Source organism: Roseicyclus persicicus (assembly GCF_012395815.1).
Lineage (GTDB): Bacteria > Pseudomonadota > Alphaproteobacteria > Rhodobacterales > Rhodobacteraceae > Roseicyclus > Roseicyclus persicicus.
The window spans coordinates 57,062-168,054 of record NZ_JAAZQQ010000002.1 but is presented as its reverse complement, the minus strand read 5'-3'; the positions used below and the strand labels follow the sequence as shown (position 1 = coordinate 168,054).

Genomic DNA, 110,993 nt, shown 5'->3' with positions numbered 1-110,993 from the left:
GGTCGAAGCCGTGGCGGCGGTAGACCTCGGCGATCCTGGCGAGCATCTCCTGGCGCTCGGTCACCTCGGCGCCGAAATAGTCGCGGAAGCCCTTGGGCGTTTCGGCCTTGGGGCGGGGCTGCTTGCGGTCTTTCGCCATCGGTCGGGGCCTCGGGTCTGGTCGCGCCCCCTCTAGCGGAGGGGGGCGCGGTCGGCAAGGCGGAGGCGCGGGAGACCGTGCACCGGGCGTGCACATGCTGTACACAGCCTGTGCAGACGAGGCGGAGGGGCGGATGACGGACCGGACGGCGCTGGAGGAACGGATCGCCTACCTGGAGCGGGTGGCAGAGGACCTTTCGGAGGTGGTGGCCCGGCAGGACGCGGAGCTGGCGCGGCTGACGCGGCGGGTGGAGATGCTGCTGGCGCGCGAGGCCGAGCGCGAGGTGGAGGGGGGCGGGACGATCCCGCTGGCCGACCAGCGGCCGCCGCATTGGTGAGGGGCGCGGCTGGGGGGCCAGCCCACGATCCGGGGCTCCGCCCGTTCGCGCCTCGATCGCTCCACCGGAGCGATCGCCGGTCAGGGACCGGACCGGCGCTCACCCCCCGGAGTATTTCGGAAGCAAAGATGAGGGGGGGCGCGTTAACCTTAAACGGGGGTTACGCGGCCAGGGCGGCGCGGGGCGCGCGCGGGCGGGAGCGCAGCAGGATCGCCACCATGATCGCCACGTTCAGCGCGTTGAAGGCGATGCCGTTGAGGAAAGCCCAGCGGTAGGAGCCGGTGAGGTCGTAGATCAGCCCCGAGAGCCAGCCGCCCAGCGCCATGCCGACGATGGTGGCCATGATGACGAAGCCGACCCGTGCGCCGGCCTCGCGGGCGGGGAGGTATTCGCGGACGATGATGGCGTAGCTCGGCACGATGCCGCCCTGGCTGAGGCCGAAGACGAGGCTGACGAGGTAGAGCGAGGTGAGGCCCGTGGTCGGCAGGTAGAGCGCCAGCGCCAGCATCTGCAGGGTCGAGCCGATGAGGAGGGTCATGACGCCCCCGAGCCTGTCGGCCAGGAGGCCCGAGACGAGGCGCGAGGCGACGCCGCCCATCAGCATCAGGCTGAGCATCTCGGCGCCCACGGCGGGGCCGTAGCCGAGGTCGGTGCAGTAGGCGACGATGTGGACCTGCGGCATCGACATCGCCACGCAGCAGCCGATGCCGGCGGCGGCGAGGAGCCAGGTGAGCGCGCGGGGCGACAGGCCAGCGGTGCGGGCCTTGAGGGTGGCGGCGGCCTCGGAGGCCATGAGCGCGCTGTCGGGGAGCGGTTTGCGCAGGAGCCAGGTGGCGGGCAGCATGACGAGGAGCGTCGTCGCGGCGATCACGAGGTAGGCGGTGCGCCAGCCGGGGCCGGCGAGGATGTCGGCCAGGATCAGCGGCCAGATCGCGCCCGACAGGTAGTTGCCGCTGGCGATGATGGCGACCGCGATGCCGCGGCGGCGCAGGAACCACTGCGAGACGTCGGCGATGAGGGGGCCGAAGCTGGTGGCGGTGCCGAAGCCGATCAGGAGCTGCAGCGCGGACAGCGTCAGGATGTTGGGCGCGAAGGCCGCCGCCGCGTAGCCCGCCGCCATGAGGACGGCGGAGGCGGCCAGCGACCACGCCACGCCGAAGCGGTCGACCGCGCGGCCGATCAGGAAGTTGCCGAGCGCGAAGCCGACCATGGTGAGCGTGTAGGGGATCGCGGCGTCGGCGCGGTCGGTGCCGAATTCGGCCTGCACGGCGGGCAGGATCACGATGATCGCCCACATGCCGACGTTCCCGATCAGCGAGATCAGGAGCGAGAGCCCGAGGCGGGCCCAGGAGGCGCGGCTGTCGAGGACGGTCATGGGCGGCGACGGTAGGCCCGGGCCGGGCGGATGGGAAGGGGGCCCGCGATGGCAAGGATTGGCAAGGTTTGCCATCGCGGGTAGAGTGGAGGGCAGGAGGTGCCCGACATGGCGACGATGAACGTATCCCTGCCCGACGCGATGAAGGCGTGGGTCGAGAGCCGCACGGCCGATGGCCGCTATGCGAACGCGAGCGATTATGTCCGCGACCTGATCCGCCGCGACCAGGAGCGGCAGGCGGCGCTGGAGTCGCTCATGGTCGAGGCGCAGAAGGGTATCGACAGCGGGGTGGCGGAGGATTTCGATCCGGAGGTGTTCCGCGCCCGCATGCGAGCGATGACCCATCGAGGCTGACCCCTGGCGGGTCAGCCGGGAGGCCGAGCAGGATCTGCAGGAGATCTGGCTCTACGGGTCGGCGCGCTGGTCGCCCGAGCAGGCGGAACGCTACTATGACGAGTTGCTTGCGCTGTTCGGGCGGGTCTCGGCCTTCCCGCGACTCGGGCGGGCGGTCTGGCAGAAATCGGGGCGTCCGATGCGCCTGCACCCCTACCGCGCCCACATCGTCCTCTACCGCGTGGACGAGGACGGCGTCCTGATCCTGCGGGTGCTGGCCGCGCGGCAGGATTGGCTGGCGCTGCTTGGCGACGGCGGCGTCTGAGGGCCTCGGCCTCAGACCTCCTCGACCGTCACCACCCCGTCCATCGACCGCAGCGCGCCCTTGATCTGGGGCGAGACGGGCAGGCGGTCGCCCAGCACCAGCTCGACCTCGCCGGGCAGGTCGGGGTGCATCAGGCACAGGTGGATCGGGCCGCGGGCGGCGCGGGGGGCGTCCTGCACCATGCGGGCGAGCAGCGACTGGACCGAGGCGATGCCGGTCTCGCCCTCGACGAAGACGCGCAGGCCCGTGGCCTCGGCGGCGACGGCGGCGTCGATCGGCTGCACGCCGCGGCAGAGGAGTTTCAGCTGGTCGGCCTCGAGCGTCGCCTCGACCTGCAGGATCACGTTCGACCCGGTGTCGAGGTGCTGGCGCGTGGCCTCGAGCACGTCGGAGAACAGCGTGACCTCGTAGAGGCCCGTGGGGTCGGACAGGGACACGAAGGCGAAGCGGTTGCCCTTCTGGCTCTTGCGTTCCTGCCGGGCCGACACGGCGCCGGCCATTTTCGCCACGAAGGGGCCGCCCTGCACCTTCTGTTCCACCTCGGCCAGCGTCTGCACGCCCTTGCGCCGCAGCGCCGGCAGGTAGTCGTCGAGCGGGTGGCCGGACAGGTAGAAGCCGATGGCGGCATGTTCGCCGGCCAGCCGCTCGCCCGGGAGCCAGTCGTCGGGGCTGGGCAGGCGCGGCTCGGGCAGGTCGTCGCCGGCCTCGCCGAAGAGCGAGACCTGGTTCGAGGCGGCGGCGTCGTGGATCGCCGCCGACCACGCGGTCAGCGCATCGAGCGCGGCGAAGACGCGGGCGCGGTTGCGGTCGAGCGCATCGAAGGCGCCGGCGCGGGCGAGCATTTCGAGGCTGCGCTTGCCGACGCGCTTGAGGTCGACGCGGCGGGCGAAGTCGAAGAGGGTGCGGAAGGGTTTCTTCCCCCGCGCCTCTACGATCAGGCGCATGGCGTCGACGCCCACGTTCTTGAGCGCGCCGAGGGCATAGAGGATGCGCCCGTCCTCCACCGTGAAGGTCGCGCCCGAGCGGTTGACGCAAGGCGGCACCACCTCGATGCCCAGCCGGTCCACCTCCTGCCGGTAGATGCCCAGCTTGTCGGTCAGGTGGATGTCGCAGTTCATCACCGCGGCCATGAATTCCACGGGATGGTTCGCCTTGAGCCATGCCGTCTGGTAGCTGACGACGGCGTAGGCGGCGGCGTGGGACTTGTTGAAGCCGTAGTTGGCGAATTTCTCGAGCAGGTCGAACACCTCGCCCGCCTTGGCCTCGGGGATGCCGTTGGCTACCGCGCCGGTGATGAACTTGGGCCGTTCCTTGGCCATCTCCTCGGGGATCTTCTTGCCCATCGCCCGGCGCAGCAGGTCGGCGCCGCCGAGGCTGTAGCCCGCCATGACCTGCGCGATCTCCATCACCTGTTCCTGGTAGACGATGATGCCCTGCGTCTCCTTCAGGATGTGGTCGATGGAGGGGTGGATCGACTCGAGCGGCCGGAGCCCGTTCTTGACCTCGCAATAGGTGGGGATGTTCTCCATCGGGCCGGGGCGGTAGAGCGCCACCAGCGCCACGATGTCCTCGATGCAGGTGGGCCGCATCCGCCGCAGCGCGTCCATCATGCCCGAGCTTTCCACCTGGAACACCGCGACCGTCTTGGCGCTGGCGTAAAGCTCGTAGGTTTTCGCGTCATCCAGCGGGATCGCGTTGATCTGGTTCTCGGCCCCTGCGGCGGGCTCGTAGAGGCGGGTGCCGTCGGGCGCCTCGTGCAGCTGGCGGCCCGAGGCATGGATCAGGTCGATGGCGTTCTGCACCACGGTCAGGGTCTTGAGGCCGAGGAAGTCGAACTTCACCAGCCCGGCGGGTTCCACCCATTTCATGTTGAACTGGGTCGCCGGCATGTCCGACCGCGGGTCGCGGTAGAGCGGCACCAGCTCGTCCAGCGGCCGGTCGCCGATCACCACGCCCGCGGCATGGGTCGAGGCGTTGCGCAACAACCCCTCGATCTTGCCGGCGTAGTCGAACAGGCGTTTCACCGGGTTGGTGCGCCCGTCGCGCCGGTCCTGCTCGGTCTCGCGCATCTCGTCGCGGATGCGGTCCTCCTGCGCGATGGCCTGCTCGATCGAGACGGGCTTGACGCCTTCCAGCGGGATCATCTTGGACAGCTTGTCGACCTGCCCGAACGGCATCTGCAGCACGCGGCCCACGTCCCGCACCGCGGCCTTGGACAAGAGCGCGCCGAAGGTGATGATCTGGCCCACCCGGTCGCGGCCATAGCGCTCCTGCACGTAGCGGATCACCTCCTCGCGGCGGTCCATGCAGAAGTCGATGTCGAAGTCGGGCATGCTGACCCGCTCGGGGTTCAGGAACCGCTCGAACAGGAGGCTGTAGCGCAGCGGGTCGAGGTCGGTGATCGTCAGGGCGTAGGCGACGAGGCTGCCCGCGCCCGACCCCCGCCCGGGGCCGACGGGAATGTCCTGGTCCTTGGCCCACTTGATGAAGTCGGCCACGATCAGGAAATAGCCGGGAAAGCCCATCCGCTCGATGATGCCGAGCTCGAAGTCGAGGCGCTTGTCGTATTCCCCCACCGGCGCGGCGTGGGGGATCACGGCGAGCCGCGCCTTGAGTCCCTCGCGCGCCTGCCGCCGCAGTTCCTCCACCTCGTCCTCGGCAAAGCGCGGCAGGATCGGCGGGTGCGTCCGCGCCCGGAAGGCGCAGCGCCGCGCGATCTCCACCGTGTTCTCCAGCGCCTCGGGCAGGTCGGCGAACAGCGCCGCCATCTCCTCGGGCGTGGTGAAATGGTGCTGCGGGGTCAGGCGCCGGCGCGGCTCGGCCTGGTCGACGTAGGCGCCTTGCGCGATGCAGATCATCGCGTCATGGGCGGCGAACATGTCGGGCTTGGGGAAGTAGACGTCGTTGGTGGCCACCAGCGGCAGGCCGCGGGCATAGGCCAGCTCCACCGAGGGCCGCTCGGTCAGCCGTTCGGCCTCGGGCCGCCCGCCCTCGCCCGGGTGGCGCTGCAGCTCGACATAGAGACGGTCGCCGTAGATGGCCTCGAGCCGCGTCAGCAGCGCCTCGGCCTTGCCCCGGTTGCCGGTCTGCAGGAGCCGCCCCAGCGGGCCGTCGGGGCCGCCGGTCAGGCAGATCAGCCCGTCGCCATGGGCGGCCAGCTCCTCCAGCGTGACATGCGGCAGCGTCCCGTCGCCGCGCAGGTAGAGGCAGGAGTTGAGCTTGAGCAGGTTCCCGTAGCCCTCGCGCGTCTGCGCCAGCAGCACCAGCGCGGCATAGGGCACCGGCCGCTCGCCCGGCCGCACGGGGTCGTAGTCCAGGTCGATCTGGCAGCCGATGATCGGCTGGATGCCGGCCTTGGCCGCGGTCTCGGAAAACTCCAGCGCGCAGAACATGTTGTTGGTGTCGGTCACGGCGACGGCGGGCATCCCGGCCGCGGCGACGAGGCCGGGCAGCTTCTTCACGCGCATCGCGCCTTCCAGCAGCGAATACTCGGTGTGCAGGCGCAGGTGGATGAATCGCGGATCGGCCATGGGCGCAGGCTAGCCGAGGCCCGCGCCCGGGGGAACCCGGCACCGCCACATCTGGGGGCGGATCGACGCCCGCCCCCGAGGGGTTGACGGGCGGCCCCGCGTCCTGCCTGCGAAACGGGCATCTGCCCGCTGTCGTGGCGCGCCCACGCGCAAGGAGGCTTGCATTGCGCCCCCACACCCGGTTTTCTACCAGGTGGTCAGACAGGGAAACGGGGCCGCGCTCTACGCCGCATCGAGCGCCGGACGACCACCCCGGATCAGGTACCGCGGCGGACAAGACCCCATGAGCACCAGGTTTCTTCTGAACGGGGAACCTCAGGCGGCGGACGTGCCGCCGACCACGACGCTGCTCGACTGGCTGCGCGAGACCAGGCGCCTGACCGGCACCAAGGAGGGCTGCAACGAGGGCGACTGCGGCGCCTGCACCGTCATGGTCACCGACCGCGACGGCACGGCGCGGGCGCTGAACGCCTGCATCCTGTTCCTGCCGCAGCTGGAGGGGCGCGCCGTGCGCACGGTCGAGGGCATCGCGGGCCCCGACGGCACGCTGCACCCGGTGCAGCAGGCGATGATCGACCACCACGGGTCGCAATGCGGCTTCTGCACGCCGGGCTTCGTGGTCTCGATGGCGGTGGCGCACCTGAACGGGCGCCGCGACCACGACGACCAGCTTGCCGGCAACCTGTGCCGCTGCACCGGCTACGCCCCCATCGTCCGCGCGGCCGAGGCCGCCGCCGACGCCCCCGTCCCCGGCTGGATGCGCGCCGACGCGGAAAAACTCCGCGACCCGTCCTTCATCTTTCCCCAAATACGCCCTTCGGGAGCGACGGCCCCTGCCCGCCCGACGTCGTCGGACGAGCTCGCCGCCTGGTACGAGGCGCACCCCGACGCGACGCTGATCGCCGGGGCGACGGACGTGGGCCTCTGGGTGACCAAGGCGCTCCGGGAGCTGTCGCCCGTGGCCTTCTTGAACAATTGCGCCGACTTGCGCGGGATTGTTGCCGATCAGGAAATAATCCGCATCGGCGCGATGACGCCCCTCACCGAGCTCGGCGCCTTCCTCGCCGACCGCCACCCGTCCTTCGCGGAGCTCATCCGCCGCTACGGGTCGGTCCAGGTGCGCAACGCCGCGACGGTGGGCGGCAACATCGCCAACGGCTCGCCCATCGGCGACAGCCCGCCCGCGCTGATCGCGCTCGGCGCCACGCTGCACCTGCGCAAAGGGGACACGCGCCGGACCCTGCCGCTGGAGGATTTCTTCCTCGCCTATGGCAAGCAGGACCGTGCGCCTGGCGAATTTGTCGAAGCGGTGACGGTCCCGATCCAGCCCGACCGGCTCGCCTGCTACAAGCTGTCGAAGCGGTTCGACCAGGACATCTCGGCCGTTTGCGGCTGCTTCAACCTGGCCGTGGAGGACGGCACCGTCACCGCCGCGCGCATCGCCTTCGGCGGCATGGCGGGGACGCCGAAGCGCGCGACTGAGGTCGAACAGGCGCTGGTCGGCCGGCCCTGGACCGAGGCGACCGTCGTCGCCGCGCAGGCGGGCTTCGCCGAGGACTTCACCCCGCTCAGCGACATGCGCGCCTCGGCGGGATACCGGCTCAGGGCCGCGCAGGGCATGTTGATGCGGTATTTCAGGGAGACGCGGGGCGAGGCGGTGAGCGTGCTGGAGGTGCGGGCATGAGCGTGTCGAGGCCCCTGCCCCACGACGCGGCGGCGCTGCATGCCACCGGACGGGCGCGCTACATCGACGATATCCCGGTGCCGGCCGATTGCCTGCACCTCGCCTTCGGCACCGCGCCGATCGCCAGGGGGCGGATCACGGCGATGGACCTCTCCGCCGTCCGGGCTGCGCCCGGCGTTGTCGAGGTCTGGGCGGCCGGCGATCTGGTGCACAACCCCGATTGCTCCCCCTCGGCCCATGACGAGCCGCTCCTGTCCGATGGAACGATCCACTACGCCGGCCAGCCCCTGTTCCTCGTCGTCGCGGACACCCACCTGGCCGCCCGCAAGGCTGCCCGCCTCGCCCGCCTCGAGCTCGCCGAGGAGACGCCGATCCTCGGCGTCGACGAGGCGCTCGCCGCCAACTCCCGCTTCGAGGACGGCCCCCGCATCTACGCCAAGGGCGACGTCGACGCCGCCCTCGCCCGTGCCCCGCACGTGATCGAGGGCCGGATCGAGATGGGCGGGCAGGAGCATTTCTACCTCGAAGGCCAGGCCGCCCTCGCCCTCCCGCAGGAGGGGGGCGACATGATCGTGCAGTCCTCCACCCAGCACCCGACCGAGATCCAGCACAAGGTCGCCGACGCGCTGGGCCTGCCGATGAACGCCGTCCGGGTCGAGGTGCGCCGCATGGGCGGCGGCTTCGGCGGCAAGGAGAGCCAGGGCAACGCGCTGGCCATCGCCTGCGCGCTGGTCGCCGCCCGCACTGGCCGCCCCGCCCGGATGCGCTACGACCGCGACGACGATTTCACCATCACCGGCAAGCGCCACGACCTGCGTGTCGACTACCGCGTGGGCTTCGACTCGGACGGCCGGCTGCTCGCCGTCGACTTTACCCACTTCATGCGCTGCGGCTGGTCGATGGACCTGTCGCTGCCGGTCGCCGACCGCGCGATGCTGCACGCCGACAACGCCTATGACCTGCCCGCCGCCCGCATCACCTCGCACCGGCTGCGGACGAACCACCAGAGCGCGACCGCCTTCCGCGGTTTCGGCGGCCCGCAGGGCATGGTGGGGATCGAGCGGGTGATGGACCATGTCGCCCATGCGCTCGGCCGCGACCCGCTGGAAGTGCGGCGGCTGAATTACTACCCGGAGGCGCGGGTGGAGGGTGCGGGAGCCTCCGGCGGGAGTATTTTCGAAGCAAAGATGGGAGGGCGGCTCGAGACCGCCGACCTGGCGGGGCGCGGGGCGATGAAGGTCAAGCCGACCTCGGGGCGGAGCAGCCGCTACGGGGGCGCGCATTCGCCGGTGCCGGTGGCGGCGCGGGATGGCGTGACGCCCTACGGGATGAAGGTGGAGGATTTCATCCTGCACGGGATGACCGACCGGCTGGCCGACAGCTGCGACTATGCCGGGCGGCGGGCGGCCATCGCGGCGTGGAACGCCGCGAACCCGGTGCTGAAGCGGGGGATCGCCCTGACGCCGGTGAAGTTCGGCATCTCCTTCACGCTGACGCATCTGAACCAGGCGGGCGCGCTGGTGCATGTCTACCAGGACGGCTCGATCCACATGAACCACGGCGGGACCGAGATGGGGCAGGGCCTGTTCCAGAAGGTGGCGCAGGTGGCGGCCAGCCGCTTCGGCGTGGAAATGGACCGGGTCAAGATCACCGCGACGGACACGGCCAAGGTGCCGAACACCTCCGCCACGGCGGCCAGTTCCGGCAGCGACCTGAACGGGATGGCGGTCAAGGCGGCCTGCGACGAGATCCGGGCGCGCATCGCCGCCGTGGTCGCGCCCGAGTTGCAGGCGGACCCGGCCGAGGTTGTCTTCGCGGACGGCATGGTGCGGGCGGGGGGCGCGGAGATGCCCTTCGAGGAAGCGGTGAAGCGGACCTACATGGCGCGCGTCAGCCTGTCGGCCACGGGGTTCTACAGGACGCCCAAGATCGAGTGGGACCGGATCGCGGGCCGGGGGCGGCCGTTCTTCTACTTCGCCTATGGCGCGGCCTGTTCCGAGGTCGTCATCGACACGCTGACCGGCGAGAACCGGATCCTGCGCACCGACATCCTGCATGACGCGGGCGCCAGCCTGAACCCCGCGCTCGACATCGGGCAGATCGAGGGCGGCTTCGTGCAGGGGGCGGGGTGGCTGACGACCGAGGAGCTGGTCTGGGACGACAAGGGGCGGCTCCGCACCCACGCGCCGTCGACCTACAAGATCCCGGCCTGTTCCGACCGGCCGGACGTCTTCAACGTGGCGCTATGGGACGGGGCGAACCGGGAGGACACGATCTACCGCTCCAAGGCGGTGGGCGAGCCGCCCTTCATGCTGGGGATCTCGGTGCTGATGGCGCTGAGCGACGCCTGCGCCGCCTGCGGGCCGCACTACCCCGACCTGCAGGCGCCCGCGACCGCCGAGGCCGTGCTGGCCGCCGTCGACCGGGCGCGGGGCGCACCATGAGCGGGATCCGCGTCACCATCATGGCCGTGCAGGGCTCGGCCCCGCGGGAGGCGGGGACGGCGATGCTGGTGCGGGCGGACGGGATCGCGGGCACCATCGGCGGCGGTGCCCTTGAATGGGAGGCGATGCGGATCGGCCGGCAGATGCTGGCCGATGGCAAGGCATACGCCGAGCACCGGATACCGCTGGGCCCGTCGCTGGGGCAATGCTGCGGCGGGGCCGTCACGCTGCGGTTCGAGGCGGTGGAGACGCTCGACCGCCCGCGCGGCGCCGACCTGTGGGTCTGGGGCGCGGGGCATGTGGGGCGCGCCGTCGTGGCGGTGCTGGCCCCCCTGCCCCATGTGGCGATCACCTGGGCCGACACCGGGCGGGCGCGGTTCCCCGACAGCGTCCCCGAGGGGGTGGAGACCCTGCCCGCCGCCGACCTGCCGCGGCTGATGGCCCATGCGCCGGACCATGCGCATCACCTGATCCTGACCTATTCGCACGACATCGACCTTGCGCTCTGCCACGCCGCGCTGACCCGCGGCTTTGCCAGTTGCGGGCTGATCGGGTCGGCGACGAAATGGGCGCGGTTCCGGTCGCGGCTGGCGGCACTGGGCCATTCCGATGCCGAAATTTCGCGCATCGACTGCCCGATCGGGGACCCGGGGCTGGGCAAGCACCCGCAAGCCATTGCCGTGGGGGTCGCCGCGCGGCTACTGAAAGAGCATCTGCACAAGGAATCGGCAGCCAAGCCGATCCACAGGGGGAAAGTGACCAGCCCGTGACCGCGCTGCTCGAGATCGAGGGGCTGACCAAGGCCTATCCCGGCGTCGTCGCCAACGACGCCGTGTCGTTCTCGGTCCAGCCGGGCGAGGTCCATGCCCTGCTCGGCGAGAACGGGGCGGGCAAGTCGACGCTGGTCAAGATGATCTACGGCCTGGTGAAGCCCGACCGCGGCGCGATGCGCCTGCGGGGCGCGGCCTATGCGCCGTCCGAGCCGCGGGCGGCGCGGGCCGCCGGCGTGGCGATGGTGTTCCAGCATTTCAGCCTGTTCGAGGCGCTGTCCGTGGCCGAGAACATCGCGCTGGGCATGGAGAACCCGCCGAAGGCCCGCGACCTGGCCGAGCGCATCCGGTCCGTCAGCGAGACCTACGGCCTGCCGCTCGACCCGTTCCGGCTGGTGGGCGACCTGAGCGCGGGGGAGCGCCAGCGGGTGGAGATCATCCGGTGTCTCTTGCAGGACCCCAAGCTCCTGATCATGGACGAGCCGACCAGCGTGCTGACGCCGCAGGAGGTGGAGATCCTGTTCCACACCCTGCGCAAGCTGTCGTCCGAGGGCACGGCGATCCTCTACATCAGCCACAAGCTGGAGGAGATCCGCACGCTGTGCGACGCGGCCACGATCCTGCGGCTCGGGAAAAAGGTCGGCGAGTGCACCCCGCGCGAGGTGACGGCGGCGCACATGGCGGAACTGATGGTGGGCAAGTCGCTGAGCGTGCCTGCGCGCGACGACCACGAGCCGGGCGAGGTGCTGCTGCATGTCGCGGGCCTGTCGGTGACGCCGGCCTCGCCGTTCGGCATGCCGCTGCGGCACGTGGGGCTGGAGGTGCGGGCGGGCGAGGTGCTGGGCATCGGGGGCGTCGCGGGCAACGGGCAGGACGAGCTGCTGTCGGCCCTGTCGGGCGAGACGCCGGTCAGCCCCGGGGCGATCACGCTGCAGGGGCAGCCGGTGGGCCATCTGGGGCCGAACGAGCGGCGGGTGCTGGGCCTTCTCTGCGCGCCGGAGGAGCGGCTTGGCCATGCCGCGGCGCCAGACATGAGCCTGACGGAAAACGCGGTGCTGACCGGGCGCATCCGGCAGGGGCTGGACGCCCATGGCTTCGTCAATTGGGGCAAGGCGCGGGGGTTCGCCGAGGCCATCATCGCGCGTTTCGACGTGCGGACGCCGGGGCCGGGGGTGGCCGCCCGGGCGCTGTCGGGGGGGAACCTGCAGAAATTCGTGATCGGGCGGGAGATCCTGCAGGATCCCACCGTGCTGGTGGTGAACCAGCCGACCTGGGGCGTGGACGCGAGCGCGGCCGCCGCGATCCGGCAGGCGCTGCTGGATCTCGCGCAGGGCGGGGCGGCGGTGATCGTCATCAGCCAGGACCTCGACGAGTTGCTGGAGATCTCGGACCGGTTCTGCGCGCTGAACGAGGGGCGGCTGAGCGCGCCCCGGCCCGCGCGCGGGCTGACGATGGAGGAGATCGGCCTGATGCTGGGCGGCGCCCATGACATGCACGACGTCGCGGCGGGGGCGGGCGCTTGATCCGGCTGGAAAAACGCCCGCAGCCCTCGCGCGGCTGGGTGATCGGCGGGCCGGTGCTGGCCGTCGTGCTGACCATGGCCGCGGGGGGGCTGATGTTCGCGGCGCTGGGCAAGGACCCGGTCGAGGCGATCCGCATCATCTTCTGGGACCCGCTGTTCTCGCAGCAGTTCGCCAGCTATTCGCGGCCGCAGCTCTTGGTGAAGGCGGGGCCGCTGATCCTGATCGCCATCGGCCTCAGCCTGGGGTTCCGGGCCGGCATCTGGAACATCGGGGCCGAGGGGCAATACATCGTCGGCGCGATCTGCGGGGCGGCCTTTGGCCTTGCCTTCTGGCCGTCGGAAAGCCCGCTGATCTTTCCCGGCATGGTGCTGGCGGGGCTCTTGGGCGGGTTTCTCTGGGCGATGATCCCGGCGCTGCTGCGGGTCTATGCGCGGACCAACGAGATCCTCGTGTCGCTGCTGCTGGTCTATGTCGCCGAGGCGATGCTGGCCTCGGCCGCGACCGGCTGGCTGCGCAACCCCGAGGGCTCGGGCTTTCCCGGCAGCCGCACCCTGTCGCGGCACCCGGGCACCGACAACCCCGAGCTGATCGCGGGCACGGGCATGCACTGGGGCGTGCTGGCGGCCTTCGTCGCGGTGATCGCGGCCTACGTGGTGATGAACCGCCACGTGCTGGGCTACCAGATCCGGCTGGCGGGCGAGGCGCCGCGGGCGGCGCGCTTCGGCGGCGTGAACGCGGGCCGCCTCGTGATCCTGTGCATGGGCGTGTCGGGCGCGCTGGCCGGCGCCGCGGGCCTGTTCGAGGTGTCGGGGCCGGCGGGCCGCATCTCGATCGACTTCAACGTGGGCTACGGCTTTACCGCGATCATCGTGGCCTTCCTCGGGCGGCTGAACCCGGTGGGCATCCTGCTGGCGGGGCTCTTGCTGGCGCTGACCTTCATCGGGGGCGAACTGGCGCAGCTGATGATGGGCATTCCGGCGCCGGCGATCCAGGCGTTCCAGGGGATGCTCCTGTTCTTCCTGCTGGCGCTGGACCTGCTGGCCAACTACCGCATCCGCCTGAAGGGACGCGCCCCGGCATGATCATCGACCCCGTCACCCTGATCGTCGCGCTGATCACCGTGTCCACCCCGGTGCTGCTGGCCGCCATCGGCGAGCTGGTGGTGGAAAAGGCCGGCGTCCTGAACCTGGGCGTCGAGGGCATGATGATCATGGGCGCGGTCTGCGGCTTCGTCACCGCGCACCACACCGGATCGCCGCTCATGGCCTTCGTCGCGGGGATGGGGGGCGCGGCGGCGCTGGCGATGCTGTTCGCGGTTCTGACGCAGCTGTTGATGGCGAACCAGGTCGCCTCGGGGCTGGCGCTGACGCTGTTCGGCCTGGGGCTCGCGGCGCTGATCGGGGTGGGCTACGGCGGGCTGCCGGTGCCGCCCGTCAGCCGCCCCTTCCCCGAGGCGCTGCGGGACATCCCCGTCGCGGGGCCGATCCTGTTCTCGCATTCGACCCTGACCTATGTCGCCCTGATCCTTGTCGCGGCGGTCTGGTACGTGCTGACGCGCACCCGGATCGGCCTGATCCTGCGCGCGGTGGGCGAGAACCACGACGCGGCCCATGCGCTGGGCTACAAGGTCGTGCGCATCCGCATCCTCGCCATCCTGTTCGGCGGCGCCTGCGCGGGGCTGGGCGGGGCCTTCCTGTCGGTGGTCCGCGTCCAGAACTGGTTCGAGGGGATGACCGCGGGCGCGGGCTGGATCGCGCTGGCGCTGGTGGTCTTCGCCTCGTGGAAGCCGTGGCGGGTGCTGCTGGGCGCGTGGCTTTTCGGCGGCATCGCGGCGCTGCAGCTGCGGCTGCAGGCGGTCGAGGTGGGCGTGCCGGTCGCGCTGCTGGATGCCTCGCCCTACCTCGTCACCATCCTCGTGCTCGTGATCATCTCGTCCGACCGCAGCCGCGCCGCGCTGAACGCGCCGGCGGCGCTCGGGCGGGTGTTCCACGCGTCGAGCTGACGGGGGGCCGATGCACCGCGCGGACGTCATCGAGATCCTCGACGGCACCCACCCGCGGGTGGGGCGCGGCGTGGCGCTGGCAATCTACGGCCTGATCGTCGCCTCGGCCGTGGTGATCGCGGTCGAGACCCTGCCCGACCTGTCCGAGCGCGCGCGCGGCGTGCTGCAGGGGCTGGAGCTGGTCATCCTCGCCGCCTTCTGCGTCGAATACGTGCTGCGGCTGACGTGCTCTGCGCACCCGCTGCGCTATGCGCTCAGCTTCTGGGGCATCGTCGATTTCGTCGCCGTGGTGCCCGCGGTGCTGTTCCTGTTTCCCGACCTCACCACGGTGCGGTCGCTGCGGCTGTTGCGGCTGTTGCGCATCCTCAAGCTGTTCAAGGCCAACCGCGCGCTCGACCGGATCGCCATGGCGATCAACCGGGTCAAGGCCGAGTTCCTGATCTTCCTGTTCATCGCCTGCGTCGCGCTCTACCTCGCGGCGGTGGGCATCTACCATTTCGAGCACCTGGCCCAGCCCGAGGCCTTCGGCTCGATCCCAGAAAGCCTGTGGTGGGCGGTGGCCACGCTGACCACGGTCGGCTATGGCGATGTCTACCCGATCACCGTGGGGGGGCGCGTCTTTACCGGCGTCATCCTGCTGATCGGGATCGGCGTCATCGCCGTGCCCGCAGGCCTGATCACCGCGGCGCTGGCCGAGGCCGGACACGACCGGCCCGAGGCCACGCCGCTCGACCCCGACCCCGACAAGCGTGCCGGCGGCCCCGGCGCGCAGACGGCACCCAACCCATCCAACACGGAGGATACCTGAATGAAACCTGTCACCAGACTTCTGGCCTCGGCGGCGATCGCCGCGGGTCTCGCGCTGCCCGCCGCGGCGCAGGACCCGTTCACCGTCGGCTTTGTCTATGTCGGCTCGACCGGCGACATGGGCTGGAACTTCACGCATGACCAGGCGCGGCAAGCAATGGACGCGCATTTCGGCGAGGCGGTCGACACGGTCTTCGTCGAGAACGTCGCCGAAGGCCCGGATGCGGAGCGCGTGCTCCGGCAGATGATCCTCGGCGGTGCCGACATGATCTTCACCACCTCCTTCGGTTTTGGTGAGGCCACCAACGCCGTCGCGGGCCAGTTCCCGGATGTCTATTTCGAGCACGCCACGGGCTACATGCGCGAGCATCCCAACGTCTCGACCTACTCGGGCCGCTTCTACGAGGGCCGCGCGGTGATCGGCCACATCGCGGGCCACATGACCGAAAGCAACATCATCGGCTACATCGCGTCCTACCCGATCCCCGAAGTGATCATGGGCATCAACTCGGCCTATCTGCATGCGCGCGCGGTGAACCCCGACGTCGAGATGCGGGTGGTCTGGACCTACACCTGGATGGACCCGGCCGTTGAAACGGATGCCGCACAGGCCCTGATCGACGCGGGCGCCGACGTGATCATGCAGCACACCGATTCCACCGCGCCTCAGGTCGTGGCGCAGGAAGCCGGGATCATTTCGTTCGGTCAGGCGAATGACATGTTCCAGTTCGCCCCGCGTCCGCGCGTCGCCTCGATCATCGACAACTGGACGCCCTACTACATCCGCCGCGTCGGCGAGGCGATGGAAGGCACCTGGGAACAGTCGGACACCTGGGAAGGCATCCCCGAGGGCATGGTGTTGATCGGCGAGATGACCGAGGCGATCCCCGCCGAGGTGCGCGCCTCGGCGCAGGCCATGATCGACGCGATCGCGGCGGGCGAGTACCACCCCTTCACCGGCCCGATCAACCGGCAGGACGGCACCGCGTGGCTGGCCGAGGGCGAGATCGCCGATGACGGCACGCTGGCCGGCATGAACTTCTACGTCGAGGGCATCACGGGCGAGATCCCGAACTGAGCCCTTTGCGACCGCGCCAAGGAAAGGCCCGCCCCGGTGGCGGGCCTTTCTCGTTCCCGGCCGCCCCGGCCCGGCCGGTCAGTCACCGATCATCAGGGTGATCGACAGCGAGGCCGGATCGCCGTAGGTCGTGCAGCCCTCGTAGGGATCCGGGGCGCCGGTCACGAGGACCCCGGCGGTGTCGTCCCCGGCCAGCTCCATCCTGTGCAGGATGCATCCACCCAGATCGCGCGACATGAGCATGGACCGCAGCGGGGCCGCGGCGTTGACCTCCTCAAGGAAGGCGGCAAGGCGCGCCGGGTCGGGGTCGGCGGCCCGGATCATCGCCAGGGGCGTGCCGATCCATCCGATCCGGGTCAGGGCCCCGGCGTAGGGCGACCCGAGCCCCTCGCCCGGGGGCGCCTCGGCCAGGATTGCGGCCGCGACCGCCGTGGCGGTCTCGGGGCCGTAGCTTGCCGCCACCAGGGCGGAAAAGCCGGGGACATCCAGGTAGAAATCCTGCACGGCCGGCATGTCGGCCCCGACAGGACCGGGCGCGGCAACCACCGCGGCCAGCCCGAGGGCCGCCAGCCGCAGCCGCAAGGCCAGGGGACTGCGCATCATGAAGTCTCCTTCTGCAAGGCACCCGCCCGGCCCCGCCCGAGGCGCGGGGGGCCGCGTTCCCGCGGCCAGCGCATCCTCGGGCCGAGGACGGACCCCCACATTGACGGGCGTCATCGGCCGGCGCGGTGATCGCGCCACCGCGCCCCATGTCGCTTTCGCACCGCATAAGGTCGGGTGGGCGTGGCGCGGCGGGCCGCGCTCGGGCAAGCAGGGCCAGACCCTTCGGCCGCAGGACCCGCACCCCATGAAGACCCATGTCAAAGCCCTCGTCGTCGGCGGCGGTGCCGTCGGCACCTCGATCGCCTACCACCTCGCCCGCGCGGGCTGGGACGACGTGATGCTGCTGGAGCGCGACGAGCTGACGAGCGGATCGACCTGGCACGCGGCGGGGCTGCTGCCGCTGTTCAACATGGGCTACGCGACCAGCCACATCCACGACTACAGCGTGAAGTTCTACAAGACGCTGGAGGCCGAGACCGGGCTGAACGCGGGCTTCTCGATCGTCGGCAACCTGCGCATGGCGCAGACGCGGGACCGGATGGACGAATACATGCTCTATGCCTCGACGGCCGAGAGCGTGGGCATCCCGCTGGAGTGGCTGACGCCCGACGAGATCAAGGCGCGCTGGCCGCTGGTGCGGACCGAGGACCTGAAGGGCGCGATCTACCACCCCACCGATGGCTACATAAACCCGGCCGACGTGACCATGGCGATGGCCAAGGGCGCCCGCCAGCGCGGCGTCGCGATCGAGCGGAAGTGGCAGGTCGACGGCTACGCCTGGACGGGGTCGGACTGGCAGGTGACCTGCACGAAGATGGAGGAGAAGGGCGGCAACCTGGTGCCGTCGGACGAGCAGGTGGTGATCACCGCCGAACATGTCGTGACGGCGACCGGCAACCACGCCCAGCGCACCGCGCGGCTGCTCGGCATCAAGATCCCCGCGATCCCGGTCGAGCACCAGTACATCGTGACCGAGCCCGACCCCGCGCTGGTCGAGTGGCGCAAGTCGAACCCCGAGCACCCCGTCCTGCGCGACGCGGACGCCAAGTGGTATGTCCGCGAGGAACGCGGCGGCTGGATCCTCGGGCCCTACGAGCGGGGCGCGCCGGCGCGGTTCCTCTACGACGTGCCCGACAGCTTCCGCGCCGACCTCTTCCCGCTCGACCTGGAGCGGATCGAGGCGGAATACATGAGCATGATCCACCGCATCCCCAGCTCGGAGGAGGTGGGCCTCAAGGACGACTACAACGGCCCGATCTGCTACACGCCCGACGGCAACCCGCTGGTCGGGCCGGCGCCGGGGCTGCGCAACATGTGGCTGGCCGAGGGGTTTTCCTTCGGCATCACGGCGGCGGGCGGCACGGGATACTACCTGGCCCAGATGATGGTCGAGGGCGAGGCCGAGATCGACATGGCCGCGCTCGACCCCAAGCGCTACGGCAGCTGGATGACGACCGAGTACGCCGCGCGGAAGAACGAGGAGTGCTACGAGCACGTCTTCATCCTCCACCACCCCGACGAGGAGCGCGAGGCCTGCCGCCCGCTGCGCACCGCGCCCGCCTATGACCGGCAGCGCGCGATGGGGGCGCAGTTCGGGCAGGTGAACGGCTGGGAACGGCCGAATTATTATGGGCCCAAGGACGCGCCCAAGGGCTACGACCACGACACGCGGTCGTTCCGCCGCGGCGGCTGGTGGGCCTTCGCGAAGGCCGAGGCCGAGGCAATCCGGCAGCGCGCGGGCCTGATCGACGCGACCGCCTTCACCAAGCACCTGGTGCGCGGCCCCGGCGCCACCGCCTTCCTCGACCGCTTCACCTGCAACAAGCTGCCCAAGGTGGGCCGGATCAACCTGACCTACGCGCTGACCAACCACGGCACGGTGCGGACGGAATACACCATCGTCCGGCTGGCCGAGCACGAATACTACCTCGTCTCCGCCGGGGCGTGGACGGCCTACGACGCGGATTACCTGCGCAAGTCGGCCGAGGATTTCATGGGCGCCGGCGGCGGCTGGATCGACATCCACGACGTCACCACGCAGTGGGGCGTCTTCGCCATCGCGGGGCCGGCGTCGCGCGACGTGCTGAAGGAGATCGTGAGGGACTGCGAGCCCGGGACCGTGCTGGGCAACGCGCGGTTCCCGTGGCTGTCGATGCGCGAGATCGAGCTGGGCATGTGCCCCGTCCGCGCGATCCGGGTGGCCTACACGGGCGAGCTGGGCTGGGAGCTGCACCACCCGATCGAGATGCAGAACTACCTGTGGGACCAGCTGATGCTGGCGGGTGAAAAGCACGGGCTGACGCCGGTGGGCGCGCGGGCGCAGAACTGGCTGAGGCAGGAGAAATCCTACCGCGCCTTCGGCACGGAACTGGGGCGCGACGCGACGCCGCTGGAGGCGGGGCTCGACCGCTTCGTCGACCTGGACAAGGAGTTCACCGGCAAGGCGGCGATGCTGGAGACCGGCATCCGCGCGGCCTGCGTCACCCTGCGGATCGACGGGCCGGCCGACGCCGACCCCTGGGGGCGCGAGGCGCTGCTGCATGACGGGCAGAAGATCGGGCGGCTGACCTCGGGCGGCTGGTCGGTGCATTTCGGCACCCAGATCGGCATGGGCTATGTCCGCCCCGACCTCGCCGCCGTGGGCACGAAGCTCAAGGTCCGCATGTTCCGCGAGCTGTGGGACGCCGAGGTGGTCGAGGACAGCCCCTACGACCCGCGGAACGCCCGCATCCGCGCGGACGGGTGACGGCGCGGGCAGGATCTTGCAAGATCCTGCCCACATCCTTGCAAGGATGTCGCCAGAGCCTTGCAAGGCTCTGGCAGCCTCTTGCAAGAGGCTGCCGCGGTCAGAGCCCGGCGGCGCGCCGCAGCGCGGCCTTGGCGGGGTCCTGCGACGTCGGCAGGTCGGCAAAGACCTCCTCCTGCGCGTGGCGGTAGCTCAGCTCGTAGAACAGCCGGTGCTGCGACCAGGCGAGGAAGCCCGCCCCCTTGAGGCCCGGCGGGCGGACGTGCAGGTCGTCGGCGTTGAGGCCGCGGTGGGTGGCGCCCTGCCCCACCAGCAGGCTGCGCATGACGGTCGAGATCACCCCCGGCGCCCGCGGCGCGCGCTTGCCGAAGGGCAGCACGGTCCGCTTCAGGAGTTCGGCCCGCCCCGGCAGGCTGTCGTAGTCGACGTGCACCGGGGCGCTGGTGTCCTTCTGCACGTTGACCACCACGTTCGGCCCGGTCTTGAGCCCGTGCATGTCGCGGAACGGCATGTTGTCGATGCAGCCGCCATCCACCAGCATCCCCCCCTCGGAGGTGAAGAAAGGCGGCAGGATGCCCGGGATCGCCGAGGAGGCGCGCACCGCCTCCCACAGCGGCCCGCGGCGCAGCGTCCGGCGCGTCATCGTCGAGAGGTCGGCCGCCACGGCGTAGAAGGGCAGCCAGAGGTCCTCGATCGGGCCGTCGCCGTAGTGCTCCTGCAGGGCGGCATCCAGCACCTTGTGGTCGAGGAAGGCGTATTTCGGCACGGTGACGCGGCGCATGGCGCCCGACTTCACGAAGATCTGTTCGACCCGCGGCCCGATCTCCAGCGCAGGCACGCCCAGCGCCATGGCGCCCGCCATCGCGCTGCCGACCGAGGTGCCGCCGACGATGTCGACGGGCAGGCCGGCCTCTTCCATGGCGCGCCAGACGCCCACATGGGCGACCCCGAAGGCGCCGCCGCCCGACAGCACCATGCCGATCGCGCGGCCGGCGAGGAACCGGCCGAGCCGCGCCATGTCGGCGCCGTCGGCCGTCAGGGCGACGTGGTGGTGCAGCGCGACCGGCCGGCTGTCGAGCCAGCGCCCGGTTCCGGTCGCCTTCTGCATCCGGTGCGGGTGCAGGAGCACCAGCCGCCGCTGGTGTTCGGGCAGCATCCCGAGCGCCATGCGCTCCAGCTCCGAGGGCGGCGCGAAGCTGACCGCCTGCGCCACGAACAGCGCCTCGTCGGCCTGCCGCAGCGCCGCCATCGACCAGGGCGTCGGCTCGGGGCCGGCGACGAACAGGACCACGCCCGCGCGGCGTTCCTGGTCGTTCAGCCAGGCCACCGCCTCGGCGCCGGCCGGGTCGGCGCCGGGCCCGAGGGCGGCGCGGAACTCGGCCTCGCCGACGACGGCCACCGCGTGGTGGCGGCCGATGGCCTCGGCCAGCGCCGGCACGAAGCGCGCCGACAGCGGCGCGCCGGCGGCCGGCAGCACGCAGAAGGTGCGCGCCGGGGGGCGGCCCGGGTCGCGCGGCACGCGGGCCGAGGTGGCGGCGAGGCGCTGGGCCAGCTCGGCGGCGATGGCGCGGGCGAGGCCCGGCGCCTCGGCACAGCGCGCCTCGTACTCGGCGCGGGTCAGGCGGTAGACGACGCTGTCACGGGCGGCGATCACGTCGGCGGTGCGCAGGCCGCCGGTGAAGAAGGCGATCTCGCCCATCACCGAGCCGGCGCCGATCTCGGCCAGCTCGACCCCGTCGCGCTCGACCCGAAACCGGCCGGTCTGCACGAGGTACATGGCGTCCGCCGCGGTGCCGGCCTCGATCAGCCGGGTGCCGCGCCCCACGCGCTCCTGCTCCAGCCCCTCCAGCGCCGACGCCTGCAGGATGGCGAACAGCCCCTGCGGCGCGACCGCCTCCGATGATCCCATGGTCTTGTCCCCCCTTGCCTTTCCCGACCGTGACGTCGGGGCACGATAAGCCGCCGCCGCGGCGATGGCGACAGGTTCGCTACGTCACTTCTGCCGGGGTCGGTCGAAGGCAAGCAGCAGGTTGTTGGCCGGCATCGCCACCGTCTCGACGTGGCGCAGGCCGCAGGCCACGAGATGCGCGCAGGTGTCGATCACGTCCTTGTAGCCGATCGCCGGATCCTGCGCCTGCAGGCTGGCGTGGAAGGCCGCATCGCCCGGGCTGGTCGCCGCCCCGTCGCGCAGGAAGGGCCCGTAGAGGACGAAAACGCCGCCCGGCGCCAGAACCCGCGCGACCTCGGCCAGCGCGGCGTCGGCCTCGGGGCGCGAGATCAGGTGCAGCAGGTTCACCAGCACCACGAGGTCGACCGGGCCGTGCCGGTCGGCCCAGCCGGGCCGCGCGGCATCGAGGGGCAGCGGCGGGCGCAGGTTCGGCAGCCCCGCCCCGGCGGCCCAGGCCGCGATCGAGGCGCGGCGGGCCGGGTCGGGGTCGGTCGGCTGCCAGTCGAGCCCCGGCAGCGCCGCGGCGAAGCGGATCACGTGCTCGCCCGTGCCCGAGGCGATCTCCAGCGCGCGGCCCGCGGGCGGGGCCAGCCGCCGCAGCTCGGCGCAGATCGCATCGCGGTTGCGCAGCGCGGAGGGGGCCGAGAGGCGGGCCTCGGCCGCCTCCGCCTCCGTCTCCGCCAGCGCCGGCGCGTCGGGCAGGTCGAGCCGCCGGATCACTGCTGCATCATGATCGACATCGCGCCGCTTTCGGCCATGCGGGTCATCATGATCTCGACCACGCCGCAGCTGCCCATCAGGGCCTGCGCCTGCTGGTCGGTCATGCCGGCGGGCGGCTGCACCATGTTGTCCATCGCGCCCGACATCAGCGTCTCGGCGGTGGCGCCCTCCATGGCGGCCTCGGCCTGGTCGAGCATGTCGTCGACGGCGGCCTCGCCCGAGGCGGCGACGAAGCCGTCGAGCACGCAGGCATAGGCGCCGCGCACCTCGTCGTCCCATTCGGGCGCGGGCAGGTTGCCCGCGAGCGCCGGATACTGCGCCACCAGCGCCTCGTTCAGCAGCACGTTGGCGCGCTCGGACACGGCCTCCATCCGGTCGAGCTGCGACTGGGCGAGCGCGGGCAGCGGCGCCAGCAGGGTGGCGGCGAGGGCGAGGGCAAGGGTGCGGGTCATGGCGAGTCCTTCGTGGTTCGGGTCAGGCCGCAGGCTAGGCCGCGGACGGGGGAAAGGGAACCGGCGGGTTTCCCCACCATCAGCGGAACCGCGCCGGGGCCAGCGCCGCGACGGTCGCCGCGTCCAGCTGCGGCGCGCGCCCGCCCACCAGGTCGGCGACGAGGCGCGAGGCGGCGGGCGCGGTCTGGAAGCCGTAGCCGCCCTGCCCCGCGACCCAGACGAAGCCCGGGTCGGCGGGCTCGGGGCCCAGCACCAGCGCGCGGTCGGGCGCGAAGGTGCGCAGGCCCGCCCAGCTGGAGGTCAGCCGCGTCACCTCCTCGGTCACGAAGTCCTGGTAGCGCGCGATCCCCTCGGCCAGCCGCATGTCCTCGGGCCAGGCGTCGTGGGGTTCGGCCACCGGGTCCTCGTCGGCGGGCGACACGATCATCTGCCCAGCATCGGGCTTGGCGTACCAGGTCTCGCCGGCGCCGAGGAGCATCGGCCAGCGGGACACGTCCATGCCCGCGGGCGCGGGGATGCGCGCGACCGAGCGGCGGAGCGGCGTCAGGCCGATGGGCGCGATCCCCGCCATCGCGGCGACGCGGTCGGCCCAAGCGCCGGCGGCGTTCACGAGGATGCGCGCGGCATGGACCGCGCCCCTGGCCGTCACCTCCCAGCCGTCCCGCGTGCGGGCGATGGCGGTGACGGGCGCGCCGGTCTCGACCCGGCCGCCCTGCGCGCGGATCATGCGGACGAACTGCTGCACCAGCCGGTCGGTGTCGATGTCCCAAGCGTCGTCGTGGACGGCAGCCCCCGCGACCGCGGCGGGGTCGAGCGCGGGCACGCGGGCGACGGCGTCCTCGGCGGAAATCCGGTCGAGCCCCATCTTGGCGACGTCGCGGGCAAAGACCTCCTCCTCACCCGGGGCCGCCAGCAGCATCAGGCCGCGCGGGCTGAGGACGCCGCCGTCGAGCGTGTCGTGATCTTCGCGCGAGGCGAGGTTGAGGGCGATGGTGACGGCGTGGCCGTATTGCGACTCGTAGAGCGCGGCTGACCGGCCCGAGGCGTGGTAGGCGAGCGCGGGCTCGGCCTCGAGCAGCAGCACGGAGCCGAGCTCGGCCAGCCGCGCCCCGGCCGACACGCCGGCGATGCCGCCGCCGATGACGAGGAAATCATGAGTGGAGTCTTGGGTCATGGCCGGATCGGTGCCACGGGCGCGCGGCGCTGTCTAGACCACCCCGGCGCTGCGCCGCATCAGCGCCACCGCGCCCCACAGGAGGAGCGCGGGCAGCACGAGGACACGCAGCGCGAAGATGCCGATCAGGGTCAGGGAGGCGCCGAAGAGCGTGTCGGCCTGGGTCATCATGAGCGTCGCCGCGTCGCGGTAGCGAGCCACGGCATCGACCGCCTCGCCGACCCCGTCGGCCGCCGATTGCAGCCCGCCGCCCAACCGCGACAGGAAGCCCCCGCCGGGGGCCTCGGCCGGCACCTCCACGGCCTCGCCGCTGCCGCCGCCGATCAGGATGCGCGCCTCGGTCGTGACGGCGTCCAGCTCGGCCATCGCCTGCGCCCATTGCGGCGCAGTGATCCGTTCGCCCAGCCCCACCCCCGCGGCGAACCCCAGGGGGAGCACGAGGCCCAGCACCGCCCCCAGCCGGATCGCGTAGGCGCCGGGAGACCCCAGCGCGGCACAGAGTGGCCAGCCCGAGGCCGCGCGCGCGAGGCAGCCGAGGCCGAGCAGGCAGAGGCCCAGCGCCGCCACGGGCGCGAAGCCGACCGTCGCGAGCGCCGCCCCCGCGGCGACGGCAAAGACCACGTCGGCCACCCGTTCCACCGTGTCGTCGACCGGCTCCAGCACCTTCAGGGGCTGCAGGCTCGCCTGCGCGCCGACCGAGGCGCCGACCTCGACCTCCTGCGCGGTGGAGAGCGCGGCATTGATGATGCGGAGCGAGACATAGACGCCTGCCGTGGTCGCCGCGATCTCCTCGGCGGCCGCGGTGGCGGGCGGCAGCGCGGGGTTGAGGGATCCGCGGCCCGACAGCTCCCACAGGCCGATGGCCAGGGCGACGAGGCCCAGAAGGCCGAGGAGCAGCCCCCGGCGCAGGCTCACAACATGCTCGGCACGACCAGGTCCGGCGGCCGGTGCCCGTCGGCGAAGGTCTTGATGTTGATCAGCACCTTCTCGCCCATCTCGATCCGGCCCTCGCGCGTGGCCGAGCCCATGTGCGGCAGCAGCACCACGTTCGGCAGCTCGCGCAGGCGCGGGTTCACCTCGCGGCCGCGCTCGAACACGTCGAGGCCGGCGCCCGCGATCTCGCCCGCGCGCAGCATCCGGGTCAGGGCGTTCTCGTCGATCACCTCGCCGCGCGAGGTGTTCACGATCACCGCCTGCGGCTTCATCAGCTTCAGCCGCCGGGCGTTCATCAGGTGGAAGGTCGAGGGCGTGTGCGGGCAGTTGACCGAGATCACGTCCATGCGGGAGATCATCTGGTCGAGGCTTTCCCACCAGGTCGCCTGCAGCGCCGCCTCGATGTCGGGGTGGACCCGGCGGCGGTTGTGGTAGTGCACCTGCATCCCGAAGGCCGCGGCCCGCCGCGCCACCGCCTGCCCGATCCGGCCCATGCCGAGGATGCCCAGCCGCTTGCCCGCCACGCGCCCGCCCATGAAGGCCGTCGGCGCCCAGCCGTCCCAGCGCCCCTCCTGCATCACCGCCATGCCCTCGGGCAGACGGCGCAGCACGGCGAGGATCAGCGCCATGGCCATGTCGGCGGTGTCGTCGGTCATCACGCCGGGCGTGTTCGACACCAGGATCCCGCGCTGGCGGGCGGTCGCCACGTCGATGTGGTCCACCCCCGCGCCGTAGTTGGCGATGAGCTTCAGCCGGTCGCCCGCCTGGCCCAGCATACCGCCGTCGATCCGGTCGGTGATGCAGGGGACGATCACGTCGGCGCGCTGCATCGCGGCGACGAGCTCGCCCCGGGTCATCGGGGTGTCCTCGTCGCGCAGCTCGACATCGAACAGCTCGGTCATCCGGGTCTCGACGACCTCGGGCAACCGTCGCGTCACGACAACACTCAACCGCTGAGCTGGCATCAGACCCTTCCCTTCGCTGGCGTTCCGGCCTCGGCCATGACACTCTCCGATCGGGACCGGGGGTGCAAGCCGCGCTGCGGCCGCATCCCCCCGGGTTCCCGTCACAGCGGACCACCCCGCGCGGACCAAGGACGCGGGGACCGAGGGCAGAGACGAGCGGAATGCAAAAGGCAGGGCTTTGGCGCGGCGGCGTGGCCGTGATCGCGGGCGTGATGCTGGGGCTGATCGCCCCCGCATGGGCGCAGGACCGCCCCGCGACGCAACCGCAGCCGCGCCCGACCGAGCTGGTCGCGGTGGCGACCGCCGCGCCCGTCGCCCCCGACGCCCTCCCCGCCGCGGCGGCGGCGGCCCCCGCGCCGGCCGCGACGCCCGCCAGCCTTGCCGCCGCGCCGCGGGTGGGGCCGGTGACCGGCTTCCCGCTGCCGCGCTACGTGTCGATCAAGGCGGCCGAGGCCAACGCCCGCCGCGGCCCGTCGCGCAGCCATCGCATCGACTGGGTGTTCACCCGGCGCAACATGCCGGTGATGGTGGTGGCCGAGCACGGCCACTGGCGCCGCGTGATCGACCGCGACGGCGCCGGCGGCTGGATGCACTACACGCTGCTGTCGGGCGTGCGCACCGCCATCGTCGAGGCCGACATGCTGCCGCTCCATGCCCGCCCAGACCGGCAATCCCTGGTCCGGGCCGAGGCCGAGCGCGACGTGATCGGCGAGCTGCGCCAGTGCCACGCCGGCTGGTGCGAGATGGAGGTCGGCGGCTACCGCGGCTGGGTCGAGGCCGACGCCCTGTGGGGCGTCGACCCCGGCGAGGAGTTCGACTGACCGCGCGCGGCCCGCTCAGGCCGCCCGGTCGAGCCCCCGCCCCTTCAGCAGCGCCTCGACCCCCGGCATCCGGCCCCGGAACGCGGTGTAGAGCGCGTCCGCCTCGGCGCTGCCGCCGGCCGACAGGATGAAGCGTTCCAGCCTGGCCGCCGTGTCGGCGTCGAAGGGGCTGCCGGCCTCCTCGAAGGCCTCGAAGGCGTCGGCGTCCATCACCTCGGACCACATGTAGCTGTAGTAGCCGCTGGAATAGCCGTCGCCGGCGAAGACATGGGCGAAATGCGGCGTCGCGTGGCGCATCCCGATGGCGCGCGGCATCCCCAGCCGGGCCAGCGTCCCGGCCTGCGCGGCCATCGGGTCGGCGGGGGCGGGGCCGTCATGGAAATCGAGGTCGACCAGCGCCGAGGCGACGTATTCCACCGTCTGGAACCCCATGTCGTAGGTCCGCGCCGCCAAGAGCCGGTCGCGCAGGGCGGGCGGCATCGGCGCGCCGGTGGTCGCGTGGCGGGCGTGGCGGTCGAGCACCTCGGGCACCTCGAGCCAGTGCTCGTAGAGCTGGCTGGGCAGTTCCACGAAATCGCGCGCCACGCTGGTGCCGCTGATCGAACCGTAGGTCACGTCGGACAGCATCTGGTGCAGCGCGTGGCCGAATTCGTGGAACAGCGTGCGGGCGTCGTCGTAGGACAACAGGCAGGGGTCGCCCTTGGCGAAGTTGCAGACGTTGACGACGACGGGCCGCGTGTCGCCGCCGAGCTTCTTCTGGCTGCGCATCGCGGAACACCAGGCGCCCGAGCGCTTCGACCCGCGGGCGAAATAGTCGCCGATGAAGACGGCGACGTGGTCCCCGTTCCGCGTCACCTCCCAGGCCCGGGCGTCGGGATGATACAGCGCCACGTCGAGCGGCCGGAACTCCAGCCCGAACAGGCGGTGAGCGCAGTCGAAGCTGGCCTCGATCATGGCGTCGAGCCGGAAATACGGCTTCAGCTCGGCCTCGTTCAGGTCATGCTCCGCCGCGCGGCGTTTCTCGGCGTAGTAGCGCCAGTCCCAGGGCTCCAGCTCGCCGTTGATCCCGTCCTCGTGCAGCATCGCGGCAAGCTTGTCCGCGTCCGCCTCGGCCTGCGCGCGGGCGGGTTCCCAGACCCGCATCAGCAGGTCGCGCACTGCCTGCGGGCTGCCCGCCATCTCGGTTTCCAGCTTGTAGGCCGCAAAGCTGTCGTAACCGAGGAGCCGCGCGCGTTCCTCGCGCAGCGCCAAGACCTCGGCGGTAATGGCGCGGTTGTCGGTCTTGCCGCCGGTCATCCCCCGCGCGGTCCAGGCGCGGTAGGCCTTTTCCCGCAGGTCGCGGCGCGGGCTGAACTGCAGGAACGGCACGATCAGCGAGCGCGACAGCGTGACGACCGGCCCGTCCTGCCCCTTTTCCCGCCCCGCCTCGCGCGCCGCGGTCACGACGAAATCGGGCAGGCCGTCGAGGTCGGCCTCGGTCAGCGGCATGAACCACTCCCGTTCATCGGCGAGCAGGTTCTGGGTGAACTCGGTGCCGAGCACGGCGAGCCGCGATTTCACCTCGGTCAACCGGTCGCGCGCCGGACCCTCCAGCGCCGCGCCCGAGCGGGTGAAGGAGCGGTGGGTGAGGTAGAGCACCCGCATCTGTTCGTCGGTCAGGCCCAGCGTCTCGCGCCGCTGCCACAGGTCGTCGATCCGGGCGAAGAGGGCCGCGTTGTTGGTGATCTCGGAGGAATAGGCCGACAGCTTCGGCGCGAAGTCCCGCTGCAGCGCCTCGCGCGCGGGGTTCGAGTCGGAGCCGGCCAGGTTGTAGAAGACGCCCGCCACCCGGTCGAGCGTGGCGTCGGCCAGCTCCAGCGCCTCGATGGTGTTCTGGAACGTGGGCGCCTCGGGGTTCTCGGCGATCGCCCGGATCGCGGCGCGGCCCTCGGCCAGCGCGGCCTCCATCGCGGGGGCGAAATCGGCGTCGGCGATCTTGTCGAAAGGCGGCAGGGCGAAGGGCGTGTCCCAGGGGGCGAGCAGCGGGTTGGTCATCGGGGCAAATCTCCTTTGCCCCGAGACATAGGCCGGGCGGCCCGGCCCTGCGAGGGGTTATTGCACGGTGATGGTGATCACCGGGCTGACCACGGGCGGGGAATGCGGCACGTGGTTCATGTCGCCCAGCACCAGCTGCAGCGTGTGGCTGCCCGGGGGCAGATCGAGCGTCACCTCGGTCTGGCCGCCCCCGAAATGGCGGTGGTTGTCGTCGGCGGGCAGGCCGTAGAGCAGCTCGTCGGCGCCGTCCGGCCCCTCGCCCAGGGGCGGGCGGTTGACCAGCAGGTGGTGATGCCCGGTGTTGGCCGCATCGGTCCCGGCGGGGGCGACGCCCATGCCGGACAGGCCGAAACGGACGGTGACGGGCGCGGTGACGGTATCGCCGTCCGCGAGGCCGATGAAATAGACCTGCGCCCCCTCGGGCGCCGGCATTCCCTGCCCGAAGGCAGGCGTGGCCGCGGCAAGCAGCGCGGCGAACAGCAGTCTCTTCATGATCAGTCCTCCCTTGCGTCTGCGGGACGATCCCGTTGACGTAGGGGAAGGTAGCGCGCGGGGGCCGGCTGTCCCGTCCTACCGATCGGCCCCCTGCCGCAGCCGCAGCTCCAGCCGGCGCAGCAGGATCGACAGGGTCACCGTGATCGACAGGTAGATCAGCGCGACCACGTTGTAGGTCTCGAAATAGCGGAAGTTCGACGCGGCCGTGACCTTGCCGAGCTGCGTCACGTCCAGCACGCCGAGGACGGACACCAGCGACGAGTCCTTCACCATCGCCACGAAATCGTTGCCAAGGGGCGGCAGGATCGTGCGGAACGCCTGCGGGAACACGACGAGGCGGAACCGCTGCCAGCGGTTCAGGCCCAGCGCGTTGGCGGCCTCGATCTGGCCCTTGTCGACCGATTGCAGGCCGGCGCGGAACACCTCGGCGATGAAGGCGGAATAGCCGATGGCCAGCGCGATGATCGCCCGCCACAGGAGCGGGAAGTCGCGGGTGCGGATCGGGTCCCGGCCCAGCCCTTCGGCCGCCCAGTTGTAGGCCGCCACCAGCGCGGGCGCGAAGACAAAGGCGACGTAGAGCAGGAGCACGATGATCGGCACGCCCCGGATCACCTCGATGTAGAACCGCGCGACCTGCCTGAGGATCAGGCTCCGCGACAGGCTCATCACGGCGAGGCCGAGGCCCACGGCCGACGCCATCGCAAAGCCCACCAGCGTCACCATGACGGTGACGACGACCCCCTGCCTGAGTGTGCCGATCAGCTGGACGTAGACGTCATCGGTCAGCATCCGCCACAGCGCGAAAAGCCCGAGGCCGATCAGGGCCACGAGCCACCAGGGGAAATCGCGGTCGGGGGGCGCGGAAGGGATCATCCTGAAAGACGGCACCGCACCGGCGCGGGGCCGGTGCGGTGCCAAGGGCGTCGCCCGTTACTGGCCGAGCACGTAGTCGACGAACCAGCGCTGGTCGAGCTCGGCCAGCGTGCCGTCGGCGCGCATCGATTCGATGGCGGCGTTGATCGCCGGCACCAGCTCGCTGTCGTTGGGGAAGATGAAGCCGAATTCCTCGGTCCCCAGCGGCTCGCCGATCATCGCCAGCGTCTCGGGGTTGGCGGTGACATAGCCCTGCCCGCCCGCGCTGTCCGACAGCACCATGTCGACGTCGCCCGCGATCAGCGCCTGGATCGCGGCGGGGATGGTCTCGAACAGCACCAGCCGCGGGTTCGCCTCGTTGCCGTCCAGCACGTCGTAGACACCGACGTAGAAGGGCGTGGTGCCCGCCTGCGTGCCGATCAGCAGGTCGGCGTCGGCGGCGAAGCTGGCGGCGTCGGTGAACCGGTCCTCGCCCGCGCGCACCAGCATCCGCATCTGGCTGACCATGTAGGGCGCCGAGAAATCCACCAGCTCGTCGCGGTCGGCACGGATAGTGATGCCGGTCATGCCCATGTCGTACTGGCCCTCGGCCACGGCGGGGATCATGGCGTCCCAGCTGATGTTCTCGATCACCGGCGTGATGTTGATGCGCTCGGCGATGATCGCCAGCGCGTCGTATTCCCAGCCGATGGCGTTGCCGGTGCCGGGCTCGATGAACTGCAGCGGCGGATAGGCGTTCTCGGTGACGACGACGACCTCCATCCCGCCGAGGTCGGGCAGGTCTTGCGCGGCGGCGGTCATCGGGATCAGCGCGGCGGACAGCGCCAGCGCGGCGGCGGTGCGGATCATGGGTCAGGCTCCCTGGTTGGTGATTGGCGCGCAGTATGGCGCGGGCCGCGGCGGCGGCAAGGGGGCGCCGTCAGACCCCGCCGCAGACCGGGCAGTCTGCCCGCCGTTTCAGCACGATCACCCGGCTCTCGCCGTGGAGCGCGTCGTGGATCAGCATCCGCCCGCGCAACCCCTGCCCGGCGCCGGCGATCTCCTTCACCGCCTCCAGCGCCATCATCGACCCGACCACCCCCGGCAGCGCGCCGATCACGCCGGTCTCGGCACAGGTCGCGGCCATCCCCGGCGCGGGCGCCTGCGGGAACACGCAGGCCATGCAGGGCGCGCCGCCGGCGGGGTCATACAGCGTCACCTGCCCCTCCCAGGCGGAGATCGCGCCAGCCAGCACCGGCCGCCCCGCCGAGACGGCAGCCCGGTTCACCAGCGCGCGGGTGGCGAAGGCGTCGGTGCCGTCGAGGATCAGGTCGTAGTCGGCGAACAGCGCCGGCGCGATCTCGTCCGTCAGCATCCGGTTGTAGGGGCGCACGTCGACATGCGGGTTCAGGGCCTTCATCGCCATCTCGGCCGAGAACACCTTGGGCATCCCCTGCCGGTCGTCGGTGTGGATCACCTGCCGCTGCAGGTTCGACAGGCTGACGGTATCGGCGTCGATCACCCCGATCCGCCCCACCCCCGCCGCGGCGAGGTAGAGAAGCGCGGGCGAGCCGAGGCCGCCGGCGCCGACCACCAGCACCTTCGCCTCCTTCAGCGCCCGCTGCCCGCCGCCGCCGATCTCGGGCAGGGTGATGTGGCGGGCATAGCGCTCCAGCTCCTCGTCGGAGAACGGCCCCCTCGGCAGCACCGGCGCCGCGGCCGCCTGCGCGGCCTCCCTCGCTTCGGCCCGCGCCCGCAGCCGCCGCAGCCCCGCCCGGTAGACCAGCGCCATGACCAGCGCCGCGCCCAGCAGCAGCCACAGCGCCGGCGACCCGCCCGTCGTCTCCCGCAGGGGGTGCCCCTCGGGCAGCGCCACCTGCACCGCCAGCACCGCGACATAGAGCAGGCCCAGCATGTAGAGCCGCGCCTGGACCGGCGCCCGCATCAGCGCCCCGATGCCCCAGATCAACGCCGCCAGGCCGAACACGAACAGCATCAGTCCCGCCCCGTCGATCCGAACCCGCCCGCGCCGCGCGCCGTGGCGTCCAGCGCCTCCACCGGTGCGAAGCGCGCGGCGGCCACCGCCGCGATCACCGCCTGCGCGATCCGCGCCCCGTGCCGCACCCGGAAGGCGGTGCTGCCAAGGTTCACCAGGATCACGCCCAGCGGCCCCCGGTAGTCGCTGTCGATGGTGCCGACGCCATTGGCCAGCGCCACGCCATGCTGCACCGCCAGCCCCGACCGCGCCCGGATCTGCATCTCGTAGCCCGCGGGCACCGCCACCCGCAGCCCCGTCGGCACCAGCACCCGCCCCCCGGGCTTCAGGAGCAGCCCCAGCGCCCGGTCCCCCGGCAGGAGGTTCGCGCGCAGGTCCGCCCCCGCCGCCCCCGCCGTGGCGTGCTCGGGCAAGGGCACCGACGGGTCGGCCCAGTCCTCGCGCAGGATCTCGATCAGAACGGCCACACCGCCCCCTTCATCTTTCTCCAAATACGCACTTGCGCCGCGTCCCGCTCAGGACAAGGCTTCGGCGATGCGCGCGGCCAGACGCCGCGCCACCGCGTCCTTGCCCATCCGCGGCCAGACCTCCGCGCCGTCGGCCGTGATCAGCGTCACCGCGTTCTCGGCCCCGCCCATGATCCCCGTCCCCGGCGACACATCGTTGGCGACGATCCAGTCGCAGCCCTTGCGCGCCCGCTTGGCGGTGGCATGGGCCTCCACGCTCTCGGTCTCCGCGGCGAAACCGACGACCAGCCGCGGCCGCCCCTCGCCCATCCGCGCCACCGTCGCCAGGATGTCCGGGTTCTCCGCGAACTCCAGCGCCGGCAGGCGCCCGGTCCCGTCCTTCTTCATCTTCTGCCCGGCGGCATTGGCGACGCGCCAGTCGGCCACCGCCGCGGCGAAGACGGCCGCCTCGGCCGGAAGAGCCGCCGCGACCGCGTCGGCCATCTCCCGCGCCGTCTCCACCCGCACCACCGTCACCCCGGCCGGCGGCGGCACGGCTGCCGGCCCCGTCACGAAACTCACCCGCGCGCCCAGGTCCCTGAGCGCCGCAGCGATCGCCGTCCCCTGCGCGCCCGAGGACCGGTTGGCGATGTAGCGCACCGGGTCGATGGGTTCATGCGTCGGCCCCGAGGTCACCAGCACGTGCCGCCCGGCCAGCGGCCCGGCGCCCAGCGCCGCCTCCACCGCCGCCACGATCTCGGGCACCTCGGCCATCCGCCCCGGCCCGAACTCGCCGCAGGCCATCGGCCCCTCGGCGGGCCCCACGACCAGCACCCCGTCGCCCTGCAGCACCGCCAGGTTCCGCCGCGTCGCCGGATGCTCCCACATCCGCACGTTCATCGCCGGCGCGATCAGCACCCGCTTGTCCGTCGCCATCAGCACGGTCGAGGCCAGGTCATTGGCCAGCCCCGCCGCCATCTTGCCCATCAGGTCCGCCGTCGCCGGCGCCACCACCACCAGGTCCGCCGAGCGCGACAGCTCGATGTGCCCCATCTCGGCCTCGTCGGTCAGGTCGAAGAGGTCGCGGTAGACCTTTTCCGCCGCCAGCGCCGAGGCCGACAGCGGCGTGACGAATTCCTCCGCCGCCCGCGTCAGCACCGGCACAACGGATGCCCCGCGCTCGCGCAGGCGCCGGATCAGGTCCAGCGCCTTGTAGGCCGCGATGCCGCCGCCGATGATGAGAAGGATCCGCCTGTCCGCCAGCATGTCCGCGCCGTTCCCGTTGACCGCGCCCGAGGTTAGGGCCGCCCCCCCGCAAGGGCAATCCCGAACTCCGGCAGCACCGGGCAGGGCCGGTCGGCGGGCAGTTCCGCGTCGAGCGCGAACAGCGCCTCGGGCCCGCCCGCCAGATGCGTCAGCGCCAGCGTCACGCAGACCCGTTCCCGCGCATAGGTGCCGAACTCGACCGCGGGCAGGGGCAGGCCGGCCAGCCCCCGCGCCACCATGGCGGGCGGCGCGGGGCCGAGGGCGACGTAATCAGCGTAACCCTCATTGATCCAGCGCGGCATCCGCACGATGCGCCAGCGCCCGACATGGGCGGCCAGCTGCAGATGCGTGATCTCGTGCACGAGGTAGTAGCCCAGCGTCCGCGGCGGCGGCACCGCGCGGCCGTCGCGCACCAGCCGGTTCGCGGGGATGTCGGCGTGGCGCAGGAACACGTGGGCGGGTGCGACCACCGGGTAGGTCAGCCCGGACGCCCGCGGCGAGCCGGAAAAGAACAGACCGACGAGCGGCCCCTCGGGCACCAGCCAGACATCGACCGGCGCGGGCGCGCCCAAGGGCGCCGCGGACAGGAGCGCCGTGATCTCCTGCCCCAGCCGCACCGCCTCGGGCGGCAGGGGGTCGCGGGCGTGAAAGGTGATCGCGCCGCCCGTCCGCGCGTGGGAAAACAGCGGGGCGGGCCAGGCCAGGGCCGCGACCAGCGCGCCGTAGACGGCGAGGGTCGCCAGGAACCCCGCGAGGCTCAGGCGGAACATCCAGCGGATCAGGCGCGGCGACATGGGCCCGTCATCGGCGGTTTCGCCGCCCCGCGCCAGTCAGCGAAACGCCGCGCAGGGGTCGGGGCGGTCGGCGGGGTCGGCGACGGTGAACAGGTCGAAGGGCACGGGGTCCTCCGGCACGGCCTCGAACTGGCCGAGGGTGAACACGGCCACCTCGGGCGCGGCCAGCGCGATCAGCGCCGGCACCCCCCAGTCGGCCCGGGCGTGGCCGTTGCCGGTGATGACGGCCACGGGGGCGCCGTGCGCCTCCAGCGCCGCCAGCGCGGCCTCGGCCAGCGCGGCGTCGCGCAGGCGCTGCGCCTCGACGAAGCCCGGCAGGATCTCGGGCGGGAGCGCGTCGCAATGGGCGGCCATTTGCTCGGCCTCGCGCGCGGCCTGCTCGGCCTCGGGCAGCGACCGGTCGAGCCCGAAGCGGCCTGCGTCGCCCGCGAACACCGCCGCCGCGCCGCCGTCGAAGGCGCCGCGCGCCGCCTCGCGCCCGACCAGCGCGCCGTAGACCGGCACCTCGGCCCCGAAGGCGAAGAGCGGCGCGTAATTGGCGAAGTCGGGCCAGCCGGAATTGTCCCAGTCGAGCGCCGCGGCCAGCGCCGCGGCATCGGCCGCGATGCCGGGCGTCACCAGCGCGGCCTGGGCGGGCGTGATGTGCTCGAACACGATGGCCGTCGCACCGAGACCCGCCAGCACCTCGGCCTGCGTGACGTGGTGGGCGGGGTTGTCGTGCACCTCGCCGAGGATCACCACCCCGGCCCCGGCGGCGGCGGCCAGGATGTCGGGCACCGACGCGCCTTCGGCCGCGACCTCGGTCGCGGCCAGCGCAAGGAACAGGGCGAACCCAGCCCGGACAGGCCGCACGGCGCGGCTCAGCGGAGGAAGGCGACGGTCACCGGCACGGCGGGCGCCCCGTGCCCGCCGACGCGCGCCTCGGGCGAGGCGACGGCGATCGACAGCACGAAGAGGCCCGCCAGCATTGCCAGCGGCGCGTGGAACGTCATGCGGCGAAGAATGACCGGACCTCCTTGGACTGCGCCTCGAGCGTCTTGCGCATCTTGGCGAAGGCGGCGGCCTCGAGCTGGCGCACGCGCTCCTTGGACAGGCCCAGCTCGTCGCCGAGGCTTTCCAGCGTGCGGGGCTCCTCGCGCAGCTTGCGCTCGCGCACGATGAAGCGCTCGCGGTCGTTCAGGGCCTGCATGGCGATGATCAGCCAGTCGCGCAGCTGGGCGGTGTCGTGGCTTTCCTCGACGATGTCGGCGGCCTGCGCGCTGTCATCCTCCAGCGCGTCGATCCATTCGCGACCCTCCTCGTCCACCGACTGGGTGGCGTTGAGCGAGTAGTCGGAGCCGGCGAGCCGCCCTTCCATCATCTCGACGTCGTGGAGCGGCACGCCCACCTCGGTCGCGATCATCTGGCGCAGCTGGTGCTTGTCGAGGTTCTCGCCCCGGGCCAGCGCCTCGCGCTCGAGCCGAGCCTGGACGCGGCGCATGTTGAAGAACAGGGATTTCTGCGACGAGGTCGACCCGGTGCGCACCATTGACCAGTTGCGCATCACGTAGTCCTGGATCGACGCCTTGATCCACCACACCGCGTAGGTGGAAAACCGCACGCCGCGGTCGGGGTCGAACTTGTCGGCGGCCTTCATCAGGCCGAGGCCGGCCTCCTGGATCAGGTCGTTCATCGGCGCGCCGTAGCGCTTGAACTTGGCCGCCATCGAGATCGCGAGGCGCATGTAGGCCGTCACCAGCCGGTGCAGCGCCTCCTCGTCCCGCTGGTCCCGCCAGGCGTAGGCGAGCCTCAGTTCCGTCTCCGCGTCCAGCAGCTCGGCCCGCATCGCGCGGCGGCTGAGGCTGTGTTCTCCACCCATGTCCAGTGCCATCTGGGAACCCCCCGGTTTGCGTTGATGACGCCATTGGCAAGCAGCGTTCTGATGGGTGTTACGCAGCGAAAGACCGGTTGGTTCACTTTTTGGGATAGAAAATTTCGCGGGGCGGCATATGTCGCGGTCATTTCGGCCATCACGATTTCGCGATTGACCGATCCGGGCCGCCCATGCGCAATCGCGTCCATGACCCATCGCATCCTCATCGGTGACCGTTCCTATTCCAGCTGGTCCTTGCGCGGCTGGCTCCCCTTCGCGGCCTGGGACATCCCCGTGCAGGTGGAGACGACCATCCTCTACCGCGACGCGTTCCGCGCGGACCTCGAACGCTTCGCCCCGGGGCTCCGCAGCGTGCCCGCGGTGTGGACGCCTGAGGGCGGGCTCCTATCCGACAGCATCGCCATCGCCTGGCACTTGGCCGAGGCCTTTCCCGACCGCGGCCTGTTGCCGACGGACCCGGTCGACCGCGCCACGGCCCAGAGCCTGATCGCCATCATGCACGCGGGCTTCCAGCCGCTGCGCAGCGCCTGCCCGATGAACCTGCGCAATGCCTGGGACGGCTTCGTGCCGTCGGACGCCGTCCGCGCCGACCTCGCCCGGCTCGAGGCGCTTTGGGGCGCGGCGCTGGACCGCTCGGGCGGGCCGTTCCTGTTCGGCGCCTACACGCTGGCCGACGTGTTCTACGCCCCCGTCGCCATGCGAATCGCGGGCTACGGCCTGCCGGTGTCGGACCGGGCGCAGGCCTATGTCGCGGCGCATCTGGCCCACGGGCCGCTGCGCCAGTGGCGCGCGCTGGGGCAAACGGCAGGCCCCGAGCAGCCGACCTACGAGATGGGCCTGCCCCGCCGCCCCTTCCCGATCCTGCCGCCCGACGCCTGAGCGCCCGCACGGGTTTACGATTCGCTAACGCTTGGCGGGTAGGCGTTAACCATGTTCGACGCCCCGCGCCCCGACAGCCTGTCCCGCATTCATACGGTCGCCTTCGAGGGGCTCGAGGCGCGCCGGGTCGAGGTGCAGTGCGCGGTCACGGCGGGCGTGCCGGCCTTCACCGTGGTGGGCCTGCCCGACAAGGCGGTGTCCGAGGCCCGCGAACGGGTGCGCACGGCGCTGTCGGCCATGGCCATCGCCCTGCCGTCCAAGCGCATCACGGTGAACCTGTCGCCCGCCGACCTGCCCAAGGAGGGGTCGCATTTCGACCTGCCGATCGCGCTGGCGCTCTTGTCGGCGCTCGACATCGTGCCGCGCGAGCGGATCGAGACCGCGATGGCGCTGGGCGAGCTGTCGCTCGACGGCACGCTGGTGCCGGTCATCGGCGCGCTGCCCACGGCGCTGGCGGCGGGCGAGGACGGGCGCGTGCTCTACTGCCCCGCCGGTTGCGGGGCCGAGGCCGCCTGGGTCGGCGCGACCCCGGTCTTCGCGGCGCGGTCGCTGGCCGAGCTGATCGCCCACCTGACTGACCGCGCCCCGCTGGAGCCCGCCCGCCCGGGCGAGGTGCGGGAGGACGCCAGCCCGAAATGCCTGTCCGAGGTGCGCGGGCAGGAACGCGCCAAGCGCGCGCTGGAGATCGCGGCGGCGGGGCGGCACCATCTGCTGATGGTGGGGGCGCCGGGGTCGGGCAAGTCGATGCTGGCGGCCCGCCTGCCCGGCATCCTGCCGCCGCTGTCGGCGCCCGAGGCGCTGGAGACCTCGATGATCCACTCGCTGGCGGGGCTCCTGACCGATGGCGGCATCTCGCGCAGCCGGCCCTACCGCGCGCCGCACCACACGGCGTCCATGGCCGCCATCGTCGGCGGCGGGCGGGGGGCGAAGCCGGGCGAGATCAGCCTCGCGCACAACGGCGTGCTGTTCCTCGACGAGTTCCCGGAATACCCGCGCGCGGTGCTGGAAACCCTGCGCCAGCCGATCGAGACCGGCGACGTGGTGGTGGCCCGTGCCAACGCCCATGTCACCTACCCCTGCCGGTTCCTCCTGATCGCGGCGGCGAACCCCTGCCGCTGCGGGCAGCTTTATGACGCGGCGCAGGCCTGCGGGCGGGCGCCCTTGTGCGGCGATGACTACATGGGACGCATCTCGGGGCCGCTGATGGACCGCTTCGACCTGCGGCTGGAGGTGCCGCCGGTGGCCTATGCCGACCTCGACCTGCCCGCGACCGGGGAACGGAGCGTGGAGATCGCGAAACGCGTCGCGGCGGCGCGGGCGGTGCAGGCGGCCCGCTTCTCCGCGCTGGGCGCGTCGGCGCGGGTGAACGCGGACGCCGAGGGGGCGCTGCTCGACGAGATCGCGACGCCGGATGCGGAGGGAAAGGCCTTCCTTTTGAAGGCCGCCGACCGCTTCCGCCTGACCGCGCGGGGCTACCACCGGATCCTCAGGCTCGCGCGCACCATCGCCGACCTCGAGGGCGCGGCGGGCGTGGGCCAGCCGCACATCGCCGAGGCGCTGGGCTACCGGCTGATCGGGGCGAAGGCCTAGAGCTTGCCCTCGATCGCCTCCCAGATCTTCGCGGCGGCGTTGATGCCGTCGAAGCGCTCCAGCTCCTGGATGCCGGTGGGCGAGGTCACGTTGATCTCGGTGAGGTAGCCGCCGATCACGTCGATGCCGACGAAGACCTGCCCCATCTCCTTCAGGCGCGGGCCGATGGCGGCGCAGATCTCGCGCTCGCGCTCGGTCAGGCCGATCTTTTCCGCGCGGCCGCCGACATGCAGGTTCGACCGCGTCTCGCCCTCGGCGGGCACCCGGTTGATGGCGCCCACGGGTTCGCCGTCGACGAGGATGATGCGCTTGTCGCCCTTGGCCACGTCAGGCAGGTATTTCTGCGCGATCAGGGGCTCGCGGTTCATGCCGGTGAAAAGCTCGTGCAGCGAGTTCAGGTTGCGGTCGCTCTCGGGCAGGCGGAACACGCCGGCGCCGCCATTGCCGTAGAGCGGCTTGAGGATGATGTCGCCGTGCTTGGCCTTGAACGCCTTGAGCACCGACAGGTCGCGGGCGATGGCGGTGGGCGGCGTCAGGTCGGGGAAGTCGAGGACCAGCAGCTTCTCGGGCGAGTTGCGCACCCAGAACGGGTCGTTCACCACCAGCGTCTGCCCCTTCAGCCGGTCGAGGAGATGCGTCGTGGTGATGTAGCCCATGTCGAAGGGCGGGTCCTGCCGGAGCCAGACCACGTCGACCTCGGCCAGGTCGAGGTCCACCCGCTCGCCCAGCCGGGCATGGTCGCCCTTCACCCGCTGCACGCGGACCGGCTGGGCCAGCGCCATGATCCGCCCCTCGCGGTAGCTCAGGTGGTCGGGGGTGTAGACCCAGAGCTCGTGGCCGCGCGCCTGCGCCTCCTCGGCGAGGCGGAAGCTGCTGTCGGCGTCGATGTTGACCGACCCGATCGGGTCCATCTGAAAGGCGACCTTCATGGTCCGAACTCCCGGGCTGGTTCCTCGCGCCCTGTTTGGCGCGGGGCGGGGCCGGGTGCAAGGCGCCGCGATCAGCCCGCCTGCAGCGCGTTCGGGATCACGTCGATCCGGCCGGCGCCGTCGACCAGCGCCACGTCGAAGCGCATCGGCGTCAGCGATCCCGACGCGAACTGCCCCAGCGCCGCCTCGGCGCTGGCGAGCAGCCGGCCGATCTGCCGCCGGGTCAGGTGCGCCGCGGCCGCCGCGAGGCTGCGCGACGACTTCACCTCGACGAATACGATCTCGCCGCCCTTCTCGAAGATCAGGTCGATCTCGCCGGAGGGTCCGCGCCAGCGCCGCGTCAGCAGCCGGTGACCGCGCGCCACGTAGGCCTGCATCACGCTGTCCTCGGCGGCCTTGCCCGCCAGGTAGGACCGCAATCCGCTGATCGCCCGTGCCTTCATCCCTCGTCCTCCGGCCCGCCCGCGTCCTTCAACGCCAGCGCCATCTGATACACGTCCCGCCGGGGCAGCCCCAGCGCCTCGGCCACCTCGGCGGCCGCCTCCTTCACCCGGAGCCGGCCCAGCGCCTCGCGCAGGGCCGCCTCCACGTCCGCCGCCTCGGGCGCCACGTCCAGCGGCCGCCCGACCACCAGCGCGATCTCGCCCTTTACCGGCGCCTCGGCCAGACCGTCCCTGAGCGCCCCGAGCGTGCCGCGCCGCACCTCCTCGAATCGCTTGGTCAGTTCCCGGCAGAGCGCCGCCGGCCGATCCGCGCCCCATGCCTCGCACAATTCCCCTAACAATCGGCTAATGCGCTTGGGGCTTTCGTACAAAATCAGCGTCGCCGGCACGTCCCCGATCTCGTCCAGCCAGCGCGCGCGCGCCCCGGCCTGCGCCGGCGGGAAGCCCGCGAACAGGAACCGGTCCGAGGGCAGCCCCGACAGGCTGAGCGCCATGATCGCCGCCGACGGCCCCGGCGCCGCCGTCACCGGCAGGCCCGCCCCGATCGCCGCCCGCGCCAGCTGGTAGCCGGGGTCGGCCACCACGGGCGTGCCCGCCTCGGAGCAGTAGGCGACGCTGCGCCCCTCGGACAGCGCGCGCAGGATGCGGGGCCGCGCCTCGGCGCCGTTGTGGTCGTGGTAGGCGATCAGCGGCCGGTCGCCGAGCTTGATCCCGTGGATGTCCATGAGGTGGCGCAGCGTGCGCGTGTCCTCGGCCGCCAGCACCTCGGCGGTGGCCAGGATGTCGAGCGCCCGGAGCGTGATGTCCCGCGCCGCGCCGATCGGCGTCGCCACCAGGTAGAGGCCCGGCGCCAGCTCCGCCCGCCGCCCCCCGGTCGCCTGCCCGTGCTCGTCCATCGGTGCCGTCCCGCCCGTCCCGCCGCCCCGCGCGCCGGCATCGTTTACTTGCCACGCGGGACGCCTTAGCCTAGTCGCGCAGGACCGGCAGCGCCCAACGGAGGTCACCCGCCCATGTTTTCCGCAATGCGTCTTCTCCGCAACCCCTTGCGATGGCTCGGCGCCGCGGCGGCGGCCCTGGCGCTGGCGGGCTGCCAGGTCGGCGCGCCCGGCGGCGCGGGTCCGCGCGTGGGCGGCCAGACCATCCAGGTCGCCATGCTTCTGCCGCAGACCTCGGGCCAGGGCGGCGACGCCGTGATCTCCCAGAGCCTCGAATTCGCCGCGCGCATGGCCGCGTCCGAGTTGCAGGGCGTGACCGTCGAGATCACCGTCTACGACACCGCAGGCCAGTCGGCCCAGGCCGCTGCCGTCGCCCGCCAGGCCGTGCAGGCCGGCGCCGACGTCATCATCGGCCCGCTGCGGTCGGACGCCGCCGCCGCCGTGGGCGTCGCGGTGGCGAACTCCAACGTCAGCGTGCTGAGCTTCTCCAACAACACCGAGATCGCGGGCGGCAACGTCTTCGTGCTCGGCCACACCTTCCAGAACACCGCGGCGCGGGTCGTGTCCTACGCCGCCGCGCAGGGCCGCAACCGGATCGTGCTGACCCACGCCCAGAACCTCGCCGGCGAGGTCGCCCGCGACGCCGTCCTGCGCGCGGCCCAGGCCTCGGGCGCGACCGTCGTCGCCACCGTGCCCTACGAGTTCTCGCAGACCGGCGTGATCAACGTGGTGCCGCAGATCGTGTCGGCCGTGCGCGACAACGGCGCCAACGCGCTGATGCTGACCTCGGACAGCTCCGGCGCGCTGCCCTTCTTCGCGCAGCTCCTGCCCGAGAACGGGCTCGACACCGAGGCGGTGCGGATGCTGGGCCTGACCCGCTGGGACACGCCGCCGCAGACGCTGGAGCTGTCGGGGCTGCAGGGCGGCTGGTTCGCCGTGCCCGACCCGCAGGCCACCGCCGACTTCAACGCCCGCTACGAGGCCACCTACGGTACGCCCCCGCACCTGCTGGGCGCGCTCGGCTACGACGCGATCCGCGCGGTGGGCGAGACCGCGGCCGCGACCGGGCGGCTCGGCGCGGCGGACCTCACGGCCAGCGCTGGCTTCCAGGGCGCGAACGGGGTATTCCGGCTCCTGCCCGATGGCACGAACGAGCGCGCGATGGCCATTGCCCAAGTGATCGACAACCAGGTGGCCATGATTGACCCCGCCCCAAGACGCCTTGGCGGTTTCGGTTTCTGACCGGAACCCGACGCTTCCCCCCGTCCCCTCCGAACCGGGCGAGCTGATCGCGCCGGCGACGGAGATTCTGGACGAAGCCGCCCTGCGCGACCGGCTCGACGCCGCCGTGGCGGGGCTGACCGACCCCGGCCAGGTGCGGGCGGCGGCCGTGCGCGTGCTGCAGGCCGCGCAGGAGGCCGGCCGCGCCGCGATCGAGGCCGGCATCGCCACCCACCCGCTGACCGCGCGGCGGATCACGCGGGCCTACACCTTCCTGACCGACGGCCTGGTGCGGGCGGTGCTGCACGTGTCCGAGCGGCACCTGCACCGCACGCCGCTGCCCACCGAGGGCGAGCGCATGGCGGTGATGGCGGTCGGCGGCTACGGCCGAGGCGAGATGGCGCCCTATTCGGACGTCGACCTGCTGTTCGTCACGCCGTGGAAGATCACCCCGCAGATCGAGAGCGTCATCGAGAGCGCGCTGTACATGCTGTGGGACCTGCACATGAAGGTCGGCCACGCCAGCCGGACGGTGAAGGAGTGCCTGCGGCTCGGCAAGCAGGACATCACGATCCGCACCAGCCTGCTGGAAATGCGCTACCTCGCCGGGGACGAGGGGCTCGGCCGCGAGCTCAAGACCGCGCTGCGCGAGCAGCTGTTCCGCGGCACCGTGGGCGAGTTCATCGAGGCCAAGCTGGAGGAACGCGCCACCCGCCACAAGAAGCAGGGCGGGCAGCGCTACGTGCTGGAGCCCAACGTCAAGGAGGGCAAGGGCGGCCTGCGCGACCTGCAGACCCTCTACTGGATCGCCAAATACGAGCACGGCGTGCGCACGGCCTCGGAGCTGGTCGGGCTCGGCGTGTTCCGGCCCGAGGAATTCGCCGCCTTCGACGCGGCCGAGCGGTTCCTCTGGGCGGTGCGCTGCCACCTGCACCTGATCGCGGCGCGGGCGCAGGACCAGCTGACCTTCGACAACCAGGTCGCCGTGGCCGAGCGGCTGGGCTACCGCGACCATTCCGGCCGGCGCGCGGTCGAGCACTTCATGCAGGACTATTTCCGCCACGCCACCCGCGTGGGCGAGCTGACCCGCATCTTCCTGACCGAGCTGGAGGCCCGCCACGTCAAGCAGGAGCCCGCGATCCTCGGCTTCCTGCGCGGGCGCACCCGCCGCAAGAAGCTCAGGGACGGCTACGCGCTCAAGCAGAACCGCCTCGCCATCGCCGACGAGGCCGGGTTCTTCGCGGACAAGCTGAACCTCCTGCGGGTGTTCGAGGAGGGGCTGCGCACCGGCTACCTGCTCCACCCCGACACCATGCGCGCGATCTCGGCGCGGCTGGGGCAGATCGACGACGAGATGCGCCGCGACCCCGAGGCGGTGACGATCTTCCTCGACCTGCTGCTGAAGCACGGCAACCCGGAACGCGCGCTCCGCCGCATGAACGAGCTGGGCGTGCTGGGGGCCTTCGTGCCGGAATTCGCGCCCATCGTGGCGATGATGCAGTTCAACATGTATCACAGCTACACGGTGGACGAGCACACCATCCAGGTGATCTCGACCCTCGCGCAGATCGAGCGCGGCGAGCTGGTCGAGGAGCTGCCGGTCGCCTCGGGCATCCTCAAGCGCGGGGTGAACCGCAAGGTGCTGTTCATCGCCTGCCTGCTGCACGACATCGGCAAGGGCCGGAAGGAAGACCACTCGATCGTCGGCGCCCGCATCGCGCGGGCCGTCGCGCCGCGGCTGGGGCTGAAGCCCGCCGAGGCCGAGACGGTGGAATGGCTGGTGCGCTATCACCTGCTGATGTCCGACATGGCGCAGAAGCGCGACATCGCCGACCCGCGCACGGTGCGCGACTTCGCCAAGGCGGTGAAGACCCGCGAGCGGCTGGAGCTCCTGACCGTGCTGACGGTCTGCGACATCCGCGGCGTGGGCCCCAACACCTGGAACAACTGGAAGGCCACGCTGCTGCGCGGGCTTTACCGGGCGACGGCCACCGCGCTCGACACCGGGCTCGAGGACCTCAACCGCGACAAGCTGGAGGGCGAGGCCAAGCGCGCGCTGCGCGACGCGCTGGACGGCTGGCCCAAGGCCGAGCTCAAGGCCGAGGTCGACCGGCACTACGGCCCCTACTGGCAAGGCCTCGACCTTGCGACGCAGGTCACCTTCGCCGAGATGCTGCGCGGGCTGGACGACAGCGAGATCCGCATCGACACCCGCGAGGACACCGACCGCGACGCCACCCGCGTCTGTTTCGCCCTGCACGACCACCCGGGCATCTTCAGCCGGCTGGCCGGCGCGCTCAGCCTGGTGGGCGCCAACGTGGTGGACGCGCGCACCTACACCTCGAAGGACGGCTTCGCGACCGCCGTGTTCTGGGTGCAGGACGCCGAGGGCAACCCCTACGAGGCCCGCCGCCTGCCCCGCCTGCGCGACATGATCGCCAAGACGCTCAGGGGCGAGGTCGTGGCCTCGCGCGCGCTGGAGGGCCGCGAGAAGATCAAGAAGCGCGAGCGCCCCTTCGCGGTGCCCACCAACATCACCTTCGACAACGAGGGATCCGAGATCTACACCATCATCGAGGTCGACACCCGCGACCGGCCCGGCCTGCTCTACGACCTGACCAAGACGCTGGCGGCCAACAACATCTACATCTCGTCGGCCGTGATCGCGACCTATGGCGCGCAGGTGGTCGATACCTTCTACGTCAAGGACATGTTCGGCCTGAAGCTCTACACCAAGTCGCGGCAGGACAACCTGGAACGCAAGCTGCGCGACGCCATCGCGCGCGTGGCCGAGCGGGCGGGCGCCTGACATGAACGGCATCGCGCGGCCGATCCGGCTGGTCTCGGGGTTCATCACGGTCGGCGTCTGGACGCTGGGCAGCCGCATCCTCGGCTTCGTCCGCGACATCCTGATCGCGGCCTTCATGGGCGTCGGGCCGGTGTCCGAGGCGTTCTTCGTCGCCTTCGCCCTGCCCAACATGTTCCGCCGCTTCTTTGCCGAGGGCGCCTTCAACACGGCCTTCGTGCCGATGTTCTCCAAGAAGCTGGAGGCCGACGAGGACCCGCTGGGCTTTGCCCGCGACGCGTTCTCGGGGCTGGCGACGGTGCTGATCCTGCTGACGCTGGTGGCGCAGCTGGTCATGCCGTGGCTGGTGCTGGCGATGGCGTCGGGCTTTGCGGGCGACGTGCGCTTCGACCTCGCGGTGGAGTTCGGCCGCATCTCCTTCGGCTACATCCTGTTCATCTCGCTCGCGGCGCTGCTGTCGGGGCTGCTGAACGCCACCGGCCGCTTTGCCGCCGCCGCGGCCGCGCCGATCCTGCTGAACCTGATCCTGATCGCGGTGCTGGTGCTGGCCGACAAGGGCTATGTCCCCGGCGTCATCATCCCCGAGGGCGGCGAGATCACGCCCGAGCAGGTCGAGGGCCTGGGCTACGGCGCGGTGCTGACCTGGGGCATCCTGTTCGCCGGGATCGCGCAGGTCGCGCTGGTCTGGGTCGCGGCGGCGCGCACCGGCTTTGCCCTGCTGCCGCGGATGCCGCGACTGACGCCCGACATGAAGCGGCTGGCCGTCATCATGCTGCCCGCCATGCTGGCCGGCGGCGTGGTGCAGGTGAACCTGCTCGTCGGCCGCCAGGTGGCCAGCTTCTTCGACGGCGCCATCGTCTGGCTCAGCCTGGCCGACCGGCTCTACCAGCTGCCGCTCGGCGTGGTCGGCATCGCCATCGGCATCGTGCTCCTGCCCGACCTGTCGCGCCGCCTGCAGGCCGACGACGTCACCGGCGGCCGCTACGCGCTGTCGCGTGCGGGCGAGATCTGCCTTGCCCTGACCGTGCCGGCCGCCGTGGCGCTCTGCGTGATCCCCCTGCCGCTGGTGTCGGTCCTGTTCGAGCGCGGCGCCTTCACCGCCGAGGACAGCGTGCAGACCGCGCTGGCGCTGGCCGCCTACGGCATCGGCCTGCCCGCCTTCGTGATGCAGAAGGTGCTGCAGCCGCTCTACTTCGCGCGCGAGGACACCCGGTCGCCGTTCCGCTTCGCGCTCGTGGCGATGGTGGTGAACGGGGTCGTGGCCGTCGGCCTTGCCTTCACCATCGGCTTCGTCGGCGCGGCCATCGCCACCAGCGTGGCGGGCTGGGCCATGGTCTGGCTGCTCCTGCGCGGCAAGCGCGGCATGGGCGACGTCGCCATGTTCGACGACCGGTACCGCCAGCGGGTCGGCCGGATCGTGTTGGCCTCGATGCTGATGGGCGTCGTCCTCGTCATCGGCGCGACGCTGCTGGCGCCGGCGCTGGGCACGCCGGGCTGGCGCTACATCGCGCTGGCGGTGCTGGTGGGCGGCGGCATCGTGACCTACGGCCTGGTCGGGCAGGCGCTGGGCGCCTTCCGCATCGCCGAGTTCGCCAACGCGCTGCGCCGCCGCTAACGGCTGCGCAGCCTCGCCAGCACCCGGCGCCAGCCGCCCGGGCTGACCACGAAGGACATCAGGAAGCCGGTCGCAAAGCCCGACAGGTCGGCGACGACGTTGCCGAACTCGCCCTGCAGCAGCCCGAAGATCAGCTGGATCGCAAGCAGCGCCCCGATCAGCCCGAAGGCCCGGTAGCGGTTGCCGCCGCGCAAGGATTCCCGCGTCCACAGGATGAAGGTGAAGGCCCCGATCAGCCCGTAGACGCCCGGATACCCCCCGATCAGCGGATAGGGGCTGTTCATCAGCGCCACGAAGCCCAGCGCGCCGGCCACCGACGACACCAGGAACAGCGCCATGAAGGCGAGCGGCGAGAACACCTCGGCCACCATCTTGCCGATCGCCAGGATGAACACGACGACAAAGGTCGCGTGGACGAACCCGCCGTGGATCAGGGGATAGGTGAGGAGCCGCAGGAGCTCCGCCGGCGGGTAGACCCCGTTGTCCCACATGTAGGCCGCGACCTCGTCGAAGACGCCGTAGTCGCGGATCGCGTCGAGCCGCCAGCCGACGCCGCCCTGCCCGCCCAGGAACCCGGCCGTCGCGGCCTGAAACATGACCTCCAGCCCGAAGATCACCGCGGCCAGCGCCACCACCACCGGCGGCAGCGCGTTGAAGGGCGAGACATTGTGCTGATCCATCGCGGCGGCCCTCGGTTGACGCCATTTGCCCCCGTGGGTAAGCGAAGCGGCGGCGCTTGGCCAGAGGGGCGAGCGCGCAGTCAGGGCCGAGGGACGATCATGGCAGAGACGCAGTTCACCCCCCGCGTGTTCTCGGGCATCCAGCCCTCGGGCGGGCTGACGCTGGGCAACTACCTCGGCGCGATGAAGCGCTTCGTGACGATGCAGGACGCGGGCACCCACGAGACCATCTACTGCATGGTCGACCTGCACGCGATCACCGCCCGCCTGGTCCCGGCCGACGAGCTGATCCACAACACCCGCGAGCTTTGCGCGGGCTTCATCGCCGTCGGCATCGACCCCGAGAAATCGGTGCTGATCAACCAGAGCCAGGTGCCCGAGCACGCGCAGCTGGCCTGGATCTTCAACTGCGTGGCGCGCATGGGCTGGATGGGCCGCATGACCCAGTGGAAGGACAAGGCCGGCAAGAACGCCGAGGCGGCCTCGCTGGGCCTGTTCGCCTACCCCGCGCTGATGGCCGCCGACATCCTCGTCTACCACGCCACCCACGTCCCCGTGGGCGAGGACCAGAAGCAGCACCTCGAGCTGACCCGCGACATCGCGGCCAAGTTCAACCACGACTACGGCGTCGACTTCTTCCCCATCACCGAGCCGGTGATCGAGGGCGCCGCGACCCGCGTGATGAACCTGCAGGACGGGACGAAGAAGATGTCCAAGTCCGACCCGTCGGACAAGACGCGCATCAACCTGACCGACAGCGCCGACGAGATCGCCAAGAAGATCCGCAAGGCCAAGACCGACCCCGACCCGCTGCCCGAGGCGCTGGAGGGGCTGGAGACCCGGCCCGAGGCCCGCAACCTGGTGAACATCTACGCGGCGCTGGCCGACATCGACCCGCAGGCGGTGCTGGATCAGCACGCGGGCGGGCTGTTCGGCCAGTTCAAGATGGCGCTGGCCGACCTCGCTGTGGACAAGCTCGCGCCGATCTCGACCGAGATGACCCGCCTGATGGCCGACCCCGCGGAAATCGACCGCATTCTCGGCCGCGGGGCCGAGCGCGCGCGAGAGATCACGGTGCCGATCCTCGACCGCACCTACGACATCGTGGGCATGTTGCGGAGCTGAGGGCTCAGGCCATCTCCACCGCCTCGACCGACAGGACGGTGGGCAGGTGGCGCGCGATCTCGTCCCAGGTTGCGCCGGCGTCGTCGCTGGCGAAGACCGAGCCGGTGTTGGTGCCGAAGTAGACGCCGCCCTCGGGGCTGTCGTCGGTCGTCATCGCCTGCCGCAGCACAGTGAAGAAGCAGGCCGTTTGCGGCAGGCCCTCGCGCTGCGCCTCCCAGGTCGCGCCGCCGTCGCGCGAGCGCCAGACGGCGGCGCTGGCCCCGGGCGGGTAGCGCCCGGCGCTGTCGCCGTTCAGCGGCAGGGTCCAGAGCGTCATCGGATCATGCGGATGGACCGCGATGGGAAAGCCGAAGGTCGACGGCAGCCCCTCGGTGATATCGTCCCAGTGCCGTCCGCCATCGCGCGAGCGCCAGACGCCATGGTGGTTCTGCTGGTAGAGCAGGTCCGAGCCCGGAGCGCGGACCATGTTATGCACGCAATGCCCGGTCTCGCCGTCGCGCGGGGCGGCGGGGTGGTCGTGCCCTTCACAGCACGCGGCGTTGGACAGGCGGTTGCGCCTTTCCCAACTGGCGCCGCCATCTTCGGAGGCAAAGACGCCGGCGGCCGAGATGCCGAGCCAGATCTTGCGCGGATCCTCGGGCGCGGTGACGATGGTGTGCAGCGTCAGGCCGGCCGCGCCGCCGTTCCAGTCCTCCCGCCCCGGGAAGTTGGCCAGCGCCTCGTTCCGCGCCCAGGTCACGCCGCCGTCCGGGCTTTCCAGCAGCGTCCCGGGCTTCGCCCCGGCCCAGAGCACCCCGTGGGCGTGGTGCAGCGACCAGACCGAATGCAGCGTGTCGCCGAAGGGGGGCTCCGTCGCCTCCCAGCCGATCATCGCCGCGAAGCTCGGGTCATTCGCGGCCCACTGGTCCATCTGGCCCGACGACAGCTTGGCCAGCGTCCAGGTCGCGCCGGCATCCGTGGACCGCCAGACCCCCGCCCCCCACCAATCGCCGCCGCCGCCCGCCCAGATCGCCCCCGTCGCGGGATCGGCGGCCATGTGGTTGATCGACCAGCCCGCGCAGTGGGGCCCGCTGACCGCCCACGCCCCGCGGTCGCGGCGCGACAGGACGAAGGCGCCCTTGGTTGTGCCGACCAGCAGATGCACGTTGCCCGACATGAAAGCCCCTCCCCGGTTGCCCGGAGAGGGTAGCACGAAACCGCGGGCGGCTTGGCGGGATTTCGGCGCTCAGGCCGCGACCGGCGCGTCGTCGTAGGCCGTGGTCGGCGGCACGGGCCGCGGACCGGGCGTGAAATAGGCCCAGGTCTCGTCCAGAAGGCGCAGGGCCGCGTCGGCGTCGGGGGCGGGGGTGGTCGGCTGCTCGGACATCGGGATGTCTCCTTGTCGTCGGTGCCTCCCTTGCCCCCAAGCTAGGCATCCCGGTGCCCAGTCGGAACCGTCGATGGCGCATGGCCCCCTTGCGGTGGGCGCAAAAGAAAGACCCCGCCGGATCAGGGCGGGGTCGATCTTGGGTCGCCGTGCCGGGCCGGGGGCCTCAGAGCTGGCGTTCCACCATCATCTTCTTGATTTCCGCGATCGCCTTGGCCGGGTTCAGGCCCTTGGGGCAGGTCTTGGCGCAGTTCATGATGGTGTGGCAGCGGTAGAGCTTGAACGGATCCTCGAGGTCGTCCAGCCGCTCGCCCGTCGCCTCGTCCCGGCTGTCGATGATCCAGCGGTAGGCATGGAGCAGCGCCGCCGGCCCGAGGTAGCGGTCGCCGTTCCACCAGTAGGACGGGCAGGAGGTGGAGCAGGACGCGCACATCACGCATTCGTAGAGACCGTCCAGCTTCTTGCGGTCCTCGATCGACTGGCGCCATTCCTTCTCGGGGCGCTGGGTCTTGGTTTCCAGCCACGGCATGATGCTGGCGTGCTGGGCGTAGAAATGGGTCAGGTCGGGGATCAGGTCCTTGATCACCGGCATGTGCGGCAGCGGGTAGATCTTCACGTCGCCCTTGATCTCGTCCATGCCGTAGATGCAGGCCAGCGTGTTGATGCCGTCGATGTTCATGGCGCAGGAGCCGCAGATCCCCTCGCGGCAGGAGCGGCGGAAGGTCAGCGTCGGGTCGATCTCGTTCTTGATCTTGATCAGCGCGTCCAGGACCATTGGGCCGCAGGTGTCCATGTCGACCCAGTAGGTGTCGACGCGCGGGTTCTCACCGTCATCGGGATTCCAGCGGTAGATCTGGAACTTGCGCAGGTTGGTCGCGCCCTCGGGCTTGGGCCAGGTCTTGCCCGTGCGGATGCGGGAGTTCTTGGGAAGCGCGAATTCGACCATGGTGCGAAGCCCTGTTCAGTGCCAGTTCGATGTGTCGACCGAGGTATACCGGTTTTTCGCCCGGTCCACAGCCGGCACCGCGCCGCATAATGTCGCAACGGGGGCGCTAACGGGGGTCGACGAAGGCCGCAAGGATGCGCGTCAGGGCCTCGGGCGGCCAGGGCTGCGGCACCACCTCGAAGCGGGCCATGCGCCGGGCGCGTCCGATCGGGCGGACGAAGTCCTCGACCCAGTGGTATTCGGGCCGGTGGTGGTAATCGTCGAACAGGACGGTCACGGGCCGCGTGGCGCGTTGCATGACGGTCAGGAAACAGGCGACGCGGAACCGCCCGTCGATCAGGACCACGTCGGGCATCTCGAAATCGGGGCGGTCCCAGACAGAGGTGGCGTAAGCCGGATAATTCGCCTTGCCGCTGTCGTCGGCCGGCATCCCCCATGCCTTGGTCGGGCCGATGTCGACATGGTGCACCTGCGCGCCGCCACCGGGGAACCTCGCGGCGAGGCTGGCGTCGATCCGGGCGGCCCAGTCCGCGTCGCTCTCGACGGTGAACAGCTTGCGCGCGCCCAGTTCCATCGCCACGAAGGACGACCCGCCGCTGCCGTATTCCAGCACCACGTCCGCCTTGGCATAGGTCGCCCGCAACATGTCTGCCGCCGGGCCCGGCAGGGTCAGGACGAACTCCGCGGCCGGGGCCTGATCCTCTGAACGAACCGGTTCCATCAGTCTTCTGCCTCCCGTGGATCGACCGTCGCCCGGGTGCTGTTCAGTTTTTGCCACTTGCTGATGTCCAGTTCAAACCGCGGTGCGAGAAAGCCGGCCAGGGACGACACCGGATCGTTCTCGATGTCGAAGCGCAGGTAGCGCGGGTGCCCCTTGAAATGGCTTTCGACCCTGGCGTGGTGCGCGCGAAAAAGTTGCGTCCAGCTCTCGACGATCTCCTCCCTGGACAGGCCGGTGGCGGCCATCGTACGGGCAAGCAGACTGCCGTCGCCGTGATTCAGGCGCGACCGGATCCACCTGTCCTCGGGCCGTGTATTCAGCACGAAATACGCATCGGGATAGGCGCGATGCAGCTCGTCGAAATGCAGGCAGCCTTCGAGGAACATGCCCCTGTCCGCGTAGGTCATGTCGGAGAAACCGACGACCTTCTCAAACCCGAAGAACGGCCTCCGACCCAGGGCCCGGTTCATCTGCATGACCTGGGCGAGGTTCTTCCTTCCCCGCGCCTGCCAATGATGCGCCGCGATCCCCGACCCGATCAGCAGACCGTGCAGAGACGTGGTGCCGCATTTGTTGAACCCGATGAAGAAGATGAAATCATCTCCGTGCAGGGGTTCGAACGGGGTGGGGCGCGTGTCGCCGCGCCCTTCGGACCGGTCCGTGACCGGGACCGGCTCATCGGCGGGTGCAAGCGACCTGGCGGCACGCTCCTGCGCGGCCTCCTGCGCGAGACGGGTCGCGTCGTCCTTGAGCAGATGCTGCATGCGCGCCGATACCTCCGACTCGAACCGCAGGATCGACCGGTCCTCGGCGTCGTTGCGGTTGTTGATGGCGTAGAAGTCATCCGTGTGACGGCTGTTGCTGTTGTCGGCCACCTTCGCCGCCCAGCCCCGCCCGCGTGCCTTCTTGAGTTCGTAGACGTCCGGGGTGCGCACCATGTAGTGGTTGATCTGTGCCAGCGCGTGCCCCAGCTCGGCCCTCGGCACACCCCAGTTGCCGCCCGTATCCTTGCCGGCCATCCATTTGGCATGGACCCCGTTCTTCGTCCTGATCGGCTGACCGTTCGGGGCGAGGAACCTCAGGCCGGCACTGTCGGGCCCACCCGCGAGCACCGGGCGGTGGTTGCCCTCGACCCCGAACCCCCGGACCCCGCGACCGAACCGGAACAGCGTCTTGACCGCCAGGTTCTTCTCGAACATCGGGGGCGAGGCCCCGGTGAAGGCGTCGCTGATGAACCTGCCCGGAAACCGTGCGTTGCCGCCGTCGCCGAAGATGCGCCACGCGATCAGCGCCCCGTCATGCGGGCCGAGGGCCGCGATCAGGTCGTCCAGCCGCCCCTCGCCCACCTGTACGTTGAGAAACTCGTCGGCATCCAGCCACAGCGCCCAGTCGCCCTCGGCGAGCAGTCCCATGTCATTGACCAGCCTGGCCGCATTGGCCTGCGGCCGCTGCCCAACCGGCACGGAATGGCGGATGTGCTGCACCTGCCCCGCCGCCTCGAGCGCCTGCAGCACCTCGTCCGTGCCGTCGTCGGAATCGTTCGACGCGACGATGATGGTGTCGAAGCCGATGACCTGGTGGTAGGCGATCCACTCCAGCAGGAAGGGCGCCTCGTTGCGGACGGCGGTGAACAGCACCCGCCGGCCGGGGCGCACCGCCGTGCCGGCATCGGCATCCCGCGCGAGGCGTGTCGTTTGCTCCATTGGGCGGCTCTTCTGCCTGACGTCCCGATTGTTCGGGTCAGGATATCCGGGCACCCACTCAAAGCAACATCCGTGTCGAGGCAGGACCACACTGCGTTGCGGTGCGTGATCCGGGGGGCACGACAGGTGGTGTTACAGGATCAGGGGCCGCGTCGGGCCAGCGCCGGTGAGATTCCGGAAGCAGCTGTCGTAGACGAGGTTCGGGTCGCGGCCGGCGATGAAGTCGCTGGTGATGGTCACGTCGAGGCTGCCCACCGGGCCGCCCGACCCCACGCCGAGGCCCACGGTGCCCCGTGGCCGCACCGCGAGGCGGGCGCGCTCGGAGCATTCCTCGTAGGCGCGCTCGGGGCTGACGGTGCCGCCGCAGGCCGCCAGCGCCAGCGGGGACAGGGCCAGCAGGAGGAGCAGCGCCGCGCGCATCAGAACACGCCCGTCATGGTGACGTTCTGGTTGATGCAGCGGATCGCCGCGTCACGCTCCAGCAGCGCCGTCACCAGCGCCGCGCGCCCCGTCGCGGCGGGGGCGGCGAGCGTGGCGATCTCGTCGGGCGTGGCGGCCTCAAGCGCGCAGAGCGTGGTGATGTCGACACCCCATTCGGGGTTGCGCGGCGCGATCTCGGCCGAGGCGTTGGCACGCGCGGCCTCGCGGACGGGGTCGACCGGGGCCGGCGCCGGCGGCTCGGGTGCCGCGACGCAGGCCGTCAGCAGCGGCACGACCACAAGGGACAGCGCCGCGGCGCGCATCAGTAGACGCGCGCCTTGGGCTTGATCCGGTCGAGGTCGATGCCGCCCTCGTTGTGCCCGATCAGCGGGTTCAGGTGCACCGGCCGGTAGGACAGGTCGACCTCGGCGCCGTCGACGGTGGCCAGCGAATGCTTGCGCCAGTCGACGTCGTCGCGGTCGGGGTAGTCCTCGTGGGCGTGGGCCCCGCGGCTTTCCTTGCGCGCCTCGGCGGACACGATGGTCGCCATCGCGTTCGGCATGAGGTTCGTCAGCTCCAGCGTCTCCATCAGGTCCGAGTTCCAGATCATGGAGCGGTCGGTGACCTTGATGTCGTCCATCTTGGAGGCGACGGCCTTCATCTTCTCCACGCCCTCGGCCAGCGTCTTGTCGGTGCGGAAGACGGCGGCGTCGGCCTGCATGGTCTTCTGCATCTCAAGCCGCAGCTCGGCGGTGGCGACGTTGCCCTTGGCGTGGCGGACGTCGTCGAAACGCGACAGGGCGAAGTCGAGCGACGCCTTCGGCACGTCCGGCGCGGCGCTGTCGGGGTCGACGATCTGGCCGGCCTTGATCGCGGCGGCGCGGCCGAAGACCACGAGGTCGATCAGGCTGTTGGAGCCGAGGCGGTTCGCCCCGTGCACGCTGGCGCAACCCGCCTCGCCCACGGCCATCAGGCCGGGCACGATGGCGTCGGGGTTCTTCGCGGTCGGGTTCAGAACCTCGCCCCAGTAGTTCGTCGGAATGCCACCCATGTTGTAGTGCACGGTCGGCAGCACCGGGATCGGTTCCTTGGTCACGTCGACGCCGGCGAAGATCTTGGCGGATTCGGAGATGCCCGGCAGGCGCTCGGCCAGCGTTTCCGGCGGCAAGTGGTTGAGGTGGAGGTGGATGTGATCCTTCTCCTTGCCGACGCCGCGGCCCTCGCGGATCTCCATGGTCATGCAGCGGCTGACCACGTCGCGCGACGCGAGGTCCTTGTAGGTGGGCGCGTAGCGCTCCATGAACCGCTCGCCCTCGGAGTTGGTCAGATACCCGCCCTCGCCGCGCGCGCCCTCGGTGATGAGGCAGCCCGCGCCGTAGATGCCGGTGGGGTGGAACTGGACGAATTCCATGTCCTGCAGCGGCAGGCCCTGCCGTGCCACCATCCCGCCGCCGTCGCCGGTGCAGGTGTGGGCGCTCGTCGCGCTGAAATAGGCGCGGCCATAGCCGCCCGTGGCCAGCACGACCATCTTGGCACGGAACACGTGCATGGTGCCGTCATCGAGCTTCCACGCCACGACGCCGACGCAGTGGCCCTCGTCGTTCATCAGGAGGTCGGTGGCGAAATACTCGATGTAGAACTCGGCGTTGTTCTTCAGCGACTGGCCGTAGAGCGTGTGCAGGATCGCGTGGCCGGTGCGGTCGGCCGCGGCGCAGGTGCGCTGCACCGGCGGGCCTTCGCCGAACTGGGTGGTGTGGCCGCCGAAGGGGCGCTGGTAGATGCGGCCGTCCTCGGTGCGGCTGAACGGAACACCGTAATGTTCCAACTCGTAGACCGCCTTGGGCGCCTCGCGGGCAAGGTATTCCATGGCGTCCACGTCGCCCAGCCAGTCCGACCCCTTGACGGTGTCGTACATGTGCCAGTGCCAGTGGTCGGGGCCCATGTTGCCAAGGCTGGCCGCGATGCCGCCCTGGGCGGCGACGGTGTGCGAGCGGGTCGGGAACACCTTGGTGATGCAGGCGGTCTTGAGGCCCTGCTCGGCCATGCCGAGCGTGGCGCGCAGGCCCGCGCCGCCCGCGCCCACCACGACGACGTCGTAGGTGTGGGTGTTCAGGTCGTAGGCCGGGGAAACGGTATCTTTCATCTCGTCCTCAAAGAGCAATCTGCGCCAGCGCCACCACCCCGCCGGCGGCGAGGCCGTAGCAGAGGAGCGTGGTGGCGATCAGGCCGATCTTGCGGCCGAGGCCGCGGATGTAGTCCTCGATCAGCACCTGCATGCCGAGCCGCATGTGGTGCATCCCCACGACGAGGTAGGCCGCCACGATCAGCGCCGGGATCGGGCGCGACAGGCTGGCCACCACCGCCTCGTGCGGCTGGCCCAGCAGGCCGCCGACGATGCCGAGGAAGAACGGGGTCAGGATCAGGAGCGCCACCGAGGTGACGGTCATCGTCCAGTGGTGCTCGGTGCCGGTCTTGGCGGAGCCGAGCCCCTCGACGCGCTTGCGGTCGGTCACATAGGCCATGGGATCCTCCGTCAGATCGCGATCAGGGTCAGGAAGGTCAGGGCGACCGAGCCGATGATCATGGCCCAGCCCATCTTGTCCGAGGTCTCGACGTCGAGGCCGCGGCCGGTGTCCCAGATCAGGTGCCGCACCCCGCCGAGCGCGTGGTACCACAGCGCCAGCACCGACAGCGCCATCACGATGTCACCGAGGACAGAGGTGATCAGCCCGTCGATGGTGTCGAAATAGGCCGCGCCGCTGGCCGCCGCCATCAGCCACCACACCACGAGGATCGCGCCGACGATCAACCCGTTGCCGGTGATGCGCACGAAGATCGAGGTGATGGAGTTCAGCTGCGGGCGATAGATCTGGAGGTGAGGGGAAAGCGGCCGGTTTCCCCGGTTCACATCGGCCATGGCTAGGGACCCTTCCGGTTGTTCAAGGTCTGGCGGTTGTCGCCTTGTATCCATAGCGTATTTTACATCGCTGTCACCTGCGCGAGGCGGGGATTCCGGGGTCGGGCTTGGGTCCAAACGCCGCAGACGCGGGGTTTGTGATCACGGTTTTTCTCTCTGTGATCACATAAGGCGCGCCGCCGGCACGGGACCGGCGGCGCAAGGCTTGGGGACAGCCGCGGGCCGCTCAGGCGTCGTTGCCGCGCAGCGTGAAGTAGGCGCCGAGGGCCAGCAGCAGCGTCTGGAATTCCATGCCGCCGAAGGGGTGCGTCTCGGACGGGATGTTGCTCCACTGGCCCCAGTGCACCATCCAGATCGCGCCGATCATGATGGCGATGACGCCAAGGCCCGCGGCGCGGGTCAGGAGGTCGCCGAGCCGGGTGCGCAGCGCGCCGCCGAGCAGGATGGCGAGGCCCGCGCCGGTCTCGACGACCGCGACGAGGGTCCAGAGCCAGAACGGCAGGCCCATCATCTCGGCGCCGGCGGCGAGGTAGGGGAACTTGGTGATGCCGTGGAACAGGAAGGTGCCGGCCAGCGAGGCGCGGACCAGCCAGTGGGCGGCCGAGGCGCCCGGCAGGGTCAGGGCGCGGGCGGTGTCGTTGGTGGTGAGGGTGGACATGGGAGAAAGCTCCGGTCTGCGTGGGTGTGATGGCCCGGCAGATCGGGTATCGCGGGGCCGGACGCAACGCGCAGACCCTGTGCGGCAGGGATCAGAAGATCCGCTTCAATCGCTTGGACGTGCGCGACCGCACCGACCTCAGACCGGCATCAACGCCCAATAATCGAGGTCGAGCAGCACGTGGGGCAGGTATTTCCCCTCGGCGTCCTTCAGCTCGCCCGCGCGCCCGTCCTCGTTCACCGCGACCAGCCGCAGCCGGATCGCGCCGACGCCCGGCGCGGCCGTCTCGGCCACGTCCAGCACCTCGGACCAGGCGCGCAGCGTGTCGCCGGCGAAACAGGGGTTCGCGTGGCTGCCGCCGTTGATCGCGACGATCATCTGCGCGTTGGCGAGGCCATTGAACGACAGGGCGCGCGCCATCGACATGACATGGCCGCCATAGATCAGCCGCCGCCGGTCGGCGCGGGGGGTCACGTCGAAATGGGTCTTGGACGTGTTCTGCCAGAGCCGCGTCGCCATCATGTGCTCCGCTTCCTCGATCGTCACGCCGTCGACGTGGTCGATCACCTCGCCCACCGCGTAGTCGCCGAGGCGGTGGCGTTCGCCGGCCAGGGTCGGGTCGTAATGGGTGAAGTCGATCCCCTCGGGCAGGATCAGCGTGGCCGGGTCCACGACCCTTGCCAGCGTCGGCACGACGGTCTCGGGCGCGGGCGCGTCGAGGTCGTTCTTGCGCACCATCACCCAGCGCACGTAGTCAAGCACGACCGAGCCGTGCTGGTTCCGCCCCTCGGTGCGGACGTAGACGACGCCGGTCTTGCCGTTGGAGTTCTGCTTGAGCCCGATCACCTCGGACCGCGCCGACAGGGTGTCGCCGGGCCACACGGGCTGGTGGAACCGGCCCTCGGCATAGCCCAGGTTCGCCACCGCGTTCAGCGACACGTCGGGCACCGATTTGCCGAACACCGTGTGAAAGGTGATCATGTCGTCGACGGGGCTGGAGGCCAGGCCGCAGGCGCGGGCGAACTCGTCCGAGGAATAGATGGCATGCCGCGCCGGGTAGAGCGCGTGATAGAGCGCCCGCTCGCCGCCCGACACGGTGCGGGGCACGGCGTGGTCGATCACCTGCCCGACGCGGTAATCCTCGAAGAAGCGGCCGGGGTTGGTCTTGGTCATCGGTCGGTCGTCCCTCGGCATGTCATTGCGCCCCGAGCTTCATGTCGGGGCTGTAGGGGCCCTCGATCTCCTTGGTGACGGCCTGCCCGCAGCGCATCACGCCGCGGGCCGCGTCGAAGGACATGACCGGGGAGCCATGCAGCTCCCACCCCTTCGACAGCGCCTCGGAGACCTTATGGCAGAAGGCCGAGGTGTCGTCCTCGGTGAGCAGTCGGTAGATCTTCATGGGGTCACATCGGGAAAGGGTAGTAACCGAGCCAGGTGTGGATCGCCGCGACGATCCCGTAGATCACGGCACCGACGACGAAGGCGATGACGTCGTTCTTCACCGAGGCGTTGGCGGGCCGTGTCCAGGTCGGTTCGGCGCGGTTGATCAGGATCACCGACACCACCGCCCAGGCCAGCATGGCGCCGAACAGCAGGATCGAGGCGAGGTCGCCGTTCACCAGCAGGTGCGCCACCGCCCAGGATTTCACCCCGGTCAGCTGCTTGTGCCGCACCTTGGCCGACAGGGTGCCGGGGATCGAGGACAGGGCGAAGAACCAGAACCCGATCAGCACCAGCAGGTTCGCGATATGCGTCATGAAGGCCGGCGGCACCCAGACGTTCACGAAGCCCGCGTTGCGGTAGCCGATCACCATCAGAACGAGGCCCGCCAGCATCAGCAGCGCGACCAGCCCCTTGCCCTTGTCGCCCATGGCGGCGCGTTTCGCGGGCGCGAGGCGCTTGAACCAGTGTCCACCCACGAACAGCGCGATCCCGAGGATCAGAAGAATATAGCCCATCATGCAGCCTCCCCTTCGGCGATGGCGTCGGCCTTGGCGAGCGTCGCCCTTGCCGTGTCGACGTGCAGGTTCTCGACGATCTTGCCGTCCACGACGGCGACGCCCTGGCCCTGCGCCTTCGCTTCCTCGTAGGCCGCGATCTGGCGCCGCGCCAGCGCGATTTCCTCGGGGGACGGCGCGAAGGCCGCATTGGCGATGGCGACCTGCGCCGGGTGGATCAGCGTCTTGCCGTCGAAGCCGAAATCGCGCCCCTCGGCGCATTCGGCGGCGAGGCCCTCCTCGTCCTTGAAGGCGTTGTAGACGCCGTCGACGCAGACGATCCCCGCCGCGCGCGCCGCCAGCAGGCAGTGCTGCAGCGCGGTGTGCATCGCGGCGCGGGTGCGGCTGCCGAGTTCCTTGGCGAGGTCGTTGGTGCCCATCACGAAGCCCGCCATCCGCGGCGCCCGCGCGATGGCGGCGGCGTTCAGGATGCCCGCGGGCGTCTCCATCATCGCCCAGAGCCGGGTTGCGCGGGCCGCCGGAATGGCGTCGAGCCGGGCGGCCACCGCCGCCACGTCCTCGACCGAGCCGACCTTGGGCAGCAGGATCGCCTCGGGTCCGATCGCGGCGATCGCGTCCAGGTCGTCGGCACCCCAGGGCGTGTCCATGCCGTTGATCCGCACGATCTGCGCGCGGCCGCCATAACCGCCCTCGGCCAGACGGGTGGCCAGCAGCGCGCGGGCGTTCACCTTCTCGTCGGCCGCCACCGCGTCCTCGAGGTCGAAGATGATGGCGTCGACGGGCAGGTCCCTGGCCTTGTCCAACGCCCGGTCGCGGGAGCCGGGAATGTACAGCACGGAGCGGTAGGGGCGGGCGCGCAGGTCCATCGGCCATCTCCTTCGGGCAGGGTCGCGGGCGGCTTTGGAGGCGTGAGGGACCACAGCTTCGCCGCAAAAGCAAGATACAGGACGCCGCGGCGCAGCAAAAAAGTTGCGCAAAGATGACGCGTCACGAAAGAAAACGGCTGCGGGTGCAACCTTTCATTCAAAGTTAACCGCTGTCGTGCAACCTTGGGTGTATCGCCACCCGGGGGATCACCTTGGGCGCGGATGGTCGGAGACGGGCGCATCGGGGCCGCCTTTCACCGCGCCTCCGCGCGCCGCAAGCGGGAAAGGCAGACGGATGATACAGGCCCGAAACTTCCTCCTCGCCGGGCTGGCGGCGGGCACCCTCCTCGGCACGGCCGGCGCGGGCCAGGCGCAGCAGGCGCACACAATGATCTGCGGCCAGCGCGAGCATGTGGTGGGCACGCTGGAGGCCCGCTTCGGCGAGCAGGTCCGGTCCATGGGTCTCGCGCCGCAGAACCGCATCGTCGAGGTCTTCGTGTCCGAGGAAACCGGCAGCTGGACGATCACCGTCACCTCGGCGGATGGCACCACCTGCCTGATGGCCTCGGGCCAGCATTACGAAAGCTTCGCGCCGGTCCCGGCGGGCGAACCGCTCTAGGTCAGCCCGTCCCACAGCAGCTTGAGGCCGGTCAGCACAAGCGCCGTGTAGGCCACGGCAAAGAACACTCGGTCGGGAATGGCCTTGTGCGCCCGCATCCCGATCCAGGCCCCCAGCAGCGCCACGGGAATCAGCGTGGCGCTGGCACCGAGCAGCGACCAGGTAAACAGGCCCATCCAGGTGTAGATGCCGGCCTTGAGCGCGTTCACCACCCAGAACACGATGACCGAGGTCGCGTGGTAGCGCGTCTTGTCGATGCCGCCCTGCCCCAGCATGAACATCGCGAACGGCGGCCCGCCGGCGTGGGCGACGAAGCTGGTGAATCCGACGCCGGTGCCCGCGATCCAGCCCTTGCGCCGGTCGAAGCCGCCCGCGCGCGGCCCGATCCAGCCGCGGGCCAGCGCTAGCCGGAACAGCGGGAAGCCGACGGCCAGCAGCCCGATCAGCACCCGGATCCCGTCGCTCGACACCACGTGGAACAGGAGCGCGCCCAGCGCCAGCCCGGGCAGCGCGCCCAGCAGGATCGCCTGCGCCGAGGGCGCATCCCAGCGGCCCCAGAAGGCGCGCACCGCCGCCACGTCGATGGCCATCAGCACCGGCAGCATCAGGGCGAGCGCCACCCCCGGCTCTACCACCACGGCGAGAATCGCGGAACTGGCGAACCCCAGCGACCCGCCGAAGCCGCCCTTGGAAATCCCGGCCAGAAGCGCGCCCAGCGCCGCCAGCGCATACACCCACCCCTCGAGCACGGGCTCTCCTTTCCCAAGGCTTTCAGCGGCTTGCCCGCGGCGATGCACCGGGTGGGGCCTCTGGGGCTTTCCGCCGCGCCGCGGCAGGCTTGCGCGAGTCACACGGCGGGGCTACCCCAAGCGCCGATAGCAACGAGGGACTTGGAGATCAATCTCATGGCCAGACCCAAGATCGCGCTGATCGGCGCCGGGCAGATCGGGGGCACGCTCGCCCATCTCGCCGCGCTGAAGGAACTGGGCGATGTCATCCTGTTCGACATCGCCGAGGGCGTGCCGCAAGGCAAGGCGCTCGACATCGCCGAGTCGGGCCCGTCCGAGAAGTTCGACGCGAAGCTGAAAGGCACCAACGATTACGCCGACATCGCGGGCGCCGATGTCTGCATCGTCACCGCCGGCGTGCCGCGCAAGCCCGGCATGAGCCGCGACGACCTGCTCGGCATCAACCTCAAGGTGATGAAGTCGGTCGGCGAAGGCATCCGCGACAACGCCCCCGACGCCTTCGTGATCTGCATCACCAACCCGCTCGACGCGATGGTCTGGGCGCTGCGCGAGTTCTCGGGCCTGCCGCACCACAAGGTCTGCGGCATGGCCGGCGTGCTCGACTCGGCCCGCTTCCGCCACTTCCTCGCCGAGGAGTTCGAGGTCTCGATGAAGGACGTCACCGCCTTCGTCCTCGGCGGCCACGGCGACACGATGGTGCCCTCGGTCCGCTACTCCACCGTCGCCGGCATCCCGCTGCCCGACCTCGTGGAGATGGGCTGGACCACCAAGGACAAGCTCGACGCCATCGTCCAGCGCACCCGCGACGGCGGCGCCGAGATCGTCGGCCTGCTCAAGACCGGCTCGGCCTACTATGCGCCGGCGACCAGCGCCATCGAGATGGCCGAGGCGTATCTCAAGGACCAGAAGCGCGTCCTGCCCTGCGCCGCGTACTGCGACGGCGAGTTCGGGCTCAAGGGTCTCTACGTGGGCGTGCCCACGGTGATCGGCGCCGGCGGCATCGAGCGCATCGTCGAGATCAAGCTGACCAAGGACGAACAGACCATGTTCGACAACTCGGTCAATGCCGTGAAGGGCCTCGTGGACGCCTGCAAGGCGATCGACGGCAGCCTGTCCTGATGCCTTCGGCGGCGGCCCCGCGCCTGCAGGGCCGCCGCCCGTGACCCGCCCGTCCTCGCCCTACCTCGCCCCCGGTTTCTACGACCGCGCGCTGGCCGAGGGGCGCCACCGCGATATCGTCGGCGGGCGCTGGGACGAGACCGGGCGGCTGCAGCTGGCGCTGTTGCAGGCGCAGGGGATGCAGCCCCACCACACCCTCATCGACATCGGCGCGGGATCGCTACGGCTGGGCTGCAAGGCGGTGCCGTATCTCGACCCCGGCCGCTACTGGGGCACGGACGCGAGCCGCGCGCTGATGCTGCGCGGGCGCGAGGCGGAGCTGGCCGACCCGGGGCGGCTGCCCGAGGATCACCTGGTGGAGGACTCCGGGTTCGCCTTTCCGGGCCTGCCGGACGACCCCGATTTCGTGCTCGCCTTCGGGGTTTTCACGCATCTGCCGCCCGCGGTGACGGCGCAGGCGCTTGCGCGGATCGGCGCGCGCTGGGGCGGGCGGGCGGTGGTCCTGTTCACCGTGTTCCTCGCCCCCGAGGGGCAGGCGGGGCCGCTGCGCCAGCCCGACGGGGTGGTCACCCATGCGGACCGGCCGCCCTATCATGTGACCGAGGCGGCGCTGCTCGCGATGGGTGAGGCGGCGGGGCTGACGCTCCAGCGGCTCCCCGACCGGCTGCCCCGCGGCCAAGTGCTGTGGCGCGCCTGAGGGGCGCGTTTTCCTCGAGGAAAACGCACCGAAAAACTCGAGTTTTTCGGTGCGGAAACCTCGAGGTTTCCGCCCCCCGTTGACATCCGCCGCGCCCCGGCCCCTGATCCCCCGACCGACAGGAGGGACACCATGCGAGACTTCGACGCCGAACTGGAAACGCGGCTCTGCCGTTACGCCGCCATCGACAGCCAGTCCGACATGGACAGCAAGGCGACCCCCTCGACCGCGATCCAGCACGCCATGCTCGACCTCATGGTGCAGGAACTGCAGGAGATCGGCGCCGCCGCGGTCACCAAGACCCCCTACGGCACCGTCCTTGCCACCATCCCCGGCAACCGCCCCGGGCCGACCATCGGCTTTCTCGCCCATGTCGACACCGCGCCGCAGTTCCACGCCGAGGGCGTGAAGCCCCGCGTCATCCGCGGCTACAACGGCGGCGCGATCACCTTCCCCGACGCCCCCGACCTGACCCTGACGCCCGAGGATTTCCCCTACCTCGCCGGCAAGATCGGCGAGGACATCGTGACCGCCTCGGGCACCACGCTGCTGGGCGCCGACGACAAGGCCGGCATCGCCATCATCATGACCGCCGCGCGGCACCTGCTGCAGAACCCCGACCTGCCGCGGCCCACCATCCGCATCGCCTTTACCCCCGACGAGGAGATCGGCCGCGGTGTCGACCCGCGCCTGCCCAAGGACCTCGGCGTCGACTTCGCCTACACCTTCGACGGCGGCGATGCGGGCGAGGTGGTCTACGAGACCTTCAGCGCCGATTTCTGCGTCGTCACCGTCACCGGCGTGTCGATCCACCCCGGCGAGGCGACCGGCAAGCTGGTGAACGCGATCCACCTCGCCTCGCGCATCGTCGAGACCCTGCCGCAGGCGACCATGACCCCCGAGACCACCGCCGACCGCGAGGGGTTCATCCACGCCGTCGACATGAAGGGCAGCGCCGACCGCATGGTGGTGCGCTTCATCCTGCGCGATTTCGAGCGCGCGGGGCTGGCGGCCAAGGGCGACCTCGTCCGGCAGGTTTGCGCCGCCATCGCGGCGACGGAGCCACGCGCGAAGATCGATGTCGAGATCACGCCGCAGTACCGCAACATGCGCTACTGGCTGGAGGACGACATGACGCCCGTCGACCTCGCCCGCGACGCGCTGCGCGAGATCGGGGTGGAGCCGGTCGAGGCCGTGATCCGGGGCGGCACCGACGGCTCGCGCCTGACGGAAATGGGCGTGCCCTGCCCCAACCTGTTCACCGGGATGCAGAACGTGCACGGGCCGCTGGAATACGTCTCGGTGCAGGACATGGCGCTGGCGACGCGGCTGATGCTGAGCATCGCGGCCCGCGCCGCCGCCTGAGTCGCACCGGCATACCACGGCATACGACCGTTACCGCAAACTTGTGATCACACGTTTTCTGGCTGTGATCACAAATGTCGCTTTTTTCGCGGATTGCCCTGTCCTGCGGCAGAATGCCGTTTCATTGCGCCCTTGGGTTGTGGTTATGCCGGGTCAAACACCACCAAGGACGGGACAGTTTCATGAACATTCATGAATACCAGGCGAAGGCACTCCTTCGTCAGTACGGCGCACCGGTCAGCGATGGCCGGGTGGTTCTGAAGGCCGAGGAGGCCAAGACCGCGGCGGGCGAACTGGACGGCCCGCTGTGGGTGGTCAAGGCGCAGATCCACGCCGGCGGCCGCGGCAAGGGCAAGTTCAAGGAAGCCGACGCCGGCGAGAAAGGCGGCGTCCGCCTGGCCAAGTCGGTCGAGGAAGCCGCCGACGAGGCCAAGAAGATGCTCGGCCGCACGCTGGTGACGCACCAGACCGGCCCCGCGGGCAAGCAGGTCAACCGCATCTACATCGAGGACGGCTCGGGCATCGAGCGCGAGCTCTACCTCGCGCTGCTGGTCGACCGTGGCTCCAGCCGCATCTCCTTCGTCTGCTCGACCGAGGGCGGCATGGACATCGAGGAGGTCGCGGCCCACACGCCCGAGAAGATCCTGTCCTTCGCCGTCGACCCGGTGACGGGCTACCAGCCCTACCACGGCCGCCGCATCGCCTTTGCCCTCGGGCTCGAGGGCAAGCAGGTCAAGGAATGCGTCTCGCTGATGGGCCTGCTCTACAAGGCCTTCGTCGAGAAGGACATGGAGATGCTGGAAATCAACCCGCTGATTGTGACCGACGGCGGCTCCCTCAAGGTGCTCGACGCCAAGCTCGGCTTCGACGGCAACGCGCTTTACCGCCAGCCCGACATCATGGCGCTGCGCGACGAGACCGAGGAAGACTCCAAGGAGCTTCAGGCCTCCAAGTACGACCTCAACTACATCGCGCTGGATGGCGAGATCGGCTGCATGGTGAACGGCGCGGGCCTGGCCATGGCGACGATGGACATCATCAAGCTGTATGGCTCGGAACCGGCCAACTTCCTCGACGTGGGCGGCTCGGCCACCAAGGAGAAGGTGACCGAGGCGTTCAAGATCATCACCTCGGACCCGAACGTGAAGGGCATCCTGGTCAACATCTTCGGCGGCATCATGCGCTGCGACATCATCGCCGAGGGCGTGGTGGCCGCGGTCAAGGAGGTGGGCCTGCAGGTGCCGCTGGTGGTGCGCCTCGAGGGCACCAACGTCGAGAAGGGCAAGGAGATCATCAACGCCTCCGGGCTGAACGTGATCGCCGCCGACAACCTGTCCGACGCCGCCGCCAAGATCGTCAAGGCGGTCAAGGGCTGATCCGGGGCCATCGGCCGATGCGCGTGATCCAGATCCATGCCGGCATCCACAAGACCGGGTCGACGGCGCTCCAGCACCGGCTGGCGCGGCTCGCCCCGGATCTGGCCGGCCATGGCATCGCGCTGCCCGGGTTCGGGCCGCGCGGGCAGGGTCATCACGCGCTCTCCGCGTTCCAGCACGAGCCCGAGGCCTGCGCGCGGGCCTGGGCCCGGGTCGCCCGCAGCCTGCGGGCGACCGACGCGCCGCGGGTGCTTCTGAGTTCCGAGCACTTCATCTCGGCCGAGCCCGAGGCGCTTAAGGCGGCGCTGGACGGGCTCGGGCCGCACGAGGTCCGGCTGCACTTCTACGTGCGGCCGCATGTCGGCCTGTTCACCTCGCTCTACCTGCAGCGGATCAAGGCCGGCGTGGTCCGCACCGGGCCGGTCGAGGTCGCGCATGGCTATGCCAGCCGGCCCGAGTTCGACTACGTGCCGGCGATCGAGCGCTACATCGACGTGTTCGGCCCCGAGGCCGTGCGCGTGCGCGAATTCGACCCCGCCCGCTTCGAGGGCGGCAGCCTGATGGCCGACGCCTGGGCCTTCCTCGACCTGCCGGCCGCGCTGCGCGACCGGGCGCTGGCCGAGGGCGACGCGGTGCTCAACCCCAGCCCCTCGGCCGAACAGGCGGCGCTGCTGTTCGCCGTGGCGGCCCGGCTCCGCGCCGCGATGGCCCGGCGGCTCGACCCGCAGGTCCTGCGTCGCAGCCTCGCGGCGCTGTTCGGCGAACTCTGCGCGCGCCTCGCCGACCCGGCGACGCGCTACCGGCTGCCGCTGACCCTGCAGGAGGCCATCGCCGAAAGCGCCGGACCCGCGCGGGCGGGGTTTGCCCGGCGGCTCGACCGGCCGGCGAGCGACGCCTTCCTGCACGAGCCCCTGCAGCGCCCCGACCCGATCGCCCCGGTGCCCTTCGAGGCGGTCGCGGCCAGCCTGTCGGCCACCGCCGCGGCGGCGACCCGGCGCGGCTGGGCCGCCGTGGCCCGGTCGATCGACCATCTCACCGCCGAGCTGCGCCCCGCCGACGGGGCGCTGCTGCGGCTGGACGGGCTCGCCCCGCTGCAATCGGAGGGGCTGGCATGACCCGCGCGCTCTGGTCCGTCCTGCACGCCGTCGGCGCGGCGCTGTTCCTGATCCTGATCGCGGCGCGGATCGCCCAGGCCGGCAGCCCGCCGTCCACCGCCGACCTCGCCATCGGCGCCTTTGCCGAGACCTGCACCGTGCGCGGCCTGACCGCGGCCGAGGCCGAGGACCGGATGCGCGCCTACGTCGCCGCGCAGGGCGGCGCGGGCCTGCCCTTCGCGCTCGATTTCTACGACATCACGCTGGAGCCGACCGACCGGCCCGTCACGCCGGGCACCGACCGGCGCTGCGAGGTGGCGTTTCCCGGCAACCACACCCGCCCCGCGACCGAGGCGCTGGTGGCGCTGATGGAGCGGCCGCCGGTCTTCGGCCAGGCGATCCCGCTGCCGATCACCCATTCCCCCGTCTCGGGCACGGCCTTCATCGAGGGCCGCCAGCTGAACCCCCGCGTCGCCGCGGTGGTCCATGTCGGCACGCGCCGGACCGAGGCGGGACTCGAGACCTTCCTGAACGTGGAGCGGCTCCGGCCCTCCCAGACCGACCAGAACTGAGGAGAAAGACGCGATGGCCGTCCTCGTCGACGAGAACACCAGGGTTATCTGCCAGGGCTTCACCGGCAGCCAGGGCACCTTCCATTCCGAGCAGGCCATCGCCTACGGCACCAAGATGGTGGGCGGCGTCACGCCCGGCAAGGGCGGCATGACCCACCTCGACCTGCCGGTCTTCAACTCGGTGCACGAGGCGCGCCATGCCACGCAGGCGAACGCCACCGTGATCTACGTGCCGCCGCCGTTCGCCGCCGACTCGATCCTCGAGGCGATCGACGCCGGGATGGAGCTGATCGTCTGCATCACCGAGGGCATCCCGGTGCTCGACATGATGAAGGTCAAGCGCGCGCTGCAGGGCACGTCCTCGCGGCTGATCGGGCCGAACTGCCCGGGCGTCATCACGCCGGGCGCCTGCAAGATCGGCATCATGCCCGGCCACATCCACCGCCGCGGCAAGGTCGGCGTCGTGTCCCGCTCGGGCACGCTGACCTACGAGGCCGTCAAGCAGACGACCGACGTGGGCCTGGGCCAGTCGACCTGCGTCGGCATCGGCGGCGACCCGATCAAGGGCACCGAGCACCTGGACGTGCTGGAGTGGTTCCTGGCCGATGACGAGACCGAGGCGATCATCATGATCGGCGAGATCGGCGGCTCCGCCGAGGAAGAAGCCGCCCAGTTCCTCGCCGACGAGAAGAAGCGCGGCCGCTGGAAGCCGACCGCGGGCTTCATCGCCGGCCGCACCGCCCCTCCGGGCCGCCGCATGGGCCACGCGGGCGCCATCGTCGCCGGCGGCAAGGGCGGCGCCGAGGACAAGATCGAGGCGATGAAGGCCGCGGGCATCGTCGTCGCCGACAGCCCCGCGGGGCTGGGCGAGGCCGTGCTCAAGGCCATCGGCTGAGAAACGGGTGTCGGGTGTCCCGCGGGGGACACCCGGCTGCCTGACCGACACCGGAGACGAGGGAGGAGCGTAGACGACAGACCCGCACACGACCCGCGACGGACCGCGTGCAAGCGGCGCGACAGGGGCCCGGACCCGGACCCCTTTCCCGACGCTTCAGGACCCGCAGACAAGGCCCGACGGATGACAGACCAGACCCCCTTCGCCCCGGCCCGGGGGCAGCCCGGCCACCGCGACCTGCGGCAGGCCGCGCTGCGCGTGGGCCATGCCGCTGGGGCCGCGGGGCTGCTCGCGCTGGCCGCGGCGCTGAGCCTCGGGCTGCCGGCACGGGCGCAGGGAACCGCGGTCGACCTGTCGACGCCGCTGGGGCAGGCCGTGGCGCTCTGCACCGACCCGATGACGACCGGCGCGGCCAAGGCGGCGCAGGTCGCGGCCTCCGGCTGGACGCGCGTGGCGGCGGAGGACGCCGACCTCGCGGCGCTGGCCGGGGCGCATGTCGGCTCGATTCTCGGCGAGGACGCGCCGGTGCCCGCGATGCTGGAACTGGTGCCGCAGCTGGCGGCGAATTTCGGCGCGCTGGTCGCGGCGGGCGACCTCGGCGTCTGGACGCAGGGCGGGGCGATCCTTGCGCTGGCCCACGCCGACGGCGCCGACGGCGAGCGGCTGAGCTGCTACTTCGCGGGCCCGGCCGGCGCCGGGATCGAAGGCTACTGGGATACCGCCACGGCGCCCGAGCCGATGCCGCAGTCGGGCACGGTCGGCACGATCTTCAGCGGCACGGTGACCAACACCCGCGACGGGCTGACCTACGACGAATACCAGCTCTACCTGCGGGTGGCCGACGACCTGACGGCGCTGCCCGAAAGCTTCCGCTACGAGCGGCTGGAGGTCCCCGCGCAATGACCCGCCTGCCCCGCCCGATCCCGGCCAGCGAGGCGCCCGCGCGGACGCGGCGGCTGTGGCGCGCGGTCCATGCCGCCGGGGCGCTGGGGCTGGCGGCGCTGGCTGCGGCGCTGTTCGCCGGCCTGCCGGCGCGGGCGCAGGAGACGGGCGAGCTTGGCTTCGACGCGACGCTGCCGTCGATCGACGCCTGCCTGCAGGCGCATTTCGACCCGGACCGCTATGCCGCGGACCTGGCCGCCGAGGGCTGGCTGCCGCTGCCCGAGGCCGACCGCGCGGCCGCCGTCGCCGCCATCGCCGACGCCAGCGCCCCCCTGTGGGACAGCGACTTCGACTGGAGCGCCGCGGATGCCGGCGCGCAGCGCGCCGCGGCGCAGGCCGAGATCGCCGCCTATGCCGAGGGCCGGCGCCTGTTCACCCACCCCGACGGCGCGCTGTTGCTGCTGGCCGGCGACAGCGCCGATGACGGCGCGCGGCGGATCCGCTGCATGAGGGCCACGTCCGGCACCACGATGGACGCGGGTATCGACATCATCGCCACCATGTTCGGCGCCGAGACCCCGGTGCCCGAGCAGGCGCCCGGCATCCGCACCACGGTGCTGTCGCCGATCCCCTACGAGCCGGGGATCGACCTGTCCTTCTACATCGCCAGTGCCGCCCCCGACCCCGCGCCCGAGCCGCCGCTCGGGGCCAACGAGGTCTTCATCATCGAACTGATGTTTTCCCCCGACGCGCCCAGCCAGTGAGAGCGCCGCCCCATAACCCGTCCCTCGAGCGAGGACCGACCCCATGACCGACCAGAGCCCCAACGACCTGTTCCACGCCAGCTCCTTCATGCAGGGCCACAACGCGGCCTACCTGGAGCAGCTCTACGCGCAGTACGCCAACGACCCCGCCGCCGTGGACGAGGGCTGGCGCGCCTTCTTCGCGGCGCTGGGGGATGCCCCCGCCGACGCGCAGGCCGAGGCGCAGGGCCCGAGCTGGGCGCGGCGCGACTGGCCCCCCGTGCCGGGCGACGACCTGACCGCGGCGCTGACCGGGGAATGGCCGCAGGCCGCCGCCGAGGCCAAGGGCGCGGGCGAGAAGATCAAGGCCAAGGCCGCCGAGAAGGGCGTGGCCGTGACCGACGCGCAGATCCAGCGCGCGGTGCTCGATTCCATCCGCGCGCTGATGCTGATCCGCGCCTACCGCATCCGCGGCCACCTGGTGGCCGACCTCGACCCGCTGGGGATGCGCGACCAGACCCCGCACCCGGAGCTGGACCCGAAATCCTACGGCTTCACCGAGGCCGACATGGACCGGCCGATCTTCCTCGACAACGTGTTGGGGCTGCAGACCGCGTCGATCCGGCAGATCCTGGAGATCGTGAAGCGCACCTACTGCGGCACCTTCGCGCTGCAGTACATGCACATCTCGGACCCCGAGCAGGCCGCCTGGCTGAAGGAGCGGATCGAGGGCTACGGCAAGGAGATCGCCTTCACCCGCGAGGGGCGCAAGGCGATCCTGAACAAGCTGGTCGAGGCCGAGGGCTTCGAGAAGTTCCTGCATGTGAAATACATGGGCACCAAGCGCTTCGGCCTTGACGGCGGCGAGGCGCTGATCCCGGCGATGGAGCAGATCATCAAGCGCGGCGGCGCGCTGGGTCTGAAGGAGATCGTCATCGGGATGCCGCACCGCGGCCGCCTGTCGGTGCTGGCCAACGTGATGGGCAAGCCCTACCGCGCGATCTTCAACGAGTTCCAGGGCGGCAGCTTCAAGCCCGAGGACGTGGACGGCTCGGGCGACGTGAAGTATCACCTCGGCGCGTCCTCCGACCGGGAATTCGACGGCAACACCGTCCACCTGTCGCTGACCGCCAACCCCAGCCACCTCGAGGCGGTGAACCCCGTCGTCCTCGGCAAGGTCCGCGCCAAGCAGGACCAGCTGGGCGACACCCAGCGCCGGCAGGTCATGGCGGTGCTGCTGCACGGCGACGCGGCCTTTGCCGGCCAGGGCATCGTGGCCGAGGGCTTCCAGCTGTCGGGCATCCGCGGGCACCGGACGGGCGGCACCATGCACATCGTGGTGAACAACCAGATCGGCTTCACCACCGCGCCGCATTTCTCGCGCTCGTCCCCCTACCCCACCGACATCGCCCTGATGGTCGAGGCGCCGATCTTCCACGTGAACGGGGACGACCCCGAGGCGGTGGTGCACGCCGCCAAGGTCGCCACCGAGTTCCGGCAGAAGTTCGGCAAGGACGTCGTGATCGACATCTTCTGCTACCGGCGCTTCGGGCACAACGAGGGCGACGAGCCCATGTTCACCAACCCGGTGATGTACACCAAGATCAAGCGCCAGAAGACCACCCTGCAGCTCTACACCGAGCGGCTGGTCAAGGACGGGCTGATCCCCGAGGGCGAGATCGAGGACGCCAAGGCGGCCTTCCAGGCCAAGCTGAACACCGAGTTCGAGGCCGGCAAGGAATACAAGCCCAACAAGGCCGACTGGCTGGACGGGCGCTGGTCGCACCTCAACCGCGAGGGCGAGGAGTACCAGCGCGGCGAAACCGCCATCAAGCCCGAGACCATGGCCGAGGTGGGCCGCGCGCTGACCACGGCGCCGGACGGGTTCAACCTGCACAAGACGGTGCAGCGCCTGCTGGAGACCAAGGCCGACATGTTCTCCACCGGCAAGGGCTTCGACTGGGCGACCGCCGAGGCGCTGGCCTTCGGCAGCCTCCTGTCCGAGGGCTACCCGGTGCGGCTGGCGGGCCAGGACAGCACCCGCGGCACCTTCTCCCAGCGCCACTCCGGCCTGATCGACCAGGAGACCGAGGACCGCTACTACCCGCTGAACCACGTCCGCGAAGGGCAGGCGAAGTACGAGGTCATCGACTCGATGCTGTCGGAATACGCGGTGCTCGGCTTCGAGTACGGCTATTCGCTGGCCGAGCCCAACGCGCTGGTGATGTGGGAGGCGCAGTTCGGCGACTTCGCCAACGGCGCGCAGATCATGTTCGACCAGTTCATCTCGTCGGGCGAGCGCAAGTGGCTGCGCATGTCGGGCCTCGTCATGCTCCTGCCGCACGGCTTCGAGGGCCAGGGCCCCGAGCATAGCTCCGCCCGGCTGGAACGGTTCCTGCAGATGTGCGCCGAGGACAACTGGATCGTGGCGAACTGCACCACGCCGGCCAACTACTTCCACATCCTGCGCCGGCAGATCCACCGCAGCTTCCGCAAGCCGCTGGTGCTGATGACGCCGAAATCGCTCCTGCGGCACAAGCTGGCGATTTCGGATGCCGAGGATTTCGTCACCGGGTCGAGCTTCCACCGGGTGCTCTGGGACGATGCCGAAAAGGGGCATTCGGACACCAAGCTCAAGCCCGACGCCAAGATCCGCCGCGTCGTGATCTCGTCGGGCAAGGTCTACTACGACCTGCTGGAAGAGCGCGACGCCCGCGGCATCGACGACATCTACCTGTTGCGGCTGGAGCAGTTCTATCCCTTCCCGGCGCTCGCGCTGATGAAGGAGCTGGAGCGCTTCAAGGGCGCCGAGATCGTCTGGTGCCAGGAGGAGCCCAAGAACCAGGGCGCCTGGACCTTCGTCGAGCCGAACCTCGAGTGGGTGCTGACCCGCATCGGCGCCAAGCACACCCGGCCGCGCTATGCCGGCCGCGCCGCCACCGCCTCGCCGGCTACGGGCCTGGCGAGCCAGCACAAGTCCCAACAGAACGCGCTCGTCAACGACGCGCTGACCATCGAAGGGTAAAGACCAATGACCATTGAAGTCCGCGTGCCCACCCTGGGCGAAAGCGTCACCGAAGCGACGGTCGCGACCTGGTTCAAGAAGCCGGGCGACAAGGTGGCCGTCGACGAGATGCTGTGCGAACTGGAAACCGACAAGGTGACGGTCGAGGTGCCCTCGCCCGCCGCCGGCACGCTGGGCGAGATCGTCGCCGGCGAGGGCCAGACGGTGGGGGTCGACGCGCTGCTGGCCACGCTGAGCGAGGGCGCGGGCGCCGCGGCCCCCGCGGCCGCCCCGGCCCCGGCCAAGGCCGAGGCGCCCGCCAAGGGCGGCGCCGCGGTCGACGTGATGGTGCCGACGCTGGGCGAGAGCGTGACCGAGGCGACGGTGGCGACCTGGTTCAAGAAGGTCGGCGACACCGTCGCGCAGGACGAGATGCTGTGCGAGCTGGAGACCGACAAGGTCTCGGTCGAGGTGCCGGCGCCCGCCGCGGGCGTGCTGTCGGAGATCCTCGCCCCCGAGGGCACGACGGTGCAGGCCAGCGGCAAGCTCGCCGTGATCGGCGGCGCCTCGGGCGCGGCCGCGCCCTCGTCGCCGGAACCGGCGGCCGCCGCGGCCCCTGCCCCGGCCGCCAGCACGGGCAAGGATGTGGAACACGCGCCCTCGGCGCAGAAGCTGATGGCCGAGAAGGGCCTCACCCCCGACCAGGTCCAGGGCACCGGCCGCGACGGCCGGATCATGAAGGAAGACGTGATGAAAGCCGTTGTCGCCCCGGCGCCCGCCGCCGCCCCGGCCCCCGCAGCCGCCCCCCGCGCGCCCGTCGCCGCCGAGGACGCCGCCCGCGAGGAACGGGTCAAGATGACCCGCCTGCGCCAGACCATCGCCAAGCGACTGAAGGACGCGCAGAACACCGCCGCGATGCTGACCACCTACAACGAGGTGGACATGACCGGCGTCATGGAACTGCGCAACGAGTACAAGGACCTGTTCGAGAAGAAGCACGGCGTCCGCCTCGGCTTCATGTCCTTCTTCACCAAGGCCTGCTGCCACGCGCTGCGCGAGGTGCCCGAGGTGAACGCCGAGATCGACGGCACCGACATCGTCTACAAGAACTTCGTCCACATGGGGATCGCCGCGGGCACGCCGCAGGGCCTCGTGGTGCCGGTGATCCGGGACGCGGACCAGAAGTCCTTTGCCGAGCTGGAAAAGGAAATCGCCGAGAAGGGCCGCCGCGCCCGCGACGGCAAGCTCAGCATGGCCGAGATGCAGGGCGGCACCTTCACGATCTCGAACGGCGGCGTCTACGGCTCGCTGATGTCCTCGCCGATCCTGAACCCGCCGCAGTCGGGTATCCTCGGCATGCACAAGATCCAGGACCGGCCGATGGTGGTGAACGGGCAGATCGTGATCCGCCCGATGATGTACCTGGCGCTGAGCTACGATCACCGGATCGTGGACGGCAAGGGGGCGGTCACGTTCCTCGTCCGCGTGAAGGAGGCGCTGGAGGACCCGCGGCGGCTGCTGATGGATCTGTGAACGGATGGGCCGGGGCCAAAGCCCCGGCCCGGCCCCTCGCCGTAGGCCGGGCTTCAGCCCGGCCATACCGGAGCGTCGACCATGACCCCCGAACTCACCGTCCTCACCCTCGCCGCCCTCTTGCAGGGCGTGCAGATGGTCCTCTACTCCATCGCGGGCAACCGGCAGGCGGGGCCCAAGGCGGCCATGGGACCGCGCGACCAGAAGGTCGAGCTGACCGGCGTCGCCGGCCGCCTCCAGCGCGCCATGAACAACCATTTCGAGGGGCTGATCCTGTTCGGCATCGCAGCCGTGGTGGTCAGCGTCTCGGGGCAATCCTCGGGCTTCACCGCCGCCTGCGCCTGGGCCTACCTGGGCGCGCGGGTCCTCTACATCCCCGCCTATGCCTTCGGCCTCGCGCCCTGGCGGAGCCTGGTCTGGGCGGTCGGCTGGTTCGCCACCTTCGCCATGCTGATCGCCGCGCTGCTGGGCGGCGGGGTGTGATCACGAGCGGCCCTGCGACCAACCGCGCGCTGAATCGCAGGCCGGAATCGGCGATAAGCCCTCGAAAGCCATTGCGCGGTATGCCATGGCATACGCAACGCGCGCAGTCGTGACGACCCGATAAAGGAGGTCCCATGTCCAGCTATGACGTCATCATCATCGGCGCCGGTCCCGGCGGCTATGTCTGCGCGATCCGCTGCGCGCAGCTGGGCCTCAAGACCGCCGTGGTGGAAGGGCGCGAGACGCTCGGGGGCACCTGCCTGAACATCGGCTGCATCCCGTCCAAGGCGCTGCTGCACGCCAGCCACCAGCTGCACGAGGCCGAGCACAACTTTGCCAAGATGGGCCTCAAGGGCAAGACGCCCTCGGTCGACTGGCCGCAGATGCTGGCCTACAAGGACGACGTCATCGGCCAGAACACCAAGGGCATCGAGTTCCTGTTCAAGAAGAACAAGATCGACTGGCTCAAGGGGTGGGGTTCCATCCCCGCGGCCGGCAAGGTCAAGGTGGGCGACGACGTGCACGAGGCCAAGGCGATCGTGATCGCCACCGGCTCCACCCCCTCGGCCCTGCCCGGCATCGACATCGACGAGAAGGTCGTCGTGACCTCCGAGGGCGCGCTGAGCCTGCCCAAGATCCCCAAGAAGATGGTGGTGATCGGCGCGGGCGTCATCGGGCTGGAACTGGGGTCCGTCTACGCCCGCCTCGGGGCCGAGGTGCAGGTGATCGAGTACCTCGACCACATCACTCCCGGCATGGACGCCGAGGTCTCCAAGACCTTCCAGCGCCTGCTGGCCAAGCAGGGCCTGTCCTTCACCCTCGGCGCAGCCGTGAAGTCGGTCGAGACCGCCAAGGGCAAGGCCAAGGTCGCCTACACGCTGCGCAAGGACGACAGCGCCCACGAGGTCGACGCCGACGTCGTGCTGGTGGCGACCGGCCGCAAGCCCTACACCGACGGGCTCGGCCTCGCCGATCTCGGCGTCGAGATGACCGACCGCGGTCAGGTCAAGACCGACGCGCACTGGGCCACCAACGTCAAGGGCATCTACGCCATCGGCGACGCCATCACGGGCCCGATGCTGGCCCACAAGGCCGAGGACGAGGGCATGGCGGTGGCCGAGGTCATCGCGGGCAAGCACGGCCACGTGAACTACGGCGTGATCCCGGGCGTGATCTACACCCACCCCGAGGTCGCCACGGTCGGCGCGACCGAAGAGCAACTGAAGAAGGACGGCCGCGCCTACAAGGTCGGCAAGTTCTCGTTCATGGGCAACGGGCGGGCCAAGGCGAACTTCGCCGGCGACGGCTTCGTCAAGATCCTCGCCGACAAGGAAACCGACCGCATCCTCGGCGCCCACATCATCGGGCCGATGGCGGGCGACCTGATCCACGAGGTCTGCGTCGCGATGGAATTCGGCGCCTCGGCGCAGGACCTGGCGCTGACCTGCCACGCCCACCCGACCTATTCCGAGGCGGTGCGCGAGGCGGCGCTGGCCTGCGGCGATGGCCCGATCCACGCCTGACCGCGCCCGCGTCACCACGGCGTGGCAGGCCAGCTACGACCCCGCGCTCAACGTGGCGCGGGGCGAGCAACTGACGATCCACCACGACGACCCCGACAACCCCGGCTGGCGCTGGACGACCAACGCGGGCGGCCTCGGCGGCTGGCTGCCCGAGGGGCTTGTGGTCGACGGCCACGCGACGGAGGCCTTCGACAGCACGGAGCTGACGGTCGCCGCGGGCGAGACGGTCACGCGCCTTGAGCACCGCAACGGCTGGTCGCTGTGCGAGACAGAGGCCGGCGCACGGGGATGGCTCCCCGACAGCCACCTGGCCCCGACCTGACCTCATCCTTGCTTCGGAAATACTTCGCGGGGGTCGCCATTGGCGCGCCATTGGTCCGAGCGGCGATGGCGACGGGCGCGAAGCCCCCGGCGCTCGCCACCCGCGCCTACCCCGCCAGCAGCCGCAACCCCTGCGTCACGTCCGCCCGCACGGCCAGCCGCAGGCCCGGCTCGTCCCCCGCCTTCAGCGCCGCCACGATCAGCCGGTGGTGCTGCGGCAGCTCGGTCCGGTTCAGCCGCCCGTAGAGCGCCCGCATGGTCGGCCCGAGCTGCAGCCACACGGTCTCCGTCAACGCCAGCATCGCGGGGGCCTGCGCGCGCAGGTAGAGGGTGCGGTGGAACTCGAGGTTGCGCTTGATGTAGGCCACCGCGTCGCGGCGCGCGATGGCCTGCCCGATGGTGGCGTTGATCGCCTCGATCCGCTCGATCAGCGCGGGGTGGGCACGGGGCAGCGCGCGGGCGGCCAGCTCGGGCTCCAGCAGCGCGCGGATCGCCGCCAGCTCCTCGATCCGCTCGTTCGACAGCTCGGGCGTGGACACCCGGCCCGAGGCCGACAGGAACAGCGCCCCCTCGCTCACCAGCCGGCGCACCGCCTCGCGCGCGGGCGTCATCGACACGCCGAACTCGGCGCCGAGGCCGCGCAGGGTCATCGCCTCGCCGGGGCCGACCTCGCCGTGCATGATCCGGGTGCGCAGCGCGCGGTAGACCCGGTCATGGGCGACGGCGGCGCCGGTTTCGGTCGGGCGGGGGTTCATCAGCATGTCTCGTCCTCCTCGGCGAGGTCGAATCGCCAGGCCAGCAGCCCCGCGCCGTGCGCCCTGAGCCAGTCGCGGTGCTCGCGGTAGTCGGGGCGGAGCGCCCGGCACACCTGCCAGAAGGCCGCCGAGTGGTTCATCTCGACCAGATGCGCCACCTCGTGCGCGGCGACGTAATCCAGCACCGCCGGCGGCGCCATGATCAGCCGCCACGAGAACATCAGGTCGCCCCGCGACGAACAGCTGCCCCAGCGGCTGCGCGGGTCGCGGAGGGTCAGCCGGCCGGGCGTGCGCCCGATCGCGGCGGCGTGGGCGGCCACGGCGCGGGCGAGCCGCTCGCGCGCCAGCGCCGTCAGCAGCGCCTTGACCCGCGGGCCCGCGCGGGGGCCCTCGGGCACCTCGATCCGGCCCGCGGCAAAGCGCGTGCTGCGCCCCGCGGCGGCCACGATGTCGCGCGGCACGCCGCAGACGGGCACCTGCGCCCCGATCTGCGCCTGTTGCGGGACCGGGGCCTGCACCAGCTGCCGGCGCAGCCAGCCCTCGCGGTCGCGCAGGAAGGCCAGCGCCTCGGACTCGGGTGCCCAGACCGGCAGCGACAGGCTGACCCGGCCATCGGTGCGCGAGACGCGCAGGCTGTAGCGGGTGGCGCGGGCAGAGCGCCGGAGCGACACCTCGACCGGCGGATCGCCGGGCAGGACGTGGGTTGACGCGCGCGGGTTAGACACCAGATGAGTGGCCCTGATCAAGCGGTCCGCCGCCGGCCCCGAGACGGGGTTTGACAGCGCCCTGCCACTATGGCAGAGGACCGCATCCTGCGATACCGAAGACTTCTTTCAAGGGGGTGTCATGCCCAAAGAGGAATGGGGCGTCAAACGCGTCTGTCCCACCACCGGCAAACGGTTCTACGATCTGGGCCGCACGCCGATCATCAGCCCCTACACGGGTGAGGTTGTCGAACTCGACACCGGCAAGCCCGGTCGCAGCCTCGTGGCCGACAAGGCGGACAAGAAGGCCGCCAAGGCGGCCGCGCTCGAGGACGATCTGGTCCTCGACGACGATCTGGATCTGGAAGAGGACGGCGACGTCGACATCGACGACGACGACGTTCTCGACGATGACGACGATGGCGACACGGTCGCCCTCGACGATCTGGCGGACGTCGGCGGCGACGACGACGAGTGACCGCGGGGCGGGGGAACGGGCTGGCGGGACACGCGATTTTCCCCTTGCACGTCCCCCGGCCCTCGCTTAAACCGCCGAGCACCCAAGGGGGCGTCACCGCCCCCGGCACGGGGCCTTAGCTCAGCTGGGAGAGCGCTTGCATGGCATGCAAGAGGTCAGGGGTTCGATCCCCCTAGGCTCCACCAATCCCCCCTTCCCACAGCATCCTACGCGCAACGCCTTGCCTGATCGCGCCGCTGCGATATCACGGCAGTCATCACGTGCGGCAGGAGGCGCGATGCAAGGGTGGCTCGAACGACATGCGCCGGTGATCCAGGCGGGCAGCGCCGTCGCCATGGCCGCGGCCGCCCTCGCCGCGGCGGTGTTCGTGCCGATGCAGATCGCGGCGAACGAACGCACCGCCCGCGAGCAGGCCGCGCGCGAGATCTACCGGGAATTCCTGAACATCTCGATCCAGCGGGCCGAGTTCGCCCGCAGCGATGTCTGCCTGCCCGACGACCCGGTGCAGCGCGCCGCCTACGAGAGCTATGTCGACTACCTGCTCTACACCGCCGAGCAGGTTCTCGACCTGAGCGCCGAGGATTGGGAGCCGACCATCGCCGCCCGGCTGGCGCCCCACCAGGCCTATCTCTGCAGCTTCGCGGCCAGCGACCTCGACACCATGACCGCCCCCGTGGCGGGGCTGGTGGCCGAGCTGCGGGCCGACTGTCCCGTCGCCGAACGCCCCTGTTCCTGAGCCCCGCGCGGGCAGCCATGACAAAAGCCCCGGCCGAGGCCGGGGCTTTTCGTTTTGCACAGTGCCGGACGGTCAGCCGATGATCGCGTTCAGCGTCGCCGAGGGGCGCATGATCGCGGCCGTCTTGACCGGGTCGGGGTGGTAGTAGCCGCCCTGGTCCACGGCCTGCCCGCGGTCGGCGCGCAGCTCGGCGATGATCGTCGCCTCCTTCTCGGCCAGCGCCGCGGCGACGGGGGCGAAGTGGGCGGCGAGGTCGGCGTCGTCGGTCTGGGCGGCCAGCGCCTCGGCCCAGTAGCGGGCGAACCAGTAGTGGCTGTCGCGGTTGTCGGCCTCGCCCGGCTTGCGCTGGGGCGAGTTGTCGTTGTCGAGGTAGCCCTGCGTCGCCACGTCCACCGCGTTGCCCAGCACGCGGGCCTTGGCGTTGCCGGTCACGTCGGCGAGGAACTTGAAGCTCTCGCCCAGCGCGCAGAATTCACCCAGGCTGTCCCAGCGCAGGTGGTTCTCGGCGTGCATCTGCTGCACGTGCTTGGGGGCCGAGCCGCCGGCACCCGTCTCGAACAGGCCGCCGCCCTGCATCAGCTTGACGATCGACAGCATCTTGGCCGAGGTCGCCAGCTCCAGGATCGGGAACAGGTCCGTCAGGTAGTCGCGCAGCACGTTGCCGGTGATGGCGATGCAGGTCTTGCCCCCGGTGATGGTCTCAAGGCTGGCGCGGGTCGCCTCGCGCGGGGCCATGATCTCGAACTTGTCGGCGACGCCCTTGGCGGCGAGGATCGGCTTGACCATGGCGATCAGCTGGGCGTCGTGGGCGCGGGTCTCGTCCAGCCAGAAGATCGCCCGGCAGCCCTCGGCGCGCTGGCGGTCGATGGCCAGCGTCACCCAGTCCTCGATCGGCGCCTTGCGGGTCGAGGCCGAGCGCCAGATGTCGCCCTTCCGCACCGCGTGCTCATGCAGCACCGTGCCGTCCTCCAGCACCATGCGGACCACGCCGTCGGCGGGGATCTCGAAGGTGGTGGGGTGGCTGCCGTATTCCTCGGCCTTCTGCGCCATCAGGCCGATGTTCTGCACCGTGCCGGCGGTGGCCGGGTTCAGCTTGCCGTGTTCCCGGAAGAAGCGGATCGTCTCGTCGTAGACCGGCGCGTAGGAGTTGTCGGGGATCACGCAGACGGCGTCGTGTTCCTTGCCGTCGGGGCCCCAGCCCTTGCCGCCAGCGCGGATCAGCGCGGGCATGGAGGCGTCGACGATCACGTCGGACGGCACGTGCAGGTTGGTGATGCCGCGGTCCGAATCGACCATGTAGAGCGGCGGGCGCTCGGCCATGCAGGCCTCGATCGCCGACATGATCTCGGCATTGCCCTTCACCCGGTCGAGCAGGTCACCGAGGCCCGAGTTCGGATTGACGCCCAGCGCGTCCATCTCGTCGCCGAATTCCTCGAACACGGGCGCGAGGTAGGCGCGCACGGCGTGGCCGAAGATGATCGGGTCGGACACCTTCATCATCGTGGCCTTGAGGTGCAGCGAGAACAGGACGCCCTCGGCCTTGGTCTTGTCGATCTCGGCGGCGAGGAACTCGTCCAGCGCGGCGGCGTTCATGTAGGTCGCGTCGACCACGGTGCCGGCGGGGTAGCTGACGCCGGATTTCAGGACATGCTCGGTGCCGTCCGGGGTGGTCAGCACGATCTTGGCGGTCGCCGCGGCGGGCAGGGTCGCCGAGACCTCGTTCGAGCGGAAGTCACCGCCCGCCATCGAGGCGACGCGGGTCTTGCTGTCGGCCGACCAGTCGCCCATGCGGTGCGGGTTCGACTGGGCGAAGGCCTTGACCGCCTTGGCGGCGCGGCGGTCCGAGTTGCCTTCGCGCAGGACCGGGTTCACCGCCGAGCCCTTGATCGCGTCGTATTTCGCGCGGGCGGCCTTCTCGGCGTCGGTCGACGGGCTTTCCGGGTAGTCGGGGATGGCGTAGCCCTGCCCCTGCAGTTCCTTGATCGCGGCGACCAGCTGCGGCACCGAGGCCGAGATGTTCGGCAGCTTGATGACGTTGGCGCCGGGCGTCTTGACCAGTTCGCCGAGGATGGCGAGGTCGTCCGGGATGCGCTGCTCGGGCGTCAGATGCTCGGGAAAGGCGGCAAGGATGCGCCCCGCGAGCGAGATGTCCTTGGTGCCCACGCTGACGCCGGCGGCGGCGGCGAAGCTCTGGATGATGGGCAGCAGAGAGGCCGAGGCAAGCTCGGGCGCCTCGTCCACCTTGGTGTAGATGATGTCGGGCGTGGTCTGGTCGGTCATGGCGATCCCCATGGTCTCGGAAGTTTGGTATGCGATAGTACACAAACGTCCGGACGTCTACGGGCGCCGGGGTCGCCGGGGCGAGACCAGATGCCGCGCTAGGGCGCCCTCAGCAGTCGAGCGTGGTCTGCCGTTCCCACTCGGTCAGGTGGCGGGTGTAGTCCATCCACTCGGCGCGCTTGTACTTGGCGAAGGCGGCCGAGGCCTCGGCGCCCAGGGCATTGCGCAGGCCTTCGTCGGCCTCGAAGGCCCGGACGGCATCGAGCAGGTTCAGCGGCAGCTTGGGCGCATCCACCGTGTGGCCGTCGACGTACATGTCGATGTCCAGCCGCTGGCCCGGGTCGGCCTTGGTGGCGATCCCGTCGAGCCCCGCGGCGAGGATCGCGGCGGGCATCAGGTAGGGGTTGGCGGCGCCGTCGGCCAGCCGCACCTCGATCCGGCGATGGTCGGGGATGCGCACCATGTGGGTGCGGTTGTTGCCGCCGTAGCTGATCGTGTTGGGCGACCAGGTGGAACCCGAGACCGTCACCGGCGCGTTCAGGCGCTTGTAGGAATTCACAGTGGGGTTCAGCACGGCGGCGAGCGCCGGGGCGTGGCCGATGAGCCCGCCGAGGAAGGCATAGGCGGTGTCCGACAGGCCCAGCTCGCCGTCGCCCGGGAACAGGTTGGTGCCCGCCGCGTTCCACAGCGACACATGCGCGTGGCAGCCGTTGCCGGTCAGGTTGGCGAAGGGCTTGGGCATGAAGGTGGCGCGCAGCCCGTGCTTTTCCGCCACCGACCGCGCCATGAACTTGAAGAAGGCGTGGCGGTCGGCGGTCAGCAGCGCGTCGCCGAAGGCCCAGTTCATCTCGAACTGGCCGTTCGCGTCCTCGTGGTCGTTCTGGTAGGCGCCCCAGCCGAGGTCGACCATGTAGGACGCGATCTCGGCGATCACGTCGTAGCGCCGCATCAGGGCGTCCTGGTCGTAGCAGGGCTTGATCTGGGTGTCGGCCGCGTCCGAGATCGCGCGGCCGTCGGGCGTGGTCAGGAAGAATTCGCACTCCACCCCGTGCTTCATGTGGATGTCCTGCGCGGCGGCGCGCGCGATCACCGATTTCAGCACCACGCGCGGCGCCTTGGCGAAGGGCGCGCCGTGGAAATGCACGTCGGCGGCAAGCCAGCCCACCTCGGGCTTCCACGGCAGCTGGATCAGGCTGTCGGGGTCGGGGATGGCCAGGATGTCGGCGTCGGCGGGCGACATGTCGAGCCAGGTGGCAAAGCCCGCGAAGCCCGCGCCGTCGACTGCCATGTCGGCGATGGCCTGCGCCGGCGCCAGCTTGGCGCGCTGCACGCCGAGGAGGTCGGTGAAGGAAATGAGGAAGAACCGGATGCCCTTCTCTTTCGCGATTGCCGCCAGGTCGGTCATGTCGGTCCCCCGTTCTGTCCTTGTGTCTTGGGCCGGTCAGTCCGGCCGGCCCGGTATCCAGCTCGTGCCGGCCAGCGGCACGCCCGCCATCGCCGCCGCCTCGACCGTCAGCGCCACGAGGTCCTCGGGCTCGAGGTTGAGGACGTGGCTTTTCCCGCAGGCGCGCGCGATGGTCTGCAGCTCCAGCGTCATGACGTTGAGGTAGTTGGCGAGCCTGCGCCCCGCCGCGACCGGGTCGAGCCGGGCGGCAAGCGCGGGGTTCTGCGTGGTGATGCCGGCGGGGTCGTTGCCCTCGTGCCAGTCGTCGTAGGCGCCCGCCGTGGTGCCGAGCGCGCGGTATTCGTCCTCCCACACCGGGTCATTGTCGCCCAGCGCCACCAACGCGGCGGTGCCGATCGACACCGCGTCGGCGCCCAGCGCCAGCGCCTTGGCGACATCGGCGCCGTTGCGGATGCCGCCCGACACGATCAGCTGCACCGTGCGGTGCATACCCAGATCCTTCAGCGCCTGCACGGCCGGCCGGATCGCGGCCAGCGTCGGGATGCCGACATGCTCGATGAACACGTTCTGCGTCGCCGCCGTGCCGCCCTGCATCCCGTCCAGCACCACGGCGTCGGCGCCCGCCTTCACGGCCAGCGCCACGTCGTAATAGGGCCGTGACGCGCCGACCTTGATGTAGATCGGCACGCGCCAGCCGGTGATCTCGCGCAGTTCCTGGATCTTGATTTCCAGGTCGTCCGGCCCGGTCCAGTCGGGGTGGCGGCAGGCGCTGCGCTGGTCGATCCCCTCGGGCAGGGTGCGCATCTTGGCCACGCGCTCGCTGATCTTCTGGCCAAGGAGCATCCCGCCCCCGCCGGGCTTGGCGCCCTGCCCCACCACCACCTCGATCGCGTCGGCCTTGCGCAGGTCGTCGGGGTTCATCCCGTAGCGCGACGGCAGGAGCTGGTAGACGAGCAGGTTGGAATGCTCCCGCTCCTCCGGCGTCATGCCGCCGTCCCCCGTGGTGGTGCTGGTCCCCGCCGCGTTGGCCCCCCGGCCCAGCGCCTCCTTGGCCTGCGCGGACAAGGAGCCGAAGGACATGCCGGCGATGGTGATGGGGGTCTTCAGAATGATCGGGTTCTTCGCGTGGCGCGCGCCGATCACCACCTCGGTCCCGCATTTCTCGCGGTAGCCCTCCAGCGGGTAGCGCGACATGGACGCGCCGAGGAACAGGAGGTCGTCGAAATGCGGCAGGTGCCGCTTCGCGCCGCCGCCGCGGATGTCGTAGATGCCGGTCGCCGCCGCGCGGCGGATCTCGGACAGGGTGACGTCGTCGAAGGTGGCCGATTTCACCGGCACGGTGCGCGGCGGGGCCTTCGGCGGCGGGTTAGACTGGTCGGTCATCGTGTTGGTCCCCCGCGGCGGTCAGTAGGCGCCGGCATTGTCGATCTTGAAATGATAGAGCGTCCGGGCCGAGCCGTAGCGGCGGAAATCCCTCGGGTCCGCGTCCATGCCCGCCCGCTTGAGGATGTCGGCGAGGAAGGCCAGATGCTCCGGCCGCATCTCCTTTTCCACGCAGTCGGTGCCGAGGCGGGCGACAGTGCCCCGCACGAACAGCCGCGCCTCGTAGATCGAATCGCCGAGGTCCTCGCCCGCGTCGCCCAGCACCACGAGGTTGCCCGCCTGCGCCATGAAGGCCGACATGTGTCCGACATTGCCGCCGACGACGATGTCGACGCCCTTCATCGAGATGCCGCAGCGCGCCGACGCGTTGCCCTCGATCACCACAAGGCCGCCATGGCCCGTCGCGCCCGCGGCCTGGCTCGCGTCGCCGGTGACGCGGACGGTGCCCGACATGATGTTCTCGGCCAGCCCGGTGCCCGCATTGCCGCGGATGGTGACGTCGGCGTTCTTGTTCATGCCGGCGCAGTAATAGCCGGTGTGCCCCTCGATGGTGACGGACACCGGGTGCTCCAGCCCGCAGGCGATGGCGTGGCGCCCGCCGGGGTTGACGATGGTAAACGCCCCCTCGGTCGCGGCCTGCAGCGTCTCGTTCGCCTCGCGCAGGCTGAGCGCGGACAGGTCGAGCACGCCCGTGTTGGTCATCGTCGCGGTTGTCATGCGGCGGCCCTCATCCCGTCGCGGCCCCAGCTGTAGATGGTGCCGGGCTCCGGTTCCCAGATGCGCGCGTTCTCCACCCCCGGCAGCGGCGCGATGGCGCGGAACTCGCTCGCCATGGCCACCCATTGGTCGGTCTCGGCCAGCACGGCGGGCTTGCAGGCGATGGGGTCGCGCAGCACCGCGAACCCGTCGCGGGTGCCGATGGTCAGCGTGTAGAACCCGTCGAGCCGCTTCAGCGCGGCGGCCAGCGCCTGGTCCAGCGTGTCGCCCTCGCGCATCCGCCAGGACAGGAAGGCGGCGGCCACCTCGCTGTCGTTCTCGGTCTGGAGCGTCTCGCCCCGCGCCTCGAGGAAGCTGCGCAGGAGGAAGTGGTTGGACAGCGACCCGTTGTGGACAAGGCAGGTGTCGGGCCCTGTCGAGAACGGGTGCGAGCCCGCCGTCGTCACGGCGCTTTCGGTCGCCATGCGGGTGTGGGCGATGCCGTGGGTGCCCGAGCGGCCCTCGAGGCCGAAGGTGCGCGCCACCGCCATCGGGTCGCCGATGCCCTTGAAGATCTCGATCGCCTCGCCCGAGGCCAGCACGTTCACCTGCGGGAAGGCCGCGATCAGCGTCGCCCGCGCCGTGCGCAGGTCGGAGCCAACGCGCAGCAAAGCGTGGTCCGAGATGGTCTCGACGGTGACGGGCGCGCCCGTCGCCTGCGCCAGATGCGCCGCGGCGGCGTCCCAGTCGAAGCCGGGGGCGGCAAGGCAGGACAGCGTCGGCAGGGGCGGGCCGTCACGGTAGATGGCGAAGCCCGCGCTGTCGGGGCCGCGCTCCGTCATCTCGGCCAGCATCGGCGCCATCAGCGCGCCCAGGCGCGGAAACAGCGCCTCGTCCTTCAGGAACAGCCCGACGATTCCACACATGCCCAACCCTCCGGTGCCTGCGGCGCAAGATGCGCCGGGGCCGAAGGGCTGTCAACAGGAGTGGAAATATTTTCCTGACAGGAAAATTCCGTCATTCCGGCGGCGGGGTGACGATGATCGACAGGTAGCGCGCGGGCAGCTCGGGGAAGACCTCGGGGCCATGCGGGGCGAGCGCGTCGAAGAACAGCGCATCGCCAGGCGCGAGGTCGTAGGACTGGTCGCCGTGCCGGTAGGTGACGCGGCCCGACAGCATGTAGATGAACTCGTGCCCGGGGTGCTGGAAGGTGACGTGGGGCGCGCCGCCCTCGGCGATGGTGATGAGGAACGGCTCGATCTTGGTCGCGGACCGCAGCGAATGGCCCAGCAGCTCGTAGACATGCCCCGCCTTGGTCCCCCGCCGGTCGATCCGCACCCCCTGCCCCGCCGGCACGTAGCTGCAATCGCGCCGCTCCTCGAAATCCTGGAAGAACATCGAGATCGGCACGTTCAGCGCCTGCGCCAGCGCCTTGAGCGTGCTCAGCGACGGCGAGGTCTGGCCGTTCTCGATCTTGGACAGCATCCCCACCGACAGGTCCGAGGACCGCGCGAGGTCGGCCAGCGTCACGTCCAGCCCCTGCCGCAGCGCGCGCACCTTGCGCCCGATGGCGGCCTCGAGGCGTTCACCCTCGGCCTCGCTCGGGTCGGGGGCGGCGGGTCTGGCGGTGCCGGTCATGCGGGAACCTTTCGGATGCGCGCGGGGGACGGGCCGGAGTGTAGGGGCGGCGGGGCCGCGCGGCAAACGGGGAAAGGACGACGGAAAAAAGGCCCCGCCGGCGGAGCGGCGGGGCCAGGTGCGGCCGAAGGGACAGTCGGCCTTGGGGACGCGGGATGCGGTCAGGCGATGTCGCCGGGACCGGGGGCGCGCTTGTCGCCGGTGACCATGGCGCGCGGCAGGTTCTCGTGGTGGCGGATCGAGGCCAGCACCACGCCACCCACATGCAGCACGATCAGCAGCAGCATCAGGTTGGCGAAGGTCTCGTGCAGCTCCTCCAGCCCCTCCTCGCCCATGACCCCGGCCCCCTCGCGCTCGCCATGCTCCTCGTCGCCGTCCTCGTCGGCGAAGGCGGGCGTCACGATCTGCGGCAGGGCCGGCAGCAGCGCGACGCGGTCGGGCTCGGCCATCAGCCAGCCGGTCAAGGCGGTGCCCGACAGCGTGACGAGCAGCGCCACGATCATCGCCGCCCCGGCCGGGTTGTGGCCGAGGTAACGGCGCTCGCGGCCATGGGCCATGTCGCCGAGGTAGGACAGCGTGGCGCGCGGGCCGCGCAGGAACTGGGCAAAGCGGGCGTAGCGGCTGCCCACGAGGCCCCAGACGACGCGGAACGCGACCAGCGCGGCGACGGCATAGCCGGCGACCTCGTGCAGCGGCTGCATCTCCTCGGCGCTGACCCACGCGACGGCGAAGGCGGCCACGAGACCCCAGTGGAACACCCGCACCAGCGGGTCCCAGACCCGGATGGTGGCGGCGGGGGCGGCCGCGGGGTCGGCCATCGTGTCAGTCATCGGCGCGCTCCCCCTTGTCGCTGCGGGGGCGGTCCTCGCCGTCCTCGTACTCCAGCTCGATCAGGGCCAGCGTGGCGGGGTGCAGCGTGACCTCGATGCGGCGCCCGTCGGCGTCGCGGCCCTCGATCTCGTAGCAGCCGTCGTCGACCTCGAGATCGTCCACCTGCCAGCCGTTGGTCCCGGCCAGCGCCAGCACCGCCTCGCGCGGTTGCCAGTCGGCCATCGGCACGCGACAGTCGTCGTCATCGGCCAGCGCCATCCCGGCGGGCAGGATCAGAAGGGCCGTCAGAATTGCAAGGGTGGGTCGCATCGTCCAAACTCCGTGTCATGGCAAGCTCGGGGACAGGGATGCACCGCCAGCCTGACGGGAGCCTGAAGCCCGACGGGAAACCGCGTCAGCCTCGCGTCAGGCCGGCCCCCTACCAAGGCCGGGGACAAGACCACCGGGACGACCCGCCATGCGCATCCTGCTGATCGAGGACGACACCACGCTGGGCACCGCCGTGCGCGACCAGATCGCGGGCGACGGCCAGTCGGTGGACTGGGTCACGCGGCTGGACGCGGCGGGCGACGCGATCCGGGGCGCGGCCTATGACCTCGTGCTGCTGGACCTGATGCTGCCCGACGGGCGCGGGATCGGCTTTCTCAAGGCGCTCAGGGCGCGGGGCGACGTGACGCCCGTCATCATCCTGACCGCGCTCGACCAGGTGTCGGACCGGATCGAGGGGCTGAACGCGGGCGCCGACGACTACCTGGTCAAGCCCTTCGACCTGGCCGAGCTGTCGGCGCGGATCGGGTCGGTCGCGCGGCGCTACAGCGGCAACCCCAACCCCATCGTCCGCCACGGCGCGCTCGAGATCGACCTCGCCGCCCGCAGCCTCCGCCGCGACGGCCGGCCCGTGACCCTGACCGCGCGCGAATGGGCGCTGTTCGAGACGCTGCTGGCGCGGCCCGGGCAACTGCTGTCCAAGGCGCAGCTGGAGGACAAGCTCTATGCCTTCGACGCCGAGGTCGAGAGCAACACCATCGAGGTCCATGTCAGCCGGCTGCGCAAGAAGCTGGGTGCCGCGGTGATCGAGACGGTGCGCGGCATGGGCTACCGGCTGGGGCCGCCATGATCCGGCCGCCCCGCAGCCTGATGGCTCGGCTGGCGCTGTCGGTCGGCGTGTTGCTGACGGTGCTGTGGGCCACGGCGGCCACGCTGACGGGCGTGGTGCTGCGGCACGAGATGGACGAGGTGTTCGACTCGGCCCTGCAGGAAACAGCACAGCGCCTTCTGCCGCTGGCCGTGGTCGACGTGGTCGACCGCGGGACGGACGCCGCGACCCAGCGCATCGGCGCGGTGCGCGAGCATGACGAGGTCCTGACCTATGTCGTGCGCGACGCCACCGGGCGGGTGCTCCTGCAATCGCACAACGCCGACCCGGGCGTATTCCCGCCCTATGACGGGCCGGGGTTCCGTCAGACCGACACCCACCGGCTCTACAACGACGACGCGGTGCAGGGCACGGTGCGGATCACGGTAGCCGAACCGCTGGCGCACCGGGCCGAGGTCGCGCGCGAGATCCAGGCGGGGCTGGGCCTGCCGGTGCTGGTCTTCGTGCCGGTGGCGCTGATCGCCATCTGGGTGGCGGTGCGGGGCAGCCTCGGGCCGCTGCGGCGGTTCCGCGAGCGGCTGGCGGCCCGCGGCGCGCGCGACCTGTCGCCGGTGCCCGCCGAGGACATCCCGGCCGAGATCGCGCCGCTGGTCGCCACGCTGAACGCCCTGCTCGACCGCCTGCGCGCGGCCTTCGACGCCGAGCGCAGCTTTGCCGCCCATGCCGCGCACGAGCTGCGGACGCCGCTGGCCGGTGCCATCGCGCAGGCCCAGCGCCTGCAGGCCGAGACCGCCGACCCCGGCGCCCGCGCCCGCGCCGCCGAGATCGAGGCGACGCTGAAGCGGCTGACGCGGCTGTCGGAACGGCTGATGCAGCTGGCCCGGGCCGAAGGCGGGCGGCTCCGGCTCGACCGGGGCGCCGACCTGCGCCCGGTGGCGCGGCTGGTGGTCGAGGACATCGCCCGCAGTCTGCCGCCGGGCCGGGTGGCGCTGCAGCTGCCCGACGCGCCGGTCCTGTCCGACCTCGACCCCGACATCTTCGGCATCCTGTGCCGGAACCTTGTCGACAACGCGCTGCGCCATGGCGACGGGGCCCTGCCGGTGGAGGTCAGCCTTGCCGCCGACGGGCGCTTTTCCGTGGCCAACGCGGGGCCGGTGGTGCCGCCCGAGGCGCTGGCGCGGATCACCGCCCGCTTCGAGCGCGCCGGCAGTAGCGCCGAGGGCAGCGGCCTCGGCCTCGCCATCGTGGCCGCCATCGCGGACCGGACCGGCAGCGCCCTGACGCTGACCTCGCCGCGGCCGGGCCACGCATACGGGTTCGAGGCGTCGCTGCGCCTGCCGACGCCCGGCCGCTCGGCGGGCTAGGCTCAGGCCGCGCCCACGCGCTCCAGCGTGGCGCCCAGCGCCCGCATCAGCGGCTCGAACACCGGGAAGGAGGTGGCGATCGGCCCCGCGTCATCCACCGAGATCGGCTGCTGTGCGGCAAGCCCCGCGCAGAGGAACGACATCGCGATGCGGTGATCCAGCCGCGCCCGCGCGGTGATCCCGCCCGCCACGCCGCCGGCGCCCCGGCCATGGACGATCCACCAGTCGGGGCCGTCCTCGACCTCGACGCCCGCCGCGCGCAGCCCCTCGGCCATCGCGTCGATCCGGTCGCTTTCCTTCACCCGCAGTTCCTTGACCCCGCGCATGACGGTGGCGCCGGTGGCGTTGGCCGCGACGATGGAGAGGATCGGGTATTCGTCGATCATGCTCGCCGCCCGCTCCGGCGGCACCTCGATGCCCTGCATGTCGGGCGAGTAGCGGGCGCGCAGGTCGGCCACGGGCTCGCCCCCCTCCTCGCGCAGGTTCTCGTAGGTCAGGTCGGCACCCATGTGGCGCAGCGTCTCGAACAGGCCGGCGCGGGTGGGGTTGAGGCCGATGTTCGGCACCAGCACGTCCGACCCCTCGACGATCAGCGCGGCGCAGACCGGGAAGGCGGCGGAACTGGGATCGCGCGGCACCACGATGGTCTGGGGCTTGAGCTCCGGCTGGCCGGTCAGGGTGATGACGCGGCCCTCGGGCGTGACCTCGGTGGAAATCTCGGCGCCGAAGCCCGCCAGCATCCGCTCGGTGTGGTCGCGCGTCGCCTCGGCCTCGATCACCACGGTCTGGCCGGGGGCGTTGAGGCCCGCAAGCAGCACGGCGGATTTCACCTGCGCCGACGGCACCGGGGTCTTGTAGCGCACCGGCAGCGGCTCGGCCGCGCCGGTGATGGTCATGGGCAACCGCCCGCCCCGGCGTCCCACGGCCGAGGCGCCGAACAGCGCCAGGGGGTCGGTCACCCGCGCCATCGGCCGCGACCGGAGCGAGGCGTCGCCGGTGAAGGTCGCCGTGATCGGCGTGGTCGCCATGGTCCCCATGATCAGCCGCACGCCGGTGCCGGAATTGCCGCAGTCGATCACGTCCTCAGGCTCGGCGAAGCCGCCGACGCCGACGCCATGCACCCGCCAGACGCCGTGCTCGTCGCGCGTCACCTCGGCCCCGAAGGCGCGCATCGCCTTCGCGGTGTCGAGCACGTCCTGCCCTTCCAGAAGGCCGGTGATGACCGTCTCGCCCACCGACAGCGCGCCGAGGATGAGGGAGCGGTGCGAGATCGACTTGTCGCCCGGCACCTCGGCCACGCCGGTCAGGGCCGCGCCCCTGCGGGCGGTCATCGGAACGGGGTCGCCATGGCCGGACATGCTTGCCTCTCCTCGCTGTCTGCCCGCGCCTGATAGACGGGCGCGGGGAGGCCGTAAACTCCCCCCGTCGCCGGTCAGGCGGGGGCGAGGCGCCGCATCCGGGGCAGCAGGATCAGCGGGATCATCAGGATCATCGCCGCCCCGATACCAAAGGCCGCGCGCAGGCCGAAGGCGTCGGACAGGAACCCCATCGCCGGCGGGCCGACGAAAAAGCCCAGATACCCGATCATCGCGGCACGGGACACGGCCAGCGTCCGCGCCTCGGGCCGCGCCGTCTGGCCGGCCAGCGCCAGCGCCATCGGGCCCACGACCGACACGCCGAGCCCGAGGCAGGCAAAGCCAAGATAGGCCACGGCCGGCGTGGGCGCCGCGGCGGCCGCCATCAGCCCCGAGGCGGCCAGGAGGGCCGCCCAGCGCAGCACCGTGGGCTCCGTCCCGCGAAAGGTGACGAGGTGGCCCGCAAGCCGCCCCAACGCCATCGTCAGGCCCAGCATGGCCGGCCCCAGCGCCCCCTCGGCCGCGCCACCACCCAGCGTGCGTTCGATGTGGAGCGCCGACCACCCCTCGGTCGCGTTCTCGGCGAAGAAGCCGATCAGCGTCACCAGCCCCGCGCACCAGACATAGGGGGTGATCCGCCCGCGGCTCTCCTGAGTCGGGGCCTCCGTGCCGTCGGGCGCGTCGCCGGCGCGGGTGAGGCCCGCGGTGATCAGGATGCCCGCGCCCACCACGGCGAACCACGGCCAGGGCCCGAGCCCCGCCTCGCGCGCCAGCCCCGTGGCGAAGGCCGCGCCGGCGTAGGACAGCGAGTAGAGGCCGTGGTTGAGGTTCATCAGCGACAGCGCATGCCGCGCCTCGAGCCGGGAAACGCGGGCGTTGGCGAGGATGTCGTACATGCCGGTCGTCATGCCGATGGCGAGCATCCCCAGCACGAAGGGCAGGAGGCTGGCGGCAAGGCCGAAGGGCAGGACGGCGGCGGCCATGGCGAGCCCCGCGACGGTCAGGCCCAGACGCGGCAGGGCGGCGTCGACCCGCGGCGCGAGCCACATCGACAGGAGCGCGCCGGAGGAGGACGCGAGGAGGACGAGGCCGAGGGTCGCGTCGTCGACAGCCAGCCGCGCCTTCAGGTCGGGCAGCATGGCCGCGAAGCTGCCCCAGAACAGGCCCACGCCCGCGAAGGCGGCCGCGGGCGCGCGGGACAGGCGGAGGTCGGCAAGGAGGCGCATGGCGGTGCGGTAGCCTGCGGGCGGGCGGACGGCAAGCGGGTGCTTGGGGGGCCGTGGGCGAAACGGCGCACGGGCCGCGGCATGGTGAACGTCGCCTTGCCGGGCGGGCTGCCAATTAACGGTTTCTTAACGCTTTTCCCGACAAATCCGGGGTCGGGCGGCGTTGAGATATTGGTGCAGACGCGTTTCGCTGCCGGTTTGGGGGACAGCCATGGCCGACTTCTCGTTTACCAGCATGATCATGTTCCAAGGGAGCATCGGGGCCGGACCGAACTTTCAATGGACGTCGCGCATGGAAATTGCGAATACCGGCACGGTATTCGACCTGGCGGGAACCGGCGCCGGCCTGCTCTCCGACAATGACACGTTTACCGGCTCTACGTTTCTGACCGGTGGCACCTTCACCGGACACTACGTCCGGATCGTCCATGAAGGGACACCGTACAACCTCGGCATATTCACTACCAACAATAGTACATGGGATTACTGCATCCCCTTCAACCCGGCGCTTCTGCCGTTCACCCTCGTCAACCAGATCCCCGCAACGAGCAACGGCAGCTTTGCGCTCTACTCGAGCGGCCCGATCACGGCCGCCAACTGCTTCCTCACCGGCACCCGCATCGCCACCCCCCAGGGCGAGCGCCCCATCGAGACGCTGGCCGAGGGCGATCTCGTCCTCACCGCCGACGGGCGCACCACGCCCGTGCTCTGGGTCTGGCGGCAGGAGATCACCAACATCTTCGGCCTCGGCGAGATGCGGACGCCCGTCCGGGTCGCGGCCCATGCGCTCGGGCCCGGATGCCCCGCCCGCGACCTGATCGTCACCGCCGACCACGCCCTGCTGGTCGACGGCTTCCTGATCAACGCGGGCGCGCTGGTGAACGGGACCACGATCCATCCCGTGCCGCTGGCGAAGATGCCCGCGACCTTCACCTACTGGCACGTCGAGACCGAGGCGCACGAGGCGGTCCTGGCCGAGAACTGCCCGGCCGAGACCTTCATCGACTACGCCCCGCGCGACGGCTTCGACAATTACGACGCCTACCTGGCCCGCTACGGCGAGGAGCGGATCATCACCGAGATGGACGTGCCCCGCATTTCCACCCAGCGGCTCTTGCTGCCCTCACTCCGGCAGCGGCTGGGGATCGGCCGCGCGGCCTGATTCCACCTTTACAAACCGGCCATCCTGCCCTATCCGGCGCGCTTCAACCGGGGCCCGACACCCTTGGAGGCGGCCCCTCTCAGATATGGAGAACAGCAATGGCTGGTGAGATTCCCGATCTTATCGCCGAGGCACGCGCGGGGACAGGCAAGGGGGCCGCCCGCCAAGCTCGCCGTGACGGCAAGGTGCCCGGTATCGTGTATGGTGGCGGCAAGGACCCGCTGGCCATCCAGATCCCCTTCAACGTGCTCCTCAAGCAGCTCAAGCAGGGCCGTTTCCTGTCGACCCTCTTCAACCTGAAGGTCGAAGGCCAGGAAGATGTGCGCGTGATCTGCCGCGGCGTGCAGCGCGACGTGGTCAAGGACCTGCCGACCCACGTCGACCTGATGCGCCTGCGCCGCACCTCGAAGGTGGCGCTGTTCATCCCCGTCGAGTTCGTGAACCACGAAGCCTCGCCGGGCCTGAAGCGCGGCGGCGTGCTGACCGTGGTCCGCCCCGAGGTGGAACTGGTGGTGACCGCGGGCGACATCCCCGATCACATCACCGTCGACCTGGCCGGCCGTGCCATCGGCGACGTGATCCACATCTCGGACGTGACCCTGCCCGAGGGCGCCAAGCCGACCATCGACCGCGACTTCGTGATCGCCAACATCTCGGCCCCGTCGGGGCTGGTGTCGGCCGAAGCCGCCGAGGCCGCCGACGAGGAGTGATCCTCCACGACCGCCGACCCTTTCGGAACGCCGCCCCCCGGGGCGGCGTTTTCCGTTCCGGGGCCGGGGGTTTTCCCCCCTTCGCGCGCGGCCGGCGCCGGCCTAGACTGCGGACCGGAGACGACGGCAGGGACGAGAGATGGGCAGCGTGACACGCCGGGGCGTGGTTCTGGGCGGCACCGCCATGGCGGGGGCCGTGCTGGGCCATGGCTGGGCGCCGGGCCTATCGCAGCGGGCGGGCGTGCCGCGGATCGACGTTCCGACCGACCCGCTGATCCTGAACGACGCCAGCGGGCTGTCGGCGACGCCCATCCACAGCCATGTCCGCCCCGCCGCCCATGGCGACGCGCTGGTCGCGGCGTTCCGGGCCGAGCTTGCCGCGGCGCGCGCCGAGGGGCGGGCGGTCAACGTGGGCGCGGCGCGGCATTCCATGGGCGGGCAGGCGATCCCGCGGGGCGGCCACGCGATCACGGTCGACGACGGCTGGCTGGAGGCCGACACCGCCGCCGGCACCTACCGGGTGAACGGCGGCGCGCGCTGGCGCGACGTGATCGCGGCGCTGGACCCGCTGGGGTTCTCGCCCGCCGTGATGCAGTCGAACCACGATTTCGGCGTGGCCGCGACCTTCAGCGTCGGCGCCCATGGCTGGCCCGTGCCCTACGGCCCGATGGGGGCGACGGTGCGGTCGCTGCGCATGGTGCTGCCCGACGGCGAGCTGGTGACGGCGTCGCGCAGCGAGAACGCGGAGCTGTTCGCCCTCGCCACGGGGGGCTACGGGCTGATCGGGCTGATCGTGGACCTGGAGGTCGAGATGGTGCCGAACCAGCGCCTCGCCCCGTCCTTCGCCCGGATGGCGGCGGCCGACTTCCCCGCCGCCTTCGCCGCCGCGGTGGCCGACCCGGGCACGCCCATGGCCTATGGCCGGCTGAACGTCGATCGTGCGGGGCTGTTCGAGGAGGCGCTGCTGGCGACCTACGCCCCCACGCCCGACCAGTCGGACCTGCCGCCCGCGACGGGGTCGGGGCTGGTGTCGCACCTCGCCTCCACCCTCTACCGCGGGCAGGTGGGGCGAGAGGGGATGAAGCGGCTGCGCTGGTGGATCGAGGCCGGGCTCGGGCCCCGCATCGCCGGCGAGGCCACGCGCAATTCCCTGATGAACGAACCGGTCGCCACGCTGGATGACCGCGACCCGGGCCGGGTGGACATCCTGCACGAATACTTCGTGCCCTACGACGCCTTCGACGGGTTCTTGGCGGCCTGCCGCGAGGTGATCCCCGACGCCTTCGTCGAATTCCTGAACGTCACGCTGCGCCATGTCGAGGCCGACCGCGACAGCCTCCTCGCCCATTCCCCCGGCCCCCGGATCGCCGCCGTGATGTCCTTCACGCAGGAGATGACGGCGCGGGCCGAGGCCGACCACCAGCGCCTGACCCGCGCGCTGATCGACCGGGTGGTGGCGCTCGGGGGCAGCTACTACCTGCCCTACCGCCCGCACGCGACGGTCGCGCAGTTCACCGCCGCCTACCCCCGCGCGGCCGAGTTCGCCGCGGCGAAACGGGCGCTCGACCCGAGCCTGACGTTGCGCAACGCGCTCTGGGACGGATACATGGAGGGGCTATGAGCCTCGAACGCCGCCTCTGCCTCGTCTACGCCGCGATCCTGCTGGCGGTCGCCGCGATCAACTACATCCCCGGCCTGACCGACGACAGCGGGCTGGCCTTCGGCATCTTCGCGCTGGATCCCTTCGACGACGCGCTGCACCTCGCGTCCGCGATCTGGGCCTTTCTTGCCGGGCTGATCGCGAACCGGCCGGCGCGCATCTTCCTGCTGATCTTCGGGGCGGCCTACCTCGGCGACGGGATCTTCGGGCTGTTCACCGGCTGGGGCTTTCTCGACTTCGCGATCTTCACCAACCCGTCGCTCGGGCCGAGCTTCGCCTTCCCCCGCATCGCGGCCAACCTGCCGCACATCGGGTTGGGCGCCATCGCGCTGGCCGCCGGCGTCTGGACGACGCGGCGGCCATGAGGCGGCTGCTGCGGCGGGGGCTGCTCCTCGCGCTGGCGCTCGTCGCGCTGCTGGCAAGCCCGGTGGTCTATGTCGAGACCATGTGCCGGGGCGACGCGGTGCCGGCGCCGGCCCTGCCCCTGTCAGCGGAGACGCGCCCCGAGGTCCGCACCCTCCTGACCTATCCCGAGTGGCACATCGTCCATGCCTACGACGACTACGCCGAGGTGATCCGCACCGGCGACCCGCAGGACTACGGCTTCACCCGCGCGGTCACCGGCTACTGGGGCGCGCTCTGCACGCTCACGCGGGAAAGCGCGGCACTGGGCGAGATCGACACCGCGACGCGGCAACTGGTCCACGTCATCGGCGTATCCTTCACCGTCGAGATGGCGATGAAGGCGCTTTACGAGGAAACGCTGGGGCGGCTGGCGACGCTGGTCCGGGGCGAGACCCGCGCGCCGCTCGACGACCTGTCGGCCGCGCAGGCCGCCACCTACGCGCGGTTCCTGCAGCAGGTGCCATGGTACCGCTACGATTTCCGTGCCGACGCCGCCGCGCTCCGGGCCGCGGCGACGGACGCCTTCCGCGACCGCGAGCGGGCCTTCGCGCTGGGGCTGGAGCACCGGGCGCGGGCCGCCTACGCGGGCGTGATCGCAGGCGCAGTGGCGGCCACGGGGGCCGACGACCTGACGCTGCAGATGGTGGTCGCGGGCCTGCCGCCCGAGGCGCTGGAGGCGGTGGAGGGCGTCACCGTGCTCAGGCCCGTGGAGGACGGCTGGGAGGTCGAGACGCCGCGCTACCGGGCGCTGACCGTCCTTCTCGCCGGCTGGGCCGAAGCGGGCGCTACGTTCCGCGACATGGCCGGCAACGACCGCATCCTGTTCACCGCGATCTCGGACGCGCCCGAGGCCGAAGGGGCGCTCCTGAGCCTGCCGCGGCAGGGCTACGGCGATACGCGGCACCTGTTCCTCGTCGATGTGCCCGAACTGGCCGAACGGCTCCGGGGTCTCGCCGCGGCGGGGCTGAGGCTCGAACATGTCCACGACTACTGACCGCGCGCCGATCCTGCGGCGGATCCTGCTCGCCCTGCCGCTGGTGGCGGTGGGCTGGATCGGCACGCTCGCCCTTGTCCTCCGCCTCGGCGGCGAGGCGCCGGGCGTCTTCGTGCCCTTCCCGCCCGCCGACCTGCTGGCGCGGCTGCCCGGCGACATCGCCGTCACCGGCTCCTCCCCCGTCTCGGTCACGCTGGCGGGCGCGGGCCCCGGCCTTGTCGCCGCGGTCTACGGGGCGGGCGCGTGGCTGGTGCTGCCCGCGGGGCTAGAGGCCTGCATCCCGGGCTTCCTGCGCGAGACGCCACCCTAATCCGCGCCCTCGCCCTCGCCCTCGGGCGCGTCGGCCGCGCCCCAGACCTTGCGGAACCCGAGGATCTTGCCCCGCGAGGTGACGGGGTCGTAGGTCATGTCCATAGCCGACATGAAATCCACGATCCGCTTGATGGTGCGGGGGGGATACTTCTTGGGGTGGATCTCCATCACGCAGAACCGCAGCGGGCATTTCCACGGGCGGCCGAACATGTCGGCCTCGGCGCCCTCCACGTCCATCAGCACGACATGGGGCTTGTGCGCCCGGATCAGGTCGTGGACCGACACCAGCGGCACCTCGACCGCGCGGCCCTTCCCGTCGAGGCTGGAGCCGGTAAAGCCCTCGGACACGACGAAGCGGGCCGTCGCGCCCTCCTCCACCGGGCCGGTGGCCGCGCCGTGCACCAGCGACACGCCCGACAGGCCATTCCGCGCCAAGTTCGCCTCGATCACCGGCAGGAGGTCGGGGTTCGCCTCGACCGCCAGCACGTTGGCGGGGTCCGTCCGCTGGGCGCAGAGCGCGGTGACGTAGCCGACCCCGGCGCCCAGCTCCAGCACGCGGAACCCCTCGCGCACGCAGCGGTCGGCGGCGCGGGCCTCGTCGGCCTCGTAGGTGCCGTCGGCCAGCTTGCCGAGGATCGCGGGGGTGGCCAGCCCTTGGGGCAGGCTCAGGCGGACGCCGTTCAGGCGGAACTCGGGCACGGGCTGGGCCTCGGGCGGACTGGGTCTTGGCTGCATCATGGGGCCGGGACTGGCCCATGACCATGGCAAATCGAGGGCATCAGCCCGACGGCGTCACGCCCAGATCGTCGTCGGACAGCCGGATCAGCGTCTTGCCCGCCGACATGGCGCCGGCGTAGGCGGCGATGCCCTCGCCCGCCGCGTCCAGCGGCACGATGCGGGCCACCTCGGAGACCGCGAAGCCGCCCTTCAGCGCCTGCACCGCCGCGCGCGCATGCCACAGGAGCACCGGCAGCGGCTTGCGCGGCAGCCATTTCGACAGCCAGAAGCCGCGCACCGTGACCTCGCGAAAGATCATTGTGCCGGGGTGGAGCTGGATCGCGGATTGATCGAGCGCGCCGTAGACGAGGATCTCGGACTGCGGGCGCAGCGCCTCGGCCAGCCGATAGGTCATCGCGCCGCCCACGGCGTCGAAGGCCATCCGGCAGCGCAGGTCGCGGCAGAGCTGCGCGAGGGCCTCGTCGAAATCGGGGGCGTCGGTGGCGAGCGCGTGGCGCACGCCGTCCGCGCGCATCGCCTCGGCCTGCGCCGTGCGGCGCACCACGTTGATGACGGTGACGCCGGTCTCCTTCGCCCGCGCCCGGATCATCCGGCCAAGCTGTCCGCCCGCGCCGGTGGAGACCACGGCCCGGTGCCCGCCCCTCCGCGCGATCGACAAAAGCGCGATCGCCGTCAGCGGGTTGACCGCCGACATGGCCCCCGCGCCCAGCGACACACCCGCCGGCAACGGCATGGCGCGCGACGCCTCGACCACGGCATACTCCGCCCACATGCCCCCCGTGCCGGTCGCCAGCGCCACGCGCCTGCCCCTCAGCCAGCGCCCCATCAGCCCCGGCCCCGCGGCCACCACCGTCCCCGAGCCCTCCAGCCCCGGCACGAAGGGATAGGCCGCCCCGATCCCGTATTCCCCCTTGACCGTCATCAGGTCCGACGGGTTCACCGGCGAGGCCGCCATCCGCACCAGCACCTGCCCCGGCCCGACGCGGGGCACCGGCACCTCCTGCAGCTCCAGCCGGTCGCGGCCCGTCAGCATCAGCGCGCGCATCGTGGTGGGCGTGTCGGTCATGGCATCCTCCCCTGCTGCCCGACCCTGCCACGCCGCCTTGGCGCTTGGCAAACGCGGCCTCGGCTGGCACAACCCGCCCCGCGGACAGCCAAGGGGCAGCGGCCATGCATCTCTGGGTCGGACTGGGCAATCCCGGTGCGAAATACGCCGGCAACCGGCACAACATCGGCTGGATGGCCGTGGACCGGATCGCCGCCGATCACGGCTTCTCGCCCTGGCGGTCGAAGTTTCAGGGCAGCGTCTGCGAGGGCACGCTGGCGGGCGGCAAGGTGATCCTGCTCAAGCCCGAGACCTTCATGAACCTGTCCGGCCAGTCGGTGGGCGAGGCGATGCGGTTCTACAAGATGGCGCCGGTCGAGGTGACCGTGTTCCACGACGAGCTCGACCTTGCCCCCGGCAAGTGCCGGCTCAAGACCGGCGGCGGCCATGCCGGGCACAACGGCCTGCGCTCGATCCACCAGCACATCGGCGAGGCCTACCACCGGGTGCGTCTGGGCATCGGGCATCCCGGCCACAAGGACCGGGTGGCGGGCTACGTCCTGTCGGATTTCGCCAAGGCGGACGCGGAGTGGCTCGACGACCTCCTGCGCGGCATCTCCGACGGCGCCCCGGCGCTGGCCAGGGGCGACGGCGCGAAGTTCCTGAACGCGGTCTCGCTCCGCACCGCGCCGCCCCGGTCCTCGACGACCCGCCCCACCGAGGAGGGGGCCAAGGCCCCCGACGAGGCGCCCGCCCCCGACGACCGCACCCCGATGCAGCGGCTGATGGACAAGTTCCGCTGATCCTGCGGCGTCTTGCGGCGCCCGCGCGGCGGTGCTTTGCTGGCGCGAAACCGGGAGATACCCCATGCGCCCTGCCCTGCGGATCGCCTTGCGCGTCGCCGTCCTTCTCGTCCTCGTGGCCGCCGCCGCCGCGGTCTGGAAACGCGAGGAGATCGCGCGGCTGATGGCCGTCAACACGCTGTTCGACGCGGACCGCATCGTCGACAACTTCAGCCACATGGACCGCGCCTTCCTCACCGTCCGCGTCCCCCGCGGCGACGGCCCGGTCAGCCCGCTGCCGCAAGGCCCCGAGGCGACGCTGCCGGCCGACGTCGCCGACTGGATCGCCGCCCGCAACGTGACCGCGCTGGTCGTCCTCCAGGACGGGCAGATCGTCCACGAAAGCTACCACCTGGGCACCGGGGCGGAGGATCGCCGGATCTCGTGGTCGGTGGCGAAAAGCTTCCTCTCGGCGCTCCTCGGCACGCTGGTCGCCGACGGCACGATCCCCGACCTCGACGCGCCCGTGACCGACTACGCGCCCGGCCTCGCGGGGTCGGCCTATGACGGCGCGACCATCCGCAACGTGCTGCAGATGGCCTCGGGGGTGGAGTTCGACGAGGACTATCTCGACTACGATTCCGACATCAACCGGATGGGCCGCGAGATCGCGCTGGGGGGCACCCTCGACGGCTTCACCGCCGGGCTGCAGGCTCGCGCCGCGGCACCGGGGGCGGCGTGGCAATACGTGTCCATCGACACCCATGTCATCGGCATGGTGATCCGCGGCGCGACGGGACGCGACATCCCCGCGCTCCTGTCCGAGCGCATCATCGCGCCGCTGGGCCTCGAGGCCGAGCCCTACTACCTGTCCGATGGCGAGGGCGTGGCCTTCGTGCTGGGCGGGCTCAACATGACCACCCGCGACTACGCGCGCTTCGGCCAGATGGTCGCGCAGGACGGCGTCTGGCAGGGCACCCGCCTCCTGCCCGCGGGCTGGGTGGCGGAATCGACCGCGCCCACGGCCCCGACCGCGCCGGGCGAGATCGGCTATGGCTACCAGTGGTGGATCCCGGTGGGCGCCGGGCCCGGGCAGGTCATGGCCCGCGGCATCTACGGGCAATACATCTACATCGACGCGCCCCGCGGCGTGGTCATCGCCACCAACGGCGCCGACCGCGGCTTCCGCGAGCCGGGGGTGGACGACGAGAACATCCGCATCTTCCGCCTGATCGCCGAGACCCTCGCGCCGTGACCGCCATCGCCGGGGCCTTCGCGGCACAGGGGCGGGCCTGCGCCGGCCTCGGCTCGCCCTTCATGGGGCGGCTCATGGCGCTCCTGGCCGAGCGGCTGCGGCCGACATCGGCCGTCGCGCAGCGCGTGCTCGACTGGCCGGGCGATGTCACCTCCAACGGGCAGTCGGTGCCGCTCCGGCTGGCGGGCGCGCTGCACGGGCTGGTGATCGACGGGTCCGACGCCGCCCTCGCCGCCGCCTACCCGCCCCACGCGGTGGACGACGACACCCTCTTCGCTGCCGTCGAGGCCGCGATGGCCCGCCACGAGGCGCGCCTGATGGTCTGGCTCGACCAGGCGCCGCAGACCAACGAGGTGCGCCGCGCGGGCGCCCTGATCCCCGCGATCTGGCAGGCTCTGGCGGTCTTTGACCTGCCCGTGGTCCTGTCGGAGCTGGGGGCCAGCGCCGGGCTGAACCTGTCGCTCGACCGCTTCGCCCTGCGGATCGGAGACAACCTCCACGGCCCCGCCGACAGCCCGGTGCAGCTGGCCCCCGACTGGACCGGGCCGGTGCCCCGGCCCCGGCCGATCCGGGTCATCGACCGCGCGGGCGTCGACCTCCACCCGCTCGACCCGCACGACCCGGCGGCGGCGCTGCGGCTGATGGCCTATCTCTGGCCCGACCAGCCGCACCGGCTGGCCCTGACCCGCGGGGCCATCGCGCTGTCGGATACCCGCCCCGAGGCCGGCGACGCCGCGCCCTGGCTGGCCCGGCGGCTGGCCGCGCCGCGCCCCGGCTGCCTGCACGTGGTCTACCACACCGTCGCGTGGCAGTATTTCCCGCCCGCCACCCGCGCCGCGGCCGGGGCCGCGCTGGAGGCCGCGGGCGCCCGGGCGACCGCCGACGCCCCGCTGGCGCACATCGCCATGGAGGCCGACGCGACGCCGGGCAGCGCGGCCCTGACCCTGCGGCTCTGGCCGGGCGCGGCAGGGCCCGCGGCTCTCGCCAGGGTGGACTTCCACGGGCGTCACATCGATTGGAAGTTGTAATGATTGCCTAATGCAACCAGCCTGCTACCTTGCCCGGACGGTTGCATTTTTCGGTAGCGGAGAGAGGGACGGCGATGGGTTTTTCCGTGGCGCCATCGGTGAACGTGCTGGGTCGACCGCTGCAAAGCTGCTCCCGCGATCCGATGACGGGCTTCTTCCGCACCGGCGCCTGCGACACCTGCGCCGAGGACCGGGGCAGCCACACGGTCTGCGCCGTGATGACGGCGGAATTCCTCGCCTATTCCAAATACGTGGGCAACGACCTGTCGACGCCGCGGCCGGAACACCAGTTCGCGGGGCTGAAGCCCGGCGACCAGTGGTGCCTCTGCGCCAGCCGCTTCCTGCAGGCCCATGACGAGGGCGTGGCCCCCCGGGTCAACCTGGCCGCGACGCATGAGCGGGCGCTGGACATCGTGCCGCTGGAGGTGCTCGAGGCCCACGCGCTGGACGCGCCCGACCGCGGCTGAGGCCCCTTCGCCGCCTCAGCGCTCCGGCCCGACGGCCCCGCCCATCAGATCCTCGACGAACAGGCTGAGCAGCTGCGGCCGGCCGCTGACCCCGGCCTTGCGGTAGATCGCGTTGGTCTGCGCCTTGACCGTGCCCTCGGAGGTGTCGCGCAGGGCGGCGATCTCGGCCAGCGAGAAGCCCTTGAGCGCGAACAGCGCCACGTCCCGTTCGGCGGGCGTCAGGCCCCATGCCGCGAAGCGTTCGTCGACAAGGTCCATGAAGGCCCCCGAGGCGGCCCTGAGCGCCTGTTCGGCGGCCCGGGTGCGGCGAAACGAGGCCCGCAGCATCAAGGCGCCGACCACCACCCCGAGCACCAGCCCGGTCGCGGCCCCGAGCTCCATCAGTTCCCGGAACTGCCACGGCACCGGGTCGACGGGGACGCCCAGCACCGACAGCAGGATGTCGGACACGAAGAACACGGCGCAGGCGACCTGCACCACGAGGATGACACCGAACAGCCCGGGACGGTTCAACATGCGGTCGCCCCGGCGCGGGGGGCGTCAGTCCTAGTCGTCATCGTCATCATCATCATCGTCGTCGTCGTCATCGTCGTCCTCGTCATCGAGGTCGTCGTCGTAGTCGGCGATGTCGGGGATCCCGGACCCCTCGCCGCCGCCGGCGGCGATGTCCCGCAGAACGAGCCCGTTGCGCGGGTCGAGCACGATTTCCCGCCTCAGCCCCCGACGTTGGGCGACGATGCGCACCCGCCCGAGCAGGGTGCGGTTGACCTCGACGATCTCGAAGCCCTGCCGCTCGAGCTGCCTGAGGACGGCCCGGGTGGCCGGGTCGTCCTGGGCACGGGCCGGGCCGGCCAAGGCAGCCGTGGCCAGACATCCGGTCAGGAACCTGCGTCGTGACAACATGGTCGTGTCCTGCCCTTCAGGAATGACCCCGCCCGCAGGAGATGCAGGCGGGGAATGCGGTCAGCCGATCCGGCAAGGATGGGTGAGGTCAGTCGTCCTCGTCCTCGTCCTCGTCGTCATCATCATCATCATCGTCTTCGTCTTCGTCCTCATCCTCGTCCTCGTCCTCGTCCTCGTCGTCCTCGTCATCGTCGTCATCGTCGTCGTCATCATCGTCGTCCTCGTCCTCGATCTCGACGGAGACGCTCGCGGGGACGTTGGCATAGCTGTCGTCTTCCTCGACCTCGGACGAGATCAGGACGCCGTTCAGATCGTAGTAGAAGTCACCCTCGAAGCCGCCGCCATAGGCGTCGACGTCGATGACCGTGCTTTCGATCTCGATCTCGATGCGGGTGAAGCCCTGCGCGGTCAGGTCGGCGACGATGGCGTCGATGACCGACTGCTGCACGGCCAGGGCCGAGCCCGCGCCGAGGATCAGCGCGGCGGTGGAGGCGGAAAGGTATTTCGTCCGGGTCATGGGCATCTCCTGTCGATGTGCCGGTGGGGCGGGCCGCGATGCAGCCCGCTTGCCGACCTCGATGCCCGACTCGGCCGGGGGGGCTCCATTGGCACGGGGTTTAGACCGGGTGCCATAAACCGATGCCCCACCGCCATAGACCGGGGGTTTATGCGCCCGTCATGTCCCAGCCGAGCGCCCGGGCGACGGTGAAGATGTCCTTGTCGCCCCGGCCGCACATGTTCATGCAGATGATGTGATCCCTGGGCAGGTCCGGCGCGATCTTGGCGACATGGGCCAGCGCGTGCGACGGCTCCAGCGCGGGGATGATGCCCTCGGTCTCGCAGGACAGCTGGAAGGCCTCCAGCGCCTCGGTGTCGGTGATCGACACGTATTGCGCCCGCCCGATGTCGTGCAGCCAGGCGTGTTCCGGGCCGATGCCGGGGTAGTCGAGGCCCGCGCTGATCGAATGGCCCTCGAGGATCTGCCCGTCCTCGTCCTGCAACAGGTAGGTGCGGTTGCCGTGCAGCACGCCCGGCCGCCCGCCGGTCAGCGACGCGCAATGCTCCATCCGGTCGTCGACGCCCTTGCCGCCAGCCTCGACACCGATGATCGCCACCTCCTTGTCGTCGAGGAAGGGGTAGAACAGACCCATCGCGTTCGACCCGCCGCCGATGGCCGCGATGATCGTGTCGGGCAGCCGGCCCTCGGCCTCCAGCATCTGCTGCTTGGCCTCCTTGCCGATGATCGACTGGAAATCGCGCACCATCGCCGGGTAGGGGTGCGGGCCCGCCACGGTGCCGATGCAGTAGAAGGTGTCGCGCACGTTGGTGACCCAGTCGCGCAGCGCGTCGTTCATCGCGTCCTTCAGCGTGCCGCGGCCGGAGGTCACGGGGATCACCTCGGCACCCAGCAGCTTCATGCGGAACACGTTCGGCGCCTGCCGCTTCACGTCGTGGGCGCCCATGTAGACCACGCATTTCAGGCCGAACTTGGCGCAGACCGTCGCAGTGGCCACGCCGTGCTGGCCCGCGCCGGTTTCGGCGATGATGCGGGTCTTGCCCATGCGGCGGGCGAGAATGATCTGGCCCAGCACGTTGTTGATCTTGTGCGCGCCGGTGTGGTTCAGCTCGTCGCGCTTGAGGTAGATCTTGGCCCCGCCCAGCCGGTCGGTCAGCCGTTCCGCGAAGTAGAGCGGCGAGGGGCGGCCGACGTAGTGCTTCCACAGGAACTCCATCTCGTCCCAGAAGCTCCGGTCGGTCTTGGCGTGCTCGTACTGGCGCTCCAGCTCCAGGATCAGCGGCATCAGGGTCTCGCTGACGAAGCGACCGCCGAAGTCGCCGAAGCGGCCCTTCTCGTCGGGGCCGGTCATGAAGCTGTTGAGAATGTCGTCGGGCATCGGTGCGCGTCCTTCTCGGCTGGCGTGACGATGGGGATAGGGCAGCTTAGCGTCGGGGTAAAGCCAGAGACCTCAGCCGGCGCATCAGGCCGTTGGCCCCGCCGGTCGGATCGGGGGCGCGGTCGGACGGGCCCGCGCCGAGGCCCGTCGTCGCCGCGAGGGCGCGCGTCAGAACCGCAAGCTGCCGGTCGGACAGGCGCAGGTCCTCGGCCGTCTCGGGGCGCAGGCGGTCGGCAAGCTCGGCGTAGGGCCGCAGGCGATAGGCGGCCTCGGGCGGGAGGCGCGCGTTGAGGGCCTCGACCCGGGGCGCGATCATCTCGAGGTAGCGCTGGTATTCCGCCTCGGAGACGGCCGGCGCCTCGGACGGGATGTCGGGCAGGTCCGTGCACAGCGCGTCGGCGATGGCGGCGCTGACCTGTCCGGGCAGCGCGGCGTTCAGGGCGGACATCAGCGCCATCTCGGCCCGCGTCAGCGAGCGGTTCACCTGCCCCACCGGTGGCGGCGTCAGGGTTCCGGGCGGCACCTCGAGCAGCGCCTCGGTCTCGGGCAGGAGCCGGTCGCGCAGGCGCGAATAGTTGCGGACCTTCAGGCGCAGGCCAAGCCGCGCGCAGGTGTCGAGGAAGGCCCCGGTCAGGTCGAGGAACCGGCCGCCACCCGCCTGCAGCCGGAACCGGCGCGAGACGCCGCCGCGCTTGAGCCCCTGCATGTGGGACGACAGCTCGACCTCGAAGGGGTCGCGGACGAACAGGATCACCTCGACCTCGACGCCCCGGTCCCGCAGCCGGCCGAGCTGCTGGGTGTCGGTCTGGTAGATGCGGAAACAGGCCTCGTTGGACAGGAGCACCGCGGCGCAGCCCGGCGCCGCGGCGACGGCGGCGTCGTAGGCGTCGGCGACGCGCGCAGGGTTGAAGTTCCCGCTGGTGATGCCGCCCCGGACCGCCTCGGCGAACTTGGCCGGGCGCGGGTAGTGGAGGCCGGCCCGCGCCAGCGCGTCGATCGACAGGGCAAAGGCGGATTGCAGCGCGCTGGAGCCGGTCTTGGGGTGGCCGACATGCAGGATCAGGCGGGGCCGCGTCATCGGCCGCACCGCCGGCCCGCGCGGTCGGCCGCGGCGTCGCGGGTCCGTCCGGTCATCGGCGGCCTGTCCGTCATCCCTTTGCCTCGCATCGCCTTGCCCTCTGGCACCGCCGGAACACTAGAAGGCGTGCGGCCCGGCCACAAGCCGGACGGGTCACCCCCGCAGCCGGTCGCGGACGAAGCGCAGGCTGCGGGCGAGGCCCGGCGCGCGGGCGTCGAGCGCGCGCACCGCGCGCACGCGCAGCGGGTCGGCGGCGGCCGGGCTCCAGTCGCCCACGGCCGCGGCCAGAACGGCGCGCTGGTCCGGGCCAAGGACCGCGGGGCCGGCGGGGGCCCTGCCAAAGACCTCTTCGTAGGCCTCGATGCGCAGCCGGGCCTCCTCGGGCAGGCGGGCGTTCAGCCGTGCGACCTGCGGCGCGACGCGGCGGGTGAAGGCCCCGTAGGCCGCGGCGCTGGCCTGCGGCGGGTCGGGCAGGACATCGGGCAGGCGCTCGCACAGCGCGCGGCCCGCGGCGGCGGCGGCCCCGGGGCCGTGGCGCGCCGCGATCTCCTGCAGCGCGCGGATCTCTGCCCGGGTGAGCGAGCGGTTGACGCGGGACCCAGGCAGCGGGTCGAGGGTGCCGGCCGGAACGCCGAGGATGTCCTCCATCACGGCGAGGGCCGCGCCGGGGTCGGCGGAATAGTTCCACGCCCAGACCGGCACCTGCAGCCGCGTGCAGAGGTCGAGGAAGCGCTCCACCGCGTCGAGGAAGCGGGACCCTTCGAGGAAGCTGTCGAAATTGCCTTGGTATCCGCGCCGCTCGACCATCTGGGCATAGACCGAGCGCACTTGCGTCACCGGGTCGCGCAGGTAGAGGACGATCTCGACCGGCACGCCCTCGGCCAGCAGCGCCTCCAGCGGTGCGGGATCGGTCGGCAGGACGCGAAAGGCCGCCTCGGTCGAGAACAGGAGCCGTCCGTCCGGCGCCACGCGGGGCGCGGCGGCGTGGTAGCGCTCGGCGAGGCGCGGGGCGTGGATGTTGCCGCTCGACACCGCGCCGGCCTGCACCGCCTTCAGGTCGGGGGGCGCGGGGTAGTGGATGCCGTGGGCGGCCAGCCGCGGGATCGAGCGGGCAAAGGCGCATTGCAGGGCGCTGGTGCCGGTCTTGGGGTGCCCGGCATGGAGGAACAGCGGCGGCAGCGGGCGCGCCACCGCGGTCAGGCCCCGCCGAGCGCGGCCGCGAAGGCGGCCATGCGGTCCGCGTCCTTGATCCCCGGCGCGCTCTCGACGCCCGAGGACACGTCGACCTGCCGCGCCCCGGTCAGGCGCACCGCCTCGGCCACGTTCGCGGGCGTGAGCCCGCCCGCCAGGAGCCAGGGCTTGGTCCAGTATTTCCGCCCCGCCAGCAGCCGCCAGTCGAAGGCGAGCCCGTTGCCGCCGGGCAGGTCGGCGCCCCTCGGCGGCTTGGCGTCGATCAGGAGAAGGTCGGCGACGGGCTGGTAGCGGTCGATCTCGGCCAGGTCCGCCGCCTCGGCGATGCCGACGGCCTTCATCACCGGCAGGCCATGGCGCGCCCGGACCTCGGCCACGCGCGCGGGGCTTTCGTGGCCGTGCAGCTGCAACAGGTCGAGCGGCACCGCCGCCAGCAGCGCGTCGAGCGCGGCGTCGTCGGCATCGACGGTCAACGCCACCTTGGCGACGCCCGGCGGCACCCGCAGCGCCAGCGCGCGGGCGGTCTCGAGGCTGACGTTGCGCGGCGATTTCGGAAAGAACACGAAGCCCACGTAGCGGGCCCCGGCCGCCACCGCGGCGTCGATGTCCTGCGGCCGGGTCAGGCCGCAGAATTTGATCGCTGTGTCCATGGCCGGCTCAGCGCGCCGTGCCGGTTCCGTCCACCAGCGCGAGAATCTCGTCCTGGCTGTCGCGCGCGGGGCCCTTGAGGGTCTGCACCTCGCGCTCCAGCGCCTGCGCGGTGCGCTTCTGGGTCTTGGCCTCGGCCCGGTGCCGGTGCTCGCGCAGCCATTCCCAGACGAAGCCCACCAGGATGCCCAGCATCACGCCGCCGAGGATCACCACGAACAGCGGCATCTCGATCGCGTACTGGATGCCGAACCAGGCGGCCAGATCCTCGGGAATCACCTCCAGCACCACGGTCTCGCGGTTGGCCATCGCCATCAGCACCAGCCCGAGCGCCACGACGAAGAGAAAGGTGTATTTGAGGTATCTGAGGATGGCCATGGTCGGAGTGCTCCCGGGTGTCTTACGCCTCGCCGTTCAGCCTGTCGCGTAGCAGTTTGCCGGCCTTGAAGAAAGGCACGTGCTTCTCGTCGACGTCCACGCTTTCGCCGGTGCGCGGGTTGCGGCCGGTGCGGGCGTCGCGTTTCTTGACCGAGAAGGCGCCGAAGCCCCGCAGCTCGACGCGGTCGCCGCGGGCCATGGCCTCGATGATTTCCTCGAAGATCGCATTCACGATCCGTTCGACATCGCGCTGGTAGAGGTGCGGATTCTCTTCCGAGAGCTTCTGGATCAGCTCCGAGCGTATCATCTGGCGTCCCTCCCCCGTGATAGCGCAGGCCCGGTCACTATAGGCACATTCTTTCGGGCTGAACACTGGCAAGCCTTGGAAAACAGCGCAGATTCGGGCGCCCCGGGCGCCATTCCGCCGGGTTTCGCCGATCCGCGGCCCGGTTTCGTCCGGGCACCCCCGCGCCGGGCCCCGCGCGCGGCCGGGCGGCGGGACGGGCGGGCGGCGGCGATTCGGGGCGGCACGGCGGCGCTCAGAGGCCGCGGATCAGCTGGTTCGCGGCAAAGCCCAGCGCGTAGACCCGCCGCATCAGGGGCGCCGAGGCGACCGGCGCCACGTCGGTCATCGGCAGCGGCAGGCCGGCGGGGTCGGCGCCGGTCAGCAGGCCGGCGATGGCCTGTCCGAAGATGGTGCCGGTGGTGATCCCGCGGCCGTTGTAGCCGATCGGGGTATAGAGCCCCTCGTCCAGCCGGTGGATGCGCGGCAGGTGGTCCGGCGTCATCGCGATCTGGCCGTCCCAGGCCTCCTCGAAGGCGACGGGGCCGAGGCCCGGGAACAGCCGGGCCAGCTCGCGCCGCGCCCAGCGCGCCGTCACCCCCGACTGCGCGGTGCCGATCAGCCGGCCCATGGAACCCAGGATCAGCCGGTCGCGCGCGTCGCGGCGCAATGAGATCATGATCGGCGCGGTGGTCCAGAGGCCCTGCCGCCCGGGCAGGATATGCGCCGCCTCGGGCCCCAGCGGGCGGGTGGCGATCTGCACGTAGTGGATCGGCGTATAGCTGCGCCGAAGGCCGGGCCACAGCGTGTCGGTGTAGGCGTTGGTGGCCAGCACCACGGCGCGCGCCGCGACCGGACCCTGCGGCGTCTCCACCCGCCAGCCGCCGCCGGCCT

At 71.1% G+C, this 110,993-nt stretch carries 113 protein-coding genes and 1 tRNA gene (2 of these 114 running past the window's edge); 49 read left to right on the top strand and 65 right to left on the bottom strand.

Annotated elements, in window-relative coordinates; all coding sequences use genetic code 11:
* Positions 1–139, bottom strand: the 5' end (the start) of a protein-coding gene (gene hisS, locus HCU73_RS06025) for a histidine--tRNA ligase (protein WP_168622532.1). The gene continues 1,352 nt to the left of window position 1, outside the view; only the first 139 of its 1,491 coding nucleotides appear in the window; its start codon is at positions 137–139; the stop codon falls past the left edge of the window.
* A 133-nt stretch (positions 140–272) separates the two neighbouring features.
* On the opposite strand from hisS, the gene HCU73_RS06020 reads away from it, so the two are divergent.
* A complete protein-coding gene (locus HCU73_RS06020; protein ID WP_168622531.1) occupies positions 273–476 on the top strand; it encodes a SlyX family protein in 204 nt (67 codons plus the stop codon).
* Positions 477–636: 160 nt separating this feature from the next.
* Here the strand turns inward: HCU73_RS06020 and HCU73_RS06015 are convergent, their stop codons facing one another.
* Positions 637–1,851, bottom strand: a complete 1,215-nt coding sequence (locus tag HCU73_RS06015; protein WP_168622530.1) for an MFS transporter — start codon at positions 1,849–1,851, stop codon at positions 637–639.
* 108 nt (positions 1,852–1,959) lie between these two features.
* On the opposite strand from HCU73_RS06015, the gene HCU73_RS06010 reads away from it, so the two are divergent.
* Positions 1,960–2,205 carry a type II toxin-antitoxin system ParD family antitoxin gene (locus HCU73_RS06010; RefSeq protein WP_168622529.1) on the top strand — a complete coding sequence of 82 codons (246 nt, stop codon included), beginning with the start codon at positions 1,960–1,962 and terminating at the stop codon, positions 2,203–2,205.
* Positions 2,195–2,509, top strand: coding sequence for a type II toxin-antitoxin system RelE/ParE family toxin (locus HCU73_RS06005; protein WP_168623230.1), 315 nt, complete (start codon positions 2,195–2,197; stop codon positions 2,507–2,509). The genes HCU73_RS06010 and HCU73_RS06005 overlap by 11 nt, the downstream gene beginning before the upstream one ends.
* 11 nt (positions 2,510–2,520) lie before the next feature.
* Here HCU73_RS06005 and dnaE read toward each other — a convergent pair whose 3' ends face one another.
* Positions 2,521–6,039, bottom strand: coding sequence for a DNA polymerase III subunit alpha (dnaE, locus tag HCU73_RS06000; protein WP_168622528.1), 3,519 nt, complete (start codon positions 6,037–6,039; stop codon positions 2,521–2,523).
* A 283-nt stretch (positions 6,040–6,322) separates the two neighbouring features.
* Between dnaE and xdhA the strand changes: the two genes are divergently transcribed.
* Genes xdhA through HCU73_RS05960 form a run of 8 tightly spaced genes read left to right on the top strand, consistent with a single transcriptional unit; the run spans position 6,323 to position 16,347 of the window.
* On the top strand, positions 6,323–7,723 hold the full coding sequence (gene xdhA / locus HCU73_RS05995; protein ID WP_168622527.1) for a xanthine dehydrogenase small subunit: 1,401 nt from the start codon (positions 6,323–6,325) through the stop codon (positions 7,721–7,723).
* Entirely contained in the window at positions 7,720–10,167 is a 2,448-nt protein-coding gene (xdhB, locus tag HCU73_RS05990; protein ID WP_168622526.1) for a xanthine dehydrogenase molybdopterin binding subunit, read from the top strand. The genes xdhA and xdhB overlap by 4 nt, the downstream gene beginning before the upstream one ends.
* Positions 10,164–10,937, top strand: a complete 774-nt coding sequence (gene xdhC / locus HCU73_RS05985; protein WP_168622525.1) for a xanthine dehydrogenase accessory protein XdhC — start codon at positions 10,164–10,166, stop codon at positions 10,935–10,937. Before xdhB ends, xdhC begins: the two co-directional genes overlap by 4 nt.
* On the top strand, positions 10,934–12,460 hold the full coding sequence (locus HCU73_RS05980) for an ATP-binding cassette domain-containing protein (RefSeq protein ID WP_168622524.1): 1,527 nt from the start codon (positions 10,934–10,936) through the stop codon (positions 12,458–12,460). The genes xdhC and HCU73_RS05980 overlap by 4 nt, the downstream gene beginning before the upstream one ends.
* Positions 12,457–13,542, top strand: a complete 1,086-nt coding sequence (locus tag HCU73_RS05975) for an ABC transporter permease (protein ID WP_168622523.1) — start codon at positions 12,457–12,459, stop codon at positions 13,540–13,542. The genes HCU73_RS05980 and HCU73_RS05975 overlap by 4 nt, the downstream gene beginning before the upstream one ends.
* Positions 13,539–14,462, top strand: coding sequence for an ABC transporter permease (locus tag HCU73_RS05970; protein ID WP_168622522.1), 924 nt, complete (start codon positions 13,539–13,541; stop codon positions 14,460–14,462). Before HCU73_RS05975 ends, HCU73_RS05970 begins: the two co-directional genes overlap by 4 nt.
* Before the next feature lie 10 nt (positions 14,463–14,472).
* Positions 14,473–15,270: an ion transporter gene (locus HCU73_RS05965; protein ID WP_168622521.1), complete on the top strand. Its 798-nt coding sequence runs from the start codon at positions 14,473–14,475 to the stop codon at positions 15,268–15,270.
* The gene (locus tag HCU73_RS05960; protein WP_168622520.1) at positions 15,271–16,347 is read left to right on the top strand and encodes a BMP family ABC transporter substrate-binding protein; all 1,077 of its coding nucleotides are present in this window, start codon (positions 15,271–15,273) and stop codon (positions 16,345–16,347) included.
* 78 nt (positions 16,348–16,425) lie between these two features.
* On the opposite strand, the gene HCU73_RS05955 is transcribed toward HCU73_RS05960, so the two are convergent.
* A complete protein-coding gene (locus HCU73_RS05955; RefSeq protein WP_168622519.1) occupies positions 16,426–16,950 on the bottom strand; it encodes a hypothetical protein in 525 nt (174 codons plus the stop codon).
* 244 nt (positions 16,951–17,194) lie between these two features.
* Here HCU73_RS05955 and HCU73_RS05950 point away from each other — a divergent pair, with 244 nt between their 5' ends.
* A complete protein-coding gene (locus HCU73_RS05950; RefSeq protein ID WP_168622518.1) occupies positions 17,195–19,696 on the top strand; it encodes a GcvT family protein in 2,502 nt (833 codons plus the stop codon).
* A gap of 100 nt (positions 19,697–19,796) precedes the next feature.
* On the opposite strand, the gene HCU73_RS05945 is transcribed toward HCU73_RS05950, so the two are convergent.
* The 6 genes from HCU73_RS05945 to HCU73_RS05925 all read right to left on the bottom strand — a co-directional run bounded on the left by HCU73_RS05945 (position 19,797) and on the right by HCU73_RS05925 (position 25,888).
* Complete coding sequence (locus HCU73_RS05945; RefSeq protein ID WP_168622517.1) at positions 19,797–21,605, bottom strand: patatin-like phospholipase family protein; 1,809 nt, start codon at positions 21,603–21,605, stop codon at positions 19,797–19,799.
* Between the two features lie 84 nt (positions 21,606–21,689).
* Complete coding sequence (locus tag HCU73_RS05940; RefSeq protein WP_338051996.1) at positions 21,690–22,364, bottom strand: DUF938 domain-containing protein; 675 nt, start codon at positions 22,362–22,364, stop codon at positions 21,690–21,692.
* Positions 22,361–22,816, bottom strand: coding sequence for a hypothetical protein (locus HCU73_RS18695; RefSeq protein WP_239025467.1), 456 nt, complete (start codon positions 22,814–22,816; stop codon positions 22,361–22,363). The genes HCU73_RS05940 and HCU73_RS18695 overlap by 4 nt, the downstream gene beginning before the upstream one ends.
* Positions 22,817–22,895: 79 nt before the next feature.
* A complete protein-coding gene (locus tag HCU73_RS05935; protein ID WP_168622515.1) occupies positions 22,896–23,990 on the bottom strand; it encodes an NAD(P)/FAD-dependent oxidoreductase in 1,095 nt (364 codons plus the stop codon).
* Positions 23,991–24,023: 33 nt separating this feature from the next.
* A complete protein-coding gene (locus HCU73_RS05930; RefSeq protein ID WP_168622514.1) occupies positions 24,024–24,905 on the bottom strand; it encodes a hypothetical protein in 882 nt (293 codons plus the stop codon).
* A complete protein-coding gene (locus tag HCU73_RS05925; RefSeq protein ID WP_168622513.1) occupies positions 24,902–25,888 on the bottom strand; it encodes a 2-hydroxyacid dehydrogenase in 987 nt (328 codons plus the stop codon). Before HCU73_RS05925 ends, HCU73_RS05930 begins: the two co-directional genes overlap by 4 nt.
* A gap of 161 nt (positions 25,889–26,049) precedes the next feature.
* On the opposite strand from HCU73_RS05925, the gene HCU73_RS05920 reads away from it, so the two are divergent.
* Entirely contained in the window at positions 26,050–26,709 is a 660-nt protein-coding gene (locus HCU73_RS05920) for an SH3 domain-containing protein (RefSeq protein WP_168622512.1), read from the top strand.
* A 15-nt stretch (positions 26,710–26,724) separates the two neighbouring features.
* On the opposite strand, the gene HCU73_RS05915 is transcribed toward HCU73_RS05920, so the two are convergent.
* From HCU73_RS05915 to HCU73_RS05870, 11 genes are all read right to left on the bottom strand, one after another.
* Entirely contained in the window at positions 26,725–28,743 is a 2,019-nt protein-coding gene (locus HCU73_RS05915; protein WP_168622511.1) for a M3 family metallopeptidase, read from the bottom strand.
* A gap of 57 nt (positions 28,744–28,800) precedes the next feature.
* Positions 28,801–29,235: a DUF4399 domain-containing protein gene (locus tag HCU73_RS05910; RefSeq protein ID WP_168622510.1), complete on the bottom strand. Its 435-nt coding sequence runs from the start codon at positions 29,233–29,235 to the stop codon at positions 28,801–28,803.
* Positions 29,236–29,313: 78 nt separating this feature from the next.
* Positions 29,314–30,111, bottom strand: a complete 798-nt coding sequence (locus HCU73_RS05905) for an amino acid ABC transporter permease (protein WP_168622509.1) — start codon at positions 30,109–30,111, stop codon at positions 29,314–29,316.
* Positions 30,112–30,168: 57 nt separating this feature from the next.
* Entirely contained in the window at positions 30,169–30,960 is a 792-nt protein-coding gene (locus tag HCU73_RS05900) for a substrate-binding periplasmic protein (RefSeq protein WP_168622508.1), read from the bottom strand.
* 70 nt (positions 30,961–31,030) lie between these two features.
* A complete protein-coding gene (locus HCU73_RS05895; RefSeq protein ID WP_168622507.1) occupies positions 31,031–32,086 on the bottom strand; it encodes a HesA/MoeB/ThiF family protein in 1,056 nt (351 codons plus the stop codon).
* Positions 32,086–32,553, bottom strand: a complete 468-nt coding sequence (dut, locus tag HCU73_RS05890; protein WP_168622506.1) for a dUTP diphosphatase — start codon at positions 32,551–32,553, stop codon at positions 32,086–32,088. Before dut ends, HCU73_RS05895 begins: the two co-directional genes overlap by 1 nt.
* Before the next feature lie 48 nt (positions 32,554–32,601).
* A complete protein-coding gene (gene coaBC, locus HCU73_RS05885; protein ID WP_168622505.1) occupies positions 32,602–33,798 on the bottom strand; it encodes a bifunctional phosphopantothenoylcysteine decarboxylase/phosphopantothenate--cysteine ligase CoaBC in 1,197 nt (398 codons plus the stop codon).
* A 32-nt stretch (positions 33,799–33,830) separates the two neighbouring features.
* Positions 33,831–34,592, bottom strand: a complete 762-nt coding sequence (locus tag HCU73_RS05880) for a hypothetical protein (protein ID WP_168622504.1) — start codon at positions 34,590–34,592, stop codon at positions 33,831–33,833.
* A 36-nt stretch (positions 34,593–34,628) separates the two neighbouring features.
* Positions 34,629–35,444, bottom strand: a complete 816-nt coding sequence (locus tag HCU73_RS05875) for a ChaN family lipoprotein (RefSeq protein ID WP_338051995.1) — start codon at positions 35,442–35,444, stop codon at positions 34,629–34,631.
* Positions 35,445–35,452: 8 nt separating this feature from the next.
* The gene (locus HCU73_RS18810; RefSeq protein ID WP_275403008.1) at positions 35,453–35,584 is read right to left on the bottom strand and encodes a hypothetical protein; all 132 of its coding nucleotides are present in this window, start codon (positions 35,582–35,584) and stop codon (positions 35,453–35,455) included.
* Positions 35,581–36,462 (bottom strand): RNA polymerase factor sigma-32, encoded by an 882-nt coding sequence (locus tag HCU73_RS05870; protein WP_168622503.1) that lies wholly within the window; start codon positions 36,460–36,462, stop codon positions 35,581–35,583. Before HCU73_RS05870 ends, HCU73_RS18810 begins: the two co-directional genes overlap by 4 nt.
* A 189-nt stretch (positions 36,463–36,651) precedes the next feature.
* On the opposite strand from HCU73_RS05870, the gene HCU73_RS05865 reads away from it, so the two are divergent.
* Positions 36,652–37,344: a glutathione S-transferase gene (locus tag HCU73_RS05865; protein WP_168622502.1), complete on the top strand. Its 693-nt coding sequence runs from the start codon at positions 36,652–36,654 to the stop codon at positions 37,342–37,344.
* A 51-nt stretch (positions 37,345–37,395) separates the two neighbouring features.
* A complete protein-coding gene (locus HCU73_RS05860) occupies positions 37,396–38,934 on the top strand; it encodes a YifB family Mg chelatase-like AAA ATPase (protein ID WP_168622501.1) in 1,539 nt (512 codons plus the stop codon).
* Here HCU73_RS05860 and gshB read toward each other — a convergent pair.
* The 3 genes from gshB to rsmI all read right to left on the bottom strand — a co-directional run bounded on the left by gshB (position 38,931) and on the right by rsmI (position 41,202).
* A complete protein-coding gene (gene gshB / locus HCU73_RS05855; protein ID WP_168622500.1) occupies positions 38,931–39,863 on the bottom strand; it encodes a glutathione synthase in 933 nt (310 codons plus the stop codon). The two genes, HCU73_RS05860 and gshB, sit on opposite strands and share 4 nt — an antisense overlap.
* 71 nt (positions 39,864–39,934) lie before the next feature.
* Entirely contained in the window at positions 39,935–40,291 is a 357-nt protein-coding gene (locus HCU73_RS05850; RefSeq protein WP_168623228.1) for a YraN family protein, read from the bottom strand.
* An 11-nt stretch (positions 40,292–40,302) separates the two neighbouring features.
* On the bottom strand, positions 40,303–41,202 hold the full coding sequence (rsmI, locus tag HCU73_RS05845) for a 16S rRNA (cytidine(1402)-2'-O)-methyltransferase (RefSeq protein ID WP_168622499.1): 900 nt from the start codon (positions 41,200–41,202) through the stop codon (positions 40,303–40,305).
* Between the two features lie 126 nt (positions 41,203–41,328).
* Here rsmI and HCU73_RS05840 point away from each other — a divergent pair, with 126 nt between their 5' ends.
* Genes HCU73_RS05840 through murJ form a run of 3 tightly spaced genes read left to right on the top strand, consistent with a single transcriptional unit; the run spans position 41,329 to position 46,883 of the window.
* A complete protein-coding gene (locus HCU73_RS05840) occupies positions 41,329–42,483 on the top strand; it encodes a penicillin-binding protein activator (RefSeq protein ID WP_239025466.1) in 1,155 nt (384 codons plus the stop codon).
* On the top strand, positions 42,443–45,271 hold the full coding sequence (locus HCU73_RS05835) for a [protein-PII] uridylyltransferase (protein ID WP_168622497.1): 2,829 nt from the start codon (positions 42,443–42,445) through the stop codon (positions 45,269–45,271). Before HCU73_RS05840 ends, HCU73_RS05835 begins: the two co-directional genes overlap by 41 nt.
* Position 45,272: 1 nt before the next feature.
* Positions 45,273–46,883, top strand: a complete 1,611-nt coding sequence (murJ, locus tag HCU73_RS05830; protein ID WP_168622496.1) for a murein biosynthesis integral membrane protein MurJ — start codon at positions 45,273–45,275, stop codon at positions 46,881–46,883.
* Here the strand turns inward: murJ and HCU73_RS05825 are convergent.
* Positions 46,880–47,563 (bottom strand): rhomboid family intramembrane serine protease, encoded by a 684-nt coding sequence (locus tag HCU73_RS05825; RefSeq protein ID WP_168622495.1) that lies wholly within the window; start codon positions 47,561–47,563, stop codon positions 46,880–46,882. The two genes, murJ and HCU73_RS05825, sit on opposite strands and share 4 nt — an antisense overlap.
* Before the next feature lie 99 nt (positions 47,564–47,662).
* Between HCU73_RS05825 and trpS the strand changes: the two genes are divergently transcribed.
* Complete coding sequence (gene trpS / locus HCU73_RS05820) at positions 47,663–48,688, top strand: tryptophan--tRNA ligase (protein WP_168622494.1); 1,026 nt, start codon at positions 47,663–47,665, stop codon at positions 48,686–48,688.
* A gap of 4 nt (positions 48,689–48,692) precedes the next feature.
* On the opposite strand, the gene HCU73_RS05815 is transcribed toward trpS, so the two are convergent.
* The 15 genes from HCU73_RS05815 to HCU73_RS05745 all read right to left on the bottom strand — a co-directional run bounded on the left by HCU73_RS05815 (position 48,693) and on the right by HCU73_RS05745 (position 60,243).
* Complete coding sequence (locus tag HCU73_RS05815) at positions 48,693–49,844, bottom strand: WD40/YVTN/BNR-like repeat-containing protein (protein WP_168622493.1); 1,152 nt, start codon at positions 49,842–49,844, stop codon at positions 48,693–48,695.
* A 69-nt stretch (positions 49,845–49,913) separates the two neighbouring features.
* Entirely contained in the window at positions 49,914–50,054 is a 141-nt protein-coding gene (locus HCU73_RS05810; protein ID WP_168622492.1) for a hypothetical protein, read from the bottom strand.
* Positions 50,055–50,220: 166 nt separating this feature from the next.
* Positions 50,221–51,000, bottom strand: coding sequence for a succinate dehydrogenase iron-sulfur subunit (locus HCU73_RS05805; protein ID WP_168622491.1), 780 nt, complete (start codon positions 50,998–51,000; stop codon positions 50,221–50,223).
* A 106-nt stretch (positions 51,001–51,106) separates the two neighbouring features.
* A complete protein-coding gene (locus HCU73_RS05800) occupies positions 51,107–51,721 on the bottom strand; it encodes a hypothetical protein (protein WP_239025465.1) in 615 nt (204 codons plus the stop codon).
* Complete coding sequence (locus HCU73_RS05795; RefSeq protein WP_168622489.1) at positions 51,721–53,424, bottom strand: glycosyltransferase family 2 protein; 1,704 nt, start codon at positions 53,422–53,424, stop codon at positions 51,721–51,723. Before HCU73_RS05795 ends, HCU73_RS05800 begins: the two co-directional genes overlap by 1 nt.
* A gap of 132 nt (positions 53,425–53,556) precedes the next feature.
* Positions 53,557–53,844: a hypothetical protein gene (locus HCU73_RS05790; protein WP_168622488.1), complete on the bottom strand. Its 288-nt coding sequence runs from the start codon at positions 53,842–53,844 to the stop codon at positions 53,557–53,559.
* Positions 53,844–54,167: a hypothetical protein gene (locus tag HCU73_RS05785; RefSeq protein WP_168622487.1), complete on the bottom strand. Its 324-nt coding sequence runs from the start codon at positions 54,165–54,167 to the stop codon at positions 53,844–53,846. Before HCU73_RS05785 ends, HCU73_RS05790 begins: the two co-directional genes overlap by 1 nt.
* Entirely contained in the window at positions 54,167–55,987 is a 1,821-nt protein-coding gene (gene sdhA, locus HCU73_RS05780; protein WP_168622486.1) for a succinate dehydrogenase flavoprotein subunit, read from the bottom strand. The genes HCU73_RS05785 and sdhA overlap by 1 nt, the downstream gene beginning before the upstream one ends.
* Before the next feature lie 7 nt (positions 55,988–55,994).
* Positions 55,995–56,366, bottom strand: a complete 372-nt coding sequence (gene sdhD / locus HCU73_RS05775) for a succinate dehydrogenase, hydrophobic membrane anchor protein (RefSeq protein WP_168622485.1) — start codon at positions 56,364–56,366, stop codon at positions 55,995–55,997.
* Between the two features lie 11 nt (positions 56,367–56,377).
* Positions 56,378–56,761, bottom strand: coding sequence for a succinate dehydrogenase, cytochrome b556 subunit (sdhC, locus tag HCU73_RS05770; RefSeq protein WP_168622484.1), 384 nt, complete (start codon positions 56,759–56,761; stop codon positions 56,378–56,380).
* Between the two features lie 226 nt (positions 56,762–56,987).
* Positions 56,988–57,419, bottom strand: a complete 432-nt coding sequence (locus HCU73_RS05765; protein ID WP_168622483.1) for a DoxX family protein — start codon at positions 57,417–57,419, stop codon at positions 56,988–56,990.
* 138 nt (positions 57,420–57,557) lie between these two features.
* On the bottom strand, positions 57,558–58,592 hold the full coding sequence (locus tag HCU73_RS05760) for a MaoC family dehydratase (protein WP_168622482.1): 1,035 nt from the start codon (positions 58,590–58,592) through the stop codon (positions 57,558–57,560).
* Between the two features lie 22 nt (positions 58,593–58,614).
* Entirely contained in the window at positions 58,615–58,818 is a 204-nt protein-coding gene (locus tag HCU73_RS05755; protein WP_168622481.1) for a DUF1737 domain-containing protein, read from the bottom strand.
* 4 nt (positions 58,819–58,822) lie between these two features.
* On the bottom strand, positions 58,823–59,377 hold the full coding sequence (locus HCU73_RS05750; protein ID WP_338051991.1) for an NnrU family protein: 555 nt from the start codon (positions 59,375–59,377) through the stop codon (positions 58,823–58,825).
* A complete protein-coding gene (locus HCU73_RS05745; RefSeq protein ID WP_168622479.1) occupies positions 59,377–60,243 on the bottom strand; it encodes an HpcH/HpaI aldolase/citrate lyase family protein in 867 nt (288 codons plus the stop codon). The genes HCU73_RS05750 and HCU73_RS05745 overlap by 1 nt, the downstream gene beginning before the upstream one ends.
* A gap of 295 nt (positions 60,244–60,538) precedes the next feature.
* Between HCU73_RS05745 and HCU73_RS05740 the strand changes: the two genes are divergently transcribed.
* On the top strand, positions 60,539–60,862 hold the full coding sequence (locus tag HCU73_RS05740; protein WP_168622478.1) for a hypothetical protein: 324 nt from the start codon (positions 60,539–60,541) through the stop codon (positions 60,860–60,862).
* Here HCU73_RS05740 and HCU73_RS05735 read toward each other — a convergent pair.
* Positions 60,859–61,611: a TSUP family transporter gene (locus tag HCU73_RS05735; protein WP_168622477.1), complete on the bottom strand. Its 753-nt coding sequence runs from the start codon at positions 61,609–61,611 to the stop codon at positions 60,859–60,861. The two genes, HCU73_RS05740 and HCU73_RS05735, sit on opposite strands and share 4 nt — an antisense overlap.
* A 156-nt stretch (positions 61,612–61,767) precedes the next feature.
* Between HCU73_RS05735 and mdh the strand changes: the two genes are divergently transcribed.
* The 14 genes from mdh to HCU73_RS05665 all read left to right on the top strand — a co-directional run bounded on the left by mdh (position 61,768) and on the right by HCU73_RS05665 (position 77,219).
* Positions 61,768–62,730 (top strand): malate dehydrogenase, encoded by a 963-nt coding sequence (mdh, locus tag HCU73_RS05730; RefSeq protein ID WP_168622476.1) that lies wholly within the window; start codon positions 61,768–61,770, stop codon positions 62,728–62,730.
* 40 nt (positions 62,731–62,770) lie between these two features.
* Positions 62,771–63,427, top strand: a complete 657-nt coding sequence (locus tag HCU73_RS05725) for a class I SAM-dependent methyltransferase (protein WP_168622475.1) — start codon at positions 62,771–62,773, stop codon at positions 63,425–63,427.
* Between the two features lie 132 nt (positions 63,428–63,559).
* Entirely contained in the window at positions 63,560–64,792 is a 1,233-nt protein-coding gene (gene pepT / locus HCU73_RS05720; RefSeq protein ID WP_168622474.1) for a peptidase T, read from the top strand.
* A gap of 182 nt (positions 64,793–64,974) precedes the next feature.
* Complete coding sequence (sucC, locus tag HCU73_RS05715; protein ID WP_168622473.1) at positions 64,975–66,168, top strand: ADP-forming succinate--CoA ligase subunit beta; 1,194 nt, start codon at positions 64,975–64,977, stop codon at positions 66,166–66,168.
* 17 nt (positions 66,169–66,185) lie between these two features.
* Positions 66,186–67,283, top strand: a complete 1,098-nt coding sequence (locus tag HCU73_RS05710) for a hypothetical protein (RefSeq protein ID WP_168622472.1) — start codon at positions 66,186–66,188, stop codon at positions 67,281–67,283.
* A complete protein-coding gene (locus tag HCU73_RS05705) occupies positions 67,280–67,834 on the top strand; it encodes a hypothetical protein (RefSeq protein ID WP_168622471.1) in 555 nt (184 codons plus the stop codon). Before HCU73_RS05710 ends, HCU73_RS05705 begins: the two co-directional genes overlap by 4 nt.
* Positions 67,835–67,847: 13 nt before the next feature.
* The gene (gene sucD / locus HCU73_RS05700) at positions 67,848–68,729 is read left to right on the top strand and encodes a succinate--CoA ligase subunit alpha (protein WP_168622470.1); all 882 of its coding nucleotides are present in this window, start codon (positions 67,848–67,850) and stop codon (positions 68,727–68,729) included.
* Positions 68,730–68,912: 183 nt separating this feature from the next.
* Entirely contained in the window at positions 68,913–69,632 is a 720-nt protein-coding gene (locus tag HCU73_RS05695) for a hypothetical protein (protein ID WP_168622469.1), read from the top strand.
* Positions 69,629–70,375, top strand: a complete 747-nt coding sequence (locus HCU73_RS05690; RefSeq protein WP_168622468.1) for a hypothetical protein — start codon at positions 69,629–69,631, stop codon at positions 70,373–70,375. The genes HCU73_RS05695 and HCU73_RS05690 overlap by 4 nt, the downstream gene beginning before the upstream one ends.
* Before the next feature lie 43 nt (positions 70,376–70,418).
* Positions 70,419–73,379: a 2-oxoglutarate dehydrogenase E1 component gene (locus tag HCU73_RS05685; RefSeq protein ID WP_168622467.1), complete on the top strand. Its 2,961-nt coding sequence runs from the start codon at positions 70,419–70,421 to the stop codon at positions 73,377–73,379.
* Between the two features lie 6 nt (positions 73,380–73,385).
* Entirely contained in the window at positions 73,386–74,891 is a 1,506-nt protein-coding gene (gene odhB / locus HCU73_RS05680; protein WP_168622466.1) for a 2-oxoglutarate dehydrogenase complex dihydrolipoyllysine-residue succinyltransferase, read from the top strand.
* Between the two features lie 81 nt (positions 74,892–74,972).
* Positions 74,973–75,374, top strand: a complete 402-nt coding sequence (locus tag HCU73_RS05675) for an MAPEG family protein (protein WP_168622465.1) — start codon at positions 74,973–74,975, stop codon at positions 75,372–75,374.
* Positions 75,375–75,508: 134 nt separating this feature from the next.
* Positions 75,509–76,897: a dihydrolipoyl dehydrogenase gene (gene lpdA, locus HCU73_RS05670; protein WP_168622464.1), complete on the top strand. Its 1,389-nt coding sequence runs from the start codon at positions 75,509–75,511 to the stop codon at positions 76,895–76,897.
* On the top strand, positions 76,878–77,219 hold the full coding sequence (locus tag HCU73_RS05665; protein ID WP_168622463.1) for an SH3 domain-containing protein: 342 nt from the start codon (positions 76,878–76,880) through the stop codon (positions 77,217–77,219). Before lpdA ends, HCU73_RS05665 begins: the two co-directional genes overlap by 20 nt.
* Before the next feature lie 106 nt (positions 77,220–77,325).
* Here HCU73_RS05665 and HCU73_RS05660 read toward each other — a convergent pair whose 3' ends face one another.
* Both HCU73_RS05660 and HCU73_RS05655 read right to left on the bottom strand, forming a co-directional pair.
* The gene (locus HCU73_RS05660) at positions 77,326–77,979 is read right to left on the bottom strand and encodes a GntR family transcriptional regulator (protein WP_168622462.1); all 654 of its coding nucleotides are present in this window, start codon (positions 77,977–77,979) and stop codon (positions 77,326–77,328) included.
* Positions 77,973–78,698, bottom strand: coding sequence for a M48 family metallopeptidase (locus HCU73_RS05655; protein ID WP_420853573.1), 726 nt, complete (start codon positions 78,696–78,698; stop codon positions 77,973–77,975). Before HCU73_RS05655 ends, HCU73_RS05660 begins: the two co-directional genes overlap by 7 nt.
* 121 nt (positions 78,699–78,819) lie before the next feature.
* On the opposite strand from HCU73_RS05655, the gene HCU73_RS05650 reads away from it, so the two are divergent.
* From HCU73_RS05650 to HCU73_RS05640, 3 genes are all read left to right on the top strand, one after another.
* Positions 78,820–79,155, top strand: coding sequence for a TIGR02300 family protein (locus tag HCU73_RS05650; protein WP_168623226.1), 336 nt, complete (start codon positions 78,820–78,822; stop codon positions 79,153–79,155).
* 109 nt (positions 79,156–79,264) lie between these two features.
* Positions 79,265–79,340: transfer RNA gene (locus HCU73_RS05645), tRNA-Ala, on the top strand.
* A 92-nt stretch (positions 79,341–79,432) separates the two neighbouring features.
* Positions 79,433–79,891, top strand: coding sequence for a hypothetical protein (locus HCU73_RS05640; protein WP_168622461.1), 459 nt, complete (start codon positions 79,433–79,435; stop codon positions 79,889–79,891).
* 72 nt (positions 79,892–79,963) lie between these two features.
* Here the strand turns inward: HCU73_RS05640 and HCU73_RS05635 are convergent, their stop codons facing one another.
* The 8 genes from HCU73_RS05635 to HCU73_RS05600 all read right to left on the bottom strand — a co-directional run bounded on the left by HCU73_RS05635 (position 79,964) and on the right by HCU73_RS05600 (position 88,433).
* Positions 79,964–82,171, bottom strand: a complete 2,208-nt coding sequence (locus tag HCU73_RS05635) for an NADP-dependent isocitrate dehydrogenase (protein WP_168622460.1) — start codon at positions 82,169–82,171, stop codon at positions 79,964–79,966.
* A gap of 109 nt (positions 82,172–82,280) precedes the next feature.
* Positions 82,281–83,576, bottom strand: a complete 1,296-nt coding sequence (gene glnT / locus HCU73_RS05630) for a type III glutamate--ammonia ligase (protein WP_168622459.1) — start codon at positions 83,574–83,576, stop codon at positions 82,281–82,283.
* Positions 83,577–83,612: 36 nt separating this feature from the next.
* Entirely contained in the window at positions 83,613–84,959 is a 1,347-nt protein-coding gene (locus HCU73_RS05625) for an FMN-binding glutamate synthase family protein (RefSeq protein ID WP_168622458.1), read from the bottom strand.
* A gap of 21 nt (positions 84,960–84,980) precedes the next feature.
* On the bottom strand, positions 84,981–85,676 hold the full coding sequence (locus HCU73_RS05620) for a GltB/FmdC/FwdC-like GXGXG domain-containing protein (RefSeq protein WP_168622457.1): 696 nt from the start codon (positions 85,674–85,676) through the stop codon (positions 84,981–84,983).
* Positions 85,673–86,581 (bottom strand): class II glutamine amidotransferase, encoded by a 909-nt coding sequence (locus HCU73_RS05615; protein ID WP_168622456.1) that lies wholly within the window; start codon positions 86,579–86,581, stop codon positions 85,673–85,675. Before HCU73_RS05615 ends, HCU73_RS05620 begins: the two co-directional genes overlap by 4 nt.
* A 91-nt stretch (positions 86,582–86,672) precedes the next feature.
* On the bottom strand, positions 86,673–87,293 hold the full coding sequence (locus HCU73_RS05610; RefSeq protein ID WP_168622455.1) for a helix-turn-helix domain-containing protein: 621 nt from the start codon (positions 87,291–87,293) through the stop codon (positions 86,673–86,675).
* Positions 87,294–87,454: 161 nt separating this feature from the next.
* Entirely contained in the window at positions 87,455–88,123 is a 669-nt protein-coding gene (locus HCU73_RS05605; RefSeq protein WP_239025464.1) for a cytochrome b/b6 domain-containing protein, read from the bottom strand.
* On the bottom strand, positions 88,116–88,433 hold the full coding sequence (locus HCU73_RS05600; protein WP_168622454.1) for a PepSY domain-containing protein: 318 nt from the start codon (positions 88,431–88,433) through the stop codon (positions 88,116–88,118). Before HCU73_RS05600 ends, HCU73_RS05605 begins: the two co-directional genes overlap by 8 nt.
* A gap of 148 nt (positions 88,434–88,581) precedes the next feature.
* On the opposite strand from HCU73_RS05600, the gene HCU73_RS05595 reads away from it, so the two are divergent.
* Positions 88,582–89,241, top strand: a complete 660-nt coding sequence (locus tag HCU73_RS05595) for a response regulator transcription factor (RefSeq protein ID WP_168622453.1) — start codon at positions 88,582–88,584, stop codon at positions 89,239–89,241.
* Positions 89,241–90,584, top strand: coding sequence for an ATP-binding protein (locus HCU73_RS05590; protein WP_168623224.1), 1,344 nt, complete (start codon positions 89,241–89,243; stop codon positions 90,582–90,584). Before HCU73_RS05595 ends, HCU73_RS05590 begins: the two co-directional genes overlap by 1 nt.
* Positions 90,585–90,586: 2 nt before the next feature.
* On the opposite strand, the gene aroA is transcribed toward HCU73_RS05590, so the two are convergent.
* Together aroA and HCU73_RS05580 are read right to left on the bottom strand one after the other, a co-directional pair.
* The gene (gene aroA / locus HCU73_RS05585; RefSeq protein WP_168622452.1) at positions 90,587–91,942 is read right to left on the bottom strand and encodes a 3-phosphoshikimate 1-carboxyvinyltransferase; all 1,356 of its coding nucleotides are present in this window, start codon (positions 91,940–91,942) and stop codon (positions 90,587–90,589) included.
* A 74-nt stretch (positions 91,943–92,016) separates the two neighbouring features.
* Positions 92,017–93,165 carry an MFS transporter gene (locus tag HCU73_RS05580; RefSeq protein WP_168622451.1) on the bottom strand — a complete coding sequence of 383 codons (1,149 nt, stop codon included), beginning with the start codon at positions 93,163–93,165 and terminating at the stop codon, positions 92,017–92,019.
* Positions 93,166–93,457: 292 nt separating this feature from the next.
* Here HCU73_RS05580 and HCU73_RS05575 point away from each other — a divergent pair, with 292 nt between their 5' ends.
* From HCU73_RS05575 to HCU73_RS05550, 6 genes are all read left to right on the top strand, one after another.
* Positions 93,458–94,327, top strand: a complete 870-nt coding sequence (locus HCU73_RS05575) for a Hint domain-containing protein (RefSeq protein WP_168622450.1) — start codon at positions 93,458–93,460, stop codon at positions 94,325–94,327.
* 98 nt (positions 94,328–94,425) lie between these two features.
* The gene (locus tag HCU73_RS05570) at positions 94,426–95,037 is read left to right on the top strand and encodes a 50S ribosomal protein L25/general stress protein Ctc (protein ID WP_168622449.1); all 612 of its coding nucleotides are present in this window, start codon (positions 94,426–94,428) and stop codon (positions 95,035–95,037) included.
* A gap of 139 nt (positions 95,038–95,176) precedes the next feature.
* On the top strand, positions 95,177–96,658 hold the full coding sequence (locus tag HCU73_RS05565) for an FAD-binding oxidoreductase (RefSeq protein WP_168622448.1): 1,482 nt from the start codon (positions 95,177–95,179) through the stop codon (positions 96,656–96,658).
* On the top strand, positions 96,655–97,062 hold the full coding sequence (locus HCU73_RS05560) for a hypothetical protein (RefSeq protein WP_168622447.1): 408 nt from the start codon (positions 96,655–96,657) through the stop codon (positions 97,060–97,062). The genes HCU73_RS05565 and HCU73_RS05560 overlap by 4 nt, the downstream gene beginning before the upstream one ends.
* Entirely contained in the window at positions 97,059–98,096 is a 1,038-nt protein-coding gene (locus tag HCU73_RS05555) for a hypothetical protein (RefSeq protein ID WP_168622446.1), read from the top strand. The genes HCU73_RS05560 and HCU73_RS05555 overlap by 4 nt, the downstream gene beginning before the upstream one ends.
* Positions 98,080–98,406: a hypothetical protein gene (locus tag HCU73_RS05550; RefSeq protein ID WP_168622445.1), complete on the top strand. Its 327-nt coding sequence runs from the start codon at positions 98,080–98,082 to the stop codon at positions 98,404–98,406. The genes HCU73_RS05555 and HCU73_RS05550 overlap by 17 nt, the downstream gene beginning before the upstream one ends.
* Here the strand turns inward: HCU73_RS05550 and HCU73_RS05545 are convergent.
* Together HCU73_RS05545 and HCU73_RS05540 are read right to left on the bottom strand one after the other, a co-directional pair.
* A complete protein-coding gene (locus HCU73_RS05545) occupies positions 98,403–99,107 on the bottom strand; it encodes an FkbM family methyltransferase (RefSeq protein ID WP_210730521.1) in 705 nt (234 codons plus the stop codon). The genes HCU73_RS05550 and HCU73_RS05545 overlap by 4 nt on opposite strands.
* A 79-nt stretch (positions 99,108–99,186) precedes the next feature.
* Entirely contained in the window at positions 99,187–100,212 is a 1,026-nt protein-coding gene (locus HCU73_RS05540) for an alcohol dehydrogenase catalytic domain-containing protein (protein ID WP_168622443.1), read from the bottom strand.
* A gap of 104 nt (positions 100,213–100,316) precedes the next feature.
* Here HCU73_RS05540 and pth point away from each other — a divergent pair, with 104 nt between their 5' ends.
* From pth to HCU73_RS05520, 4 genes are all read left to right on the top strand, one after another.
* On the top strand, positions 100,317–100,994 hold the full coding sequence (gene pth / locus HCU73_RS05535) for an aminoacyl-tRNA hydrolase (RefSeq protein ID WP_168622442.1): 678 nt from the start codon (positions 100,317–100,319) through the stop codon (positions 100,992–100,994).
* Positions 100,995–101,058: 64 nt separating this feature from the next.
* On the top strand, positions 101,059–102,228 hold the full coding sequence (locus HCU73_RS05530) for a serine hydrolase domain-containing protein (RefSeq protein ID WP_168622441.1): 1,170 nt from the start codon (positions 101,059–101,061) through the stop codon (positions 102,226–102,228).
* Positions 102,225–103,256 carry a DUF2332 family protein gene (locus HCU73_RS05525; RefSeq protein WP_168622440.1) on the top strand — a complete coding sequence of 344 codons (1,032 nt, stop codon included), beginning with the start codon at positions 102,225–102,227 and terminating at the stop codon, positions 103,254–103,256. Before HCU73_RS05530 ends, HCU73_RS05525 begins: the two co-directional genes overlap by 4 nt.
* Positions 103,257–103,330: 74 nt before the next feature.
* The gene (locus HCU73_RS05520; protein WP_168622439.1) at positions 103,331–103,723 is read left to right on the top strand and encodes a DUF2237 family protein; all 393 of its coding nucleotides are present in this window, start codon (positions 103,331–103,333) and stop codon (positions 103,721–103,723) included.
* 15 nt (positions 103,724–103,738) lie between these two features.
* On the opposite strand, the gene HCU73_RS05515 is transcribed toward HCU73_RS05520, so the two are convergent.
* From HCU73_RS05515 to HCU73_RS05470, 10 genes are all read right to left on the bottom strand, one after another.
* A complete protein-coding gene (locus HCU73_RS05515; protein ID WP_168622438.1) occupies positions 103,739–104,239 on the bottom strand; it encodes a helix-turn-helix transcriptional regulator in 501 nt (166 codons plus the stop codon).
* Between the two features lie 30 nt (positions 104,240–104,269).
* Positions 104,270–104,623 carry a twin-arginine translocation signal domain-containing protein gene (locus tag HCU73_RS05510; protein WP_168622386.1) on the bottom strand — a complete coding sequence of 118 codons (354 nt, stop codon included), beginning with the start codon at positions 104,621–104,623 and terminating at the stop codon, positions 104,270–104,272.
* Positions 104,624–104,714: 91 nt separating this feature from the next.
* Positions 104,715–105,143 carry a PepSY domain-containing protein gene (locus HCU73_RS05505; protein WP_168622437.1) on the bottom strand — a complete coding sequence of 143 codons (429 nt, stop codon included), beginning with the start codon at positions 105,141–105,143 and terminating at the stop codon, positions 104,715–104,717.
* A 148-nt stretch (positions 105,144–105,291) separates the two neighbouring features.
* Complete coding sequence (trpB, locus tag HCU73_RS05500) at positions 105,292–106,521, bottom strand: tryptophan synthase subunit beta (protein WP_168622436.1); 1,230 nt, start codon at positions 106,519–106,521, stop codon at positions 105,292–105,294.
* Between the two features lie 46 nt (positions 106,522–106,567).
* Positions 106,568–107,599: a hypothetical protein gene (locus HCU73_RS05495; RefSeq protein ID WP_168622435.1), complete on the bottom strand. Its 1,032-nt coding sequence runs from the start codon at positions 107,597–107,599 to the stop codon at positions 106,568–106,570.
* A 153-nt stretch (positions 107,600–107,752) separates the two neighbouring features.
* Positions 107,753–108,790, bottom strand: a complete 1,038-nt coding sequence (locus HCU73_RS05490) for a hypothetical protein (RefSeq protein WP_168622434.1) — start codon at positions 108,788–108,790, stop codon at positions 107,753–107,755.
* 5 nt (positions 108,791–108,795) lie between these two features.
* A complete protein-coding gene (locus HCU73_RS05485) occupies positions 108,796–109,440 on the bottom strand; it encodes a phosphoribosylanthranilate isomerase (protein ID WP_168622433.1) in 645 nt (214 codons plus the stop codon).
* A gap of 7 nt (positions 109,441–109,447) precedes the next feature.
* Complete coding sequence (locus HCU73_RS05480) at positions 109,448–109,816, bottom strand: lipopolysaccharide assembly protein LapA domain-containing protein (RefSeq protein WP_168622432.1); 369 nt, start codon at positions 109,814–109,816, stop codon at positions 109,448–109,450.
* Between the two features lie 22 nt (positions 109,817–109,838).
* Positions 109,839–110,123 (bottom strand): integration host factor subunit beta, encoded by a 285-nt coding sequence (ihfB, locus tag HCU73_RS05475; protein WP_168622431.1) that lies wholly within the window; start codon positions 110,121–110,123, stop codon positions 109,839–109,841.
* A 232-nt stretch (positions 110,124–110,355) separates the two neighbouring features.
* A protein-coding gene (locus HCU73_RS05470; RefSeq protein ID WP_168622430.1) for an NAD(P)/FAD-dependent oxidoreductase crosses the window boundary here: on the bottom strand, positions 110,356–110,993 show its 3' portion. It continues 637 nt past the right edge of the window; 638 of the gene's 1,275 nt are visible here — the last part of the coding sequence; the start codon falls outside the window, past its right edge; the stop codon is at positions 110,356–110,358.

Excerpts from the sequence above, each read along its gene's own strand:
- HCU73_RS05620 (WP_168622457.1), bottom strand. The coding sequence starts at position 85,676 with ATGACAACCGCGACGATGACCAACACGGGCGTGCTCGACCTGTCCGCG.
- HCU73_RS05710 (WP_168622472.1), top strand. The coding sequence starts at position 66,186 with ATGCGCGTGATCCAGATCCATGCCGGCATCCACAAGACCGGGTCGACG.
- HCU73_RS05515 (WP_168622438.1), bottom strand. The coding sequence starts at position 104,239 with ATGTTGAACCGTCCCGGGCTGTTCGGTGTCATCCTCGTGGTGCAGGTC.
- trpB (WP_168622436.1), bottom strand. The coding sequence starts at position 106,521 with ATGCCCGACGACATTCTCAACAGCTTCATGACCGGCCCCGACGAGAAG.
- HCU73_RS05495 (WP_168622435.1), bottom strand. The coding sequence starts at position 107,599 with ATGACGCGGCCCCGCCTGATCCTGCATGTCGGCCACCCCAAGACCGGC.
- HCU73_RS05840 (WP_239025466.1), top strand. The coding sequence starts at position 41,329 with ATGCGTCTTCTCCGCAACCCCTTGCGATGGCTCGGCGCCGCGGCGGCG.
- HCU73_RS06010 (WP_168622529.1), top strand. The coding sequence starts at position 1,960 with ATGGCGACGATGAACGTATCCCTGCCCGACGCGATGAAGGCGTGGGTC.
- HCU73_RS05910 (WP_168622510.1), bottom strand. The coding sequence starts at position 29,235 with ATGAAGAGACTGCTGTTCGCCGCGCTGCTTGCCGCGGCCACGCCTGCC.
- HCU73_RS05865 (WP_168622502.1), top strand. The coding sequence starts at position 36,652 with ATGACCCATCGCATCCTCATCGGTGACCGTTCCTATTCCAGCTGGTCC.
- HCU73_RS05760 (WP_168622482.1), bottom strand. The coding sequence starts at position 58,592 with ATGACCAAGACCAACCCCGGCCGCTTCTTCGAGGATTACCGCGTCGGG.
- trpS (WP_168622494.1), top strand. The coding sequence starts at position 47,663 with ATGGCAGAGACGCAGTTCACCCCCCGCGTGTTCTCGGGCATCCAGCCC.
- pth (WP_168622442.1), top strand. The coding sequence starts at position 100,317 with ATGCATCTCTGGGTCGGACTGGGCAATCCCGGTGCGAAATACGCCGGC.
- HCU73_RS05615 (WP_168622456.1), bottom strand. The coding sequence starts at position 86,581 with ATGTGTGGAATCGTCGGGCTGTTCCTGAAGGACGAGGCGCTGTTTCCG.
- HCU73_RS05935 (WP_168622515.1), bottom strand. The coding sequence starts at position 23,990 with ATGACCCAAGACTCCACTCATGATTTCCTCGTCATCGGCGGCGGCATC.
- HCU73_RS05920 (WP_168622512.1), top strand. The coding sequence starts at position 26,050 with ATGCAAAAGGCAGGGCTTTGGCGCGGCGGCGTGGCCGTGATCGCGGGC.
- HCU73_RS05565 (WP_168622448.1), top strand. The coding sequence starts at position 95,177 with ATGGGCAGCGTGACACGCCGGGGCGTGGTTCTGGGCGGCACCGCCATG.
- HCU73_RS05900 (WP_168622508.1), bottom strand. The coding sequence starts at position 30,960 with ATGATCCGCACCGCCGCCGCGCTGGCGCTGTCCGCCGCGCTGATCCCG.
- mdh (WP_168622476.1), top strand. The coding sequence starts at position 61,768 with ATGGCCAGACCCAAGATCGCGCTGATCGGCGCCGGGCAGATCGGGGGC.
- HCU73_RS05580 (WP_168622451.1), bottom strand. The coding sequence starts at position 93,165 with ATGCGCCTCCTTGCCGACCTCCGCCTGTCCCGCGCGCCCGCGGCCGCC.
- HCU73_RS05950 (WP_168622518.1), top strand. The coding sequence starts at position 17,195 with ATGAAGACCCATGTCAAAGCCCTCGTCGTCGGCGGCGGTGCCGTCGGC.
- HCU73_RS05810 (WP_168622492.1), bottom strand. The coding sequence starts at position 50,054 with ATGTCCGAGCAGCCGACCACCCCCGCCCCCGACGCCGACGCGGCCCTG.
- HCU73_RS05755 (WP_168622481.1), bottom strand. The coding sequence starts at position 58,818 with ATGAAGATCTACCGACTGCTCACCGAGGACGACACCTCGGCCTTCTGC.
- HCU73_RS18810 (WP_275403008.1), bottom strand. The coding sequence starts at position 35,584 with ATGACGTTCCACGCGCCGCTGGCAATGCTGGCGGGCCTCTTCGTGCTG.
- HCU73_RS05785 (WP_168622487.1), bottom strand. The coding sequence starts at position 54,167 with ATGCGCGCCGCGGCGCTGTCCCTTGTGGTCGTGCCGCTGCTGACGGCC.
- HCU73_RS05825 (WP_168622495.1), bottom strand. The coding sequence starts at position 47,563 with ATGGATCAGCACAATGTCTCGCCCTTCAACGCGCTGCCGCCGGTGGTG.
- HCU73_RS05610 (WP_168622455.1), bottom strand. The coding sequence starts at position 87,293 with ATGACCGGCACCGCCAGACCCGCCGCCCCCGACCCGAGCGAGGCCGAG.
- HCU73_RS05595 (WP_168622453.1), top strand. The coding sequence starts at position 88,582 with ATGCGCATCCTGCTGATCGAGGACGACACCACGCTGGGCACCGCCGTG.
- gshB (WP_168622500.1), bottom strand. The coding sequence starts at position 39,863 with ATGAAGGTCGCCTTTCAGATGGACCCGATCGGGTCGGTCAACATCGAC.
- HCU73_RS05625 (WP_168622458.1), bottom strand. The coding sequence starts at position 84,959 with ATGACCGACCAGTCTAACCCGCCGCCGAAGGCCCCGCCGCGCACCGTG.
- HCU73_RS05675 (WP_168622465.1), top strand. The coding sequence starts at position 74,973 with ATGACCCCCGAACTCACCGTCCTCACCCTCGCCGCCCTCTTGCAGGGC.
- HCU73_RS05685 (WP_168622467.1), top strand. The coding sequence starts at position 70,419 with ATGACCGACCAGAGCCCCAACGACCTGTTCCACGCCAGCTCCTTCATG.
- HCU73_RS05690 (WP_168622468.1), top strand. The coding sequence starts at position 69,629 with ATGACCCGCCTGCCCCGCCCGATCCCGGCCAGCGAGGCGCCCGCGCGG.
- HCU73_RS05550 (WP_168622445.1), top strand. The coding sequence starts at position 98,080 with ATGTCCACGACTACTGACCGCGCGCCGATCCTGCGGCGGATCCTGCTC.
- HCU73_RS05635 (WP_168622460.1), bottom strand. The coding sequence starts at position 82,171 with ATGACCGACCAGACCACGCCCGACATCATCTACACCAAGGTGGACGAG.
- pepT (WP_168622474.1), top strand. The coding sequence starts at position 63,560 with ATGCGAGACTTCGACGCCGAACTGGAAACGCGGCTCTGCCGTTACGCC.
- HCU73_RS05965 (WP_168622521.1), top strand. The coding sequence starts at position 14,473 with ATGCACCGCGCGGACGTCATCGAGATCCTCGACGGCACCCACCCGCGG.
- HCU73_RS05695 (WP_168622469.1), top strand. The coding sequence starts at position 68,913 with ATGACAGACCAGACCCCCTTCGCCCCGGCCCGGGGGCAGCCCGGCCAC.
- HCU73_RS06020 (WP_168622531.1), top strand. The coding sequence starts at position 273 with ATGACGGACCGGACGGCGCTGGAGGAACGGATCGCCTACCTGGAGCGG.
- HCU73_RS05665 (WP_168622463.1), top strand. The coding sequence starts at position 76,878 with ATGGCCCGATCCACGCCTGACCGCGCCCGCGTCACCACGGCGTGGCAG.
- HCU73_RS05905 (WP_168622509.1), bottom strand. The coding sequence starts at position 30,111 with ATGATCCCTTCCGCGCCCCCCGACCGCGATTTCCCCTGGTGGCTCGTG.
- HCU73_RS05765 (WP_168622483.1), bottom strand. The coding sequence starts at position 57,419 with ATGTCCACCCTCACCACCAACGACACCGCCCGCGCCCTGACCCTGCCG.
- HCU73_RS05640 (WP_168622461.1), top strand. The coding sequence starts at position 79,433 with ATGCAAGGGTGGCTCGAACGACATGCGCCGGTGATCCAGGCGGGCAGC.
- HCU73_RS05960 (WP_168622520.1), top strand. The coding sequence starts at position 15,271 with ATGAAACCTGTCACCAGACTTCTGGCCTCGGCGGCGATCGCCGCGGGT.
- HCU73_RS05705 (WP_168622471.1), top strand. The coding sequence starts at position 67,280 with ATGACCCGCGCGCTCTGGTCCGTCCTGCACGCCGTCGGCGCGGCGCTG.
- HCU73_RS05895 (WP_168622507.1), bottom strand. The coding sequence starts at position 32,086 with ATGCTGTTCGTGTTCGGCCTGGCGGCGTTGATCTGGGGCATCGGGGCG.
- HCU73_RS05520 (WP_168622439.1), top strand. The coding sequence starts at position 103,331 with ATGGGTTTTTCCGTGGCGCCATCGGTGAACGTGCTGGGTCGACCGCTG.
- HCU73_RS05540 (WP_168622443.1), bottom strand. The coding sequence starts at position 100,212 with ATGACCGACACGCCCACCACGATGCGCGCGCTGATGCTGACGGGCCGC.
- ihfB (WP_168622431.1), bottom strand. The coding sequence starts at position 110,123 with ATGATACGCTCGGAGCTGATCCAGAAGCTCTCGGAAGAGAATCCGCAC.
- rsmI (WP_168622499.1), bottom strand. The coding sequence starts at position 41,202 with ATGGACGAGCACGGGCAGGCGACCGGGGGGCGGCGGGCGGAGCTGGCG.
- HCU73_RS05925 (WP_168622513.1), bottom strand. The coding sequence starts at position 25,888 with ATGCCAGCTCAGCGGTTGAGTGTTGTCGTGACGCGACGGTTGCCCGAG.
- sdhD (WP_168622485.1), bottom strand. The coding sequence starts at position 56,366 with ATGGCCTATGTGACCGACCGCAAGCGCGTCGAGGGGCTCGGCTCCGCC.
- sucC (WP_168622473.1), top strand. The coding sequence starts at position 64,975 with ATGAACATTCATGAATACCAGGCGAAGGCACTCCTTCGTCAGTACGGC.
- HCU73_RS05815 (WP_168622493.1), bottom strand. The coding sequence starts at position 49,844 with ATGTCGGGCAACGTGCATCTGCTGGTCGGCACAACCAAGGGCGCCTTC.
- glnT (WP_168622459.1), bottom strand. The coding sequence starts at position 83,576 with ATGACCGACCTGGCGGCAATCGCGAAAGAGAAGGGCATCCGGTTCTTC.
- HCU73_RS05880 (WP_168622504.1), bottom strand. The coding sequence starts at position 34,592 with ATGTCGCCGCGCCTGATCCGCTGGATGTTCCGCCTGAGCCTCGCGGGG.
- sdhA (WP_168622486.1), bottom strand. The coding sequence starts at position 55,987 with ATGAAAGATACCGTTTCCCCGGCCTACGACCTGAACACCCACACCTAC.
- HCU73_RS05790 (WP_168622488.1), bottom strand. The coding sequence starts at position 53,844 with ATGCGCGCGGCGCTGCTCCTCCTGCTGGCCCTGTCCCCGCTGGCGCTG.
- HCU73_RS05945 (WP_168622517.1), bottom strand. The coding sequence starts at position 21,605 with ATGGGATCATCGGAGGCGGTCGCGCCGCAGGGGCTGTTCGCCATCCTG.
- HCU73_RS05795 (WP_168622489.1), bottom strand. The coding sequence starts at position 53,424 with ATGGAGCAAACGACACGCCTCGCGCGGGATGCCGATGCCGGCACGGCG.
- xdhB (WP_168622526.1), top strand. The coding sequence starts at position 7,720 with ATGAGCGTGTCGAGGCCCCTGCCCCACGACGCGGCGGCGCTGCATGCC.
- HCU73_RS05740 (WP_168622478.1), top strand. The coding sequence starts at position 60,539 with ATGATACAGGCCCGAAACTTCCTCCTCGCCGGGCTGGCGGCGGGCACC.
- xdhA (WP_168622527.1), top strand. The coding sequence starts at position 6,323 with ATGAGCACCAGGTTTCTTCTGAACGGGGAACCTCAGGCGGCGGACGTG.
- HCU73_RS05750 (WP_338051991.1), bottom strand. The coding sequence starts at position 59,377 with ATGGGCTATATTCTTCTGATCCTCGGGATCGCGCTGTTCGTGGGTGGA.
- HCU73_RS05485 (WP_168622433.1), bottom strand. The coding sequence starts at position 109,440 with ATGGACACAGCGATCAAATTCTGCGGCCTGACCCGGCCGCAGGACATC.
- murJ (WP_168622496.1), top strand. The coding sequence starts at position 45,273 with ATGAACGGCATCGCGCGGCCGATCCGGCTGGTCTCGGGGTTCATCACG.
- HCU73_RS05860 (WP_168622501.1), top strand. The coding sequence starts at position 37,396 with ATGTTCGACGCCCCGCGCCCCGACAGCCTGTCCCGCATTCATACGGTC.
- xdhC (WP_168622525.1), top strand. The coding sequence starts at position 10,164 with ATGAGCGGGATCCGCGTCACCATCATGGCCGTGCAGGGCTCGGCCCCG.
- HCU73_RS05660 (WP_168622462.1), bottom strand. The coding sequence starts at position 77,979 with ATGCTGATGAACCCCCGCCCGACCGAAACCGGCGCCGCCGTCGCCCAT.
- sucD (WP_168622470.1), top strand. The coding sequence starts at position 67,848 with ATGGCCGTCCTCGTCGACGAGAACACCAGGGTTATCTGCCAGGGCTTC.
- HCU73_RS05870 (WP_168622503.1), bottom strand. The coding sequence starts at position 36,462 with ATGGCACTGGACATGGGTGGAGAACACAGCCTCAGCCGCCGCGCGATG.
- HCU73_RS05570 (WP_168622449.1), top strand. The coding sequence starts at position 94,426 with ATGGCTGGTGAGATTCCCGATCTTATCGCCGAGGCACGCGCGGGGACA.
- HCU73_RS05650 (WP_168623226.1), top strand. The coding sequence starts at position 78,820 with ATGCCCAAAGAGGAATGGGGCGTCAAACGCGTCTGTCCCACCACCGGC.
- HCU73_RS05600 (WP_168622454.1), bottom strand. The coding sequence starts at position 88,433 with ATGCGACCCACCCTTGCAATTCTGACGGCCCTTCTGATCCTGCCCGCC.
- HCU73_RS05480 (WP_168622432.1), bottom strand. The coding sequence starts at position 109,816 with ATGGCCATCCTCAGATACCTCAAATACACCTTTCTCTTCGTCGTGGCG.
- dnaE (WP_168622528.1), bottom strand. The coding sequence starts at position 6,039 with ATGGCCGATCCGCGATTCATCCACCTGCGCCTGCACACCGAGTATTCG.
- sdhC (WP_168622484.1), bottom strand. The coding sequence starts at position 56,761 with ATGGCCGATGTGAACCGGGGAAACCGGCCGCTTTCCCCTCACCTCCAG.
- HCU73_RS05530 (WP_168622441.1), top strand. The coding sequence starts at position 101,059 with ATGCGCCCTGCCCTGCGGATCGCCTTGCGCGTCGCCGTCCTTCTCGTC.
- lpdA (WP_168622464.1), top strand. The coding sequence starts at position 75,509 with ATGTCCAGCTATGACGTCATCATCATCGGCGCCGGTCCCGGCGGCTAT.
- HCU73_RS05800 (WP_239025465.1), bottom strand. The coding sequence starts at position 51,721 with ATGGAACCGGTTCGTTCAGAGGATCAGGCCCCGGCCGCGGAGTTCGTC.
- HCU73_RS05805 (WP_168622491.1), bottom strand. The coding sequence starts at position 51,000 with ATGGTCGAATTCGCGCTTCCCAAGAACTCCCGCATCCGCACGGGCAAG.
- HCU73_RS05575 (WP_168622450.1), top strand. The coding sequence starts at position 93,458 with ATGGAAATTGCGAATACCGGCACGGTATTCGACCTGGCGGGAACCGGC.
- aroA (WP_168622452.1), bottom strand. The coding sequence starts at position 91,942 with ATGTCCGGCCATGGCGACCCCGTTCCGATGACCGCCCGCAGGGGCGCG.
- coaBC (WP_168622505.1), bottom strand. The coding sequence starts at position 33,798 with ATGCTGGCGGACAGGCGGATCCTTCTCATCATCGGCGGCGGCATCGCG.
- HCU73_RS05745 (WP_168622479.1), bottom strand. The coding sequence starts at position 60,243 with ATGGACCTGCGCGCCCGCCCCTACCGCTCCGTGCTGTACATTCCCGGC.
- HCU73_RS05605 (WP_239025464.1), bottom strand. The coding sequence starts at position 88,123 with ATGACTGACACGATGGCCGACCCCGCGGCCGCCCCCGCCGCCACCATC.
- HCU73_RS06015 (WP_168622530.1), bottom strand. The coding sequence starts at position 1,851 with ATGACCGTCCTCGACAGCCGCGCCTCCTGGGCCCGCCTCGGGCTCTCG.
- HCU73_RS05555 (WP_168622446.1), top strand. The coding sequence starts at position 97,059 with ATGAGGCGGCTGCTGCGGCGGGGGCTGCTCCTCGCGCTGGCGCTCGTC.
- HCU73_RS05505 (WP_168622437.1), bottom strand. The coding sequence starts at position 105,143 with ATGACCCGGACGAAATACCTTTCCGCCTCCACCGCCGCGCTGATCCTC.
- odhB (WP_168622466.1), top strand. The coding sequence starts at position 73,386 with ATGACCATTGAAGTCCGCGTGCCCACCCTGGGCGAAAGCGTCACCGAA.
- HCU73_RS05955 (WP_168622519.1), bottom strand. The coding sequence starts at position 16,950 with ATGATGCGCAGTCCCCTGGCCTTGCGGCTGCGGCTGGCGGCCCTCGGG.
- HCU73_RS05970 (WP_168622522.1), top strand. The coding sequence starts at position 13,539 with ATGATCATCGACCCCGTCACCCTGATCGTCGCGCTGATCACCGTGTCC.
- HCU73_RS05915 (WP_168622511.1), bottom strand. The coding sequence starts at position 28,743 with ATGACCAACCCGCTGCTCGCCCCCTGGGACACGCCCTTCGCCCTGCCG.
- HCU73_RS05560 (WP_168622447.1), top strand. The coding sequence starts at position 96,655 with ATGAGCCTCGAACGCCGCCTCTGCCTCGTCTACGCCGCGATCCTGCTG.
- HCU73_RS18695 (WP_239025467.1), bottom strand. The coding sequence starts at position 22,816 with ATGACCCGCACCCTTGCCCTCGCCCTCGCCGCCACCCTGCTGGCGCCG.